Below are 112,415 nucleotides of genomic sequence, written 5' to 3' on the forward strand. Positions count from 1 at the left end.
GTGGCATGGGGCCATGACGAAAGCACCCTCGAACTGTCCGGCTGATCGCGAAGGAGTAAGTGCCCTCCGGTACAGGGGTGCGCCTCACGGGGTGCGGTACGACGGTGAGTTGCGCAGCGCTCCGGCCAACAGCGGTGGCAGTACGACGCATTGTGCGGCCACCGCGAGCCAGAAGAGCCCGGGGTGCCCGGCGCGTTCGGCCAGTTGGTATCCCGCTCCTCCCGCGATGCCGCTGGTGAAGGCGCCGAGCCCGGCCGCGAGGCGCTGGCGGCCGAAGACCACGGCGGGTGCGCGGGGGGAGCGGGCGAGGGCTTCGAGGTCGTTCTTGAGGAAGAGGACGATCTCGCCGAAACAGATGAGGACGGCCCCGGCCAGGACGGCGGCGTGGTTGCCGATGCCGAGGGTGGCCATGCCGAGGGCCATCGCGGCGAAGCCGAGCCGCAGGGCGCGGGCGTAGCGCAGACCGGCGATCCAGCGCGACAGGAGGGGTTGTGCCACCACGAGGAGGAGGGCGTAGAGGGCGAGGACAAGGCCGTAGTACGTCGTCGAGGTGCGGGGCACGGCGTAGAGCGCGAGGTAGTGCTGGAAGAACATGAACAGGTGGACGCTCAGCACGGTCGCGGCGAAGGGCACCATGTCCGGTCCGGTGAGAGCGTGTCCCCTTCGCCGGAGCGGGGGCGTGGGTGGGGGCGCGTACGTGGGCGGGGGCGGGGCACCGTCTTCGTTCTCCGGCCGGACCGGCGCCGTTCCGGGTGCCTCGGTCGGCAGCAGCGCGTGCCCCGCCGTGACGGCCGCGAACAGGACGGTGACGGTGGCGAAGAGGCCGGCCGAGGCTCTCAGCACGAACGGGGACGCGGCGAGCGGGCCGAGTGCGATGCCGGCGTTGAGCGCGGAGCCGCTCGCGGACAGCAGCAGCGGACGCCGCGCCTCGTCGGCGTGGTGCACCAGGTACGCCTTGTTCGCGGGGAGGTAGAGCGCCGCGCCGCAGGATACGAGGAAGAGCGCGGCGACGGCGACGTACGCGTGACGGAGCCCGGGCAGGAAGGTCGCGAAGCCCACCGTACGCACCACCAGGGCCAGCAGCATGGTGCGCCGCAGCCCGACACGCTCGGCGAGGGCGCCTCCCACCGCCCCGCCCGCGAACTGCACCAGGGAGGCGACGGCGAGCACCACGCCGACCGTGCCGAGCTCCAGGCCCAGCCGCTGGTGGAGAAGGACCGACATGAAGGGCAGTACGGCGAAGCTGCCCAGGGTGATGAGGAAGGAGCCGGCCAGCAGGAAGCGTTGCGGGCCGGTGAACCGCGCGGATCCGGGGCGCGGCGTCATCCCTGTTCGTCGTCGGCGGTCACCTGTGGCCGTACGCTTCCGGCCGCGCTGAGGGCTCGGTGCAGGGCCAGTTCCGCGGTCGCGGCCTCGGCCCGCACGATCCCGGTGCAGCCGCGCTGGTCCGTGAGGTGCTCCACGCGGTCCCCGGGTACGGCGGTGGGATACCACTCCGGGGCGCCGGGGAAGGCCGCGAGGGTGCCGAGGCCGGTCCACCCGGTGAGGGTGCCCGGCCGGTCCGGATGGATGAGGACGAATCCCGTGGCGGGTCCCGTGGGGGAGGGGGCGTCGAGCAGGGCGGGGCGCCGGCCGAGCGCGGTGTCGATCACGGCGTCGTACACATTGGTACCGAAGGCCCGGCAGAGGGCTTCGCCGACGAGTGCCCCGCCGATGCGCCGGTTGACCTCCACCAGTTCCGGTCCCTCGGCGGTCAGGACGAATTCCACATGGGCGAAGCCGCTGTCGTGCCCCGCGGTCCTGAGCACGCGTGCCACCCAGTCCTGGAGCAGGGCGAGTTCCGGGGCGGGGAAGGCGACGGGGAAGGCCGCGGCCTCCTCACGGACCAGGGGTTCGGGCGACAGTTGGCGGCTGAGAACCCCCAGGAGCCGGGTGCTCCCCGCCCAACTGAGGGTCTCCGCGCTGTACACCGGTCCGGAGAGGAAGGGCTCGGCGAACAACTCGCCCTTGAGGGACCCTTCGAGAGCCTGTCGCTCGGCCTCGGCGAGCGCGGCGCCGAGCCGGCGCTCGTCCCGTACGAGCCACACACCGCGGGAGGAGGTGCCCGCCGAGTCCTTGAGGACCAGGGGCAGGCCCATGTCGCGGAGCGCGTCGGTGGCCGAGGAGTCCAGCGGGGGAGTGAGGGAGAGGGCGCGGCCCCGGCTGAGGCCGTGCGCGTGGAGAAGGTTGCGTACGCGGTACTTGTCGCGCAGCACACGTACGGCCGCCGGATCGGGGCCGGGCAGGCCCAGCCGTGCGGCGAGGTCGGCGCCTGGAATGCTCCAGGTGTCGGTGGAGTTGATCAGTCCGCGCAGATCGGGCAGCGCCGCCAGGGCGGTGGCGCAGGCGGCCTCGTCGCCGGTGTCGACATCGACGATGTCGAGTGCGCCGGACGGGATCCCGGCCAGTTCATGGCGGTAGACCGTGCGGTCCCGGGTGAGCAGGCAGAGCCGGTGCCCGGCACCGCGGGCCGCTTCCGCCAGTCGTCCCAGACCGAAGGTGAGTTCTTCCAGGGCGGCGATGGTCACGGTGTACGGTCCTCCGGTGCGGGTGCGGGTGCGGGTGCGGGTGCCGGACGCACCGCGTGCGGCCGTCTCTTCCACTCCATGACCGACCACGGCATGGCGAGATCGTCCAGCGCGGTGATCCGGCGGGGCTCCAGCGTGCGAGGGTCCAGGGCCTCGCGGTGGCGGGCGAAGACCCGTTCGGCGTAGCGGTGTCCGGTGTCCGCGCCGACGACCAGGTGGGTCCGTTCCGGATGGTGTGCGGCCTCCCAGAGCGCGGCGAGGTACGCCGCGCCGGTCGACAGCCCGGCGAACACCGCGTGCTCGCGCAGCAGGGCGACGGCGCCCGCCATGGCGTGCCGGAAGTCGAGCCAGTGCACGGTGTCGTACAGGTCGTGGTGGACGTTGTCGAAGGGGATGGAGCTGCCGATGCCCGCGATGATGGCCTCCGGGTCGCTGAACTCCTCGCTGCCGAAGGTGACGCTCCCGAAGGGCTGGACCCCGGCCAGGATGACCGGCCGGCCGCGTCCGCGCAGCGGTTGGACCAGGCCGCCGGTGGACGCCCCGGTGCCCACGGCGCCGACCACGGTCAGCGGAACGCCGGGCAACGCGCCGTCGACCAGGTCGGCGAACTCCCGGTATCCGGTGTAGTGGACGGCGTCGTGGTACTGGCGCATCCAGTGCATGCCGGGCCGGTCCGCGATCAGTTGCCGGACCCGCCGGACCCGCCGCTCCTGGTCCAGCCTCAGGTTCCGTGACGGTGGCATCTGGTCGACGGTGGCTCCGAGGATCTCCAACTGGGCGCGCATCGTGGTGTCCACGGTGGTGGAGGCGACGATGTGGCAGCGCAGGCCGTAGCGGTGACAGGCCATGGCCAGGGCGAGGGCGTAGATACCACTGGAGCTGTCCACGAGGGTCTGGCCGGGGCTGACGGTCCCGCGTTCCAGCAGCGTACGCACCGCGCCGAGCGCCGCGTACACCTTCATCGTCTCGAAGCGGGCGAGCACGATGTTGTCGGTCAGCCGCAGCAGAACGGGGGCCTTCATGGCGTCGGTGATGTGCTCGTGGACGACGGGCTCGGGGACGGATGTGGCGGGCCCGGTGCGTACCGGTGTGGCCTGGGTGGTCACCGCTCCTCCTCGCCGCGGCCGGAGAACGCGCGGACGCCGGAGGACGCGCGGACGCCGGACACGATGAGGCGCCGCGCGTGCTGGTCGTACGGGGCGCCGTCGAAATCGCCGTAACACTCCACCTCCGTGAAGCCCACCTGCTCGAAAAGCGCGCGCAGTTCGGCACCGCTGTAGAGGAAGGAGGTGATCGACGCCTCCCTCGCCGTCCCGTCGCGGACGAGGGTCCAGTCCGTACGCAACCGGGACCAGTTGTCCAGGACGGTGTCGCGCTGCACCACGTACGCGCCGTCCAGATCGACCAGTTGGGGCCGGCCGATCCAGCCGGCGAGCACCTCCTTGCCCATCACGTCGATCAGCAGCCGCCCGCCCGGGACCAGCGAGTCATGGGCGTTGCGCAGCACCTGGAGGTTGTCGCGCGGGTCGTCGAAGTAGCCGAACGAGGTGAAGACGTTGAGCACCACGTCGTACGACTCCGCCTCGACGTGCTTCAGCATGTCGGCCCGCACCAGCCGGACATCGACGCCCGCCCCGGCGCACACGGCGCCGGCCCGCTCCAGCATGACCTCGCTGAGGTCGACACCGGTCAGGGAGTAGCCGCGCCGCGCCAGCGGCACCAGATACAGGCCGGGCCCGCAGCACAGGTCCAGGACCCGTGCCCCGGGGGCGAATTCCAGCAGGGGCGATCGGGCGACGAGCTCCGCCGTCTCCTCGCGCCTGCGTTCGGAGAACATCGTCTCGGAGAAGTCCGACCAGAACGTGTCGTCCTCGTACCAGTGCATCCCGCCACAGCCTCGATTCGGGTAGGTGAAGAGCCGGACATCGGGAATCGGTGGAGCCGGAGAGGAGGCGAGAGGCGCTACCGCGCGGAGTCCACGATCAGGCGCAGCGCCAGTCGCCCACCCCGCTCGCCGCCGCTGCTCGCAGCAGCCCGCGGCGGTCGCGGCTCACACCTGCCATTGACGACTCCTCGGTCTGTGGCGCTCCGGCATCTCGTTACTCGCGATGAAGTAGTCGTCCCAAGTGGCGCTGGAGTTCCCGGCGTCACGTCTCCGCGTCGGACGAGGAGCAACGGGACGGCGCGCCGAACAGGGCGGGCGGGCAGTCGAGTTGAGGGATTGCCGCTTCCCCGTGCCAGGGGCACCTGCCGTCCAGTGGTGTGACGCACATCACGGACGGGCGGCGGGAACTTTCCGGTTGCGGGGTCCGACTCCTGGATGACGTCTACATCCCTCCCGCGACAGCGCGACGAGCGGTGCCCACCCGGCACCCGCCGACGACATGGAGAAGACCGCCCCTATGAACCCGCCTCCCGCGCCCGCCGCCCCCGAGCACGGCGACGTCCCCGAGCACGGCGACATCCCCGAACGGGCCGATGTCCCCGAACGGGCCGATGTCCCCGAACGGGGCGACGTCCCCGAGCCCGGCGGACAGCCCGTCACCGGCACGGACCGTCGCCCCGCACGGCCCACCCTCGGCTCGGACCTCAAGGCGTCCTGGCCGGACGGGCTGGTCGCCCTGGTGGTGACCGCGGGCGTCTTCGCCCTTCTCCTGACCCGTATCCGGGCGAAGACATCGTCCACCGTGTCCGTCATGCCGTTCATGGCGGACATCGAGGGATTCTGGATGTACTTCCTCAGCCAGGCGTTCGGCTGGGCGGCCCTCCTCTGGGCCTGGGTGACCGTCATCCTGGGGCTTCTGCTCTCCGGGCCCCGACCCGGCCGGCTCCCGCTGTCAGGCCCGCGGCTCGAACGGCTCCACCGCACCACCAGCCTCAACACGATCGCCCTCATCGCCGCCCACGCCCTGCTGTTCGCCGCGGAACTCGTCCGTCACGACACCGCGCGCTGGCACTCCCGCGTGTACAGCGCCTTCGTCGAGGCGTTCGTCCCCGGCGGCTACGCCTCGGGGACCGGCCAGATCGCGATCCCGGTCGGCCAGGCCGCCCTCTACCTGGCCGTGCCGCTCGGCCTGCTCTTCTACATCAGGCACCGCATCGGCCCCAGGACCTGGCGCGTGCTGCACCGCTTCGTCATCGTCGTCTACGTCCTGAGCGTCTGGCACACCCTGCTGTACGGGACGAACGTCTGGTACGACGGCTGGTTCCGCACCGCGATCTGGCTGCTGCAACTGCCCATCGCCGCCCTGCTGCTCGTACGGCTGCTGCGCCCCGCGCGCCGCTCCGAGCGACTGTCCCGCCCGGCCCGCACCGCCTCGGGCGCGGGCCGGGCGGGATGGAGCCTGCGCTTCGGCGGACGCCTCGCGGTGGCGGGCATCGTCGTCGCGATCCTGGCCGTCGTCCTCAGTGGCCGTGACGGCGGGCGTTCCATCCCTCCCGCCGACACCTCGTCCACCCACAACCACGGCTGACGGCGCGTAGCCGTCCTCTCCGGGACAGGAGATCGACGCGAGGACCTGCCCGCGGCACGAGAGGGATGCGAGGATGAGCCCGCCATGATTCCGGGGCGATGGTGTCGCGTGGTGCGGGCCGCGGTGTTCGCGGCCACCTGCGTGCTGCTCGCGGCCCTCGGACACGTCCGCATGTCGGGAACGGCCGTCCCGTGGTGGGCGATGATCGCCGCCTCCGCCACGACCGGCGTGGCGGCGTGGGCCCTGGCCGGGCGGGAACGCGGTTTCCCCGCGGTGCTGTCCACCACGGTGGCCGTCCAGGTCGCCCTGCACTCGGGGTTCTCGCTGGTTCAGGCCATGGAGCGGCCTCAACTGGAAAGCGGCGCGTCGTTCGCGGAACAGTGGATGTGGTACCTGCTGTGCGGAGCGACCACGCCCACCATGAGCGGCCACACCCACCCCGCCATGCACGGCATGGCGGACGGCATGGCCACCTCCGCCGGGCACGGAGTGGCGGACATGTCGCCGACCGGGATGCTCGCCTCCCACCTGCTGGCGGCGCTGCTGTGCGGTCTGTGGCTCGCATGGGGTGAGCAGGCCGCCTTCCGCGTCCTGCGGGCATGCGCCGGCTGGATCGTCGCGCCGCTCACGGTGGTGCTCCGACCGCCCGCGCCCCTCCACCGTCCGCACCACCGTGCCGTCCGCCCCCGGGCCACCACCGGCGCGCTCCAGCAGTTGCTCCTGGTCCACGCCATCACCTCCCGAGGTCCACCCGCCGGGACCGCTGTCATCTGACAGCCAGTTCCCCGCGGCCCCGACGGTCCTCGCACCGCGCGGCCCGGTCATCGGCCCTGCCCCGCCGGGGCCGTACCACCTCACCGGACCCGCCCGAACGCGGCTCCGGCTCCCGGACCTCGGAGAAGGACACCAGGCGATGAACCCTGCCCCGTATCCGCACCACCCCGTCGGCGCTGAGCCACCGCATCCTTCGCACACGAACGACGACACCATCACCGGCTGGGCGCTCGCCGCGCGGAGCGGCGACCCGGTCGCCGTGGAACGGTTCGTCAACGCACTGCACCGTGATGTCTGGCGCTACGTCGCCTACTTGAGCGCGGATCCGCAAGCGGCCGACGACCTGACGCAGGACACCTTCCTGCGGGCGCTCGGCAGTCTGCCCCGATTCGAAGGGCGTTCCTCCGCCCGCACCTGGCTGCTGACGATAGCCAGACGGACCTTTGTCGACAGTCTCCGCCATGCCGCCGCCCGGCCGCCCCTGTCGGACGCCACCGACTGGCGGTCGGCGGCCGAGCGGGCGCAACCCCGGGGAGTCCCCGGCTTCGAGGACGGGGTCGCGCTCGCGGAACTGCTGGCCACCGTGTCGGAGGACCGGCGGGACGCGTTCGTCCTCACCCAGGTGCTCGGTCTGCCGTACGCCGAGGCGGCGTCGGCCATCGGCTGCCCCGTGGGCACGGTCCGCTCCCGGGTGGCCCGGGCCCGTACCAGCCTGATCGAGATGCTGACCGCCGCCGAGCGTTCCGCCGAGGAGGGCGGACGGAGGCCGACCACCCGCCCCGCGCCCCTTCCGGGCCGATCGGACCTGGTGGGCACGGCGGCCTGACCGATACCCGGGGGCGCTGCCCGGGAGGCGCGGGGCGCCGGTGGCGGTCGTGGGTCCGGTCGCTCAGAACGCCCACCGCGTGTGGGTGTACGCCCCGTCGTCCCGGCCGAAGCCGTACGCGGTGGCGGGGGCCACCGCGTACACCGTCGCGTCGCCCTTCCGGAACGCGTCCCCGATCCCGTGGAAGGTGCCCTCGGGCGAGGTGATGTGCGGCCCGTACTTCGCCTCGTACGCCGTGATCACCTCCTCCAGTACGGCAGGGTCGGCGACCGGCTCCGCCCGGCCCTCGACCACGATGTCGAGTCCTTCGGTGAGCGAGTTCCGTCCGGTGGTCAGCGCGCAGTGCCCGTCATGAGCGAGGTTCCTCGCCTTCTGCTCTCCCGGGCCGGTGGAGAAGTACAGCACCCCGTCGTGCCAGGCGGCGAGCACGGGAGTGACGTGCAGCCGTCCGTCGGGGCGCACCGTGGACACCCAGAAGATCTCGGCGGACTCCATCTGCCGCTGGGCCTCGGCCCACTCGGTGGCAGTGGCGTTCACGGCGTCCGGGCGGGGATTGAGCGCGGAGCTGTAGCGGGCGTCGAGGTCGGTGGTGGGCTGCTTCGCGGGTCCGTGTGTCGGCATGGCGGATCTCCTTCGGACTCCTGATGGGATGTGAACGGACAGGCATGCAGTCAACTGAGCGGGCCTGCCGGCAGGGGCCATTGCTCCCCACGAGGGCGTGTCGCCGAGATCGTTCCCGTGGTGATCCTCAGGCGTCCTGCGGGTACCAGCGCAGCTCCACGGTATTGCCGTCCGGGTCCGCGACATAGAGGGAGATCGCGGTGCCCCGGGCGCCGAAGCGCTCGCCGGGGCCGTCCAGCACCGTGAAGTCGCCGGAGTCGATGACCTGTTGCCAGTCGAGCGGCTCCACCACCAGGCAGATGTGGTCGACGTTGGAGCCCTCCGGCCGCCCGGCGGGCCCCTTGATGAGGTCGATGACGGTGGTGGGGCTCACCCGTACGGACGGAAAGGGGGCCTGGCCGGCCCGCCACTCCTCCACCCGCACCGGTTCCAGCCCCAGGGGGCCGGTGTAGAAGGCGAGCGAGCGTTCGATGTCGGTGACGTTCAGGACGAGGTGGTCGAAGGCGATCACGCGCATGGTGGTCTCCCTGAGGTCGGGGCGCGGGGCGCCGGTGCTGGTACGACGGGGACGGCGGCCCGGACCTCGCTGGTACGGGGACGGTGGCCCGGACCTCGCCGGTACGGGGACGGTGGCCCCGTACCTCGCCGGCACGGGGCGGCGGCAGGTTGTGAACCGCCGTGGCACGCCGTCGGCTTCAGCATCGCCGAGCAGGCATCCATCGGTCCAACACATGTTTGTCATCCGGTCCATCGTGTTTCACGATGGACCGATGGATCTTCAGCAGATGCGCTACGTCCTCGCGGTGGCGGAGACCGCGAGTTTTACCCGCGCGGCCGAGCGGTGCCATGTCGTCCAGTCCGCGCTCAGCCACCAAGTGGCCCGGCTGGAGAAGGAATTGGGCGCCCGGCTGTTCGAGCGCACCAGCCGCCGCGTGCGGCTGACCACCGCCGGAGAGGCGTTCCTGCCCGCCGCCCGCCAGGCGTTGGAGGCGGCCGAGCGGGCCCGGGCGGAGGTGGCGGCGGCCACCGGTGAGATACGGGGCAGGCTGGCCGTCGGGTCGATCCCCACCGTGTCGGCCGTCGATCTCCCGGTGGTGCTGCGGGACTACCGCCTGCGCTACCCCCAGGTGCGGATCAGCCTGCGGGCCGGCTCCAGCGAGGCCCTCGCGGAGCAGGTGCGCGACGGCAGGCTGGACGCGGCGTTCCTCGGCGTACAGCCCGGATTCCGGCCGAAGGGCGTCCACGACCGGGAACTCGCCCACGGGCAGCACGTCGCTGTGGTCGCCCCGGGCCACCCGCTGGCCACCGAGCACGAGGTGGACCTCCGCCTCCTCGCCGAGGAGCCGTTCGTGGATTTCGCCGAGGGCAGCGCCGCCCGCGCCCAGTCGGACGAGGCGTTCGCGGCGGCCGACCTGCGGCGCGAGGTCGCCTTCGAGGTGTCCGGGGTCGAGCTCATGGCCCGGATGGTCCGCAACGGGCTGGGCATCGCCCTGCTGCCCGCGGCGTTCGCCGCCGAACTGCACGGTCTGCGGAGTGTGCCGGTCACCAACGGGCCGGTACGGGTGGAGCGCCTCGTCTGGAGCCGGTTCACCCCGTCACCGGCGGCTTCAGCCTTTCTCGACCTGCTGGGCGTCGAGAGCCGTCGCCCTCCGGCTCACTCACCCATCGAGCGGGCCATCGCGGTCAGCGCGTCGCGTCGCGGCATCGCGAGCAGGGTGTCGAAGAGCTGCCGGTAATGCGCGCTGGGGATGTGCGTGGGACCGTCGCGCAGGTGCTCCAGGGCCGAGCGGGCGACATCGTCCGGTGACATCAGGTCCTGAAGGGTTGTGGGATCGACGCCCTGAAGCCGTGGCGCTTCGGTGTCGGTCGCCCCCGGGCACAGCGTCAGCACGTCCACACCGGCCGGAGCGAGTTCCGCCCACAGGGCCTCACCGAGGGCATTCACATAAGCCTTGGTGGCCGAGTAGCCCGCCGAGTACGGGCATCCCACGAGCCCTTCGACCGAACTGGTGAAGAGGACACCGCCGCGCCCGCGTTGCCTCAGCCTCGGGGCGAGGCCGTGCGCAAGCTGCGTCGGGGCCTGGCAGTTGACCATGAGCATCGCCGAGAGGGACCCGGCGTCGCCCTCGTCGAACGTCCCCTTCACACCGAAGCCGGCATTGCTCACCAGCAGGCCGACGTCCAGTGACGCCACCGCGTCCAGGATCTCCCCGGCCGCCGCCGGATCCGCCAGATCGACCGGCAGTGCCGAGGCATGGACGCCGTAAGTGTCCCGCAGTTCTTCGGCGAGTGCGTGCAGCCGATCGCGGCGACGGGCGACGAGCACGACATCGAGTCCGTGGCCGGCCAGTTGGGTGGCGAACGAGCGGCCTATGCCCGAGGAGGCCCCGGTGACGACCGCCACCGGCCCGTACCGCTGCGCGAATTCACCCATGCCGTGTACTCCCTCTGTCCTGGGCGCCGCGGCCTTGGCCTCGGGACCGACTCGACGTCGGGCACAGTGAATCTTGGGTTCCGGATCTAAGTCAAGCGGGTGACTTATCGACGGTGTCGGAGTCTCCGGCGCTGCCCGGAACCCCGATGGGCGGCGCCGACCGCTCGCCGGAGAGGACGAGAATGTCGCCACCCCCTGGTCCCCTTGAGGTCCGCGACCACCTCGGCGGTCGGCCTGTCGACGATCGTCGTCCGCTCCCACGGCGCCTCGCCGAGGGAGGCGGAGAGAACCACCTTGTCGGTGTCGACGAGCCACTGCGCGAAGCCCTCGTCGCGCGGGTCGGCGCCCGCCATGCCGATGACGGTGGGCCAGAAGCCGAGGAAACCCTCGGCGTTGACCCGGCCGAGCAGGGCCGTCGTCGTCGGCTCCCAGAGGCTGGTCAGCGGCCGAGGCTCAGCCCCACCCCCTTCCCGTGCGGATCAGGGGCGCGCGCCCTCGGTGCTCTCGCGCAGGACGAGACGGTGTGCCACGACGCGGTCCTGCGGGGACAGGGGGACCGCCGCCGGCCCGTCCGCCCCGTCCCGCGGCCGGGTCGCCTCGTCGATGCGGTGCCGCAGCAGTTGTACGGCGACGTTGGCCACCGCCCCCTTGTCGGGGGCCACGGTGCTCAGGGTCGGTACGCTGAACCGCCCGCCCTCCACGTCGTCGAAGCCCATCACCGCGATGTCCTCGGGCACCCGTACACCCTGCTCGTGCAGTGCGCGCAGCGCGCCCAGGGCCAGTTGGTCGTTGAGGCACAGCAGTGCGTCGGGGCGGGCGCCGGCGCTCAGGGCCCGGGTCACCGCGTCGGCCCCGTCGGGCATCCGGAAGGCGTCCACGGGCAGCAGCGCCGCCGCGTCGAAGGCGATGCCCGCGGCCGACAGGGCCGCGCGGTAGCCGCGGGTGCGCGCCTCGGCGGTGCCCAGGCCCGGCTCGTCCCGGCCGCCGATGACCAGGATGTCGCGGTGGCCGCGGGCGATCAGATGCTCGGTGGCCTCCCGCGCGGCCTGTTCGTTGTCGATCGCCACATGGTCCGCGCCCTCCTCCAGCAGCTCTCCCAGCAGGACCGTCGGCGGTGACCCGGCGTTCTCGCGCAGGTCGTCGGAGGTCAGGGCCAGCGGACTGAGGATGATGCCGTCGACGAAGTCGGAGCCGAACCCCGACAGCGCCGCCAGCTCGTGCCGGCGGTCCCCGCCGGACTGGTGGACCAGCACGGTCAGCGAGCACTGCTCGGCCGCGCGGATGACATGCCGGGCGAGTTCGGCGAAGTACGGAACGTCCAGTTCCGGTACGACCAGGGCGATGACACCGCTGCGCCCGGTGCGCAGATGGCGGCCCGCCAGGTTCACCCGGTAGCCGAGCTGGTCGATGGCCTCGCGGACCACCTGCCTGGTCCGGTCGGACACATGGACGTAGTCGTTGATCACGTTGGAGACGGTCTTCTCCGACACGCCCGCGTGCCGTGCGACGTCCTTGATCCTGGGTCGTGCCACCGTCATCTCCCCCTGCCACTTGCGCACCACCGAGTCTATGCCGTGGCGGGCCGCGCCGATCACGGCGGCATCCGGCGCTGCCTGGCCTTCCGGCCGCGCGGCGGGCCCCTGCAGCAAGCGGTGCCGCACCTCTTTACAGCCGTTGTACATCGATGTAAAAACATGGCATCGCGCCGGTCGCCGGAGCGGTGCCCACCCGTTTCGGCGGTGGGCCGCCACCGGTTGCCCATGCCGGTGGCCGCCGTCAACCGGCATGGTCGACCGGCCGTCGAAAGGTCCGTGATGAGTTCTTCTCCACCTGCCCCCGGGCCGCGGCCCGCGCTCACGCCCCCGCCGACGGCGGGCGTGAGCCGCCGCGGCCTCCTGCGCTACGGCATGGCCGGCGCCGGCGCCGCGCTGCTCGCCTCCGGCCCGCTGACCGGCTGCGCCTCGCCGGCCGCGTCCTCCGATGCCTCGGCCCTGAAGGTCTGGGACCTCTTCCAGGGCGGGGACGGCATCCTGATGAACGACATGATCAAGGCCGTCTCCACCGCCCCCGACGGCTTCGCCGTCGACCGCACCATCCTGGAGTGGGGTCCGTCCTACTACACCAAGCTCGCCATGTCGGCGGCCGGAGGCCGGGCGTCCGACGTGGCCGTCCTCCACCTCTCCCGGCTGGCCGGATACGCCCCCGGCGGACTGCTGGACCCCTTCGACCTCGACCTGCTCGCCGAATTCGGCTGCGGCGAGGCCGACTTCACCCCGGCCGTCTGGAAACGGACGCGGTACGAGGGGACCGTGTACGCGATCCCGCTGGACGTCCACCCCTTCATCGTCTTCTACGACCGCGACGCCGCGGACCAGGCCGGACTCCTCGACCCCTCGGGCGAACTCGCCCCGATGGGCTCCCCCGAGGCCCTGCTGGACGCGGGGAAGGCGCTCGCGAAGGTCACCGGCGGCTCGGGCATCCTCTTCGGCCATGTCACCGACACCGCGCAGTGCTGGCGGCAGTTCGCCGCCCTCTACGCCCAGACCGGCGCCTCCTTCACCCTGCCCGACGGCGGCGCGCCCGAGATCGACACCGACGCCGCGGTCCGGGTCGTGTCGTTCATGCAGCGGCTCTTCGACGGCAGGACCAACCCCAACAACCTCGACTACTACGGTGCGATGGCCGCGTTCCTCGACGGCCGCGGCGGGATGGTCATGCTCGGCGAGTGGGAACTGCCCGCCCTGCGCAAGTCGGGCATCAACCTGGGGGCCGCCCCCTTCCCGCAGGTCTTCGAACGCCCCGCCGTCTACACCGACTCCCACAGCTTCGTCCTGCCGCATCAGGCCGACCCCGACCCCGCGCGGCGCCGCGAGGCCCACCGGTACGTCGCACAGATGCTCAAGCAGAGCCTCACCTGGGCGAGCGCCGGGCACATCCCCGCGTACCAGCCCGTACTGGGCCGTCCCGAGTACGCGAAGCTGCGCCCCCAGTCGTCCTACGCGGACGCGGGCGAGGTGGCGGTGCTCGACCCGCCGAACTGGTTCGCGGGAGCGGCCTCGAACTTCCAGAACCGCATGTGCCAGCCGCTCCAGGCGGCGCTGCTCGGCAACACCTCGGCCGAGAAGGCGGTGCGGCAGATGGTCCGTGAGGCGGACGCGCTGCTTCGGCAGCCCAACCCGGTGGCCTGACCGGAGCACAAGGAGCGTACAGACGTGACAACCACCGTACCCACCGGTACCGCCGTGCCCACCGGCACGCCACCGTCCACCCCTCCGCGCCGCCGACTGCCCTTCCGTACCAAGAAGGACGCCGCCGGCCGGAGCGACGGCCTGCTCTTCGTGCTGCCCTTCCTGGTGCTCTTCGGCCTCTTCCTGGTCTGGCCCGTCGCCCACGGCGTCTGGATGAGCTTCACCGACAGCTCGCTCGCGCTGCGCGACACCACCTTCGTCGGGTTCGCCAACTACGCCGAGGCGTTCCGCGACCCGGACGTCTGGAGCAGCCTGGGCAACACACTCGTCTTCACCCTCATCTCGTGCGTCCCCCTGGTGCTCGTCTCCCTCGCGATGGCGCTGCTGGTCCACAGCGGTCTGGCCGGCCAGTGGGCGTGGCGCCTGGCGTTCTTCGCGCCCTATCTGCTGCCCGTCACCGTGGTGACCCTCATCTGGACGTGGCTGTACCAGCCGGACATCGGCTTCGGGAACGAACTGCTCGGCGCGTTCGGCATGGAGCCCGTCGGCTGGCTGTCCGACGAGTCGGTCGCCATGTGGTCCATCGCCGCCCTCACCGTCTGGTGGACCGTCGGCTTCAACTTCCTGCTCTACCTGGCCGCACTCCAGGCCCTGCCGGAGACCCTCGACGAGGCCGCCGCGCTCGACGGCGCGGGCGCCTGGCGACGGCTGTGGTCCGTCACCCTGCCCCAACTGCGCAGGACCACCGTGCTGGTGGCCATGCTCCAGATCCTGGCCTCGCTCAAGGTCTTCGACCAGATCTACATCCTCACCAAGGGCGGCCCCAACGGCACCACCCGTCCCATCCTGGAGTACGTCTACGACGTCGGGTTCACCGGCTACCGGCTGGGCTACGCCTCGGCCATCTCCTACATCTTCTTCGCGCTGGTGATCGTCATCTCCGTCGCGCAGCTCCGCTTCTTCCGCCAGGAGGACTGACCGTGTCCGCTACCGCAACTCCTGTGCGCCCGCGGCGCCGCGCGCCCCGCGAGGCCGGCGGCTCACCGATGCTGCTCGGCCCGGGACGGCTGCCGCGCGTCCTGGCCGGGACCGCGCTGGTCGTCCTGGCGACCGTCTGGCTGCTGCCGCTCGTCTGGGCGGTCGCCACCTCGCTCCAGAGCGAGCAGGACGTGGCGAAGCCGGGCCTGTCCCCGTTCAAGGGCGCCTTCACCCTGGAGTCCTACCGGCAGATCCTGGACCGCGGGAACGTACTCACCTGGGCCTTCAACAGCTTCCTCGTGGCCGGACTGGTCACCCTGATCACCGTGGTGGTCTCCACCCTCGCCGCCTACGGTTTCGCGCGCGGTACGTTCCGGGGGCGCCGGGCCCTGCTGGCCGTCACCGTCGCCGCCATCATGGTGCCGCCGCAGTTGCTCGTCGTCCCCCTCTTCGAGCAGATGCTCCTGTTCAACCTGGTGGACACGTACGCGGCGGTCATCCTGCCCCAAGTGGTGGCGCCGATGATGGTGTTCATCCTCAAGCGGTTCTTCGAGGGGCTGCCCCGGGACCTGGAGGACGCCGCCCGGATCGACGGCGCGTCCGAGGGCAGGGTCTTCCTGTCGATCGTCCTGCCGCTGTCCCGGCCCATCGTGGCCGCCGTCGCGATCTTCGTGTTCATCGGCGCCTGGAACAACTTCATGTGGCCGTTCATCGTCACCAACGACCCCGGCCTCATGACCCTCCCGGTGGGCCTGGCCACCGTCAAGGACTCCTTCGGCATCCTGTACGCGCAGTCCATGGCGTCCGCGCTGCTCGCCTCGCTGCCGCTGATCGTCATGTTCCTGCTCTTCCAGCGGCGCATCATCAGATCGGTGGCCACCACGGGTCTCGGCGGCACCTGACCCCGGCTGCCCCGGCCGATCCTGGCTGCCCCGGCCGATCCCGGCCGGTCCCGTATTTACATCGATGTACATTGTGGGTTCGGTGACAGCGCCGCCCCCTCACACCGACTGGAGCATGTGTGCCCACTTCCTCCGTACCGCGCCCGGAGTACCCGCGACCCCAGTTCGTCCGTGACGACTGGCTCAACCTCAACGGCACCTGGCAGTTCGAGACCGACCGAGGGGACAGCGGCCTGGAACGAGGTCTCCTGGACCGCGCCCTGACCGGCGAGATCGTTGTCCCCTTCCCGCCCGAATCGGAGCTGTCCGGCATCGGCGACACCGATTTCCTGGAGGCCGTGTGGTACCGGCGGGTACTCACCCTGCCGCCGGAGTGGGCCGGACGCCGGGTGCTGCTGCACTTCGGCGCCGTCGACTACGACACCACCGTGTGGGCCAACGGCACCGAAGTGGCCCGCCACCGGGGCGGGTTCACCCCGTTCACCGCCGACCTCGGTGACCTCGCGGGCTCCGGCGAGGTCACTCTCACCGTCCGCGCCCGCGACCCGCGGTCGGGCCCGCAGGCCCGGGGCAAGCAGGCCGTCCAGTACGCCAACCACGACTGCAACTACACCCGGGTCACCGGGATCTGGCAGACCGTGTGGCTGGAGCCCGTCCCCGACCTCCACCTGCGGCGTCCGCGCGTCACCCCCGACCTGGCGGGATCGGCGTTCCATCTGGAACTGCCGCTCTCCGGCAACCGGCCCGGCCACCGGGTGCGCGCCGTCCTCACCGACGACGACGGGGAGGTCTGCCGCGCGGAGGCCCGCGCCGACCTCGACCTCGCACCGCGCCTGCACCTGCCCGTACCCGAGGAGCGGCTGCGCGCGTGGGGCCCGGAGGATCCGCACCTGTACGACCTGCGGATCGAACTCCTCGACGCGGCGGGCGAGGTGACCGACAGCGCGGAGAGCTACGCCGGCCTGCGGGCCGTGGGCATCCGCGGCAAGGCCGTCACCCTCAACGGGCGGCCCCTCTTCCAGCGGCTGGTGCTCGACCAGGGCTGGTACCCGGACGGCCTGATGACCGCGCCGACGGACGCCGCCCTGGTCCACGACATCGAGCTCGCCATGGCGGCGGGCTTCAACGGGGCGCGGCTGCACCAGAAGGTCTTCGAGGAGCGCTTCCTCTACCACGCGGACCGCCTCGGCTACCTGGTCTGGGGGGAGTTCGGCGACTGGGGCTGCGAGACGGGCGGTTCGTCGGGCGACAACCAGCAGCCGGACGCCTCCTACACCGCCCAGTGGCTGGAGGCGCTGGAACGCGACTACTCGCACCCCTCGATCATCGGGTGGTGCCCGCTCAACGAGACGTATCAGAAGCTGCACGACCGCGTCACCCAACTCGACGCCGTGACCCGGGCGATGTTCCTGGCCACCAAGGCCATGGACACGACCAGGCCGGTCCTCGACACCTCCGGATACGCCCACCGGGTCATCGAGACCGACATCTACGACTCCCACAGCTACGAACAGGACCCGGCCGCCTTCCAGCGCCAGATGTCGGGCCTGGCCAAGGACGACCCGTACCTCAACACCCATGAGAACGGCGCCGTCTACTCCCTTCCCTACCGGGGCCAGCCCTACTTCGTCAGCGAGTTCGGCGGCATCTGGTGGGACCCCGCCGCAGCCGCCGCGTCGTCCGGCGAGGACCGGACGGAGTCCTGGGGATACGGCGAACGGGTGCGCGACGAGAAGGAGTTCCACGCGCGGTTCGAGGGGCTCACGGGCGTGCTGCTGGACGACCCCGCCATGTTCGGCTACTGCTACACCCAACTGACCGACGTGTTCCAGGAACGCAACGGCGTCTACCGGTTCGACCGCGGCGCCAAGCTCGACGTCGAACGGATCCGCGCCGCGCAGATACGTCCGGCCGCCATCGAGGAGCAGGACGCCTCGTAGCGGAGTCTCTCGCCGTACGCCAACGCCTCCCCGGCCTGTGCCGGGAAGGCGTTGGCGTACGCGAGCCGGTCAGACCCGGCGCAGGTGCCAGAGCTGGGGCTGGAGGCCGTTGCACGTCCACTGGCGCACATCGGCACCCGGTACGCGCGAGCCCTCGGCCACGTCCAGACACTGACCGCTGGACCGGGCGACGAGCCGGTAGGAGCCGCGGCCGACGTTCTCCAGCCGCCAGTCCTGCGCGGCGGCGCCGTTGCAGTACCACTGGCGCACATCGGCGCCCGGCGTCTGCGAGCCGTCCTTCACGTCCAGGCAGTACCCGCTGTTGCGGCCGGTGAGGGTGAAGCGGTCGCCGCCGCGGGCACGCAGGGTCCACTCCTGCGGTCCGAGGCCGTTGCACGTCCACTGCTGTACGTTGCCGCCCGGCAGCCGGGAGTCCTCGGCCACGTCCAGGCAGTGCGCGCTGTTGGCGTTCACGAGCCGGTACAGGGCGCCGTCCGCCACACCGGCAGCGTCACCGCTGCCGGTGATCCCGGCGGTGGCGTAGTAGGGCTTGCAGACGGTGCCGTCCCAGTCGGTGGCGATTTCGAGGACCTGCCTCCCGTCGGCCGAGGGGAGCAGCGGTGAACTGTAGTTCTGGCAGTAGTTCGCCGTCGGGTTCGCCACCCGCACCGGCGACTCGATCTCGTACCAGGGCCCGGTGCCGTTCTCCGTGTTGGCGAGGATCGTCCGGCCGCTGTCCGCCGCCGGGGTGCCGTCACGGTTGAGCAGTTGCTGCCCGATCAGCAGCAGCCGGCCGTTCGGTCCGCCGTCCGGAGCGGGTGCCCAGGCGACGGTCGGCGCGGCCCGGAAGTACTTGCCGTCGACCGTCTCGGGACGGAACCCGAGCGAGGCCGGATCCCCCCAGTTCCAGCCGTCCGCCGAGGTCCGGTAATGCACCACACACTGGTACTGGCCGCCGGGGTTGCAGATCTCGTAACTCATGAAGTACGTGCTGTTCGGCAGCTTGCGCACCATCGGCATCCCGGGCCGGTCGGGCTGCCAGCCGCTCGCCACCGTGTCGCGGCGGTCCTGCCAGTGCACCCCGTCGTAACTGCGGGAGGCGGACAGCTTCTGGCTGTGCCCGGCGTCGGTCTCGTCGGCGTAGTGGCAGACGAGCGCCCCGTCCGCCGCGACGGAGAACTCCGGCTCCCACAGCCCGCCCGTGCCGCTCGCGGTGGCACAGGACGACAGGTAGGACCAGGTACGGCCCACGTCGTTGCTGCGCCAGACCCGCAGGGACATCCGCCGGTTCGGCTCGTCCTGTCCGGCGGACGCCGCCCAGAGGAGCGTGCCGGCCGGCAACGCGCCCACCTGCCGGGGGAGTTCGAACAGGGTGCCGCAGCACTGCCCCTGGCCCCCGGACGACTCCGGATCGGCGACCTTGCCCACCTCACGGAAGACCGAGCCGTTGTCCGTGCTCTCGTGGAAGGCGGCGATGCCGTTGTCGCCCTCGAAGGTGGTGACGCTCGCGAGTACGCGCCCGTTCGCGGCGCCGTTGTGCGCGAGCCGGATGGCCCGGGGGTAGAGCCCGGTGCCGTTGCGCAACGGCGTACCCGTGGCGGCGGGGGCGGCGTCCCGCACCGCGGCGCCGGAGGTCCCCGCCGTACCGGCGGCGAGAGCGGGGGCGGCGGGCACGAGCAGCGCGAGGCTCAACGCCCCGGCCGCGCCCAGCAGTACGGCACGGGCTCTTCGCCGGAGGCGGCCGTCGTCACGGGGGCGGGCCGGGGGAGCGGGGGTGGGGGACAGGCCACGCGAGAGGGGGCCGCGGGGCCCGCGGAAGCGGGGATGGCGGAGACGGAACACGGAGCTCCTTCCTGGGGGCGCACGGGATGCGAGCGCCAGAGTAGAGCCGCGTGTACATCGATGTACACAGACGTGCGCCAACCTTCTTACATCGATGTACACATGGCGGTGACGTCCTCGGTGCGCGGCGGCCCTGACCCCGTAAGGCCCAGGTGGCGACGGTGCCTTGGCGCCGCCCGGCGGCGGAATTCCGGTGACCGCGGCCCGTGTACTCCCTAGGATCGGATCTTGTGTTCTCCCGTCCTTCCTTCATCAGTGACGCGGCGGTCTCCCGCGCGGTCGGTACGCACTGGCTGCCCGAGGTCGCCGAAATCGACTACCTGCCCGTGGGGTTCGGCGCGCACCACTGGCGGGTGGCCGGCGGCGGTACGACGCTGTTCGTGACGCTGGACCAGTTGGGCCCCCGGCACACCGCGGCGTCGCTGGAGGCCGCCTACGCCGGAGCCGCCGCACTGGCCGTCGCCGGTCCGGACGTGGTGTGCGCGCCGCTGCCCGCCCGGTCCGGACGGTTCACCGTCGATGTCGGAGCCGGTGTGCTCAGTGTGACGCCGTGGTGGGAGGGACGGTCCCCGACCGAGGCGGAGGCGGCCGAGCCGGGACACATCCGTGAGGTCGTCGCCGCGCTGGCCGCGCTGCACGGCGCCGTACCACCCGACGGTCTGCGGCCGTGGGCTCCACGGGTCGGCCCGGAGTTCGCCGACGAGTTGCGGGCCCGTACGGCACGCACCTGGACGTCAGGACCGCTGGCGGAGGAGGCGCGGGTCGCGATCGCCGCGCGTGAGGACGCGATCGGCCGCTGGACGGGCCGGTACCTCGACCTGGCGGAGATCGCGCTCTCCCACCGCGACTCCTGGGTGCCCACCCACGGCGAGCCGCACCACGCCAACCAGGTCGTGGGCGCCCGCGGGTTGCGGCTGGTCGACTGGGAGTCGCTGGCCCTCGCACCGCGCGAGCGTGACTACGCGGACCTGCTCGGGGCCGGTGCGGGCGACCAGTTGGGCCCCGACCCGGCGATGGTCGAGCTGTTCGCGCTCGACTGGCGGCTCTCCGAGATCGCCGAGTACGCGGGCTGGTTCGCCGCCGTACACACCGGTACCGACGACGATCACATCGCCCTGCGCGGGCTGTACGAGGAGCTGTCGGAGACCCCGGGCTGAAACGGGTGGGCGGCCCGCCCGCGATCCGGTGTGGCCACCGTCAGGCCCGTCAGGCATCCTCGGCCGGAAGCGCGTACAGATGGGGCAGGTTGACCACCACCGCCTCCTGGGTGCTGCGGGCGATGACCACCACGGCCTCCTCGGTGGGGTGGGGGTTCTCCTCCCGGTGCGGCACGAACGGCGGGACGAAGACGTAGTCACCGGGGGAGGTGCGCAGACGTACCTCCTGGGGTTCGTCACCCGAGTCGTCCAGGAAGACGAACTCCGGGTGTCCGGCGACCACATGGATGGCGGTCTCGGACGCGCCGTGGTGGTGGTCGGAGGAGGAGGTCGCGGGGGCCACCAGGGTCTGGCCCATCCACAGCTTCTCGGAGCCGACGGTCTTCCCGCTGATCGCGGCGAACCTCCGCATGCCGCCGCTCTGTGCCGTGTCGGCGTCCAGGGCGTCCGCGCGGATGTGGTGCAGACGGGTGCGCAACGATGCCGCCGGGCGGCCCTCGGCGTCGGGGAGATGCGGGTGGAAACCCTCACCCGGGGTGGTCGTCGGCGGCTCGCTCATGGCACGGACGCTAGGGCGGCGGCCAAAAGGATGTCAAGAGGTGTCCTTTGGGCTTCACCTGCGGCAATGTTCCCGCAACGAACCGGGGGAGGCGACGGAAGCCCACCGGAAGTCCTCGCCTCCGACCGGCCGTCCGGGCATGATGGGCGCATGCATATCTCCGCGAAGGCGGACTACGCCACGCGGGCTCTTCTGGAGCTCGCCCGTGAAGCCGGCCGTCCGCTCACCTGCGAGGCCATCGCCTCCTCGCAGGACATTCCGTTCCGGTTCCTGAAGTCCGTGGTGGGCGAGTTGCGGAAGGCCGGTCTGGTGCGCAGTCAGCGCGGCTGCGAGGGCGGGTACTGGCTCGGCAGGCCCGCCGAGGAGATCACGGTTCTGGACGTCGTGCGCGCCGTCGACGGCGAAGTGATCACCCTGCGCGGCGAGTCGCTGGCCGGGCTCGACTACCCGGGCCCCGCGGCGGGCCTGCCCAGGGTGTGGCGGCAGGTCGAGGCGGACGCGGTGGCGGTGCTGGGCGCAGTGGCCCTGGCCTCGCTGCTGCCCGCCGACGAGGCGGGACGGCGCCCCAGGATCGGCGCCGCGTGACAGGCACACCGCGGCCGCAGCCGCCGCTGGTGGAGATGGTGGAGTACACCGACCCCCTGTGCCCCTGGTCCTGGGGATCGGAGCCCGTGTTCCGCCGGCTGCGGGAGGCGCTGGCCGACCGGGTCCGCTGGCGACGGGTGTACGCCATCCTCTTCGACCACGACGACGCCCCGGCGCCCGACCCGGCGGCCGAGACGGCCTGGTACGAGCGGTACGTGGCGGAGGTCGCCGCGCACACCCTGGCCCCGCGCGCGGTCCGGCTGAGCCGCGTGGCGGCCAGCTCCTGGCCCTCCTCGCTCGTCGCCAAGGCCGCGGAACTCCAGGGCCCCGACGTCGCCGAACGGGTGCTGCGGCGGCTGCGGGAGACCGTCTTCGTCCTCGGTGAACCGGCGGACACCACCGCGCTGGCGCTGTCCGCGGTACGCGGGGTGCCGGATCTGGACCCGGAGCGACTGGCGGCCGACGCCGCCAGCGCCGACGTCCTGGAACGCGTACGCGCCGACCGTGCGGAGGCGCGCCGTCCGGTCCCCGAAGTGCGGTCCGTACGCGGCGGATCGCCGCATCCCGGCGCCGCCAAGGAGACCGCCGACGGCGGATACCGCTACGCGCTGCCGACGCTGCTGGTCCGGGCCCCCTCGGGGTACCGCGTGGTGCCCGGCCTGCGGTCCTTCGAGGAGTACGCGACGGCCGTCGACGCGGTCGGCCCGGGGCTGCTGGAGACCGCGGCGCCGCTCTCCCCGGCCCAGGCGCTGGAGCGCCACCGGAGCCTGACCGAACCCGAGCGGCCGGGGCCGGCGGAGGGCGCCTGGCCGCCGCCGCACGCGGTCCGGGTGGACACCGGGAACGGCCCGCTGTGGCTGCATCCCCGGGAAGCCGCGGTGCATCCGGCCACCCGTCACCCGCTCCCGCAGGGCCCCGACCCCGAGGCCGGAGACCGTTCCACCGAATGAGACACCAATTGGTGTCCATTGACAGCCTCTGACGGTCGGCCCCAGGATGTGCAGCATGCTCACGACGCATCCCGGTGTGGTGTGCCGCTACGTGGACCTGCGGCGCACCTCCAGCGCACTCTGTCGCTGACCACCCGCCGCCGCTCCCGGCCCTCAGGCACCGCCTGACCCCCGCCCGCGGCACCGGCGTTCCGCCGGGCCTCGCCCGCACCCGCGCCTCCCCCCTCTCCGCGTTCCGTCGCGCACCGTCTCCGTACCACCGGTCCGTCTCACGGCACCGTCGTCCCCCGTCGCCGGAACAGCGCACGCCACACGGCTCCTCGACACCTCCTGCGCCCTGCCCGTGCGGCCACGCGCCGGTGGTTCGCGTGGATTCGTCCAGAGCTGTCCCCGTCTGCCGATCCCGCATGCCTGCCTCGGGCCGGGACCCGCCACAGAAAGAATGAGATGTCCACACGCGTCACGATCCGCCGCCCCGGCCGGGCCCGGCCCGTCCGGAAGGCCGGCGGCCTGCGAGCCAAGGCCCTCGGAACCGCCTTCGTCGCCCTGCTCGCCCCCGCCCTGAGCGGCTGCGGCGGCGACGCCTCCTCCGCGACCGGCAGCGCGACACTGAAGTGGGCCTCCTCGTACTTCCCGACCCACTGGGACCCGGTGGTCTCGGGCAGCGGCGCCCAGTTCCGGGAACTCGCCCTGGTCTACGCCTCGTTGACCCGTACCGACGAGAAGGGGAACGCGGTCCCCGACCTCGCGAAGAGCTGGGAGTACAACGCCGAGGGCGACCGGATCACCTTCCATCTGCGCCCCGGGCTGAAGTTCAGCGACGGCGAGCCGGTCGACGCCGCCGCCGTGAAGACCGCGATCGAACGGGCCCAGAAGCAGAAGAACTCCGCGCTCTTCGGCGACCTGACCTCGATCAGGTCGGTGGAGGCGAACGGACTGGACGCGGTGCTCCACCTCACCCAGGTCGACTACCAGATACCGCAGTTGCTCGGTGAGCGCGTGCTCCAGATCTCCAGCCCCAAGGCGGCGAAAGCGCCGGAGAAGCTGGACCAGAACCCCGTCGGCGCCGGGCCGTTCGTCGTCCAGCAGTTGATACCGGGCACCAAGGCCGTCCTGAAGAAGAACCCGGACTACTGGGACGCGAAGAACATCCACATCGACAACGTCGAGCTGATCTCGGCCCCGGACGCCTCGACGGTCGTCTCCGGACTGCGGACCGGCGTCTACAACTTCGCGGACATCGACCCGAGCCAGGCGGACGCCGCCGAGAAGGCCGGACTCGACGTCTTCGTCCAGCCCGGCTTCAACGCCTCCAACATCAGCCTCAACGTCAACAAGGCGCCGTTCGACGACGACCGGGTCGTCGACGCCGTCCGGCACGCGATCAAGCGCGAGGAGTTCGTCGACAAGCTGACCTTCGGCCACGGCGAGGCGACCGACCAGCCGTTCCCGAAGGGGTACGTGGCCTACGACCCGAAGGCGGCGGACTCCTTCCCGTACGACCCGGCGAAGTCGAGGAAGCTCCTCGCCGCGGCGGGCCACCGGGCCGGTGACATCAAGCTCGACCTGGTCATCCCGGCGGAGGATCCCCAGGCCGAGATCGTCCAGTCGCAGTTGGCCGCCGTCGGCATCAAGGTCACCATCAAGGTCGACAAGAACTGGGCCACCCCGTTCTTCGCCAAGGACCTGACCTTCTCGCTGTACTCGACCACGGGACGCGACTCCGCGGTGCAGACCCTGACCGCGCACTTCGGTCCCAACGGCCCGCTCAACCTCAGCACCCCGTACCAGCCGCCCGGTTTCGCGGCGGCCGTCGCGAAGGTCCGTCAGACCCCGCTGGACGCGCCGGACTACCCGGAGGTCCTGCGGGCGGCGACCCGGGCCGGCCTCGGGAGCAAGGCGCTGGTCTTCACGTACTCCTCGCCGAACCTCTTCGCCAAGAGCCGGTCGGTCTCCGGCCTGCCCAAGAACCCGGCCCACATCGACTGGACCGGCGTGACCCTGTCCGGGAACTGACATCCACCCGCTCCAGAGTCCTTCGCCCGCTTCGGAGCGTCCACCCGCTGCGGAGCATCCACCCACCCCAGAACATCCGTTCACCCCAGAGAGGGGGCAACCCATGACGATCACCGCACCCGTGGTCACTCCCGCCCGCCGTCGCGGGGTCGTCGCGACCAGGACGCGGCACGCACTGGGCCGCGTCCTGGGCGTCCTCGGCCGGTCGTCCGCGCTCTTCGTGCCGGTGTTCCTGGTCGCGACCTTCGTGACGTTCGCGCTCCGGTCGCTGAGCGGGCTCAGCCCGGCACGGATCCAGCTCGGCGAGCAGGCGACGCCCGAGGCGATCCGGCGGATCGAGGCCCAATGGGGTCTCGACCAGCCCTTCCTGACCCAGTACTGGCAGTGGTTCACCGATGTCCTGCACGGACAGCTCGGCACCAGTTGGGTCAACGGGGCCGACATCTCCGCCCTCATCGGCCTCGGCCTGGGCGTGAGCCTCTCGGTCGCGGTCCTCGCCCTGATCATCGGGGTGGTCGTCGGCTTCCTCCTCGGCACACTGGCCGCGGTCCGGCGCACCACACCGCTCGACCGGGCGATCACCGGGTTCGTCACCGTGATCTCGGTGATGCCGGCCTTCGTCGTCGGCATCGTGCTGGTCACGGTCCTCGCGGTCGGCCTTGATCTGTTCCCCTCGGCCGGCTACGTACCCGCGGAGCAGGGGATCGGCCCGTGGCTCGCGCACATCACGCTTCCCGCGCTCGCGCTGAGCTTCGACGTCATCGCCGACGTCGCCCGCCAACTCCGTACCAGCCTCATCGCGGCGTACAGCGAGAACTACGTGACGGGCGCGGTGGTACGGGGACTGGGGCCGCGGCGGATCTTCTTCGGCCATGTCCTGCGCAACGGCCTCGGGCCGGCGCTCGCCACCCTCGGCCTCAAGTTCCCGTCCCTGGTGGGCGCCTCCGTCGTCACCGAGTGGATCTTCGGGCTGCAGGGCTTCGGCCGGTTCGCCAACGACTCCGCCCAGGCCGGTGACGTACCGGCGGTGCAGGGCGTCCTCGTGGTGTCGATCGTCCTGGTCGTCACCTTCAACCTGATCGTCAACCTGGTGCTGGCCCGTGTGACGCCGGCCGCCCAGCGGGGGGTGTGAACATGGTGCGTCGTGTCCTCGCCCTGACGTCCGGCAGGATCGCCGTCTGCCTCCTCGCCGTCATCGCGCTCCTGGCGGTCCTCGGCCCCTGGCTCGCTCCGTACGATCCCCTGGCCACCAGCGACCACACGCTCGCGAACGTCTCGGGCGCCCACTGGCTGGGTACGGACCACCTCGGCCGTGATGTGTTCAGCCGCCTTCTGGACGGCTCACGCGTCAGTGTGCTCGGCTCGCTCGAAGTCGCGCTGACGGCGCTGGCCGCCGGCACGGTACCGGGCATTCTCTCCGTCTACCTGGGCCGGGGTTTCGAGTGGCTCACCCTCCGCCTGGCCGACACTCTGGTCGCCCTGCCGTTCCTGCTGTTCGCCGTCGCCGTGATCGCGCTGCTCGGCAACGGCATCACCCAAGCCATGCTCGTCACGGGCGCGTTGGTCTCGCCGCTCTTCTACCGGGTGTCCCGTGCCGCCACCCTGGCCGTCGCGCGCTCCCCGTACGTGGAGGCGGCGCTCATCTCCGGTGCCTCCATCGGCTGGGTGGTGCGCCGCCACGTCTGGGTCAAGGTGCTCCCGCCGCTCGCGGTCGCGCTCGCCCAGACCATCGGCGTCGGGTTCGTCATCGTGTCGAGCCTGACGTTCCTCGGCATCGGCGTCCAGCCGCCCGCGCCCACCTGGGGCGGTCTGCTCGCCTCGGACCTCGGCTATCTCAGCCACCAGCCGTGGGCACCGCTGGCGCCCGCACTGCTGATCATGGTCACGGTCTGGGCCTGCAACCTTCTCGCCGACGTGATCCGCGATGTCTCGGGTGAGGCGGGCCGCGCGCTGGTCAACCACCGCAAGGCCCGCGCCGGGGGCCGCGACCACGCCCGTCCCGTCTCCGCCGGAGGTGCCCGATGACCACACTGTCCCACCACACCGTGCCCGAACAGGCACAGGAGGCGGGCCCGACGGCTCCGCCGGTGCTCGCGGTCCGCGACGTACGGATCAGCGACCGGGTCACCGACCGGGAGATCGTCCACGGGGTGAGCTTCTCACTCACGCCCGGCAAGGCCGTCGGCATCGTCGGTGAGTCGGGCAGCGGCAAGACCCTCACCTGCCGCGCGGCGCTCGGCATCCTTCCCCCGCACTTCGAGGTCACCGGCGGCTCCGTCGAGATCGCCGGCACCGACATCGCGACCCTGACGCCCCGCCGGTGGACGGCCCTGCGCGGTGCCACGGTCGGCGCGGTCTTCCAGGACCCGGCGTCGTACCTCAACCCGGCGATCCGCGTGGGCGCCCAGATCGCCGAGGTCGTCCGGGTCAAGAAGGGGCTGAAGAGGCGCGAGGCACGCCACCGCGCCGTCGAACTGCTGCGGGCCGCACGGCTGCGCGACCCGGAGCTGGTCTACGGCCGGTACACCTACGAGCTCTCCGGGGGCATGCTCCAGCGCGTCCTGATCGCGGCGGCCATCGCCGCCGAACCGCGGGCGCTCATCGCCGACGAGGCCACGACGGCGCTCGACGTGACCGTCCAGGCCGAGATCCTCGACCTCCTCGCCGAACTGCGCGAGCGGACCGGTCTGGCGCTCGTGGTCGTCTCCCACGATCTGGCCGTCGTCGCCCAGGTGTGCGACGAGGTGCTCGTGATGCGGGAGGGTCATGTGGTGGAGCACGGGCCGACACGGTCGGTGCTGTACGACCCGCGTCACGCGTACACCCGGCTCCTCATCGCCGAGCACGACCAGTACGGCCTGGAGAAGTTCCTCACCCCCAAGGAGACATCGTGACCGGCGAACTCCCCGCGGCGACAACGGCGGTGACGGCGACGACGGCGGTGACGGCGGTCACGGCGACGACGGCCGGCCGTACGGGGCCCACGGCGGCGGTCCTGGACATCACCGGCCTCGACGTGCACTACGGCCGGGGCCGCGGACGCCATCACGCCCTGCGCGACGTCTCGTTGTGCGTCGCACCCGGCGAGACCCTCGGCATCATCGGCGAGACGGGTTCGGGCAAGTCCACGCTCGCCCGCGCCGTGCTCGGCCTGGTGCGCGCCTCGGCCGGATCGATCGTCGTCGACGGCGAGGACGTACGGACGTACGGCAACCGCCGATGGCGCGCCCTGCGCCGCCGCGGCGTGATCCAGTACGTCTTCCAGGACCCGCTGCGCAGCCTCGACCCGGACCTCACCATCGAGGAGTCCCTGACCGAGCCGCTGCTCGTCCAGGGCGTCGGGCGCAAGGAGGCGGCCGGGCGGGCCCGTGTCCTCCTCGGACGGGTCCGCCTCGCCGAGGAACTGCTCGGCCGGCTGCCCGGAGAGCTCTCCGGCGGCCAGCGGCAGCGGGTCGCCGTGGCCCGCGCGCTGGTCACCGAGCCCCGGCTGGTCGTCCTCGACGAGCCGGTCAGCGCCCTGGACTCCGCCAACCGCGTCCAGGTCCTGGAGATCCTCAAGGAACTCCGCGCCACCGGGGTGGCCCTCGTCCTCATCTCCCACGACCTCGGCTCCGTCGCCGGGACCGCCGACCGGATCGCCGTGCTGTACCGGGGCGAACTCGTCGAGTCCGGTCCCGCCCACGACGTCATCAACCACCCGCGCCACGCCTACACACGCCTGCTCGTCAGCTCCGCCCCCACCCTGCGCACGGACCCCGTCGACCGGGCCGAACGCGAAGCCCTGCGCGCCCTGCTCGACGCCTGAGCGGACCGGCGTACCACTGAGAGGAACGAACCATGTCCCGCAGGATCCACCTCGCGTTGCACCCGTACGGCGTCGGCGGCCCCGGCCAGCACGGCCTCTGGAAGGACCCGCGCGTCGCGAAGAACGCCAGCATCGACATCAACTACTACATCCGGCAGGCCCAGGCAGCCGAACACGCCCTCTTCGACGCCCTGTTCGTCGTCGACAGCCAGTTCATCAACGCCACCTACCCGGCGCACTACCTCAACCGGCTGGAACCGCTCACCCTGTTGTCCGCGGTCGCCACCCACACCCGGCACATCGGCCTGGTCGGCACCGCGAGTTCGACGTACAACTCCCCGTTCAACCTCGCCCGCCGCTTCGCCTCGCTCGACCACATCAGCGGCGGCCGGGCCGGCTGGAACGTGGTGACCAGCTTCGACACCGGCACATCCAGGAACTACGGGCTCGACGAGCACCTGGACTACGCCACCCGGTACGGCCGCGCCCTGGAGTCCGTCCAGGTGGCCCGGGGTCTGTGGGACTCCTACGAGGACGACGCCTTCCCCGCCGACGTGGAGCGCGGCGTCTTCCTCGACCCGGCCAAGCTGCACGCGCTCGACCACGAGGGGGAGCACTTCAAGGTCGCCGGACCGCTCAACCTCTCGCGCTCGCCGCAGGGCCAGCCGGTCATCTTCCAGGCCGGGGTCTCCGAGGAGGGCCGCGATCTCGCCGCGCGGGTCGCCGAGGGCATCTACGCGCCGGGCGGCTCACTGACGCAGGCGCGGGAGTACTACGCCGACATCAAGAAGCGCACCGCCGCGTACGGACGCGACCCCGAGCACATCAAGATCTTCCTCCACGGCGGCCCGGTCGTCGCCGCGACCGACGAGGCCGCGCTCCGGCGTGAGCGCGAGATCTTCGAGGAGGACAACGACTTCGACCGCAATCTCGCGCTCCTCGGCCGCTCGTTCGGCGCGTACGACTTCCGTGCGCACGATCTGGACGCGCCGTTCCCGGACGTCGCCCACCTCGCGGAGAACGGGGGACGGACCGGTGCCGGAAAGATCATCGAGCGGGCCGCGGCCGAGAATTTGACACTCCGTCAAGTGGCCGAATCGCTTGGCGAGTTCCGCCGGTCGCCGTTCGTCGGGGCGCCGGGGACGGTGGCCGACCGCATCGAGGAGTGGTTCGGCGCGGGCGCCTTCGACGGCATCAACCTGGCCTTCCGCACCGACGACGACCTGAACCTCTTCGTCGACGGTGTCGTGCCGATCCTGCGCGAGCGCGGACTGTTCCGCACCGCGTACGAGGCCGACACCCTGCGCGGCAACCTCGGCCTGCCGGTCCCCGCCAACCGTCACACCGACGCGCGCCGGCTCGTGAAGAACTGAGCCGCTGGCCGCAGGCCCCCGACCCCGTTCGCCCTCACCCCCGACACCGATCTCCGACACCGATCCCCGACACCGATTCCCGACCCCGACCCCGACCCTCGATCCGTACCAGCGGGAGCATGAGTTGACCGAGTACACCGACCACCACGGCCCCGACGGCCTGCGCATACGCGGCACCGTCATCGTGGTCCCCGGCCGGGGCGAGACCCGGGCGGCCTACACCCGGTTCGGCCGGCGGCTCGCCGCCGACGCGTACCGCGTCCGGGTCATCGACGCCCCTGACCTCGACGCCGACGACCCGGCCGGCTCACTGACCCGCTTCGGCGCCCGCCTCGCCGACGCCGTCGAGGGCACCGTGGCGCGGGACGGCGTCATCCACCCCGTCGTGGTGGTGGGGGCGGACACCGGTGCCGTCGCCACCGCCGCCCTCCTCGGCGGGGAGGGCTCCTCCTCCGAATGGCGGCCGGACGCCGTGGTTCTCGCGGGCCTTCCGGGCCACGCCGCCACCCGCGTCGGCGCCTGGGACCACGAACTCGACGTACGCACCGCGTGCCCCGCCCATCGGGCCACGCTCACCGACGACCCCCTGATCCGGCGGGGCTCGCTCGACGACGCGGTGCCCGAGGTACTGCTCGCGGCGGCGTACGGGGGCGACATCGGCGTCCCGGTGCTGATCCTCGTCGGCGACGCCGATCCGCTCGCGGACCGCGACGCGCTCGTCCGTACCGCCACGTCCCTGCCCCGTGCCCGTCTCTCGGTGGTCCGCGGCGCCCACCACGACGTCCTGAACGACCTGCAGCACCGTTCGGTGGCGGCGGAGACCGTCACCTTCCTGGAGACGCTGCGCGACGACCTGGTGCCGCTGATCACGGTGCGGTCGAGCGCGTGGTGACCACGCCGTACGACGGGCGCCCCGGCGAACCGCCCCGGCCCGTCCGCCCCTTCCGCTCCCTCTGAACCCCGAACCGGAAAGGTCCCCTCACATGGCCGCCATCCTGTCCGTCTCCGGAAGCCCTTCCGCCACCTCCCGCACCGCACGCCTCCTGCGTCACCTGGACGACCGGCTCCGGCACCAGGGCCACGACGTGACCTCGCTGGAAGTCCGGAGCCTGCCCGCCGAGGCGCTGCTCGGCGCCGACTTCCGGCACCCCGCCGTCGTCGAGGCCACGGCACTGTTCGAGCGGGTGGACGGTGTGGTGATCGGTACGCCCGTCTACAAGGCCGCCTACTCCGGGCTGCTGAAGTCCCTGCTGGACCTGCTCCCTCAGTACGCCCTGGCCGGCAAGACGGTGCTGCCGCTGGCCACCGGCGGCAGCACGGCCCATGTCCTCGCCATCGACTACGCGCTGCGCCCGGTGCTGAGTTCCATGGGCGCCTCGCACATCGTCCCGGGCTGGTTCACCCTCGACAAGGACATCACCGTCGGCGAGGACGGGAAGCTGACGGTCGCACCGGGCTCCGCCGAGGCCCTGGTGCAGGTGACGGACCAGTTCTCCGCCGCGCTGGGCGGCCGTCGGACGGTGCTGGCCGCCGCCGGCTGAGCGGCGGCGGCCAGCACCGTACTGAACGGATACGCGTCCGGGCCGGCCGCTGAGGGCCGGCCCGGACAGGGTGATCAGACGAGGTCGAACCGGTCCAGGTTCATGACCTTGTTCCACGCGGCGACGAAGTCCTTCACGAACTTCTCCTTCGCGTCATCGCTCGCGTAGACCTCCGCTACCGCCCGCAGCTCGGAGTTCGACCCGAAGACCAGGTCGGCGCGGCTGCCGGTCCACTTGACCTCGCCCGTGGCGTCGCGGCCCTCGAACGTGTTCGCGTCCGCGGACGTCGCCGTCCACGTCGTGCCCAGGTCGAGCAGGTTGGCGAAGAAGTCGTTGGTCAGCGCCCCGGGGGTGGCGGTGAGGACGCCGAGCGACGACTGCTGGTGGTTCGCGCCCAGGACACGGAGGCCACCGACGAGGACCGTCATCTCGGGCGCGCTCAGGTTGAGCAGGTTCGCCCGGTCGATCAGCAGGTACTCGGCCGGCAGCCGGTTGCCCTTGCCGAGGTAGTTGCGGAAGCCGTCGGCGGCCGGTTCGAGCGCGGCGAACGACTCGACGTCCGTCTGCTCCTGCGACGCGTCCGCGCGGCCCGCCGCGAAGGGGACCTCCACGTCGAAACCGGCGTCCTGGGCGGCCTTCTCGACGGCCGCGCCACCGGCGAGCACGATCAGGTCGGCCAGGGAGACCCGCTTGCCACCGCTCTGGGCGTCGTTGAAGGTCTTCTGGATTCCCTCCAGGGCGCGCAGCACCGTCGCGAGCCGGTCGGGGTCGTTGACCTCCCAGCCGTTCTGCGGTTCGAGGCGGATACGCGCACCGTTGGCGCCGCCGCGCTTGTCGCTGCCGCGGAAGGAGGAGGCCGCCGCCCACGAGACGGACACGAGCTCGGAGACCGACAGACCGGAGGCGAGCACCTGGCTCTTGAGCGAGGCGATGTCACCGGCGTCGACCAGCTCGTGCGTCACCGCGGGGAGCGGGTCCTGCCACGGCAGCTCCTCGGCCGGGACCTCCGGGCCGAGGTAGCGCACGACCGGGCCCATGTCGCGGTGGGTCAGCTTGAACCACGCGCGGGCGAAGGCGTCCGCGAACGCGTCGGGGTCCTGGTGGAAGCGGCGCGAGATCTCCTCGTAGGCCGGGTCGAACCGGAGCGAGAGGTCCGTCGTGAGCATCGTCGGGGCGTGCGTCTTCGACGCGTCGTGGGCGTCGGGGACGGTGCCCGCTCCGGTACCGTCCTTCGGCCGCCACTGGTTCGCGCCCGCGGGGCTCTGGAACAGCTCCCACTCGTAGCCGAACAGGATCTCGAAGAAGCTGTTGTCCCAGGTCACCGGGGTGTTCGTCCAGATGCCCTCAAGACCACTGGTGATCGCGTCGCCACCCTTGCCGGTGCCGTACGAGTTCTTCCAGCCGAGGCCCTGCTCCTCGATCGAGGCGCCCTCGGGGTTGGCGCCGACGCTGTCCGCCGGGCCCGCGCCGTGGGTCTTGCCGAAGGTGTGACCGCCCGCGATCAGGGCGACCGTCTCCTCGTCGTTCATCGCCATCCGGCGGAAGGTCTCGCGGATGTCGCGGGCCGCGGCGAGCGGGTCCGGGTTGCCGTTGGGGCCCTCGGGGTTGACGTAGATGAGGCCCATCTGGACCGCGCCGAGGGGGCTCTCCAGCTCACGGTCGCCGGTGTAGCGCTCGTCGTCGAGCCAGGTGGTCTCGGGACCCCAGTAGACGTCCTCGTCGGGCTCCCACACGTCCGCGCGACCGCCGGCGAAGCCGAAGGTCTTGAAGCCCATCGTCTCCAGGGCGACATTGCCGGCGAGGATCATGAGGTCGGCCCACGAGAGCGCCTGGCCGTACTTCTTCTTGACCGGCCACAGCAGACGGCGGGCCTTGTCGAGGTTTCCGTTGTCCGGCCAACTGTTGAGGGGGGCGAAGCGCTGCTGGCCGGCCCCGCCACCGCCGCGGCCGTCGCTGATCCGGTAGGTGCCCGCGCTGTGCCACGCCATACGGATCATGAACGGGCCGTAGTGACCGAAGTCGGCCGGCCACCAGTCCTGCGAGTCCGTCATGACAGCCGCGATGTCCTGTTTCACGGCCGGGAGGTCGAGGGTCTTGAACGCCTCGGCGTAGTCGAACTCCTCGCCGAGGGGGTTCGCCACGGCGGGGTTCTTGGCGAGGATCTTCAGATTGAGCCGCTCCGGCCACCACTGGCGGTTGCCGCCGCCCTGAGTCGGGTGCGGGGCCCGCCCGTGCACGACCGGGCAGCCACCTCCGCTCTCCTTGTCCTTCTTCGCGTCTACGACGATTTCATCATGGTTCTCAGACATGGGAATCCTTCCGGACCGGGTGGATCGTGGTGCTCAGGAACGTGGTGCTCAGGAACATCGTGGTGCTCAGGAACTGTGGGCGGTGGACCAGCCGGGGCGGGCCCCGGTGGTGGTCCCCGACGCCCCGCCGCGGTGAGCGCGTGGAGAGCTTCGTACACGACTTGAGGGAGACGTGGTCCATGCGAAGTGCCCCCGGGGAGGTGATCGCCATGACGCCCGGGGAGGTGGCCGTTCCGGACGGTCGCGGGCGGTGCGCCGAGAGCGGTCGTCACCGGCAGGCCGCCACCGCTCGGTGTCTCGGCGGTGGTCCCGTCACGTCTCTGTCTCCTGCCGTACTGGAGTCTTCCCGTCCCTTGGCTATCGCCGGAACCGATCCTACAATGGACAGAGTCTTAGTCAAGAAGAACGTCAAACCACACGTCAAACCCCTGTCCGATCAGGACTCGGGCGCCCACCGGTAAACTTCGGGTGTCCCACCAAACCTGAATAGGTGAACCGATATGAGTGACCTGCTGGAGCGACTGCGCGGGCGTGGCTGGCGGATGACGTCCCAGCGACGTGTCGTCGCGGAGGTCCTCGACGGCGACCACGTACACCTCACGGCCGACGAGGTGCATGCCCGCGCGGCACGGCGGCTGCCCGAGATCTCCCGGGCGACCGTCTACAACACGCTGGGAGAGATGGTCTCCCTCGGTGAGGTCATCGAGGTCTCCACCGACGGCCGCGCCAAGCGCTACGACCCCAACGCGCACCACCCGCACCAGCACCTGGTGTGCTCCGCCTGCGGCACCATCCGCGACGTCCACCCGGCCGGTGATCCGCTGGCCGACCTTCCCGCGGCGGAACGGTTCGGCTTCACGGTCTCCGAGGTCGAGGTCACCTACCGCGGCGTGTGCCCGTCCTGCGTCTGAGTGCTCTCGGCGAGGAGCGGGAACAACGGGCATACCGCGGCGGCTTGGGCTTGGACATGACCACTACCCCGTTCCATCCGCGCACGCTGCTCGCGGAGAGCCGGCTCGGTGTCCTCGCCACGATCAAGTCGGACGGCCGCCCGCAGCTCTCCCCCGTGCTGCCCTTCTACGACCAGGAGGCGGACGTCATCCATGTCTCGATGGCCGAGGGGCGGGCCAAGACGGCCAACCTGCGCCGGGACCCCCGGGTCGCGCTGGAGGTCACCGGACCGGACGGGGCTGCCTGGGCCACCGCCGAAGGCATCGCCACCCTCACCGGGCCGGGGACCGACCCGCACGGCCCCGAGGTCGAGGCGCTGGTGCGCTACTACCGCGTCGCCGCCGGGGAGCATCCGGACTGGGACGAGTACCGCGCGGCGATGGTCTCCGAGCGCAGGGTGCTGATGACGATGACGGTCGACCACGTGTACGGCGCCCGGATCCGCTGACCACGCGCCCGGGGCGGGCCGGGGCGCGGCGGGTCCGGGCGGGCCGTCCGCCCCTACCGTCCGGCGAGCAGCCACAGGGGTACGTACTCGGCGATCGCCCGCTGCCCGGCGATGTTGGCGTGGATGCCGTCGCCGGTGTCGTAGTCGAGGCGGACGCGGTTGGGCTGGAGCGGGTCCTTCAGCACCTGATCGAAGTCGATCACGCCGTCACACGCGCCTGAGCAGTCGCTGCCCTTCCTGACAACGGTGTTGACCGCGTGGCGGTCGAGATTGTTCTGATCGGTGTACGAGGCGCGCGGGGTGATCGGCGTGACGTACACCTTGATCCCGGCCTCGCGCAGCCGCCGGAAGACCGTGTCGTAGCTGTCGAGGATCGAGGCCGCCGTGCAGCCGTTGGCCAGGTCGTTCGTGCCGTAGTAGTAGATGACGCCCGTGACGCCGTGCAGCGCCAGCACATCGCGGTCCAGCCTGGCCGGTCCGTCCAGGCCCGCGAGCTCGCCGGGGGTGCGGGGGCACGCGTCGGAACTCGTCGTTCCGCTGATCCCCGCGTTGGCCACCGCCAGGCGACGGTGCGGCGGGAGTTCATCGGTGATCCGCCGCGCCAGCACATCCGTCCACCGCCGGTTCGTCCCGGTCTCCGTGCACCCCGGGCCGCAGTGGGTGCTGCCCACGCCGTCCACGACGGAGCTGCCGAAGGGCACGACCGTACCCTTGAGGGCGGGGTTACGGACATCGACGGCGCTGACCAGGAGGGTCGAGGTCACCGTCTCCGTGTAGGGGGCACCGGAGCGGTCGTCCGTATGGTCGCCGGAGTTCACCGGTGTCAGATAGTTGTCGCGCAGCCCCGTCACATGCTGTCCCGGGACGACCGGACCCGGGACGAACATGCTGACCGCCACGTTCTGCTGAGGGCGCGTCAGCAGCCGGGCGGCGTCGCTCCACACCTCGCCGCCCGGCGGGATCGTGACCGCGCGCCGGCCCTCGAAGGTGACCGGTACGGTGCCGCCGACGATCGCCGCGCCCTCCCCGCCGCGGCCCACGGTGACGCCGTCGACCGTGAGCGGCGTCCTGCCGAAGGTGTTCTGGACCCGGATGCGCAGTGCGTCGCCACCCTGGCTGAGGTGGGTGATCATCCGTACGGACTGGTGGGTCAACGTCCTGGTGGAGAGGGCCTGCTGGGACTGGGCCCAGGAGGTGAACCAGGAGCGTCCGGCCCGCGCTGCGCCGGTCGCGGACGCCGCATCGGACGCCGATACGGCCGTCGATTCGGCCGTCGATACGGAAGAGGACGCGGAAGAAGACGCGGAAGACGTGGCGGAGGGCGCGGAATCCGTGAAGCCGGCCATGGTGAGGACGAGGGCCATCGAGACGACGACGCGCTTCACGTCGCTGGTGCGCGGTCTGAACATCGGCGCGATTCCTTCCCGGTCCGCGGCCGGGACGGCCGCACTGCGTGACATGGGGGAGTACCGAGGGCGGCGCGTGAATAACGAGACGGCTGGGATCAAACCACCTGATCGTCCCCGAAGAGGCCCCGCCGCGCCAGCGTCGTGACAGGATCCGCCGCGACGGCCGCCCGCGGAGGGCCGCCGGGCCGCGTCGGTTACTGTCCATGCGGTCATCACACGAATGGGTACGGGAGGCGCGGCAGGCCCGCGCTCCCGAACGAGACCACGAGGAGCGCCACATGGGCGTGCACGACTTCGACGTCACCACCGCGGACGGCACCACCCGCCGGCTCGCCGATCACGCGGGGCGCGTCCTGCTGATCGTCAACGTCGCCAGCAAGTGCGGACTGACGCCGCAGTACGAGGGACTGGAAGCGCTCCACCGCGAGTTCGGGGCGCGCGGTCTCGACGTCCTCGGCTTCCCCTGCAACCAGTTCGGCGGCCAGGAGCCGGGCACCGACGCGGAGATCCAGGAGTTCTGCTCCGTCACCTTCGACGTCACCTTCCCCGTCTTCGGGAAGGTCGACGTCAACGGCCCCGGCGCGGCACCGCTCTTCGCCCATCTGCGGAGCGAGGCGCCCGGCGACTTCGGCCCGGCCAACGGCTTCCTGTACGAGCACGTCAAGAACAGCCGGCCCGAGGCGATCGGCACCGACGAGGTCAAGTGGAACTTCACGAAGTTCCTCGTCGGCAGGGACGGCGGCGTGCTGCGCAGGTACGAGCCCACCGTCACGCCCGAGGAGATCCGCGCGGACCTGGACGGGCTCCTGCTCCCCGCCTGAGCCGGCGGGGCCCAACCCCGAATCCCAGAAACTCCGAAACAGCGTCTTCACACCGGAGGCGTCGGCGGGAAACAGGCCGTTCCTACCGTTCCACGTCATGGATACGGGCCTGTATACACCGCCGGACACAGGGCCCGCCGTACCGGACGGTGCGGCGGCGCCCCCGCACCGTGAGCGGGTCTACGCACGGCTGCGCGAGGACCTGCTGGCCGGCCGGATCGGGCCGCGCGAGCGGCTGGCCGAGGTGCGGCTGGCCGACCGGTTCGGGGTCTCCCGGACGCCCGTGCGCGAGGCGATGGCGCGGCTGCTGGCCGACGGCCTGATCGAGCGGGCCGACGGAGGGTTCTTCCCGACCGTGCCCAGCCTCACGCAGTTGCGGGATCTGTACGAGCTCAGGGCCACCCTGGAGCTGCGCGGCATGGCGCGGGCCGCCGAGGACGGCTCCGTACGGCATGATCCCGGCGTCCTCGACGCGGAGCTGCGGCGCTGGTACGCGCTGCGGGCGGACCCTCCGCCGCCCGGCCCCCGGTTCGTGGTGCTCGACGAGGAGTTCCACACCGCCCTCTCCCGGGCCTCCGGCAACCCGGCGCTGACCGAGGCCCTGGTGACGGCCTCCCAGCGGATCCGGCGCGTACGGATGTACGACTTCCTCAGCGAGGACCGGGTCGCGTCGAGCATCAGCGAACACATCGAAATCATGGAACTGGTGCGGGACGGCCGCCTCGACGAGGGGTACCGGGCGCTGCACAGCCATGTCGGCGGCTCCCTGGCCGTCGTGATGGAGCGCGCCGAACGCGCCCTGACCCAGATGGCCCTCCACGCGGACCGTATCTGACCCCGCGGCACCCTGCACCACCCCACCCACCTCACTCTCCCCAGGAGGCGCGGCATGAGCAGCGAGCCACAGCTCATAGCTCCGACCAGTGACCAGGAGCCACCCACCGCAGGGCCGGGCGCCGATCGGGCGGCCGGCGAGACGCTGGAGGACTACACCCTCCGGTTCGCCCCGCGCAGCTACCGCCGCTGGACGCCGATGGTCGTGGCGACCACCGCGCTCGGCGGGATCGCCTATCTCGCGGACTTCTCCATCGGCGCCGGTATCGGCTTCACCCACGGCACCGGCAACGCGCTGGCCGCGATCGCCGTCGCCGCTGCCGTCATCTTCATCACCGGTTTCCCGCTCGCCTATTACGGCGCGCGGTACAACATCGACCTCGACCTGATCACCCGCGGCTCCGGTTTCGGCTACTACGGGTCCGTCCTGACCAGCGTCATCTTCGCCAGTTTCACCTTCATCTTCTTCGCCCTCGAAGGCTCGATCATGGCGCAGGGGCTGAAACTCGGCTTCGGACTGCCGCTGTGGGCGGGGTACCTGGTCTCGACGCTCATGGTGATCCCCCTGGTCATCTACGGGATGAAGGCGCTCAGCAAGCTCCAGGTGTGGACGACCCCCGTGTGGCTGCTGCTGATGGCGGGGCCGCTGGTCTATCTGATCGTCACCGACCCCGGCACGGTGGACCGCTGGCTGGCGTACGCGGGGACCGACGGCGACGGCGGTGTCAACACCGCCTCCGTGCTGCTGGGCGCCGGGGTGTGTCTGTCGCTGATCGCGCAGATCGGTGAGCAGATCGACTATCTGCGCTTCATGCCGCCCCGGACCGACGCCAACCGCCGCGCCTGGTGGACGGCCGTGGTCATGGCCGGTCCCGGGTGGGTGGTGCTGGGCGCGCTGAAGCAGGCGATGGGCGTCTTCCTGGCCGTCTACATCCTCTCCGAGGTGGGCCCGGTGGCGGCCACCGAGCCCATCCAGCAGTTCCGGGGCGCCTTCGACGCGATGATGCCGTCCTGGCTGGTGGTCCCGCTGGCCGTGGTCCTCGTCGTGATCAGCCAGATCAAGATCAATGTCACCAACGCCTACTCGGGCTCGCTGGCGTGGACCAACTCCGTCACCCGGGTCTCGAAGCACTACCCGGGCCGGATGGTCTTCGTCCTGGTCAATCTGGCGTTCGCGCTGATCCTGATGGAGGCCGACATGTTCAGCTTCCTCAACAGCATCCTGGGCTTCTACTCCAACTGCGCCATCGCCTGGGTCGTCACCGTCGCCACCGACATCATGATCAACAAGTATCTGCTGAAACTCTCCCCGCACGCCCCCGAGTTCCGCCGGGGCATGCTGTACGCCGTCAACCCGGTCGGCGTGGTCTCCTTCGTCGCCGCCTCCGGGCTCTCCATCGCCATGTACTTCCACGCGCTCGGCGACACCCTCCAGCCGTACTCGCCCGTCGCCGCCGCGCTGATCGCCTTCGTCCTCACCCCGCTGATGGCCGTGGCCACCAAGGGCCGTTACTACCTGCGGCGCGCCGACGACGGGATCGACGAACCGCTCCTGGACGCCGAGGGCAACCCCAGCGGGACCGTCCACCCGTGCCATGTCTGCCGCCAGGATTTCGAACGGCCCGACCTGGCCGCCTGCCACACCCATGGCGCGATGGTCTGCTCGCTGTGCCTGAGCACCGACAAGACCGGCGACCATGTCCTTCCCGCGGACCCGGTGGCCGGACGGGCCGGATAACCCGGGGACGCCCGGGTGAACGCGGTCGGCTCCGCCCCGCCCCTCGGCGCTACCGGCCGTCCCCGGGGCGCACGGTGGGGGTGGGGGTGAAGCTCACCGGAAGGGTCGTCAGACCGCGCGCCCACGGGGAGGGCCGCCGCGTCAGCGCCTCGGCGGGGACGGCGAGATCGAGATCGGGGAGCCGGTCGAGCAGCACCTCGATGGCCGTACGGGCGATGACCTCGGCGATCTCCTGCGCCGGGAACGGACAGCGGTACTCACCGTGCCCGAAGGAGAAGTAGGCGTTGTTGCCACCGGTGAGCGCGGAGCCGTGGGTGCGTACCTGCGGATCGTTGTTGGCGGCGGCGATCCCGAGGAGCAGCATGTCCCCGGCCTTGATGTGGCGGTCGCCGAGGCTGGTGTCGCGGGTGGCCCAGCGGCCCGCGACGTTCTGTACGGGGGTGTCCTCCCAGAGGACCTCGTTCATGGCCTCGGCGACGCTGTGCCGGCCGCCGGAGAGCGTCGTGGCGAAACGCTCGTCGGTGAGCATCAGCCGCAGTGAGTTGCCGATCCAGTCGGCGGTCAGCGTATGGCCGGCGAGGGCCAGCGCCATCAGGTCGTGGAGGACGTCCTCCTCGGTGAAACCGGCCGTGTTGCGCAGCAGCCGGGAGGCGACGTCCGACGGGCCCGCACCGGCCTTCTTCCCGGCGAGCAGGGACGCGGTCGCCTCGAAGAGATACCGCTGGGCCGCCTCGACCCGCTCGCCGCCGCGGGCCAGGTCGGTCGCGGCGGCGGCCAGTCCGGGCCCCTGGTCGTCGGGGAAGCCGTAGATCCTGGCGAGGACCCGGACCGGGAACGGCATCGCGTACCGGGAGATGAGGTCCGTGGCGCCCTCGGTGCAGAAGCCGTCGATCAGCTCGTCGGCGAGCTGCTCGGCGAAGTGCCGGAGCATGAACGGGTCGACCGCCTCCAGCGCGTCGCTCACCATCGTGGCCCGCTCGCGGTGGCGCTCCCCGGTCGTGTAGAGGATGGACGGCTGCCGCCGCCCGACCAGGCGTGCCAGCGGCCAGTCCTCGGGGACGCTGTTCCACTGGTTCCAGAGGTCCGAGTCGCGGCTGAAGAGCACGGGGTCCCCGGTGACCTGGTGCAGTTCGCGGTAGCCGAGGACCAGCCAGGCCGGTATGCCGCCTTCGAGGGTGACGGGGGCCACGGAGCCGTGGTCCCGCCGCATCTCACGGTAGAGACGGGCGGGTTCGGTCTGGAAGCGGGGGCCGCTCAACGGCACGGCGGTGTCCGCGTCCCCGTCCGCCCGGTGCGCGGGGCACCCGGGCGGTGGGGCGGTCGCCCCGGCGTTCCGTGCGGTGGGTTCGGCCGGTGTCATCGCTGTCGTGTCTCCGAGGTCGGGTACGTCGGAGGCTGTACGCCACCGGCCGGTGCGACCAGCGGTTTCAGGGACCGGGCGGCCGGTCGACGCTGATTCGTACGGTCATCGTGGCCCTCCGCGGGGTCCCGGGCACTATAAGGGGTCCACGTTTCCGGCAGGGGGGAACGAACCCCTTCCGGGCAGGAGGACCGAACCCCTTCCGGGCAGGGAGGACCGAACACCTGCCCGCGACCGGCGGCGCGCGCTACGCCGTCGCCGCCGCGGCGGCCCGGCCCGCCTGACGGCCGGAGAACAGGCAGCCACCGAGGAACGTGCCCTCCAGGGACCGGTATCCGTGCACCCCGCCCCCACCGAACCCGGACACCTCACCGGCCGCGTACAGCCCGGGGACCGGTGCGCCCGACGCGTCCAGCACCCGGCCCAGGAGATCGGTCTGGAGCCCGCCGAGGGTCTTGCGGGTGAGGATGTTGAGCCGTACGGCGATCAGCGGGCCCGCGCTCGTGTCCATGATCCGGTGGACGGAGGCGGTACGGCTGAGGGTGTCCCCGGGGTAGGCGAGGGCGTTGCGGACCCCCATCACCTGGGCGTCCTTGGTGTACGGGTTCTCGATCTCGCGGTCCCGCGCGTCGATCTGGCGCTTCAGGTCGGCCAGGTCGATGAGGTTGTTCCCGGTCAGCCGGTTCATGCCGGCGACCAGTTCGGGCAGGGTCGTGGCGACGACGAAGTCGACACCGTTCTTCTTGAACTTCTCGATCGGCTCGGGGGTCTGCCAGATGCGTGAGAGGAGCTTCAGGATGTCCTTGTTGGTCAGGTCCGGGTTCTGCTCGGACCCCGACAGGGCGAACTCCTTCGCCAGGATCTTCTGGGTCGTCACGAACCAGGAGTAGTCGTGGCCGCTCGCGGTGATCGACTTCAGGGTGTTCAGGGTGTCGTACCCGGGGAAGTCGGGGGCGGAGAAGCGTTTGCCGGTGGCGTCGAACCACAGGGACGAGGGACCCGGCAGGATACGGATCCCGTGGTCGGGCCAGATCGGGTCGTAGTTGCGCAGGCCCTCGGTGTAGTGCCACATCCGGTCGGGGTTGACGATCCGTCCGCCGGCCTTCTCGGTGATGGCGAGCATCCGGCCGTCCACGTAGGCGGGCACACCGGTGATCATGTTCTTGGGCGGGGTGCCGAGGCGGGCGGGCCAGTTCCGCCGTACGAGCTCGTGGTTGGCGCCGATACCGCCGGAGGTGACGATCACCACCGGGGCGCGGAGTTCGAAGTCACCGACCACCGTGCGGGAGGTGGCCTTGCCACGGGCGGCGGTGCTCGGCTCCAGGACCGCCCCGCGTACGCCGGTGACGGCGCCGCCGGTCCGTACCAGCTCGTCGACCCGGTGCCGGAACCTGAACGTCACCAGGCCGGCGGCGACCGCGGCCCGTACCTTCTTCTCGAACGGCTCGACCACGGCCGGTCCCGTGCCCCAGGTGACATGGAAACGGGGCACCGAGTTGCCGTGCCCGTCCGCGAGGCCGCCGCCGCGCTCGGCCCAGCCGACGATGGGGAACCAGCGCACGCCCAGCCCGTACAGCCAGGACCGCTTCTCCCCGCCGGCGAAGTCCACGTACGCCTCGGCCCACTGGCGCGCCCAGTGGTCCTGGCCGCGCGGGTCGGACACGCCCCGGTCGAAGCCCGCCGCGCCCTGCCAGTCCTGCCAGGCCAGTTCGGGGGAGTCCTTGATCCCCATGAGCCGCTGCTCGTCGGAGTCCACGAAGAAGAGGCCGCCGAACGACCAGAACGCCTGCCCACCCAGATTGGACTCGGGTTCCTGGTCGAGGAGGAGTACCTTCCGCCCGGCCGCGGCCAGTTCGGCCGTCGCGACCAGCCCCGCCAGACCGCCGCCGACGACGATCGCGTCCGCGTCCGCGTCCGAGGAAGCGGACGGGGCGGCGTAGGCCGGCAGGGTCTGGGAGAAGGCGGCCGCGCCGGCGATCACCCCGCCCGCCACCGTGAGCGCGTGGCGTCGGCTGAACAGGGCCGGGTCCGCGGGCTTCTCCGTCTTCTCCGTGTTCTCCGGCTTCTCCATGGGGGGCCTTCCGAAAGGGGACGCGGGGGAGGTGTTGCCACGATGGCCCTGCTGTTACCGTGCGGTAGCTCACAGATAATCAGGTCGCCACAGAAGTGCGGTAGTAGCCGGGCGCCAACGCATCCGCCCCGTCGTTGTGGCCCGGCGACAGCGCGCCGCGACGGTGCGCCGCGACCGCGCTCCGCGACCGCACGCAGCGACCGCACCCCGCGAACGCGCTCCGACGGAGAAGGGCGAGGCTCATGACGGTCACCCATCAGCGCGAGCCGGTCACCGAGATCCTGCGGGCCATGGCCGTCGACCCGGCCGTCTGCGGCGAACTCGTCCACGCGGCGCGCAGCCGTTCGCCCGAGGTGGCCGACCTCGCCGAGGCGGAGAACCGCCGGCATGTGTCCGCCCTGGTCACCGCCGCGGGCCAGTGGTTCGCCACCCTCGAACGGGTCGAGGAGCAGAGCTTCGCCGCCGCCCTGCTGCTCGGCGCCGACCGGGCGGGCCAGGCCGTCCCGGTGACCGCCGTCCTGCGCGGCGTACAGGCCGCCCTCACCCGCGCGGTGGAGATCACCGTTGACCGGAGCAGGGCCGCCGGGGTCCCCGACGGCCTGGTGCTCTCGGCGGTCCTGCTGCTCAAGGAGTACGGCGACGCCGTCGAGCGCCATGTGGTCCACGGATACCGCACCGCCGAACAGCGCGTGCCGCACCCGGCGGGCGGGGTCCGGGCGCGGGCGCTGCGACAGCTCCTGACGGGCGGCCCGCCGCCGTCCGCCGAGGAGTTGGCGCGGGCCGGCATCCGGCCGGACAGCGTGCGCCACTGCCTCGTCGCGGACGCCACGGGCCCCGCGCGCGGCCTGTTGCTGGCCCCTCGGTCCGTCGCCCCGTGCGGCGACTTCCTGCTGGTCGAGGGGCGCCTGGTGGGGCTCTGCCCCCGGCCGCCGCACGGCGAGGAGATCCCGGCGGGCGCCTTCGCCGTGGTCTCGCCGGCCGTACCTCCGGAGGCACTGCGCCCGGCGTACCGGCTCTGCGTCCGCGCCCTGGACATCGGCGGCCGGCGCGGGTGGCGCGGAGTGTACGAACTCACCGGCCTCGCCGCCGAGATCGCCCTGGCCGACCAGCCGCTCCTGGGCGCCTACCTGACCTGTGAACTGCTGGGATCCCTCGACCCCTCGGACGACTTCCACCGTCAACTCGCCCTCACCGCACTGACGTTCCTGGACCACGGGCGGCGACTCGACCAGACGGCGGCGACCCTGTTCACCCACCCCAACACCGTCCGCTACCGGCTCGGCAGGCTCCAGCAGATCACGGGGGAGTCGCTGACCGACCCCCAGCACGACGGCAGGCCGGGGCCGTTGGCCACCCTGCACTGGTGGTGGGCGCTGACCACCTGGCTGAGCCCGCCCCCGGACACCCGGTGAGGGGTCACGGACGCCCGGGGGAGAGCCGGCCGAGAGAGCCGAGCGCGTCGCGGGCGGCCGTGGCCCAGTGCGGGGCGCCGGCCTTCCGCGCGACCGCCAGCGCCCGCCGGTAGTGGTCCGCCGCCCGCTCACGCTCCCCGCACGCGAGAGCGAGGTCGCCGAGGTACCGCGCCACCGGGCCGAGACAGAGCAGCCCGCTGCCCGCCCCCGCCAACTCGCCCTCGGCGGGCAGCAGTCGGTCGTACGTACACGCCATCACCGGCCGGTCCCCGACCTCGACGGCGGCCCGGGCGAGCAGACACAGCCGGGCCTCCAGGAGCAGATCGGCGGGTGACTCGGGAACGGCGCGTACGGCGGCCCGGGCCGCGTCGCGGCGGCCCCCGGCGAGCAGGGCCGACGGACGGATCCAGGGCGCGTACGGGCCCCACTCCGCGTCCTGGTCCACCTCCGCCCGCCCGTCCGCCCGGAGGCGCAGACACAGCAGCGCGAGCGGGAGCAACCCCTCCGCCATGCCCGGCATACCGCTGCCGGCCAGGGCCCGCCCGCCCGCGCGGTACGCGGCCTCCGCCTCCTCCCGCCGCCCCGCGACGGCCTGCCGCAGAGCGGCGTACCACTGCGTGAACACGCCCGCGAGAGGGATGCCGTACCGCTCCGCGAGCCGGTCGGCGGCAGCCGCGTGCTCGTCGGCCGCGTCGAAGTCGGCGAGCGCGGAGCCGGCCTGGACAAGGATCAGACGGCCCAGCACCTCGAAGGTCACCAGGCGGTGCCGGACGGCCAGTTCGACGAGTTCCGTGCCGATCCCGGCGCGTTCCGGGGCCAGGCCGGCCCGCCGGAAGGTGTGCAGGAAGCGGGCGTTGAGGGCGAGACCGAGCAGCGCCGGGTCGCCCAGGCGGCGCGCGAGGGCCTCCGCCTCCCGCGCCGCCCCGGGTCCCCGGTCGACGGGGACACCGCGCAGCTCCTGCGCGAGGGTGCCCAACAGCCGGGCACGCTGCTCCACTTGGTCGCCGGGCAGCGCGGTCAGGGTGCGCTCGATCGTCCCGGCGATCCGCCGGGACAGCTCCTCGTCGTCGTTGCGGGTCCAGATCGCGGGCACGTCGAAGGCACCGATCACCTCGGCGGTGAGCGCCGGATCGCCCAGCGCCTCGGCCGTGGCGACCGCCTCGGCCCGGTGTGTCCGCGCGGCCTCCAGGCTCCCGGTCACGGCCAGCGCGCGCACCATGCCCATGACGGCCTCCAGTCGGCCGCGCACGTCGTCCCCGTCGCCCCGGTCATGGGCGGCGACGGCCTGCCGCCACAGCCGTACCGCCTCGTGCGGGGCGAACCCCCGCTCCGCCCGCACGGCCGCCTCCCTGGCGTAACGGGCGGCCCTGGCCGCCGTGGCCCGGGTCCCGGCGCGGCCGAAGTGATGGGCGAGGGAGGCGATGTCGTCGGGGTGCAGGCGCTCGACCGCCTCGGCGACCGCCGCGTGCCAACGCGCCCGGCGCGGCCCGGAGATGTCGTCGTACAGCGTGTCGCGCACCAGGGCGTGAGCGAACCGCGGCCGCCCCGGCCCCTGTTCGGCGAGGAACCCCGCGACCAGCGCGGACTCCAGCGCGTCCAGCACCACGTCCTCGTCCGTCCCCAGGGCGGTCAGCACCTCCGCGTCGACGTCCTGCCCGGCCACCGCCGCCTGCCGCAGCACCGTCCGGGCCGGCCCCGGCAGCCGCGCCAGCCGGTGGCGGATGACGTCCCGCACCCCGGCGGGGACGGCGTCCAGCGCCGCGCGCCCCTCGGCGTCGACCAGCCGCGCCAGTTCCCGTACGAAGAAGGGGTTGCCGCCGCTGCGCCGGTGGATGACCCGCGCGGTCCTGGCGTCCACGTCGCGCTGGACGAGGGTACGGACGAGGGCGTCCGTGGCCTCCTCGGGCAGCCCGCCCACGTACACCCGGACCGGTTCCGCGCGGGCGAACCCGGCGAGCGCGTCGGTCAGGCCGGGGGAGATCTCCGTGGCCCGGTAGGTGCCGACGAGCAGGACAGGACCCGCGACGGACTCCGCGACCAGGGCGGACAGCAGATCGAGGGTCTCCTCGCCGGCCCGGTGCAGATCGTCGAGGACCAGGAGTACGGGACCCCGGTCCGCCACCGTACCGAGATACGAGAGCGCCGCCCGGTGCATACGGAAGCGGGCGGCCCGGGCCGAGGCAGGCGTGCCCCGCGGACCGGCGCCGTCCGGGACGTCCGGCGGGTCCCCGGCCCCCGAGGCGGCCAGGGCGGTCACGATCCGGGTCCACGGCCAGCCGCCCGGCGCCCCGTCGTGTTCCGGGCAGGCGCCCCACGCCGTGGTCCACCCCCGCGCCGTCAGCGCGTCGGTCAGCGCCTCGGCGAGCGCGGTCTTCCCGGCGCCGGGATCACCGGAGACCAGGGCCAGGGCGAGCCCGCCGCGCCGTACGGCCGTCGCGGCGGCCTCCTCCAGCAGGGCCAGCTCCCGGGCGCGGCCCACGAACGGCCGCCCGTACGGCGCCGCCGTGGCCCGAGGTGCCGTCCCACGCGGGGCGCGAGGTGCCACCCCACGCGGGGCGCCCCCTCCGGCTCCGGTCGCTCCGGGCGTCATGAGACGGGGGTCCTGGGCGAGGATGCCGGCCTCCAGTGCGCGCAGCCCGGGGCCCGGGTCCACGCCCAGCTCCCCGGCCAGCGTCCGCCCGGCCCGGCGCAGTACGGCGAGGGCGTCGCCCTGCCGGCCGGACCGGTACAGCGCCAGCGCCCACAGCCGCCAGGCGTCCTCGCGCAGCGGATGGGCCCCGGCGTGGGCCGCCAGATCCGGCACCGCCTCGGCGGCCCGCCCCAGCTCCAGCAGCGCCTGCGCGCGCCGCTCCACGGCCAGCAGCCGCAGCCCGTCCAGGCGGGTGATCTCCCCGCGCGCCCACGCCTCGTCCGCGAACTGCGCGTACGCGGGACCGCGCCAGAGCGCCAGCGCCCGGTCGAGACGGGCCAGCGCCTCCCCGGCCCGCCCCGCCGTCAGCAGCGGACCGGCCGCGCCCGTCACCGCCTCGAACCGCCAGGCGTCCACCGCTTCCGGGGCCGCGCGCAGCGCGTAGCCGGGGGAGACCGTCACCAGCAGCCGCGCGGGGGCGCGGGGCGGCCGGTCGGGCTCCAGGGCGCGGCGCAGCGCGGAGACGAACGTCTGGATCGCCCCGGCCGCGCCGTCCGGGGGCCGCTCCCACAGGTCAGCGGCGAGCCGGTCGACGGGGACGACCCGGCCGCGCGCGATCAGCAGCCGGGCCAGCACCGCCCGGTGCCTGGGCCCCTTCAGGGCGAGCGGTCCGTGCCGGTCCGACGCCTCCAGCGGGCCCAGCACCCCGAAGGTCACCTCCGGTGGGGCCGCCTCGCTGGTCATCCCGCCAATGTAGCGGGCCACCGCCCGTACGCCCTGGTCAGCCGTTGCTGACCGGTTGCTGATCGCGGGCCCGCAGGCTGGCCCCGTACCCGACGAACCCGTACCCGACGAACCCGTACACAGCACCCCGAGCGGAAAGAGCCGCACCATGGAGCCCCAGCCCCAGCCCCAGTCCCGGATCCAGCCCAGGATCCCCGGATTCGACCACCAGCGCGTCACCGTCGCCGAAGGCGTCTCCCTCCATGTCGCCGTGGGCGGCTCCGGAAGCCCCGTCGTGCTGCTGCACGGCTTTCCCCAGACCCATCTGATGTGGCGGCACGTCGCCGCCGACCTGGCCGCCGACCACACCGTCATCTGCCCCGACCTGCGGGGGTACGGCGACAGCGACAAGCCCGCCGACACCGACGGGCTGACCTACTCCAAGCGCACGATGGCCGCTGACACCGTCGCCCTCGCCCGTGCGTTCGGCCACGAGCGGTTCGCCCTGGCCGGGCATGACCGGGGCGCCCTGGTCGCCGTACGCGCCGGTCTCGACCACCCCGACGCGGTCACCCACCTGGCCTCGCTGGACGTCCTGCCCACGCTGGACATGTGGGACGTCATGCATGGCACCTCCGCCGCCGTCGGCTTCCACCTCTATCTGATGGCGCAGCCGCCGGGCCTGCCCGAGGAGCTGATCGGCGCGGCCCCCGACGCCTTCTTCGGCCACTTCCTGGACATCTGGGCCCGTGACCCGGAGGCGATCCCCGCCGACATCCGCGCCGCCTACCTGAAGGCGTCCCGTGAGGCCGTCGTCTCGATCGTCGCCGACTACCGGGCCTCGGCCGCCGTCGATGTCGCACACGACCGGGCCGACCGCGAGGCCGGCCGCCGGCTGCGCATGCCGGTGACCGTCCTCCAGCAGGACTGGGGCGCGGCCCTCGGTTTCGACGCCGCCGCGCTGTGGGAGGCGTGGGCCCCCGATCTGGACCACTCCTCCGTCTCCCTGGGCCACTTCATGGCCGAGGAGGCCCCGGCCGAGGTCGTCAAGGCGCTGCGGGCCCTCCTGGCCAGGTAGGTCTTCCGAGCGGATCCGCGCAACAGCACCGTAGGGAGGTGGCAACGTGCGGGAAACGAATTCAACAGAAAGTTGATTCGCTCCCCGCCCGCCACCATCCACTCCGGAGGCAGCCGTGTCCCAGGGAACCGCTCCGTCCCCCCATCCCGTCGACCGGATGCTGCCACCCGGCCGGCTGGGGCTGCTCGGGCTGCAGCATGTACTGGTCATGTACACGGGCTGCGTGACCGTGCCGCTGGTCTTCGGGGCGGCGGCGAAGCTCGACACATCCACCATCGGGCTGCTGATCAACGCCGATCTGCTGGTGGCCGGTCTGATCACGCTGCTCCAGGCGCTCGGCGTCGGCCGGATCCTCGGCGTGCGCCTGCCGGTCGTCGCGGGCGCCACGTTCACCGCCGTGACCCCGATGATCCTGATCGCGGGCGAGTACGGCATGCAGGCCGTGTACGGGTCGATGATCGCCGCCGGGGTCTTCGGCCTGCTGGTCGCTGTGCCCTTCGCCCGCGCCGTACGGTTCTTCCCGCCCCTGGTCAGCGGGTCCGTCATCACCGTCATAGGGCTCTCGCTGATAGGCGTCGCCGCCGGCCTGATAGCCGGACAGGATCCGACGGCCCCGGACTACGCCGCTCCGAGCCATCTCGCGCTCGCGGGCGGCATCGTCCTGTTCATCGTGCTGATCGGCCGCTTCGGCCGGGGCTTCCTCGCCCAGTTGGGTGTGCTGCTCGGCCTGGTCGGCGGAACCGCCGTCGCGGTGTTCATGGGGCTGACCGACTTCTCCACCGTCGGGGACGCCGACTGGTTCGGGGTCGCCGCGCCCTTCCACTTCGGCGCCCCGGAGTTCCCGGTCGCGGCCGTCATCTCGATGTGCGTGGTGATGCTGGTGACGTTCACCGAGTCGACCGCCGACATGCTCGCCGTCGGTGAGATGACGGGCCGCCCGCTCACCTCCCGCGACCTGGCCAAGGGCCTGGCCGCCGACGGGGTGTCCGGTGTCCTCGGCGGGGTCATGAACGGCTTCCTGGACACCGTCTTCGCCCAGAACGTGGGGCTGGTCGGCATGACCAAGGTCCGCAGCCGTTACGTTGCCGCCGTCGCCGGAGCCATCCTGATCCTGCTGGGCCTCGTACCCAAGCTCGGCGAGGTCGTCGCCTCCCTGCCGGGCCCGGTGATCGGCGCTGCGGGGCTGGTCATGTTCGCCACCGTCACGGCCGTGGGCATCAACACCCTGCGCAAGGTGCCCTTCGACGGCACGGACAACCTGCTGATCGTGGCCGTGTCCATCGGTGTCGGCATGCTCCCGGTCGCCGCCCCGACGATCTACCACGCCTTCCCGAACTGGTTCCAGATCATCGCCGGCAGCGCCATCACCAGCGCCACGCTGACGGCGTTCCTCCTCAACCTGCTCTTCCACCACACGGGCGTCAGGGGCACCCCGAACGGGACCGATCCCGTACCCGAGGAGAAGACCGCCGGGCGGGAGACCGTCCCTCCGACGGTACGGGCGCCGGCGCGGCCGGGGGAGCGGGGGTGAGGAGGATGCTGATCGCGTTGGCGGCGACGATGGCGCCGATGCTCGCCCACTCCACGGCGTGCAGCGTCTGGTCCAGCACGATCCCGCCGACCACCGCGGCCAGCACCGGGTTGACGCTCATGAAGAGCCCGAACGTCCGGGCCGGCACCCGCCGCAGGGCGAACAGGTCCGCGAGGAGCGGTACGGCCGAGGAGAGCACCCCCGCGATCACCGCGCACGCCACCGCCCCCAGGGACGGCGGACGGTGGATCACGACGGCGAGACCGACGGGCAGGAACAGCAGCCCGGAGAGCCCGGCGGCGGCCGCCGCCCCCTCGGTGCCCGGCACCCGCCGCCCCACGGTGCGGTTGAGCAGGATGTACGAGGCCCAGCAGGCGGCGGCCAGCAGCCCGAGGCCGATGCCGAGGTAGTCCGTGGTCGGCCGCGGACGCATCAGCGTGGCCACGCCCGCGGTGGCGAGCACCGCGCAGAGTATGTCCACCCGGCGGCGCGAGGACGCCAGCGCGATGGAGAGCGGCCCCAGGAACTCCAGGGTGACCGCCAGCCCCAGGCCGATCCGGTCGACGGCGCTGTACAGCGACAGGTTCATCGTCGCGAACACCACCGCCAGCAGCAGTACGGGCCACCACTGGTGCCGGGTGAACGAGCGCAGCCGGGGCCGGCCCACGGCCAGCAGCAGGATCGCGGCGACGTACTGGCGTACGGCCACGACACCCACCGGGCCCAGGACGGGGAAGGCGAGCGCCCCGACCGCCGCACCCGTCTGGTTGGACAGACCGCTGCCGAACATGGTGGCGACACCGGCCGTACGTGTGGTTGCTGACGACATGAACCGATCGTCCGCCTGCCGACCTCTTACGTAAAATGAATGAACCAGACAACTTATGCGCGCATGTCATAAGTGAGTGGGCGAGCGGACGGGGGCCCGGATGACCATCGAACTGCGACAGCTCCGCTGCCTCGTCGCCCTCGTCGACGAGGGCAGCTTCACCGGCGCCGCCACGGAACTGGGCCTCTCGCAGCCGGCCGTCTCCCGTCAGCTCGCCGCCCTCGAACGCGAACTCGGGGTGCTGCTGATCCGCCGTACCACCCGCGAGCTGACCCCGACCGCGACCGGGCTGCGCGTCGTGGCGCACGCCCGGCGGGTGCTCACCGAGGTGGACGACCTGGTCGGCGAGGCCACCGAGGGCCACGCCCAGCTCAGGATCGGCTACGCCTGGTCGGCGCTGGGCCGCCACACCCTGGCGTTCCAGCGCCGCTGGAGCGGGACCCGCCCGGAGACCCGGCTCCATCTCGTACGGACCAACTCGGCCACCGCCGGTCTGGCCGAGGGCGCCTGCGATCTCGCCGTCGTACGCAAACCGCTCGACGGCGACCGGCGCTTCGACTCCGTCATCGTGGGCCTGGAACGGCGCTACTGCGCCATGGCGGCGGACGACCCGCTGGCCAGACACCGCTCGATCCGGCTCGCGGACATCGGCGGACGCACCCTGCTCGTCGACCGCAGGACCGGCACCACCACCACGGAGCTGTGGCCACCGGAGTCCCGTCCGGTGGCGGAGGCCGTTCACGACGTCGACGACTGGCTCACCGCCATCGCCACCGGCCGCTGCGTGGGGGTGACGGCGGAGTCCACCCGCGACCAGTACCCGCGCCCCGGCGTCGTCTACCGCCCGGTCCGCGACGCGGAGCCCATCGCCGTACGCCTCGCCTGGTGGTCGGACGCGCCGCACCCCGCCACACGGGCCGCGATCGAACTGCTCACCGACCTGTACCGGACGGAGTGAGCGCGGGCGCGGGCACCCGTGGCCCGCGCCCGCGCTCAGTCCGTGCGGCGCCTCAGTGGTCGGCGCAGCAGGGGGTCGGGTCCGGCACCTCGAAGGGGACCAGGACCCCGCCCGCCGCCTCCATCACCGTCAGGACCAGCCGCCCCTCCCGCCACTCGGGCCGGAGATGGCCCCGTGTCATGATCCGGCGCTCGCCCTCCGCCGGTCCGGCCGACCCGAGCAGGGCCACCTCGTCGACGGCGGACGCCGCGAGCAGTTCGGCCACGCCCACCGTGCCGGTGAGCGCGCCCGCGCCGGGGAAGAGGACCGCCCGGCCCGCGCCGTGGACCGTCCGTTCGGCCACCGCGTGCGCCGCCCCCTCGGCCAGTTCGGCCGGGCCGTGGCGCCGCTCGCCGAAGGCGAGCCCGACCGGTCCCGGCTCCGTACGGCCGGTCAGCGCCCACCACACCTCGGCGGCCGTGGCCGCGTCCGGCAGGGTGAGCGAGAGCGCCAGGTGCGGCCGTCCGGCGCGCACCGCGTGCGTACCGACCGACACGGTGTCCGGCAGGGCCAGTTCACCGGCGAGCGCCCGGGCCAGGTGATCGGCGTCGCCCAGACCGGCCGTGGCCGCGTCGACACCGATCACCGTCACCGCTGTCATGCGGGCAGCACCCAGATCGGGTTCGAGTAGAACCACAGGTCGCGCCACGGGTCGGCGTCGCCGACGACGTCGAGCGCGGGCCCCGCGGGGTCGACGGAGGCACCCCGCGCGCCGACCGCGGAGCGGTTGCCGTCGGTACCGCGCAGCCGGACGTAGAGCGGCCGGTCCACCCGGCCCAGCGAGTAGGTGAGCCGGACGGTGCCGGTCGACTTGTCGACGTCGTACGACGAGACGACCTTGGCGGTCGGCGCGGTGAACGTGTCCTTGTCCTTCACCTCGCCCGTCATGTCGCCCTGGATCACATCCACCCGGGCCAGCTTCGGCACGAACTGCGCCCAGTTCGCGCCGTCGGCGAGCGCGATGTCGACCGTCAGCGTCACGTTCGTGCCGCGCCGTACGTGCAGGGCGCCGCCCAGCGTGGCCCAGCGCCCGCCGCCCGCGAGCCGGGCGTCGAGGCCGCTGATCAGACCGCCGTGGTCGACCCAGACGCGCCCGGCCCGGATGCCGTCCATGACCGCCGCGTACGAGAAGCCGTCGGAGCCCACGTGCGTACGGCTGTACTGGCCCGGCCAGAAGTCGCCCTCGGTGAGGTCGGGTCCGCCCCGGTAGACCGGGTCGGTGTGCTTGCCGTTGGCCGTGAAGTCGGAGTCGGGGCCGCCGCGCTTCGCCGTGTCCGCGTACACGTTGTGCGAGTCGGAGTTGGCGGTGATCCACCACGGCCTGCCCTCGGCGAGCAGGCTGTCCCACAGACCGCCCACCGTGGCGGTCATCCAGTCGAACCCGCCCCAGGTGCGGTAGCTCTCCAGCGGATAGCCGGCGAAGGAACCCGCGCCCGGGCTGCCGTCGTACAGCCCCCGCGCGCGGCCCATCCCGGTCGGCGCCGCGATCCCCGCGGCCTGGTGGCCCGGCGCACCCTCGAACCCGACGGCGATCTGGTGGTCACGGGACGTGGCGTCGCGCCAGGCGCGGATCTCGTGCGGGGAGTCGATGCCCTTGCGCGACGGGTGGTTGGCGAGCATCAGGGCGTCCTGCACCTTGCGGCGCTTCACCTGCTCGGAGAGGAACGAGAGACCGGCGATGGCCAGCGCCTCGTTGGCCGGGGTGGAGTCACCGGCGCCGCGCACCGAGCCGTCGAAGGAGGTCTCGAACTCCTTGAGGACGGCGACCTCGTTCCGGCCCGGGTGGACGAAGACCGTGCCGTGCTCGGCGGCCGGGATGTTCCACTCAAGCCCCTGGAAGACCAGCGTGTCGTCGTACGCGGCACGGGCCTCCTTGATGTCCGGGTTGACCTTCTCCACACCGATCTTGGCGTGAGTCTCGGAGCCGTGGTCGGTGATCACCATCCAGTCCAGGCCATGCTTGGCGCCCTGCCGCACCTGGTCGACGACCCGGTACTTGCCGTCGCTGCTGTACTGCGTGTGGATGTGGTGGTCACCGGCCAGCCACAGGAAGCCGCCCTTGCGCCCCGCGCGGGAACCGCCCGGGGAACCCTGACCGCCGGCGGCGTACGCGGGCGAGCCCGCCACCGCGCCGCCCGCCACACTGCCCGCGGCGAGCCCGGCGCCCAGCAGCCCCGTGTTGCGGAGCATCGAACGGCGGGAGAGCTGGTCGGGGGTGAGGGCTTCGTCGGGCACCGAGGTGTCGAGCGCGGGCGGCAGCGCCGTGCTCGCTTCGTGCGCGTGGGAGTGCGCGTGCGAGTGAGGGTGGTGGTGCCCGTGGCCCATGGAAGCTCCTGTGTCCGGTTGTTGCCGTTGTGACAGAGAGGTTCCGGGTGAAACATGAACAGTGGGCGATCCAGGGATGATCAGTGGGCGGCCGCCGTACGGCGGGATGACGCGCCCCGCTGCTCCGGACGCCCGAATCGGCAACTGCCCTTGTGCGGCAGGCTACTTGACCGTACATGATGACCCTCCGCAATACCGTTCCCCGCACCTCGCCCACCCGCGCCTCTCTCACCCGCACCTCCCACCCCGCACCTTTCTCACCCCCCTCGGAAAGGCCCCCCACATGCGTACTCCGATACGGAGACTGGCCGGCGTCCTCGCCGCCGGCGCGCTGGCGCTCACCGGCCTCGCCGCCACCCCGGCCACTCAGGCCGTCGCGGCCCCGGCGGCCGACTCCGGCACGCTGAAGGTCCTCACGTACAACATCGCCGGGCTCCCGCTCGACCTCGGCCAGAGCGACCCCGAGACCAACACCCCGCTCATCGGGCAGCGCCTGGGCCCGTACGGCATCGTCAACGTCCAGGAGGACTTCAACTACCACGCCTCGCTGTACGCCAACGACACCCACCCGTACCGCACCGCCACCAGCGGTGGCGCCGCCTTCGGCGACGGCCTCAACACCCTCTCCGACCACCCCTTCGAGGACTTCGAGCGCGTCCGCTGGAACGACTGCACGGGCACCGACTGCCTCACCCCCAAGGGCTTCTCGCTCGCCCGGGTCCGGCTCGCCGAGGGCGTCTTCGTGGACCTCTACAACGTCCACACCAACGCCGACACCACGGACGCCGCGCTGGCCGCCCGGCGCGCCAACATCGTCCAGCTCTCGTCCTTCATCCGGACGTACAGCGAGGGCAACGCCGTCGTCGTCATGGGCGACACCAACACCCGCTACACCCGCACCGGCGACAACATCCGCACCCTCGTCTCCGAGAACGGCCTCACCGACGCCTGGGTGAAGCTGGTGCGCGGCGGCTCCGCCCCGGCCCTCGGCGGCGACGCGCTGGTCTGCGACACCGTCGCGCCCACGCAGACCTGCGAGGTCGTCGACAAGGTCCTCTACCGGAGCGGCCCGCTGGTCGGTCTCGACGCCACCGCCTACACCAACGCGTGGCGCGCGTTCCTCGACGGCGCGGGCAAGCACCTCTCCGACCACTACCCCCACGCCGTCGACCTCACCTGGTCGCAGCCCGCGAACCGCCGTGCCTCCGACTTCTTCGGCGGCCCGCACGGCACCGCGTTCAACGACGCCCGCGCCCTTCCGGCCACCCCCGCGCCCCGCACCCTCACCCTGCGCGGCGGAGCCCGGCTCGACGCGGTCGGCCTCACCCTCGACGGCGGTACGGTGCTGAGCCACGGCGGTACGGGCGGCACCGCCTCCTCGCTCACCCTGGCCACGGGCGAACACCTCACCTCGGTCAAGCTGACCCAGGGCCAGAAGGACGGCCGTACGCGGATCTTCTCCGCCGCGTTCACGACGGACCGGGGCCGCACCCTCGCCGCCGGTACCGCCACCTCGGACGCGGTGACCTACACCGCGCCGTCCGGGTGGCGGATCGTCGGCTTCACGGGCCGCTCCGGGGACGGGATCGACAAGCTCGGCGTCATCTACGCGCCCCGGTAGGCGCGCCCCGGTCGTCGCGCCCCAGCCGTCGCGCTCACGTGGTCAGGAGCCGGCGGCCGGGTCCTCCGCCGTACGCAGCCGGACCCGGCGGACCGGGACGAACGCCGCGGAGTCCACCGACGCCCGGGTCCTGGCCGCCGCCAGGCCGTCCCGTACCGACGCGTCGACGTACACCCCGTCGGCGCGGCCCAGGGGCAGCACCCGGATCTCGACGCCGTGCTGGACGGCCTCCGCGGCGTGCCGGCGCAGCCCGATGTCCCACGCCGGGCCGTACCAGAAGTGGTCGGCGACGAGGCGCCCGTCGATGTAGGCGCGGGCCACGTCGCCGGTGTACGTGAGCCGCAGCAGCACCTCTCCGCCCTCGTCGAACACCGCGCGGGGGACGGCGATCCGGTGGACCGACGCCTCCGCGAAATCGGCGTCCACCGGCGCCGAGGCGCGGCGGTGCGGGCCGCCGTCACGGGCGGGCGGCGCCACGGCCCCGGCGCGTACGCACGCGACGGTGGCGGCCCCGGCCCCGGCCGGGGCCACCGATGCCGTCCAGGTGGTGAAGACGCCGTCGGCGCGGGGCCCGGAGAGCCCCGTCGTCCAGTCGGCGGGTGTGCGGAGTCCGGCGGCGGGCGCGGGCGCCAGGGCGAGGGAGACGGTCTCCGCCTCGGTGGGGACCCGCAGTTCGCCCCCGTCGGCCAGCACGGCGTCGTCGCAGAGCACCAGCCGCTCCGCGTTCCAGATCCGGACCCGCTGGAGACGGCGCCCCTGCTCCTCGGTGAGGAAGAGCAGCCGGACAGGACCCTCGGGCCCGGTGACGGTCACCACCGCGTCCGTCCCGGGCCCGTTGACCGTCACCACCGCGTCCGTCCCGGGCTCGGTGATCTCCACCACCGTCCGGCCGTCGCGCGTGGTGCTCGTGGCCGGTGCCGACACCGAAGCCCCGGCGGGCAGCGGGAACTGCGGGGCGATCCCCGCCGTGGCGGCGAACACCGCGGTCGGCACCCCGTCGATCGCCAGCCGGGTCAGCGGCTGCGCGCTCACCCAGTCGAGCCGTACGCCCGGCCCCGCCGCGTACCCGAGGGGCCACACGAAGTGCGCACCGGACGGCACGGTCACCGGCGTGGCCGGAACCTGTCGCGTACAGCCGTCGAGTCCGACGCGGAAACGGACCCCGTGGTGGTCGGGGAGGGGTTCGTGGGGCTGGTGGTTGTTGACGAAGAGGAAGCCCTCCGTACCGCTGGAGCGCACCGCCCAGCGGAGCGTGGACCGGTCGTCGAGGCCGTCCGGGCACGCGTCGGGCAGCCGCAGCGGCATGTCCGCGAGCCGTGCCCCGGAGTCCTGGATCAGCAGATGCTGCGCGCGCAGCGCGTGGAACGAGGGGCGCACCTGCCCGAACTCGCCCAGCGGTGCCTGGAAGTCGTAGCTGACCGACGGCAGGTCGTTGGGGTAACCGGTGGCGTGCGACTCCTGGTTGGGCAGCGCGAGATCCAGCCGTTGCGAACAGCCGTGGTAGAGGTAGTACCCCTGCCAGACCGAGCCGCTGCCGAGCTTGGCCAGCGCCAGCGCGGAGACGTCCGCGGTCCGCACCAGGGGCCGCCGGTGGTACGCGACGGCCATGCCCGAGCCGAGCTCACAGGTGAGGTACGGGTAGCGCCGGTCGTCCGGCACCCCGCGGCTCGCCCGCGTCGCGGAGCGCAGATCGGCGCCGATGGCGGGGTCGTCCCTGACCGGGGTGAAGAAGTAGTGCCGGCGCATCTCCCGCGCCCAGCCGTCGTGCGCCTCCGCCCAGAACGCCTCCGGGTAGCCGCCGTACACCGGCAGCAGGAGATCGCGCGGGAGGTCGGCGGCGTCCCACCCCGTGGCGGTCCACAAGGGCGCGGCGATGCCCGCGGCCTCCGCGACGCGGCGCAGCGTCGCCAGATGCGCGGGCGCGTCGTACAGCTCGTTCTCGATCTGTACGGCGACGACGGGACCGCCCTCGTCGTAGGAGAGGCCGCGCAGCTCCCGGCCGATCCGGGCGAAGTACCGCTCGACGAGCGCCAGATAGGCCGGATCGTCCGTGCGCGGGACGCAGCTGGCGCCGTCGAGCCAGTCCGGGAAGCCGCCGCCCCGGCACTCACCGTGCGACCAGGGGCCGACACGGACGGCGACGGACAGCCCGAGGCCGCCGCAGAGCAGGACGAAGCGGCGCAGATCGCGGCCGCCGTCGAAACGGAAGGTCCCGCGGCTCTCCTCGTGCTGGTTCCAGAAGAGGTAGGTGGCCACGGTGTCCACCCCGCCGGCCCGGATCTTCAGCAGCTCCTCGCGCCACTCGGCGGCCGGATAGCGGCTGAAGTGGAATTCCGCCATCACCGGAAGCCAGGGGACCCCGCCCCGCAGGATCCTGCGGCTGTCGGGGACCAGCGGGACGCGTACGCCGTCCGGGCTGCCCATCGACAGGTGACCCGACGGTCCGGGCGGGGGAGTGTGCAGGTCATGGGCGTGCAGCGACAACACGACGGACGGCTCCTGCGTCGGCGGACGGCGGGGAAGATCGCCTCATCGTCGGCACGGTCCAGGACCGTGTCAAGAAGCACTCCTCGCCCAGGCGCGCCACGGGGGAGCGGCACATCTGGCCGGTATCAGTCTTTCCCGATCCGCCGTCCTGTGATCCAGGTGTGATGTTCATGTGATCCACCTCGTCTTCAGATCGCCGCCACGGGGTGTTACGTTTCTCGATGTCACGAGTCCCAGCGACAAGCCCCGGCTTGCTGGGCGGCAACCCTCCTTCTGCGGTGGGGTGCCCCGGGTGATGACACGGCTCCACGCGCACACCGATGTGCCGGGAGCAAGCGCGGACCTGTCAGCCAGGTCCAGTACCTGGGACGGGAGCACGAGATGACAGCGGACGCGGTGCCTCACAGAGCGTCGTCCTGGTGCCCCGTCCAGCGGCCCCCGCTCGTCGAGCGGCCGGCGAACCATCACCCACGGGCCGGCGCGCCGTACGACGCCACCCCGCACCGAGGAGCCCTTCCCTCATGAGACCTGCCCTGTCACGCCCTCGCGGGCGACGCTCCCTGCTCGCCCTCGCCTCGGCCGTCACCGTCCTCGCCGCCGTCGCCGGCTGCGGTGTCGACACCGGCGGCTCCGGCGATGGCGGGTCCGGTACCAAGGGGGAGCAGATCACCGTCACCGCGTTCGCCGGCCCCTGGGGTGAGCTCTTCAAGAAGTCCTTCGTCGCACCGTTCGAGAAGGACACCGGCATCAAGGTGAACCTCGTGTACGGGGCCGACTCGGCCTGGCTCACCAAGCTCCGCGCCGCGGGCGGCAAGGACGCGCCGTTCGACGTCGTCGCCCTCACCCCCGGCTCCCTGCACCAGGCGGTCGGCGGCGGTCTCCTCCAGCCGCTCAAGACCGGCGACCTGAAGAACTGGAAGCAGCTCGACCCGGTGCTCACCCAGCAGTCCACGGTCGACGGCTCCTCCTACGGCGTACCGCTGACCACCGGCTCCAACGGTCTGCTCTACCGCACCGACAAGATCAAGCAGGCGCCGCGGGACTGGACCGACATCTTCGACAAGAAGTACTGCGGCCATGTCGCGCTGCCCCCGCTGACCTACAACGCGGGCCTGGAGTTCTTCTCCGCGCTGGTCTCCCAGGACGGCGGCAAGCTCTCCGACCCCGCCGACGTCGACAAGGCGTTCAAGAAGCTCGCCGCGCTCAAGGGCTGCGTCTCGGCGTACCCGGCGGACGCGGGCAGCGTCTCCACCGTCCTGCAGAACGGCGACGCCTGGATCGTGCCCTTCTGGGACGGCCGCGCCTTCGCCATGGCCAAGGAGGGGCAGCCGATCGGCTTCAGCTACCCGGCGTCCGGCGCCGTCGGCGCGCTGACCTCGTACTACGTGCCCAAGGGCAGCGCGCACACCAAGGCCGCCTACACGTTCCTGAACTACCTCAGCGCCGCCCAGCACCAGAAGCCCTTCGCCGAGGGCACCTTCTACGGCGCGGGCAACGACACCATCGACTACAGCCCCGACTTCAAGGACAAGGTCAAGTACGGCGAGGCCGTCTACAAGACCTTCACCTGGGTCGACTACAAGACGGCGACCCCCAAGCTGAACGAATGGCAGCAGCGGTGGAATCAGATCTTCAAGTGACCGGGCAGCGGCACGACACCGGCGGCGGGACCGCCGCGCACATCGACATCGAGGGTCTGGCCGCCGGGTACGAGGGGCAGCGCATCCTCGACGTCGACCGGCTCTCGATCCGGCGCGGCGAGTTCCTCTCCGTCCTCGGCCCCAGCGGCTGCGGCAAGACGACCCTCCTCAACAGCCTGGCGGGGTTCGTCCGCCCCACCGCGGGCCGGATCACCCTGGACGGCACCGACCTCACCGACGTCCCCACGCACCGCCGGGGGCTCGGACTGGTCTTCCAGAACTACGCCCTCTTCCCGCACATGACCGTCGCCGGGAACGTCGCGTACGGACTCAAGGTGCGCCGCACCGAGCGCGCCGAGCGGGACGAACGCGTCGCCGAGGCGCTGCGCCTCGTCGGCCTGGAGGCGTACGCGGACCGCAGGCCGAAGCAGCTCTCCGGCGGCCAGCAGCAGCGGGTCGCCGTGGCCCGCGCGCTGGCCACCCGGCCCGCGGTGCTGCTGCTCGACGAGCCGCTGTCCAACCTCGACGCCAAGCTGCGCCGCGAGATGCGGGTGGAGCTGCGGGAGCTCCAGCAGCGCCTCGGCATCACCATGGTCTTCGTCACGCACGACCAGGAAGAGGCGATGTCGCTCTCGGACCGGATCGCCGTGATGAACGGCGGCCGGGTCGAACAGCTCGGTACCCCCACCGAGGTGTACCGGACGCCCGCGACCCGCTTCGTCGCCGAGTTCATCGGCGCTGCCAACATCCTGGAGGGCACCGGCGCCGTGGACGGGACGCTCCACCTGGGCGGGGTCGGGCTGGACTCCGGCCTGGCCACGCTGCCCGACGGGGAGACGGTCACCCTCGCCGTACGCCCGGAACGCGTCACCGTCCGCGCCGTCGAGGCCGACAGCGACAACGACGGCGACGCCGGTGCTTCGGCCACGGCCGAGCGCGGCTCCGGGATCGTCGGCTACCGGGCGTTCACCGGGGAGGCGTGGCAGGCGCAGATCGTCGTCGCCGAAGGCGTCGTGGTCAACGCCAGGACGGCCGAGGAACCCCCGGCCGTCGGCGCGCGCGTCACCTTCGGCTGGTCCGCCGCCGACGTCATCGTCCTCGGACCCGCGGAGGGGCCCGGGGGAGACGCTGCCGCCGGGGACGCCATGAAGAAGGAGGCGACGCCCGGATGAGCGCGCCCGCCGCCCGCGCGCCGCGCCGGCTGCGCGGGCTGCTGCCCGTCACGCCGGTCGTGGTCTTCCTGCTGGCCCTGTTCGTGGTCCCGCTCGTGCGGGTCCTCGCGCTCAGCTTCCATCCCTCGGACGCCAACGGCTACCCGCTCGACGGCTACTCGTTCACGCAGTACCGCAGGGTCTTCACCGAGTCGTTCTTCTCCGAGTCCCTGTGGCAGAGCCTGTTCACCTCGCTGCTGGTCACCGTCCTGTGCGTGCTGCTCGGCTTCCCCGCCGCGTACGCGCTGGCCCGCGCCCGCAAGGGAGTGGTGCGCACCCTGCTGTTCGTCGCGGTCGTCTCCCCGCTGCTCACCAGCGTGGTCGTCCGCAGCTACGGCTGGGTCGTGCTCTTCTCCGCCAACGGCGTGGTCAACCGGACCCTCGTCGGCCTCGGCATCCTGGACCAGCCCGCACCCCTGCTGACCAGCTACCTCGTGGTCGTCGTCTCGGTCACCCACGTCCTGCTGCCGTTCGCGATCCTGCCGCTGACGACCGCGCTGGGCGGCATCGACGACAACCTGGCCCGCGCCTCGCGGAGCCTGGGCGCCGGGCCCGTACGGACCTTCTGGAAGGTCACGCTGCCGCTCAGCCTGCCGGGCATCACGGTGGGCGCCACCGTCGTCTTCCCGCTGGCCATGGGCATCTACATCACCCCGCTGCTGGTCGGCGGCGCCAACCAGCCCCTCGCCGGGCTGCGCGTCTACTCCCAGATCACCAGCGTCTTCGACTACCCGGTGGCGGCGGCGCTCAGCCTCACGCTGCTCCTGCTGACCCTGGTGGGCGTCTCCGCCCTCGGCACCGGATTCCGCTTCTGGGAACGGAGACTCCATGGCTGACCCGGCCGTCGACCGTACGCACGACCACCCCGCCGCCGACCGGTCCGTGAAGAACGCCGCGCTCCAAAAGGGGAGCCCGCCGTCGCGCAAGGGCGCGGGCCGGGGCTCCGTCCTGCTGCGCCGCGCCGGGCGGACCGCCGTGGCGCTGCCCGCCGTCGCCGTCTTCCTCTTCCTGCTGGCGCCGCTCGCCGTCCTGGCGCTCAGCTCCCTCAACTCCACCAGCTCCCTGAGCTTCCCGCCCAGCGGGCTCTCCCTGCGCTGGTACTCCGAGGTGCTGTCCTCCCCGGACTGGCTGGTCTCCTTCCGGCTCAGCGGGGTCCTGGTGCTGCTCGTCGTCCTCACCACCGTGACCATCGGCACGCTCGCCGCGTACGGCCTGGTCCGCGGCGACTTCCCCGGCCGCGGCCTGCTCTCCGGGCTCGCCCTGGCCCCGCTGATGGTCCCCGAGATCATCATCGGTCTCGGCCTGCTCTACTACTTCCAGGGCCTCGGCCTGGTCAACACCCTCCCCGGGCTCTGGCTGGCGCACTCCCTGGTCGCCCTGCCCTTCGTCATCCGTACGGTGATGGTCAGCGCCCAGGCGCTCGACCCGGCCCTGGAACGCGCGGCGGCCACGCTCGGCGCCGGACGGGCCCGTACCTTCCTCACCGTCACCCTGCCGCTGCTGCGGCCCGGCATCCTCGCCGGAGCGGTCTTCGCCGCCGTCACCTCGCTCGGCGAGGTCGCGGTCTCCGCGCTCGTCTCCGGCTCCAACACCACCACCGTGCCGGTCCGTATCTTCTCGGCCGTCCAGTTCCAGCTCGACCCCTCGGTGGCCGCCGTCTCCACGCTCCTGATGCTCGTCAGCGTGCTCGTCCTGGTGGCCGTCGACCGGTTCACCAACTTCTCGGAGGTGCTCTGACCGTGCCCGCTGACCCCACCGCCGCAGCCCCGGGCCCCCGCGCCCGCGTCGGGATCGATGTGGGCGGCACGTTCACCGACTTCGTCCTCGCCGTCCCCGGCGAGCGGAGCGCTCCGCTCCACCACAAGGAGCCCAGCACCCCCGGCGATCCGGCGCGCGCCGTCGCCGACGGGCTCGCCGCCGTCCTCGACCGGGCCGGGCTGCGCCCCACCGATCTCGCCGCCGTCACCCACGGCACCACCATCGGGCTGAACGCGATCATCCAGCGCCGCGGCGCCCGGATCGCCCTGGTCGTCACCGAGGGCTACCGGGACATCCTGGAGATCGGCCGCAGCCGCATGCCGTCCTCCTTCGACCTGCACGCCGCCAAGGAGGAGCCGCTCGTCCCCCGGGACCGGATCGTCGAGATCCCCGCGCGGCTCGGCCCGGACGGCCGCCCCGTACGCGTCCCCGACGACCGGGAACTGGCCCGGGTCGCCGAGGAACTGCGCGCCACGGACGCCGAGGCCGCCGCCGTGCTCGTCCTGCACGGCCACACCGACCCCGCCTTCGAGGCGGAGGTCACCCGGCGGCTCGCCGCGCTCGTCCCCGAACTGCCGCTCACCTCGTCGGCCGCGATCTGGCCCGAGGTCCGCGAGTTCGAACGCGCCCTCGTCACCTGCCTCAACGTGTACATCCAGCCGCTGATGCGCCGCTACTTCGACCGGCTCGAAGCGCTCCTCGACGGGCTCGGCGTCACCGCCCCCGTCTACATCGCCGCGTCCAACGGCGGCTCCCTCAGCCTGCGTTCGGCCGCCGAACGGCCCATCGAGACCGTCCTGTCGGGACCGGCCGCCGGTGTCACCGCCGCGACCCGGCTCGGCCGCGCCGCCGGGATCAGCCGGCTCGTCACCTTCGACATGGGCGGCACCAGCAGCGACATCGCCGTCGCCGTCGACGGCGAACCGGAGTTCGCCACCCACACCACCATCGGCGGACTCCCGCTGATCCTGCCCGTCGTCGCGGTCAACGCCATCGGCGCGGGCGGCGGCTCGGTCGTACGGGCCGACACGTACGGAGCCCTCAAGGTCGGCCCGTCGAGCGCCGGCGCCGACCCCGGGCCCGTCGCCTACGGCCGCGGCGGCACCCGCCCCACCGTCACCGACTGCTATCTGCACACCGGCGTCATCGACCCCGCCACCTTCCTCGGCGGGCGGATGACCCTCGACGCGCCCGCCGCCGCCCGCGCCCTCGGCCTGGTCGGCGACGAACTCGGATTCGCCACCGCCGACCCCGGCGCTGCGGCCGACCGGGCGGCCGACGGCGCGCTGCGGGTCGCCACCGCGGGCATGGCCGTGGAGCTCCAGAAGACCCTCGCCGGACGCGGCCTCGACCCCGCCGAGTTCACCCTCGTCCCGTTCGGCGGCGCCGGCCCCACCCACGCGGCCGTGCTCGCCGAGGAGGTCGGCATCCGCGAGATCGTCGTCCCGCACGCCGCCGCCACCTTCTGCGCGCTCGGCGCGGTCGGCGCCGACCTGCGCCGCGACTTCGCCCGCAGCCTGCGCCGCGACCTCGACGACACCACCGTCGCCGCACTCCGCGACATCCTCGCCGGGCTGGAGGAACGCGCCCGTACCTGGCTCGCCGAACAGGGCCCGGAGACCGCGCCGCCCGTCCTCACCGTGGCCGCCGACATGAGCTACACCGGCCAGGCGTACGAGCTGCGCGTGGAGCTGTCCGGCGAACCCACCCTGGCCGCCCTCACCGAGGCGTTCCACCAGGAGCACGAGCGGCTCTACGGCTTCCGCGACGCCACCGCCGCCGTACGGCTCGGCACCGCCCGCCTCGCCATCAGCGCCGCGGGCCCCGATCTCGCCACCGTTCCCGCCGAGGCCACCGCGGACGGCCCGCCGCCCGCGCCCGTCGGCCACCGCACCGTCCTGCTCGCCGGGGACCGCGTCACCGCCGACGTCCACCGGCGCGACGCGCTGCGCACCGGACACACCCTCGCGGGACCCGCCGTGATCGAGCAGGACGACACCACCGTGCTCGTACCACCGGACTGGTCGGCCACCGTCGACCCGCTGGGCAACCTCCGGCTCCGGCACTCCTGACCACCACAAGGCAAGCCACGGCAAGGCAAGGACGCACCCGACCATGAAGCTCGACCCGGTCACCCTGGAGATCATCGGCAACAAACTCGGCGCCCTCACCGAGGAGATGTGCCTCACCCTCCAGCGCACCAGCCGCTCGCTGTACGTCAAGGAGACCGCCGACTTCTGCTGCGCGCTCGCCGGACCCGACGGTGCCTTCACCGCCTACCCGCGCGGCATCGGCGTCTCCGGCTTCGTCGGACTCGACGTCCGTACGGCCGTCGACCACGTGGGCCCCCTGGAGCCCGGCGACGTCATCATCACCAACGACCCGTACACCTCGGGCGGTCTGGCCACCCATCTCACCGACATCCAGCTCATCGAGCCGTACTTCCACGACGGTGAGATCATCGGATACGGGTGGGCGTTCATCCACTGCTCCGACATCGGCGGACGGGTCCCCAGCAGCCTGGCCCCCACCAACCACGAGATCTACCAGGAGGGACTGCGCATACCGCCGGTCAAGCTCCTGCGGGCCGGTGAGCCCAGCCGTGACATCGCCGCCCTCCTCCAGGCCAACAGCCGCACCCCCGAGGCCAACGACGGCGATCTGCGCGCCATGCTCGCCGCCCTGCGCACCGGCCGCGAGCGGCTGGCCCGGGTCGTCGCGCAGCACGGCGCCGCCGATGTCGCCGCCGCCCACACCGACCTCGTCGACCACACCGCCGACAAGGCCACCGCCGCGCTCGCCACCCTGCGGGACGGCAGCTACCGGTTCACCGACTACCTCGACGACGACGCCGTCTCCCCGGTGCCCGTCCGGATCTCCGTGACCGTCACGCTCGACCGGGGCGCCCTGCACCTCGACTTCACGGGCACCGACCCCCAGGTCGACGCCGCGTTCAACATCGCCAGCCACGGCCGCGCCCACGCCTGGATCACCACCCGCGTCCTCGCCCTGATCTGCACGCTCGACCCGGGCATCCCGCTCAACGGCGGGCTGATCAGGCCCGTCACCGTCACCGCCCCCGAGGGCTCCGTCGTCAACGCCAGGATGCCCGCCGCCGTCGGCATCCGGCACGCCACCGCCTCCCGCGTCAACGACGCGCTCGGCGGGGCGCTCGGCCTCGCCGCGCCCGAGGTGATGCCCGCAGCGAGCAGCGGCCTCGTCGTCCCCGTCGTCGTCGCCGAGAGCGCGCCCGGCGGCGGACAGAACGTCCAGGTCCTCGAACCCATGGTCGGCGGCACCGGCGCCCGCGACGGCGCGGACGGCGTCGACGGCCGCGACAGCGGCATCTCCAACCTGGCCAACAACCCCGTGGAGACCGTCGAGACCGAGATCGGCGCGGAGATCGTCCGCTACGCGCTGCGCCCCGACTCCGGCGGCCCCGGCCGCTGGCGCGGCGGCTCCGGCCTCGAACTCGTCTTCCGCGTCCTCGGCGACGACTCCCGGCTGCTCGCCCGGGGGCTGGAGCGGATGCGCTTCCGCCCCTGGGGCACCGCGGGCGGCGGCCCTGGCGCCCCCGCCGAACTCGTCATCAACGAGGGCCTGCCCGGCGAACGCCGGCACGCCAAGATCGACATGGTCGCCCTGCGCCGCGGCGACACCGTCACCCTGCGCACCTCGGGCGCGGGCGGTTACGGAGACCCCTTCACCCGCGACCCGCGGGCGGTGCTCGGCGACCTCCGGCGCGGACTGGTCACCGAGCGGGCAGCGGCGGCCTCGTACGGAGTCGCCGTCACCACCGGAGCCGACGGCCGCCCCGTACTCGACGAGGCCGCCACCGAGGAGCTGCGCCGCACCCCGCCGTCCCCGCTCACCGGCGCCGGCCCCGAGCGCGCCGCCTGGGACGCGGTCCACGACACCGAGGCCGCCGACCGTCTGATCGCGGCGCTCTTCCGCCTCCCGCCGTCGCGCCGCTACGCCCGCCGGGCCGCCGTCCACACGGCGGTGCTCGACGTGCTCCCCGAGGGCTTCCCCTCCACCGCCGCCTCCGCCGCGGAACTGGCCGAGGCCCGCACCGTACTGCGCCGCCACACCGACGCGCTGGAGGAGGAAGGCGCGATCTGATCCGTTCCGCCGGTCCGCGCCCGCGGACAACTGTCGCTATGCTGCGGCCCCAAGCGCTCATTCGAAGCAGTCAAACGAACAAGCGTGAGGTACGGGGAGCGGCGGCGGTACGGCAAGGGGGCAGGCGGACATGCGGGAGCCGGTCGAACTCAGGCGGCAACGGATCCTCGCGGCGGTGGAGTCGCGCGGCGCGGTCAGGGTCAGTGTGCTCGCCACCGAGCTGGAGGTCTCGGTGGTCACGGTGCGGCGGGATGTCGAGGAGCTGACCCGGGCGGGCAGACTGCGGCGCGGCCACGGTGTGGCGCGCGCGGTGCGGACCGTCGAGGAGACGGTGGCCGCCCCGGCGGCGCGCGGGACCGGGCGGCCCGCCGAGGGCGGCGCCGTCGCCCTGGTGGTGCCGGAGCGCCACTCGTACCTGTACGAGGCGGCGTACGGCGCCAGACCGGTGCTGGAGGAGGCCGGGTTCCGGGTCGCCCTGCACATCGCCCCGCAGGTCCCCGGCGCCGAACGGCCCCTGGTGGAACGGGCGCTGGCGGACGGGGCGCGGGGGCTGCTGATCGCCCCGAGGTGGCGCAGCGCCGCGGTCGAGGAGGCGGACCACGGCTGGCTCGCCCAGGTGGGTGTGCCGACCGTCCTGATGGAGCGGCGGCCCCGCCCCGGCAGCGCGCTGCACGCCCTGGACGTGGTCTGTTCCGACCACTGGTACGGCGTGCACCTGGCCGTCGACCATCTCGTCGGCCTCGGTCACCGCCGTATCGTGCTGGCCGCCCGTGACGACAGCCCCACGGCGCGCAGCGTCCGCGCGGCGTTCGCCGATGTGGCCGCCGCCCGGCCGGAGGTGACGGACTGGTCGGTGGCGCTCTCCTCGCCCGACGCGGTGCCGGTCCCCGTACCCGAGTCCCCGGGGGCGGACGCGGCTCCGCACGACCGCACCCCGCTGGATCTCGCGGGGCTGCTGCGCGAGCGCGGCGCCACCGCGGCGCTGCTGCACGGCGACGTGGACGCGCTGATGCTGGTCCAGGGCCTCGCGGAGCAGGGCGTACGGGTGCCGCAGGACTGCTCCGTCGTCGCGTACGACGATGTGGTCGCCGCGCTCGGTTCCACCCCGCTGACCGCGGTGGCCCCGCCGAAGGCCGAGGTGGGCCGGGCGGCGGCCGAACTGCTCGTGCACCGGCTCACCCGGCCGGCGGGTACGGCCGGTCCCGTGCGCAGGATCGACCTGCTGCCGGAGTTGAAGGTACGCGGCTCGACCCGGCCCCCGGCGGACACGCGGGCCCCGGCGGACACGCGGGCCCCGGCGGACACGCGGCCCCCGGCGGACACGCGGGACCACGCCCCGGCCGACCCGCGGGACCGGGCACGGACCTCGGCGCCGATCCCCGTACAGAAGTGAGCGTTTGACCGTTTCAACTTTCTTCTGAGCGATCTATTGACCAATTGTGATCAGCCGATCAGGATTCCCCGTGTCTCGAACCGGAGCCGCGGGAGGCCCCCATGCCTGGTCGACAGAGCCGTCGATCCGTGCTGGCCACGATCGCCGCGCTGCCCCTGACGGGCGCCCTGGGCGCCTGCACCGGGGGCGGCGCGGACAGCCGATCGGGCAGCACGAGCACCACCAGCGGAAGAGCCACGCACCTCACCTTCTGGTCCGCGCTGCGCGGCAGCCAGCAGGTCGTGGACGCCTTCAACAAGACCCATGACACCATCCAGGTCGACTACCAGCAGATCCCCGGCGGGGACGCCGGCGGCTACGCGAAACTCAGCAACGCGGCCCGCGCGGGCAACGCCCCGGACATCGCCACCCTCGAATACCCCCAGCTCCCCGGCTTCGCCATCGACGGCGTCGCCCGGGACATCACCGACCTGGTCAGCGACGGAGTGCGGGCCAAGCTGCTGCCGCAGGCGCTGGGTCTGACCACCTTCGAGAAGCGGACCTTCAGCCTGCCGCTCGACATCGAGCCGATGGTGATGCACTACCGCGTCGACCTCTTCGAGAAGTACGGGCTCGATGTCCCCCGCACCTGGGAGGAGTTCGAGTCCCTCGCGAGGACCGTGCGCCGCAAGGCCGAAGGCCGCCGCCTCGTCCTCTTTCCCACGGACGGCTTCACCCAGTTCGCCGCGTACTCCTGGCAGGCCGGCGCCCAGTGGTTCGACACCGCGAAAGGCGCCTGGAACATCTCGCTCGCCGACGCGCCGACCCGCCGCGTCGCCGCCTACTGGCAGCGGCTGATCGACGACGACCTCGTCTTCACCAACGCCGTCAACAGCAGGCAGAGCGACGCCCAGATCGGCAACGGCCTCGTCCTCACCCGGCTCACCGGGGCCTGGGAGGCCGGCGCGCAGATGAACGCGCGCCCCGGCCAGAAGGGCCTGTGGGCGATCGCCCCGCTCCCGCAGTGGGACCCGGACCGGCCCGCCGTCGGCACCCACGGCGGCTCGACCTTCGCGGTCACCAAGGACAGCCGCCACCCGGAGGCCGCCATGGAGTTCATCGAGTGGCAGGTCTCCCACCCCGACGCGCTCCGCGCCCGGCTCTCCAGCGGCACCAGCAGCCAGTACCCGGCCGCGCCCGGCCTGGTCGCCGTCGGACGTGAGGCGTTCGACCGCGCGTACTACGGCGGCCAGGACATCTACACCCTCTTCGAGCAGCAGGCCCACACGGTCCGCGACGGCTGGATCTGGGGCCCCCGCTCCAGCGCCACCGGGCGCGTCATGCAGGACGGGTTCGCCCGGGCGGGCGGCGGCAAGGGCTCGCTCCTCGCCTCGGTGCGCGAGGCACAGCGAGGCACCATGCCGGATCTCAAGGCCCTCGGTCTCGCCACCACCGAGGACACCACCTGAGCGAGGACAGCACCCGAGCGGGCGCCGCCCCGCCCCACCCCCGCCCGTCCCCGCACCAGAGAGGCAGGTGACCTCCCATGACCAACCCCCTGACCAACCCCCTGTCCAATCCCGCGCCCGGCCCGCTCGCCGCCCCCGCGTCCCCGGCGTCCGGCACCACGCCACGGTCCACCGCGAGCGGCGCCCCCGGCCGCCCCGCGACCGCCGCCCGCGGTGGCCGGAAGTCGGCCCGGCGCCGCGAACTCGGCGCGTGCGCCCTCCTGATGGCCCCCTTCTTCGTCCTCCTCGTGACGGTCTTCCTGATTCCCGTCGGGACCGCCGTCCGGCTGAGCTTCTTCAGCGACGACCAGCCCGGCCTCGGCTTCGGCCCGGAACGTACCGTCTTCGTCGGACTGCGCGGCTACACCGCCGTGCTGACCGACCCCACCTTCCTCGGCGGCCTCACCACCGTCGTCCTGTACTGCGTGATCTACATCCCGCTGATGGTGGTCGCCGCCCTCGCGCTGGCGCTGCTGCTCGACTCCGGGGTGGTACGGCTGCGCTCCTGGGCCCAGCTCGGACTCTTCCTGCCGCACGCCGTGCCCGGCATCATCGCCGCCCTCATCTGGCTCTACCTCTACACCCCCGGCATCAGCCCGATCATCGAAGCCCTCGGCAAGGCCGACATCACCATCGACTTCCTCGGCGTCAACACCGTGCTGCCGTCCATCGTGAACATCGCGCTCTGGAGCAACCTCGGCTACAACATGGTCGTCTTCTACGCCGCGCTCCAGGCCGTACCGCGCGAGGTCGTCGAGGCGTCGGTCGTCGACGGAGCGGGACCGGTCCGTACCGCACTCCAGGTCAAGACGCCGCTGGTGCGCTCCTCGATCGTGATGGTGGCGATGTTCACCCTCATCTTCGCCCTCCAGCTCTTCACCGAGCCGATGCTGCTCAGCCAGTCCACCCCGATGATCAACTCGCGTTTCTCGCCCAGCATGTACATCTACGACGCGGCGTTCATCCGCAACAACTACAGCCTGGCCGCCGCCGCCTCCGTCGTCCTGCTCGTCTTCACCGTCGCCCTCTCCTACGGCGTCACCCGCTGGACCAATCGCGCCGACGCCCCGGAGGAGGCCACCCGATGAGCACGACGACCACCACCGCCCCGCGCACCCCCCGGCCGGCCGTCACCCGCGGCGGGCCCCCGCGCCCCCGTCTCCTCGGCCGCGCCGTCGTCAACCTCGTCGTCGGCGTCTCCGTGCTCTACACCCTGCTGCCGGTGGCCTGGCTGGTGCTCGCCGCGGGCAAGAACCGCGACGCCCTGTTCAGCAGCGATCTGCTCTCCCTCGGCGACTTCTCCTTCGTGCAGAACCTGAAGGACCTGTTCGCCATGGACGGCGGGCTGTACGGCCGCTGGTACGGCAACAGCCTGCTGTACGCGGTCGTCGGCGCCGCGCTCGGCGCCCTGATCTCCATCGCGTGCGGCTACGCCTTCGACAAGTACCGCTTCCCCCACAAGGAGAAGCTGTTCGGACTCGTCCTCGCCGCCGTGATGGTCCCGCAGACCGTCCTCGCGCTGCCGCTCTACCTGATGGCCTCCGGCGCCGGCCTGGTGAACACCTTCTGGGCCGTCTTCATCCCCGTGCTCTTCAACCCCTTCGGCGTCTACCTCGGCCGGATCTTCAGCCAGGGGTACGTACCGAACGAAGTCCTCGAAGCGGCGCGCGTCGACGGCGCGGGCGAACTCACCACCTACGTACGGGTCGCCCTGCGGATGCTCGGCCCCGGGCTCGTCACCGTCTTCCTGTTCCAGCTCACCGCCATCTGGAACAACTTCTTCCTCCCCATGGTGATGCTCTCCGACCAGGACCTGTATCCGGTGAGTCTCGGCCTCTTCACCTGGAACAGTTCCGCCTCCGTCTCCCCGGAGTACTACCCCGTGGTGATCATGGGCTCGCTGCTCGCGGTCCTGCCGCTGATCCTCGCCTTCGCCCTGCTCCAGCGCTTCTGGAAGTCCGGCCTCACCGCGGGCTCCGTCAAGTAGCCGCCCCGGGGAACAGCCGCCCGGCCGGGACCGCCGTCCCGGACCACCCGTACCAGGAGAGAGATGCCCCCCACCCCGACCGCACACCCCCGTCCGCGCGCCGCGCTCGCCATGTCACCACGGGCCGCGGCGGCCGTCCTCGATCCGGAGAGCCTGGCCGCCCTCGGCACGGTGTGCGCGCTGACACCGCCGCCCGTCCTCGACGACTTCACCACCGACCGGGCCCGCGCCGCCCTCGCGGACGTGGAACTCCTCGTCACCGGCTGGGGCTGCCCGCCGCTGGACGCGGCGGCCCTCGCGGCGGCGCCCCGACTGCGCGCCGTCGTCCACACCGCGGGCACCGTCCGCGGCCATGTCACCGAGGCGTGCTGGGAACGCGGCATCGAGGTCTCCTCGGCCGCCGCCGCCAACGCGCTGCCCGTCGCGGAGTACACCGTCGCGATGATCCTGCTCTCCGGCAAACGGGTCCTGGAACGCGCCCGCGCCCTGCGCGCCACCCATGACCGCGGCGACTGGCTGCGCACCCCCGCCGGCCTCGGCAACTACGGCCGCACCGTGGGCATCCTCTCCGCCTCACTGATCGGCCGGCGGGTGATCGAACTGCTCCGCCCGTACGATCTGACGATCCTGCTGCACGACCCGTACGTGTCCGACGCGGAGGCGACCGCGCTCGGCGCGCACCCCGTCGGACTCGGTGAACTCTTCGCACGCGCCGACGTGGTCAGCGTCCACACCCCGCTGCTCCCCGCCACCCACGGCCTCGTCAGCCGCGAACTCCTCACCTCCATGCGCCCCGACAGCGTGCTCGTCAACACCGCGCGCGGCGCCGTCGTCGACCAGGACGCCCTCACCGACGTCCTGCGCGCCGGACGCATCCGGGCCGTCCTCGACGTCACGGACCCCGAGGTCCTGCCGCCCGAACATCCCCTCTGGACCTGCGAGAACGCGCTCATCACCCCGCATCTCGCGGGCTCGCAGGGCAACGAACTGCGCCGGCTCGCCGATCTGGCGGTCGGCGAGGTCACCCGCTGGGCGGCGGGCGACGGCTTCGACCACCCCGTACGACGCGAAAGGCTGGCATTCCTCGCATGACCGAACCCCACGGCACCCCCGCCCCCGGCGGACCCGCGTTCGCGCTCCCCGCCGACGACCGGGCGCTGAGCCCGCACACCGGCTACACCCGGGCCCACTGGGAGGCCACCGCCGACGGACTGCTGCGCGCCGCCTGGCGCTGGGCCACCCCCGGCAGCGCCCTGCTCGACCTGCCGGGCCGGCCCTCGGGCTCCGGGGTGCGCTCCGACGGACTCGAAGGCTACGCCCGTACGTTCCTGGCCGCCGCGTTCCGGGTCGCGGGCGCGGGCGGCAAGGACCCGCACGGCTGGCTCGACCGGTACGCGGACGGGCTCGCGGCGGGGACCCGTACCCCCGGGCGGGACGACACCGAGTCCTGGCCGCTCGTCCTCGACCACTACGTACAGGGCCAGCCCATGGTCGAGTCCGCGTCCGTCGCCCTCGGGCTGCGGCTGACCGCGCCCTGGCTCTGGGACCGGCTGGATCCCGGCGTCCAGGACCGCGCCGAGGAGTGGCTGCGGGGCTCCCTGCGCCACACCCCGGCGCCCAACAACTGGTATCTCTTCCCGTACTCGGTGGCCGGGTTCCTGGAGTCCGTCGGCCGCGGCGACGCCGAGACGGCGCGCGCCAGGGAGCGGGCCCTCACCCTGCTGGAGGGCTGGTACCAGGGCGAGGGCTGGTACGCCGACGGCGACAGCCGCGCCTTCGACCACTACAACGGCTGGGCCCTGCACCTCTACCCGATGCTCGACGCCCATCTCGTCGGCGACACCGGGCAGTTGGCGCACCACGGCGCCCGGCTCCGCGCCCACCTCGACGGCTTCTCGCTGCTCTTCGGCGCGGACGGCGCGCCGATACACTTCGGCCGCTCGCTCTCCTACCGGTTCGCGGCGGGCGCGGCGGTCGGTCTCGGCGCCGTCACCGGACACACCCCGCTCGCGCCCGGGGTGTCGCGACGGCTGGTGAGCGGGGCGCTGCGGTACTTCCTGGACCGGGGGGCGACCGGCGCCGACGGGCTGCTGAGCCTGGGCTGGCACGGCCCGCACGACGCCACGCTCCAGCACTACTCGGGCCCCGCCTCGCCGTACTGGGCGTCCAAGGCGTTCGTCGCGCTCCTCGCCCCCGAGGACCACCCCCTGTGGACGGCGCCGGAGGAGCCCGCGCCGAGCGAGGGCCCCGACCGGGTGCTGGCCCTGCCCGTACCGGGCCTGCTGGTCCAGTCGACCCGCGCGGACGGGATCGTACGGCTCCACAACCACGGCAGCGACCATCTCCGCCCGCACGAGGGCGAGGCGGGAGTGGCGGACGATCCGCTCTACAGCCGGCACGCCTACTCGACCAGGACAGGACCCACCGCCGCGGCCAACGTCGCGGACAACCAGATGGCGCTGGAGATCGCGGGCCGGCTCAGCGGCCGTCGCCGGATCCATCCGCTGGGCGCGGGCGGCGGCGACGGCTGGGGCTGGGCGGCCTCCTGGCACCGCCCGGTCTTCACCGCGGGCGCGCCCATGGTGCCGGGGCTGCGGGTGGAGAGCGTCACGGTCGCCCGGGGACGGTACGAGCTGCGGGTGCACCGGGTGGTGGGCGCCCCGCCGGGCGCCCGGGTCCGGCAGACGGGCTGGGCGACAGGACCCGACGAGGACGTACGGTCCGACCTGCACGGGCTGTACGGCTGGGAGGCGGCCCCGGACGGGCGACGGGCCCCGCAGGGCACGGCGTTCACCCGCTGGGCGGTGGTGCCCGAACTGACCGCGCCGGCCGAGGGAACGGCGCTGTTCGCCGCCCTCGCCACGCTCACGGGGGAGTCCGACGCGGCCCCGCCGGCCGGTGCGGTGAGCGGGGTGAGCGTGGACGGGGGGACGGTCGAGGTCCGGTGGGCCGACGACGGTTCGCGGACCCGGATCGCCTTCGACCCGCTGACGGTCGACCACGGCTGAACAGGACCGCCCCCGCCCCGCCGCGTCACGTCCCGCTCCGTCCCGCCCGGCCGTGTCAACGGCCGGGCGGGACGGGGGAGTCAGGCGTTGACGAGATCGAGGTAGCGCGCCCAGTCCCAGTACCTGCCGGGGTCGGTGTGCGTGGCTCCCGGCACCTCGCTGTGCGCGATGATGCGCTCCCGTGTTTTCGGGATGCCGTACCGGGCGCAGATGGCGGCGGTGAGCGCCGCTGACGAGGCGTACAGCGCGTCGGTGAAGTAGGCGGGCTGATCGACCCACCCCTCGTGCTCGATACCGATGCTGCGGGTGTTGTAGTCCCAGTTGCCGGCGTGCCAGGCGACGTCCTTCTCCCGTACGAACTGCCCGACGTACCCGTCGGCGGAGGCCACCATGTAGTGCGCCGACACCTTCTTGGCCGGGTTCTGGAAGATGTCCCGCGCGTCCGGGAAGGTCTCCTGCGTCACATGGATCACGACGAAGTCGACGGAGTACTGCGTCGGGCGTGAGGCGACGGTGTAGTTGGAGGTGCTGGCCGGGATCCAGTGGGTCGGCGGATAGGCGACGGCGGCGCGGCGGCCCGCCGGGCCGGCCGCTTCCGCCGTGGCCGCCGAGGCGTGCGCGGCGCTCGCGGCGGTCAGTCCGAGGGCGGCGGCGCCCAGATACGCACCGGACCTGAGCAGCGAGCGGCGGGACGGGGTGGAGCCGTGGGCTTCCATGGAAGTCTCCCGAAATCCTTGTGCCGTGGGGGGAATTGACGCGCGTAGCGGGATTCCCCTCCATGCTGACCGTCCGACAGGTGCATGCCAATCACTCGATGGCAAAGAAAGAGCACACCGGTCGGTCTGGACCTCTGGCAGGCGCTGCGCGTCCCCGGGCGCGGTGCGGCGGACCGGCCCGCGCCCACCCTGCCGGGACCCTGCCCACCGCTGACGACCGCCACGCGGGCGGCGTCGCACGATGGCTCGTACGAGGGTCCGGGCGCCCTCGTGTTCGTATCGCGCCCGGACCTCCTCGCGATGCGTAATACTCTCCCTATGGGATCGAGGATTACCCGCCCGAGGGGCGGAGCGCGCGGCGCGGCCGTGGAGATCAGACGGGCGACCGCCGGGGACGCCGGGCGGCTCACCAAGCTGGTCCGGGGCTCCCACGCCTACCGGGGCCCCTACGCCTCGATGGTCGCCGGATACCGGGTGGGCCAGGACTACATCGAGACCCACGAGGTCTACGTGGCCACCGGCGAGGACGGCCGGGTGCTCGGCTTCTACGCCCTCGTCCTCGATCCGCCGGAGCTGGACCTGATGTTCGTCGCGGACGACGCCCAGGGGCTCGGCATCGGGCGCCGGCTCGTCGGGCATCTCACCGGCCGGGCGCGCGAGGCGGGGCTCGACGCCGTACGCGTGGTCGCGCACCCGCCGGCCGAGGGCTTCTACCGCAGCGTCGGCGCCCTGCGGACCGGCACCGTGGCCGCGCGCCCGCCCGCCGTGCCGTGGGACCGCCCCGAGATGGTGCTCCCGGTCGGCCCCGGCGACGACGTCACGGCACGGGAGGGCCGGTGATCGCCGTTCCGTCCGCCGCGTAGGGCCAGGCGTTGATGACGCACCCCCGCAACCCCTTGATCTGCTGCATCATCGCGGGAGCGGGCTTCCCGGCACCCGGGCAGGTCTCGTGGTTGTGCCCGAGGTAGTGGCCGACCTCGTGGTTGACGATCAGCGCGCGGTAGGAGGGTATGTCGCGGGCGTAGGCCGGGGTGGCCAGCCGCCAGCGCTTGAGGTTCACCATCACATGCCGGCCCACATTGCAGTTGACCTCGCCACCGGTGTCCAGGTTGTACTCGCCGCAGACCCGGTCGACGGTGTCCGGCGTCGCGAGCTGGACGACGAAGTCGGCGGTGTCGCCCGCGACCCGGCGGAATCCGGTGGCGCCGTCGGCCGTCCAGCCGCGCGGGTCCGCCAGGATCGCGTCCACCTCCGAGGCGACCGCCTCGGCAGACTCCTTGAGCCCGTTCTCGACGGAGACGGAGTACGTAACGGTCCGCCCGCCGCCGACCGAGCCGGTACCCGCGCCCGCCGTGGTGAACGTGCCAGGACCGGACTTCGGGATTCCGGTGGACGACGTCGACGAATCCGAGGACGTCGACGAATCCGAGGACTCCGACGAATCCGAGGACTCGGGCGACTTCGCGGGCTTCGACGTCGGCGGCTTCGGCGGGGGATCGGTGTCCGTGCCGGCTTTCTGCGTCTTCCCGGCGGAGGCCGACACGGAGGGTGCGCCGGGCGGGTCCGTGTCCGCGGGTGAGGGTGCCTCCTGTCGCGCGCTCGCCGTGGACTCGCTCCCGCCGCCGGCGAATTCCGTCACGAAGAGGCTGACGGCCGTCAGCGCGGCGAGCGCGGTGAGTCCCGCGACGAGCGGTGCCTTGCGGGCGGGCCCGGCGTGGGCGGATCCCTTCGAACGGCGACGCCTGCCGCGCGGCCGGGCATGGGAGGTGCGAGGGGTCATGGAAGAAGAGGCTGTGACGGCGGTGTGCGCAAACCTGGACCGGAAGGTGACGAATTCGTAACGACCGGGCGGGGGAGGTTTCATATGATCGTCGCGTAACAATCGCCCCGGCCGGCGCCCGTGCGGCGGGTACGCCACCCGGACGTACGGATACTGTCGGCATGCCACGTGTCCTGCTGATCGAAGACGACCCCGCCGTACGCGAGGGCGTCCAACTCGCCCTCCGCCGCCAGGGCCACGACATCGAGGCCGTCGCGACCGGGGAGCTCGGGCTCGAACAGCTCCGCCGGTTCCGTCCCGACGTCGTCGTCCTCGACCTGATGCTGCCGGGGATGAGCGGCCTCGACGTGTGCCGCAGGATCAGGACCGGCAGCCAGGTGCCCATCATCATGGCCACCGCGCGCGGCGACGACGTGGACGTCATCGTCGGACTGGAGGCGGGAGCCGACGACTATGTCGTCAAACCCGTCCAGGCCCGCGTCCTCGAAGCCCGGATCCGGGCCGTACTGCGCAGGTTCGGCGTCCCCGCAGACACCGACGCCGCGCGGATCGAACGCCACGGGGACCTGGTCATCGACCGCGCCGGACTCGACATCACCCTGGACGGCGAGCCCGTGTCGCTGGCCCTGTCCGAGATGCGGCTCCTGCTCACCCTCTCCGCCTCGCCCGGACAGGTCTTCAGCCGCCAGCAACTCCTCGAAGCCGTCTGGGAACACAGCTACCACGGCGACATCAGACTCGTGGACGCCTGCGTGAAGCGGCTGCGCTTCAAGATGGCCGAGCCCTCGGGGGCGCCGCGGTTCGTCCAGACCGTACGCGGCTTCGGCTACCGCTTCCGCTCCCCCTGAGCCCTGCGATGAGACTCCCCGGAACGACCCCCCTGATGTCCCGGATCCGCCTGATACCCCGGGTCCGCGGACTACGTGTCCGCCTCGTGGTCGCCTTCACCCTCGTCGCCGTCGCGGGAACCCTCACCAGCGGTGCGCTGACCTTCCGCGAGGCACGCACAGGCGTGCTCCAGCAGAGCCAGGACACCGTCGTCACACAGTTCCGCGAGCGGGTGAACGGCTCCGCGCCCGGGCTCAGACTGCCCGCCGAGCGGTCGGAGCTGGAGTGGTTCACCGACGAGGTGGCCAAGGCCGGCCGCTCCGAGGGCTGGCGGGTCCTGACCGTCTACCGGGACATGCGCGTCACCTCCTCCCCGGACGACACGTTCGGCGAACTCACCCCGGAGCTGCGCCGGGCGGCGCTCACCGAGTCCGCCACGGTCTTCCAGCGGGTCCCCACGGAGAACACCTCCGTCCTCGTCGTCGGCCTGCCCGTCACCTTCGACACCCCCGACGGCGGCGGGCGCAACCACTCCGGCCTCGCCGTCTTCCTGATCGTCTCGCAGAGCGACGAGGAGGCGTACGTCAACGCCCTGGTCTCCGCCGTCCAGCGCGCCACGCTTCCCGCGCTCGGCCTCGCCGTGCTCCTCGCGCTGCTGGCCGCGCGCGGCGTGCTGCGTCCCGTACGGGAGCTGCGGCGCGCCGCCCGGTCCATGGCCGAGGGCCGCTTCGACACCCGGCTCGCGGTGCACGGCTCCGACGAACTGGCCGACCTCTCCCGTACGTTCAACGAGACGGCCACCGCGCTGGACCACTCCGTCGCCGAGCTGCGCCGGATGGAGGCCCGCGCCCGCCACTTCGCCTCCGACGTCTCCCACGAACTGCGCACCCCGCTGGCCGCCATGGCGGCCGTCACCGACGTGCTGGACGAGGACGCCGACAGGCTCGACCCGGACACCGCCACCGCCGTACGCCTCATCAGCCAGGAGACCCTCAAACTCGCCCGGCTCGTCGACGACCTCATGGAGATCTCCCGCTTCGACGCCGGGGCGGTCGAACTCCAGTGGGACGACATCGACCTCGCCGAGTCCCTGCGCCGTACGCTCGCCGCCCGAGGCTGGACGGAGACCGTGGAGACCGAACTGCCGCCCCCGGACGCCCTGCGCGGCCGGGCCGACGCGCGCCGTCTCGACGTCGTCGTCGCCAACCTGGTCGCCAACGCGCTGCGCCACGGCGAACGCCCCGTACGGCTACGGCTGTACGCGTCCGACGGGCGGGCCGTCGTCGAGGTGACGGACAGCGGCCCCGGCATCCCCGACGACGTCCTGCCGCATGTCTTCGAGCGGTTCTACAAGTCGGACACCGCCAGGACGCGCACCGAGGGCAGCGGTCTGGGGCTCGCCATCACGGCGGAGAACGTCCAGTTGCACGGAGGCACCGTCCGGGCAGCGAACCGGCCGGAGGGCGGCGCCGTCTTCACCGTCGAGATCCCGCTGCCGACCGACCCGGCCGAGCCGTTCCCCTTACCCCGTGACCGCCGTCCGGAGGACCGATCATGACCCCGACATCCCGGCGGCGCCCGGCCGCCGCGCTGCTGCTGGCGCTGGCCGCGCCGCTCCTGCTCGCGGCCGGCTGCCGGATCCCCGGCACCGGCGTCGTCCAGGCAGGCGAACCGGCCACCGGCGTGCGCCCCGTGGTCCTGCTCTACCTCGTCAAGAACGGCGCCCTGTATCCGGTGGCGCGCTCCGCCGACGTCATCTCCACCGATGTCGACACAGCCGTCGCCCTCGCGTTCCGCGGCCCCCAGCCCGCCGAGATACGCGGCGGGGTGACCACCGAGCTGCCGCGGTCCGGCATCCGGCCGCGGGTCGTCGTGGACGGAGACCGGATCTCGGTCGAACTGCCGCGGCAGGGCCGCCTCACCCCGCTCGCCGTGGACCAGCTCGTCTGCACGGTGGCCGCCGCCCGGGCGCTGGAGGTCCGGGACGCGGCCCCGGCCGTGACCGTCGTCGACCGGGCGGGCCGGCGTACGGTCACGGCCGCCGAGGCCCGCTGCCCCACCGGGGACAGCTCCTCCGACGCGTTCCGGCCCGAGGAGATCCCGGTCCCGGAGACCGTGGAGGGCGAACCCTCGGTGCTGGGGGCCCCGCCCCCGGAAGGCGGGGCCCCCGGCGAGGACGGGTCCTACTGACCCAGCAGGGTCTTCATCCGGGTGATCTCGGCGGTCTGCGAGGTGACGATGGCGCCCGCCATCTCCCTGGCACCCTGGTGGGTGCCCTGGGACTGTTCGGTCCTGGCCATCTCGACCGCGCCCTCATGGTGCTCGACCATCATCTTCAGGAACGCGGTGTCGAAGGCTTTGCCGGACGCCTTCTCCAGCTCCGCCATCTCGTCGTCGGCCATCATCCCGGCCATGGAGTGGCCGGAGTGTTCCGCGCCGTCCGCCGGCGGCGCCTCCTTCGCGGGTACGTCCTCGCCCCAGGCCGTGAGCCACCCCGACAGGGTCCTGATCTCCGGGTCCTGGGCCTTCTTGATCTCGGAGGCGAGTGTCCTCACCTCCGCGGACGAGGCCCGGCCGTCGGCGAGATCGGCCATCTCCACCGCCTGCCGGTGGTGCGGGATCATGCCCTGGGCGAAGGACACGTCGGCGGCGTTGTGCGCCGAAGCGGAAGCCGATGCCGACGTGGAACCCGACGCCGAGGCGGACGGGTCCGCGCCGTGGCCGGAGTGCTTGGCGGTGGACGCGTCCTGCCCACCGCAGGCCGTGAGAACCAGGACGGCGCTCACGACGGCGGCAGCGGCGGCGGCCCGGCGACGGGCCGGGAAACGGTACGAGGTCATGCTGGAACAACTCCTGTGCGTGGAAAGGGACAGAGGCATGCCGGACGCTGGGCACGCCTATATGCGCAGGAGTTGCAGTTCGCTCAGTGAGGGAGGGGCCCGGTCGCCCGGCGCCGCCCCCGGGCCCTGGCGCGCGACGATCGCCGGAGTCGGCGTGACGCCGGACGGGCCCGGCAGCAGCGGCGCGCCGAGCGCGGGACCGGTACTGGTACCGGCCGCGGCACAGGTGGCGTCCGCGTGGTCCATGTGCCCGCCGCCGTCATGGGCGGGCGGCGCGCAGAGGGGGGCCTCGGCCGCCGTGGCGTGGGCGGAGGCGGACGGCGGCGCGGCGTGCGCGCCCAGAGCGGGGACGGGCCCGAGGCCGTGCATGGCCAGCAGCCCCGCCGTCACCGCCAGCACCAGCGCCAGCAGGACACGCGCCCCGAAGGGGCCGTGCTCGCTGCGCGGGGGCCGTCTCATGGGGCCATCGTAGCCACAAGCCCCGCGGCCGTCCCGAGGCGGTACGCACCCGGCGGCGCGGCGCGGGTGGCGGAGCGTCAGCCCCGGGGCCCTGTCACGCGGACCGGTCGGTCCTCTTCTCCCGCGACAGCAGCCACAGCAGATACACCCCGCCGAGGGCCCCGGTGACGAGCCCCACCGGGATCTGGAAGGGGGCGAGCACCCGCTGCGCCAGCAGATCGGCGGTCGCCAGGATCAGCGCCCCGGTCAGCATGGCCGATCCGATCGGGGGACCGGGGGAGCGGGTGATCCTGCGGGCGAGCTGCGGGGCCGCCAGCGCGAGAAAGCCGATCGGGCCCGCGACGGCGACGGCCGTACCGGCGAGGGCGACACCCATCAGCAGACAGAGCCCCCGTATCCGCGTGACGTTCACGCCCAGCGCCCCCGCCGTGTCGTCGCCCATCTCCATGAGCCGCAGCGGCCGGCCCAGCGCCAGGGTCGCCACCGCGAGCACCGGCAGCGCGAGCGCCAGGGGTGTCACCTGCGGCCAGGAGACGGCGTTGAGGCTGCCGAACGTCCAGGCTTTCGCGCTCTCCGCGGACTCCAGATCGGCGCGCGTGAGCAGGAAGTCGTTGACCGAGGAGAGCATCGCGCCGACCGCGATCCCGGCGAGGACCAGCCGGTTCCCGGAGACCCCGCGCGACGCGGTGAACGCGTAGACCACGACCGCCGTGCACAGCCCGCCGAGCACCGAACCGGCGCCGACCCCCACCCCGGCCGAGCCGCCGCCCGCCAGGATGACGACGAGGGCGCCGCTGGTGGACCCGGTGGTGAACCCGATGACGTCCGGGCTGCCGAGCGGGTTGCGCGACAGGCTCTGGAAGAGCGCCCCGGACAGCCCGAGCGCCGCCCCGACGAGGAGCGCCGCGCAGACCCGCGGCAGCCGCTGGCCGACCACGATGAACCGGTCGGTGGCGGAGCCGCCCCCGGCGAACAGGACATCGGCGATGTGCGCGGCATCGATCCGGTACGTACCGGTGAACAGGGTGAGCGTCCACACCGCCACGCAGCACACCAGCAGCAGGGCCAGCACGGCGGCCGTACGGCCCGAGTAGCGCAGGGTGATCCCGCGCGGCAGCCGCGCCACCCGCGTGGCGGCGGTCCGGGCCGCAGTGGTCCGGGCGGCAGTGGTCCGGGGCGCGGCGCTCACGCGGTGACCTCCCGGCGCCGTACGACCAGCCACAGCAGCGCGGGAGCGCCGATGAACGCGGTGACGATGCCCACCTCGATCTCCCCCGGCGGCGCGATCACCCGCCCCGCGATGTCGCTGACGAGCAGCAGGATCGCACCGCCCGGCAGCGCGAAGGCCAGCAGCCAGCGCAGATCGGGCCCGAGCAGCAGCCGCAGCACATGCGGGACGACCAGCCCGACGAAGCCGATCGGCCCCGCCGCGGCGGTCGCGGCGCCGCACAGCAGCATGACCGAGACGAAGCCGGCGGCCCGTACCCACGGCACCCGCAGCCCGAGCGCGGCGCCTGCCTCGTCGCCGAGCGCCAGGGCGTTGAGGGAGGGACCGAGCACCAGCGCGACGACCGTGCCGGCCAGTACGAAGGGGACGGCGGCGGTCAGCGCCTCCGTACCGCGGTTCTCCAGCGACCCGACCACCCAGAAGCGGTACGAGTCGAACGCCGAGGAGTCGAACATGGTGAGGATGCCGGTACAGGCCCCCAGACTCGCCGAGAGCGCCGCCCCCGCCAGCACGAGCCGGGTGTGATGGTTGCTCCGGGTGGCGCCCGAGGTGAGCGCGTACACCAGCAGCGCGGCCAGCACGGCGCCCGCGAAGGCGAACCAGATGTACCCGGACACGCTCGTCACATGGAACGCGGCGATGGCCGTCACCACCGCGAACGAGGCACCGGAGTTGACCCCCACGATGCCCGGTTCCGCCAGCGGATTGCGGGTGATGGCCTGCATGACGACCCCGGCGAGCGCCAGCGCCGCGCCCACGGTGACCGCGAGCGCGGTACGGGGCAGCCGCAACTGCCGGACGATGATGGCCTCCGGGCTGCCGTCGTCGTGGAGCAGCACCCGCCCCACGGTGTCCAGCGGGACGCCACGCGCGCCGGTGCCCAGGCTCACCAGGAGCAGCAGGACGACCAGGGCGAGACAGACCACCAGCGCCACGAACCGCCTGCCGCCCCTCGGCCGCGCGGGTCGCGTCGCACCGGTCGGTGCCGGTTCGGCCGCCGGAGCGCCGGTCCGGTCCGTACCTCCCGATATGTGATCCATCGCATGACTGTCATCCCTACTCATCCGCACTTAGGAGAGCCTAAGCTAATCGATCGTGTACCGCTTCCGTGATCTCCCTCTCACCCGTCTGATCAGCGGCGTTGCCCTGTCGGGCGCCCTGCTGCTCACCGGCTGTTCCACGGCCTCGACCGTGTCGTCGGACAGCAGTCCGACCGGCGAGCCGTCGGCCGCCGCCACCCACACCGCTCCCCGCACCGTGCCCAAGGGCATGGGAAGCGGCAAACCGGACGGCGAGTTCCCGCGTACGGTCGGCCACTTCGAGGGCAAAACCACCATCGAGGCCGCGCCGAAGAAGGTCGTGGTCATCTCCACCGGCCAGGCCGACGCGCTGCTCACGCTCGGCACCGTCCCGGCCGGCTCGACCCGGGGCGACGGGGCCGACCTCGTACCCCAGTACCTGAAGGACGACTTCCCCAAGGACGCCGCCGCGCTGGGGAAGGTCGTCGACGTGGGTTCGCGGGTGGATCCGAATCTGGAGACCATCGCGAACATCAAGCCCGACCTGATCCTGATGAACGTCGCGGGCAAGAACGCGAAGGGCCTCTACAAAGCGCTGAGCGCGGTGGGGCCCACCGTCGCCACCCAGGGCACCGGGCTCTACTGGAAGCAGGACTTCCTGCTCGTCGCCGACGGGCTCGGCAAGGCCGACCGGGCGCGCACCTACCTGGACCGCTTCCACACCGACGCCGCCGCGCTGGGCGCCTCGCTCGACAAGCCGGTGACCGTCTCGTTCCTGCGGCTGAACGGGGACCGTCTGCGCGTCTTCGGCGTGCCGTCGTTCACCGGCAGCATCGCCGAGGACGCCGGGCTCGGCCGGCCCGAGAGCCAGCGGTTCGACAAGACCTCGCAGAACATCAGCAACGAGCAGCTCGACCGGGCCGACGCCGACTGGCTCTTCTACGGGGTCCAGGGCGACGCGGCGAAGTCCGCCGAGCTGACCGGGGCGCCGCTGTGGCCGACGCTCTCCGCCGTCGCCGGCGAGACCGCGATCCCGGTCGACGACGACGTCTTCTACCTCAACACCGGCCCCACGGCCGCCCGTGACGTGCTCACCGCCCTCAAGAAGCACCTGACCTGACCCGCGCCTCCTGCGGAAGGGGCCCGGTCCTTGTCGGTACGTACCGACAAGGACCGGGCCCCTTCGCGTGGTCGTACGGGCCGTCAGCCCACGAAGATCTCGGTCACCGACCAGATGGCGAGGCCGAGCATGCACAGACCGCCGATGCGCTGCACGGTCTTCAGCGGGACGCGGGTGGCGATGAACCGGCCCGCGAGCAGGGCCAGCGCGGAGACGGACATCAGCGCGGCGGCCGACCCGATGGCGGTCGACCAGGTGCCGTTGCTCGCGGCGAGGTTGGCCGTGGTGATCTGGGTCAGGTCGCCCCACTCGCTGATGAAGACGGCCATGAAGGCGGTCGAGTAGACGGGCCAGAACCCGGTGACGGTCTTGGTCTCCGTCTCCTCGTCATCGTCGTCGCCCGTGCCCCGCAGCAGCATGAAGGCGCCGAGGAGGAAGAGCAGGGCCGAGACGAGCTTGACGATCCAGTCGGGCAGCAGCCCGATGAGGCTGCCCGCGCCGATGGCGATGGCGACGTGCACGATGAACGCGGTCGACGTACCGAACCACACGTAGAGCGGGCGCATGCGCGTGCCCATGGCGAGGGACGCGAACATGGTCTTGTCGGGGAGCTCCGCGAGGAAGATCAGACCGAAGGCGGTGAGGATCGCCAGGGGATCGAGAGACATTCCGGGTGGCTTTCTCTGGGGGCCGGGCCCGGGTCTTCGCGAAGCGCCGTATCGGAGCCAGGAGGACCACTCGGCCCGGCACGACGGTGGCGCCCGCGGGACGCGGACATGTCAGTGCCTGACCGAAGGTCTCGCCCGCCCGCCTGATCGGCGGGCCCGGCCACCGGGAACCCGGGGGTTCCAGTGTGTCGACGACCGGTTTGCGGGGCTACTCCCCTTCGCAGACCCCCACGGTACCCCACCCGGGACGGCGGGGCGCGTGGGGGCCGGGGCGGGGCCGTACACGCGAACGGTGCGGCGTACGTGTGAACCGTGCGGCGTACGGGGCCCCGGACGGCCCTGTCCGCTGGCTCGCTCCCCGGGGCTGCCGTGTAGTGGGTCCTGCGGTCGCGTTCGGGCGGGCGCCGTGCTGCCCGTGGGGCGGCCTGATCCGAGGAGTTCTGAATGAAGAGCAACACCAGGGCAGTCACCGCGATGGCAGCGGCCGTACTCTGCGCGGCCGCCCTCGCAGGATGCTCCGGCAGTGACAGCGCGTCGGAGGCTGCCCGGGAGGAGGCGCCCGCGGAGGCCGCCGCCTCCGCGTCCATGTCCATGAGCGCCTCGCCGTCGGCGATGCCCTCCGAGCTGGAGGGCAAGGTGAACGCGAAGGAGCTGGCGCCGTACGGGAAGATCCTGGTCAACGGCCGCGAGCGGACCCTGTACCTCTTCGCGGCGGACAAGACGAAGGAATCGACCTGCAACGGGGACTGCGCGAAGGTCTGGCGCCCCGTGCTGGTCACCGGCGCCGTCGAGCCGAAGGCGGGCACCGGCGGGGTCAAGCAGAGCCTGCTGTCCACCGTCACCCGCACCGACAACACCAAGCAGGTCACCTACAACGGTCACCCGCTCTACACGTACAAGGCCGACCAGATGCCGGGAGACGCACGCGGCCAGGACCTGACCGAGTTCGGCGCCAAGTGGTACGTCGTCGACACCGAGGGCAAGAAGGTCACCACCCCGCCGCCGAGCCCGAGCACGAGCCCGAGCGGCAGCATGAGCCCCAGCGGGAGCATGAGCCCCAGCGCCGGAATGAGCGCCGCCCCCAGCCCCAGCGCCAGTTACTGATCCCGCCGACGGGCCCGACAGCTCGGAGAAGCCATGCCGTTCCCGGGCGCCGGCCGCCGGCCGTATCCGGCCGTCGCGCTCGCCGCCGTCCTCGTGACCACGCTCGCCGGCTGTTCCGGCGGCGGCGGTGGCGGAACCTCGTCCGCGTCGCCGTCCCCGTCCGCGTCAGCGGGCGGATCGGCGCGGGTGACGATCGACAACTTCACCTTCGCGCCCGCGGCCCTGACCGTGGCCCCGGGGACCGAGGTCACCGTGGTCAACAAGGACTCGGTCGCCCACACCCTGACCGCCACCACCGGCAAGGCGTTCGACACCGGGACCATCGGTCCGGGGAAGACGGCCACCTTCACCGCACCGGGCAAGGCCGGCGCCTACCCGTACACCTGCACCATCCACCCCTTCATGAAGGGGAAGCTCACGGTCCGCTGAACACGGCCGCCGGGCACGGCCGCCGGGCACGGCCGGCCGACGGGAAGCCCCCGCCACCACGCGTACGCGGTGGACGGGGGCTCGGGTGTCCGGGGTTCTCCCCGGGTTCCAGGTTCCGGGTTCTCCCGGGTTTCCCGGGAAGGCGGGTGGCCGGGTCAGCGGCCCGGGCCGCGCTTGCCGCGGGTGCCCTTCATCTCCTCCTGGTCGGTGTCGTACTCGATCTGCTCCTTGCGGACCTCCGCCGAGACCTCCCGCTGCTCGGTGACCTTCTCGGTCTCCATGCGGACGCGTTCGACGGGGATGGACTCCTTGCTGATCACCGGCTGGTCGGCGTGGAGCGTCACCTCGGTCTGGGCCTCACCGATCCGCATCGAGCGGACCGAGTTCCGGTCCTCGGGCGAGATGGCCTCGTGGACCACCCGGACCTCCTCGTGACTGAGCGGCACGGAGGTGGTGACGTTCTCCGTCACGACGACCTTGCGCAGCCGCGCGTGGCCGACCTCGCGCTCCTCGGTGGTGACGTGGAGCTCCTCCTCGGAGCGGATGAGTTCCTCGCCGTGCTTCTCGCCCGTGCGCATGTCGCCCAGGTCGGCGCCGCGTGTCGCGGACCCGGCCATGGCCGGTCCCCGCGTCCCCTCCGGCGTGGCGGCGCGGCCGGTGGACATGCCCGAACCCGTGGACGTGCCGGTCCCCGCGCGCGTCCGGCCGCCGGCCGCCGTGCCCATGCCCGCGGCGGTGCCGATGCCGCCCGCGGCGGTGAGCCCGTAGTGCTGGTAGAGCTGCTTCTCCTGGCCGGGGTCCAGATGCTCGTCGGCGTCGAGGCGCGGTGCCTCCTTGACCGTTTCCTTGGCGTACGGGACGTGGACGTCCTCGCCGGCGCGCCGGGCGCCGGACAGCGGAACGAGGCTCTCCTTCATCCCGAACAGGCCGGTCCTGACGGTGACCCACTCCGGGCGGCCCGTGCGGTCGCCGACATAGACCTGACCGATGCTGCCGATCTTGTCGCCGTCCCTGTCGTACACGCTCCTGCCGTTCAGACTGCTCGGGTTGTTGAACACGCCTTCGGCTGACATCAGCGATCACTCCTCGCGTGGGGGAAGCGCGTCTGCGGGATGAGGCCCCTCACGGTCAGGCGCGCACGACTCCATCGCGCATCCGTACGGGTCCTTCGGCAACCGGAGGCGGTCGGCGGGACGGTGGCGGCAACGCCCGGTGCCCAGTCCGGACCGCGTTCCCGGGGGCCGGCGCCCCGACCGGACTATCCGCCATTCGGGTGAACGGCGGGCGGGGTGCCGCCCCTCGGGAACGGGCGGGTCCGCGGTCCGTCCGCGCGCGCTCCGCCCACCCCCTCCGTCATCCTGGAGACCGACGGCCGATGTGCCGCCCGGACGTGACGTACGGAGCGTGACGCACAGAGAGCGGGCCCATGTCTGTGGAACGTATCGGTCTCGTGGTCCACCAGGGCCGCTCGGCCGCGCTGGAGACCGCGCGTACCGTCCACGCCTGGTGCGACGCGCACGGCATCCCCTGCACGGAGATCGACGTGTGGCGGGACCACGAACCCCGCCACGGCGGTCAGGAGGAGGCGTCCGCCGCGGGCCGCCCCGACCTCGTGGTCACCCTCGGCGGCGACGGCACCTTCCTGCGCGGCGCGCGGATCGCCGCCAAGTGCGACGCCGCCGTCCTCGGCGTCGACCTCGGGCGGGTCGGCTTCCTGACCGAGGTACCGGCGGAGCAGGTCGGCCGCGCGCTGGACGCCGTCCACGAGGACCGGGCGGCCATCGAGGAACGCATGACCCTCACCATGCGCGCCTCCCGCCCACCGGCGATGCCCTCGGAGGTGGCGGCGCTCCTGCGCCACGGCCGGGGCCCGACACTGCCGCCGCCGCATGTACGGGCCGGGGCCACCGGTGAGGGGTGGGGCGTGCCGCTGGACGTCATCGCGCTCAACGACGTCGTCCTGGAGAAGCTCTCCCGGGACCGCCAGATCGCCCTGGGCGTCTACGTCGCGGGCCGGCTGCTCGCCTCGTACTCCGCCGACGCGGTCATCGTGGCCACCCCGACCGGCTCCACCGCCTACAGCTTCGCGGCCGGCGGGCCGGTGCTCTCCCCGCACATGGACGCCGTGGTGTTCACCCCCGTGGCGCCGCACATGACGTTCGACCGTACGGTCGTCGCCGCTCCCGACGAGTCCGTGGCGCTGCGGATCCTGCCCCACTCCGGGGAAGTGGCGGTCAGCATCGACGGCCAGTTGCGCGGGGCGCTGCATCCGGGGGACTGGGTCGGGGTCTACGGGGCCACGTACCGGCTGCGGCTGGTCCGGCTGGGGCCCACCGACTTCTACACCCGGCTGCGCGAGCGGTTCCGTCTCACCGACGCGCCCGCCACGGCGGCCGACGGCCAGGCCGCCCCGCTGTTCCGGCCGGACAGCCCGGTCCCGGACGACCTGGCCCATCTGCGGCTGCCGCCGCCACCGGGGGAGCGCGGCGGCTGACGGCCGGTCAGTCGAGCCAGTGGCGGCGGCCGAGGGCGATCAGCCGGAGCCTGCGGCGCGCCGCGGACGCCACCCGTGCCTCCGCCTCAGCCCGTGCCTCCGTCTCCGGTCCGGTTCCGGGGTGTCGCTCCGCCGCGTGCAGGAACGCGGACGCCGTCATCACCATCTGGTCGACGTAGACGTCCGCCAGCATCCGCAGATCTTCCCGGCTCCATCCGGCCGACACCGGCTCGGCGGCGAGCGCGGCGGCCACCTCCTCGGAGAAGCGGCGCAGTTGGGCGGAGACGGCCTCGCGCACGGACCGTACGCCGCCGTGCCGCTCGCGGGCGATGAACCGGACATGGGCGGGGTGCGCGCGGACGTACGCCGCCATCACCGCGACCGTGCGGTCGATCCGTTCCTCGTCGCCGTCCGTGGCGACGAGGACGGTGGCGATCGTCCCGTGCAGGCTGTCGAGCGCCTGCTCGACCAGGGCCACCCCGAGGCCGGCCGGGTCGCGGAAGTGCCGGTAGAAGGCCGTCGGGGCGACACCCACCGCGCGGGTGACCTCCCGCAACCCGAGGCTGCTGAGGCTCTGCTCCTCCAGGAGCAGCAGCGCCGCGTCCAGCAGCGCCTGACGGGTCTTCTGTTTCTGGGCCTGCCGGATGCCCGGGGTGTGACTCATGCCATTCAGTAAACAACCGTTCTCCGGAAAGGAGAACCTAGACTGGGCAGTCAGTGCACAAGTGTTCTCGGAAGCTGTCACCCGAATCGCCTGAACCACCTGAATCGCTCGGATCACCCGGATCGCTCCACCAAGGAGGCATTTCATGATCTTCCTCGTCGCGGCTCTCCTCCTGATGGGGGTGGTGCTCGGCGCGGTGGCGCATGTCCCGCCGCAGGTCGCCCTGGTCGCCGCCACCGTCATCGGGGGCTGGCTCCTGCTGTTCGCCGCCCGGGAGTTCCGCGCCCGCGGGCGGCGGTACTGATGCCCGCGGAGCGCCGGAGCGACGCCGACGGCATGGCCGTCGCCTCGTTCGTCCTCGGCCTGCTCGGTCTGCTCGTGCTGAACCTCGTGCTCGGCCCCATGGCGATCGTCCTGGCGGCCCTCGCCCTGTGGCGCGGCACCGCGCGCAGGGGCCGGGCCGCCCTCGGGCTGTTCCTCGGCGTCGCCGACCTCGTCGTCCTCGCCGTGCTGGTCGGGGCGGACGGCACGGTGTCCTGGGGCCTCGCGGGCTGACTTCCCCCGCTCCCTCCGGTGGCTGCCTCTCGGCTTCCGGCCGTCCCTCACCGACAAATAAATCCCCCTGGACAAAAAAAGTTGTCGGTGGGATGGTGGAGCCATGTGGGACGTGACGGTGATCGAGGACGCGGCGGCGGCAGCCGCCTCGCTGGACCCCATGAGGGCCCGGCTGCTCGCCGAGCTGGCCGCGGGACCGGCGTCGGCGACGATGCTGGCCGGCCGGGTCGGACTGCCCCGGCAGAAGGTGAACTACCACCTCAAGGCGCTGGAGCGGCACGGCCTGGTCGAGCTGGCCGGTGAGCGCAGACGCGGCAATGTCACCGAGCGGATGATGCGGGCCACGGCGGCCTCGTACGTCATCTCGCCGCTCGCCCTGGCGGCGGTCCAGCCGGACCCGGCCCGCTTCCGCGACCAGCTCTCCGCACGCTGGCTGCTCGCGGTCGCCGCCCGGCTCGTACGGGACGTCGGCAGCCTGATCACCGGCGCCGCCACGGCCCGCAAGCGCCTCGCCACCTACGCGCTCGACGGCGAGGTCCGCTTCGCGACCGCGGCCGACCGGGCCGCGTTCGTCGAGGAGCTGACCCGGGGCGTGAGCGCGCTGATGGCCAAGTACCACACCGAGGACGCCGAGAACGGCCGGGACCACCGGATCGTGGTCGCGCTCCACCCCACCGTCAGGACCACCGGCTCCGACGCGGCGGAGTCCGTGTCCCCGGTGGCACCCCCCGCCCCGATCGGGGAGGCTTCATGAGCGAGAAGGAGTACGCCACCATGTCCGAGGAATTCGAGATCGTCCGCGAGTTCGAGACCGAAGCGAGCCCCCAAGAGGTCTGGCAGGCCATCACCACCGGTACGGCGGGATGGCTGTGGCCCATGGAGTACGAACCGCGCGAGGGCGGCGCCGCCCCGTTCGGCGGCACGATCACCGCGTGGGAGCCGGGGAAGCGGCTGACCGCCCGGGTCGAGGACGTCGAGGGCATCAGCCAGCAGACCCGCAACCAGCTCGACCATGTCATCGAGGCGCGCGAGGGCGGCGGATCCTGGGTGCGCTACGTGCACAGCGGCATCTTCGTCGACGACTGGGACAACCAGTACGACGGCGCCGCCAGGCACAACACCTTCTACATCCACACTCTGGGTCAGTACCTGCGGTACTTCACCGGGCGCGCCGCGGTCTTCTCCGCCGCCGACGGGCCCGCGGCCGCCGGGGCGCCGGACGCGCTCGACACGGCGAGCCGGGCGCTCGGCCTGCCGGACGACGCGCGGGAGGGCTCCGCGGTACGGGTCGACCTGCCCGGCGTGGGCCCGGTCGACGCCGTGATCGACTACCGCGACCCGTACTTCGTCGGGCTGCGCACCGACACCGCGATGTACCGGTTCTTCGGCAGGAACCACTTCGGCGCGACCGTCGGCGTCAGCGTCCACGACTTCGCCCCCGGCGCCGACGCCGAGCGGACCGGGAACACCTGGCGGACGTGGCTGGACGGCGTGTACGCGTAGGCCCGCGCGCCGCTCCCGTGAACCCCGGCCCCGGCGGCGCCGTGCCGTGAAACCCGGCCCCGTACGCGTCAGCCCGGCGCCGGGGCGCGCCGGGTGCGGGTCCACTCCAGCAGCCCCTCGGCCGGCCAGGTGTTGACGACCCGCTCCGCCGGGACGCCGCACTCCTCGGCCCGCGCGCAGCCCAGGAGCTGCCAGTCGAGCTGCCCCGGCGCGTGCGCGTCGGTGTCGACGGCGAAGAGGACCCCGGCCGCGACCGCCTCGCGCAGCAGCCGCCGGGGCGGGTCGAGACGCTCGGGCCGGCTGTTGATCTCCACCGCCGTGCCGGTCTCGGCGCAGGCATCGAACACCGCCCGCGCGTCGAACTCCGACTCGGGCCGGCTGCCGCCCGTACCCCGGTCCCTGCGGGTACGGCCGATGACCAGGCGCCCCGTGCAGTGGCCCAGCACATCGGTGCGCGGATCGCGTACGGCGGCGATCATCCGCCGGGTCATCGAGGCGGCGTCCATCCGCAGCTTCGAGTGGACGGACGCCACCACCAGGTCCAGCCGGTCGAGGAGTTCGGGCTCCTGGTCGAGCGAGCCGTCGGCCAGGATGTCGCACTCGATGCCGGTCAGCAGCCGGAACGGGGCCCAGCGCGCGTTCAGCTCCGCGATCACGTCGAGCTGTTCGCGCAGCCGCTCCGCCGACAGGCCGTTCGCCACGGTCAGCGTGGGGGAGTGGTCGGTGAGGACGGCCCACTCATGGCCGAGCGCCGCCGCCGTACGCCCCATCGCCTCGACGGAACTGCCGCCGTCGGACCAGTCGGAGTGCAGATGGCAGTCGCCGCGCAGCGCCGCGCGCAGCGCGTGCCCGCCCTCCGCGAGCGGCGTCCCGGTCTCCCGTTCCAGCCGCTCCAGATACTCGGGTACGGCACCCGCCACCACGGCCTGGACCACCTGTGAGGTCCTGGGTCCGATGCCGCGCACCCGGCCGAGTGTGCCCGCCGCCGCGCGCCGCGCCACGTCGTCGGGGTCCATGCCCGCGACGGTCGCGGAGGCGGTACGGAACGCCTTGACCCGGTAGGTGTCCGCCCGCGAGCGCTCCAGCAGGAAGGCGATCCTGTCCAGCGCCTCCACGGGATCCATGGGCGCCCCCGGCTGTCGGTGGTGGTCCGTCCGTTCCGCGCCCGGGTCCGTTCCGTACGCGCGCCTTCATTGTCGGTGGGACCGGCGCGCCGTGCATCTCGCCCGGCGGGGAACCGGCGTGTCCCGCCCGGAACGGGATGAGGCCCCGCGAACGGAGGACGTCGCGGGGCCTCACACGGGCCCGGTCACGGGCCGACCAGGTCAGGACGGCGAGTGGTGCGGGCAAAGCTGTGGTGCGGGTGGTGCGGGTGGTGTCAGGGGACGCTCGGGTCAGCCCTGTACGGAACGACGCTTGCGCGCGGCCCACATGATGCCCGCTCCGGCGACCAGCACGACACCGGCGGCGCCGGCGATCAGCGGGGTGGAGCTGGAGGCACCGGTCTCGGCGAGGTCGTCACCGGCGGGGCTCGGCTGCGACGACGGAACCGCGGCGGCCGAGGTGCTCGCGTCGCCCGACGGGGCCGGAGCCTCGGTGGGGGGCGTGTCCTCGCCGGGCGTCGCCTCGGGGGCCGACTCCGACGGGGCCGGCGGCGGGGTGGACTCCTGCGGCGGGGTGGACTCCTCGGGCGGCGTCGACTCCTCGCCCTCGCAGACCGGGGCGGTCTTGGTCTCGTCCTTGGAGAACTGGTCGCCGTCGGCGGCCTTCACGACCAGGCGGACCGTCAGCTCGCTCTTGTGCGCGGGCAGGTCGAGCTTCTTGCTGAAGTTGTTACGGAAATTCTCCGTGGGCAGCAGGTCCTTGCCGTCCACGGTGACCGTCACGGTGTTCTTGTCGCTGTTGCCGTAGGCGGTCAGGTTCAGACTCACCTCGGAACATGTCACCGACCAGGTCGGCGTGTGCGCGAACGCAGGAGCCGCCGACAGGCCGACACCGAGGGCGCCGGTCGCCGCGACCGCTATGAAGGCGCTTGCACGCCGCCATGATCTGCTGAATTGGGTCACAAAATCCTCCGCTATAGCCGCGCCGCCCACGATGACGGCGCGCGCGCACAGTACCGCCATCCGTGCGGGACCCGACAATCGCCCCACCCAACTCACGCTCTCCGCACGCCCCGTGGACCTGCGCGGACGCCGGGGACCGGCCGGGGCGCCCGCGCGGGGGAGGGGCGAGGGCGACGACGGCGGCAACCATGATCGCAAACCGGAAGGATGGCCCGATCATGCCGTCATCACTGCTTTCGCCCGTCCATACGGGGATGTGGACCGGTGGACCGGTGCTTCCCCGCCCCCATTCACGACGACACATCACGCCGGTGGTAAATATTCCGTCAATAATTGGCCAGGAGTTTTCCGTTGCTCAGGAAACGGCGAATCCCGCCGGGCGGACGGACGATTGAAGTCGGCTCCCGCGCATTCCCACCCCCCCCCGTTCGCGGCCGGCTCCCTATCGCCCGCGCCGCATGACCTTTCGCCGTACCCAATGCCAGGCCGCCGTCAGCCGGGGATGACGCTCCCGCTCCTCCCGGGAGGCCCGGTCCAGCTCCTCCATCAGCCGCCGGGAGCGATGCTCCAGGTCCAGCTCGTCCAGGATCCGGTCCAGTTCGCTCAGGAGCGCGCCGTGGAGCTGCCACTGCCCCGGGTCGCGCCGTATCTCCGTCAGCAGCAGTCCCGCCAGCCGCTCCCGGCTCGTCCGGGCCGCGTCCAGATCCTCGGCGAGCCGCGCCTCCGCGGTCTCCGCGCTCCGGGTGACATCCGAGGTCACCATGACGGCGAAACTCACCACCGCGTCGGCCACCCCGGCCAGCAGATCCTTTAGCGCCGCCCCCACCTCCGGTGTGAACAGGGCCTCCCGCTCGCGCTCCTTGGCGAGATCGGTGAGTGTTCTGGCCAGCACCCGCAGCACCACCGTGCAGATCTCCAGGGTGTCCAGGCCCGTCCGCAGCACCACCCGGTGCAACAGCCCCTCCTTCACCCGGGGGTTGAGCCGGACACTGTCCTCCGCCTGGCGCAGCGCAGCGTCCACCTCGCTGATGTCGTGGTCCAGCCGGCGCGCCTCGTGCAGCCGCGACGCGGCGCGCTCCACCGGGACGGCCTCCGTCAGCCCCTCCCCGATCCGCAGCAGAAGCTGGCGCATCCGGCGGGCGAGGCCGTCCATGGACTCGCCCGCGGTGGCGACCCACACCGGCGGCGCCAGCAGGAAGTTGAAGAGCAGCCCCACCACCGCGCCGATCAGTGTCTCCAGCACCCGGTCCCACGCGGTGGACGCCACCCGTGGCACCCCGAGCACGAGCATGGCGCTGATCGCGACCTCGGGCACGAACTCGCTCACCCGCACGATGCGTCCGACGACGAGCGAGGCGAGGATGATCAGCCCCAGACTCCACCAGGTCAGCCCCACCAGCACACTGAACGCACTGGCGACCAGCACCCCGGCCACCACGGCGTTCACCCTGCGGATACTGGTGGTCAGGGTGGAGTAGAGCGTCACCTGGACGACGAGCAGCGCCGTCAGTGGGGCGGTGAGCGGCGCGGGCTCGCTGCTCAGCCACACCGCGACCACATAGGCGATGGTCGCGGCGGCGGTCGAGCGCAGCGTCTGGGCGACGATGGGCTCCCGGCGCCGCTTCATGAGCTCCGCGACCGGTCCGCTCAGGGACACTCCGACATCACGCACGACCTCTTCCTTTCCCCGCGGAGCCCGGCCGGACCCGCGCCGGTCCTCCGGATGGGCCGGGTGGACGAGCCGGTCCGCGACGCGCTCCGGTGTCCCACGGTTGTGCAGGACAGGGGAGGATGGGGTAGACACCTCTTCAACGGGTCGACCGGCATTGAGCCGCGCGGCCGCTCACATCTCCGAACGGTTGTGCATGCCTTCTTCACCGTCCCGCCAGGATCCGGTTCAGGACTCCACCGCGGGCGCCGCGCCGAGCGCGCGGCCACAGCACCACGGCATCTTCCTCGAACCCCGCTACACCGTCGAACTGCCGCCGCACGAGGGCGAGGGCGACGACGAGGCCCCCGTGGAGAGCTTCTTCGACCGGCCGGCGGCCACCCGGCGCCGTACCCTCACCCCGCGCAGGAACTAGCGCCCCTCCCGGCAGGCTTTGCCCCGTCGCGCCGCCCATCACGCACGCTCGCGGCGTTGGCCGAAAGCCCTGGTAGCTCCGCTACAAGGGCTCCCGGCCGCCTTGCGATCGCACGCACTGGACGACGCCCCTTCGGGGCAAACACTGCCGGTCACGGCACTAGCCCCGTCCCAGCAGGCTTCGCACCTCACACCGCCCGGACGGGCCAGGTCGTCACCCGGCCCGTCGGCCGTCCGTCCACGACCGCAGGGCGTCGGCCGCCGCCTCGTCGACGGGCCAGACGATCCGGTAGTACTTCAGCGCCTCGTCCTGTGCGACCAGCCGCATCCCCACCGCCGTCATCACGCGCTGCGACGCGATGTTGTCGTGATCGGCGTCCCCCTGGACACGGCTGACCCCGCCGGCCCGCGCGAACCGCAGCAGTCCGCGCAGCGCCTCGGACGCGTACCCCTGACCGTGGGCGGAGGGGATCAGGCCGTAGCCGATCGTGACGGCGAGATCCTCGTCGGGGACGCCGTGGAAGCCGAGACCGCCGATCGCGTGTCCGTCCGCGCGGCGGCGGATCTCGTACGCCCCGAAGGGCCGCGGATCACCGGTGATCGAACACGTCGTCAGAAAGCGCCGGGCCCCCGCCATGTCCCCCTCGGTGGGGTATCCGGGTGCCCAGCGGTCCCCGTCCGCGGGCTCGCCCGCCGCCACCCGCTCGGCTTCGAGCGCGCTCAGCGGATGGAGTACCAGCCGCTCCGTCACAAGATCGTCCATGACGGCAGACGTATCACGGGTCCCCGGTGTGCCACAGGCGTTTCACGCGATGTGCGGGGACCGGCCGGCCTGCCTTCGCGCCGGTTCGGCCGGCCGTACGTCAAGGGGGCGTCAACGTCCGCCGGGCCCGCGGCAGGGCCCCGTCAAGACCGCGGCCGCCTGCGCCATGGCCGGGCCCGCGGGCGCACGCTGGAGTCGAGGGCCGCCCGCCCGGCGGCCCCGGTTCCGCCGGACCTCCGCCCCGGCACGGCGAGGTGGACCATGCGCTGTTCGCTCCGTGACCGCGTCGCGCTCGGCGCCGCGCTGCTCGCGCCCCTGGCGACCGCGGGGGTGCTGGTGCCGTTCCGTACGGGAGTGGCGAGTACGAATCTGGCGCTGATCCTCGTCGTGGTCGTCGTGGCGGTCGCCGCCCTGGGCAACCGGGTCGCGGGCGCGCTCGCCGCGCTCTCCGCGGCCGTCTGGTTCGACTTCTTCCTCGCCCGGCCCTTCGAACGCTTCACCGTCACCAGCACGAGGGACCTCACCACGGCCCTCCTGCTGCTCGCCGTGGGGCTCGCCGTCTCCCAACTCGCCGCGCGGGCCCGGCGGCTGCGGGTCATGACCGTGGTCGACGCGGGGCTCCTCGCCCGGATCCACGACACCGCCCGGCTGGCACGGACCACCGGCTCCTCCGCCGCCGTGGTCGACCAGGTCGGCCGTCACCTGGTCGACATCCTGCGGCTGGAGAGCTGCCGGTTCGAGTACGGGAGCCTGCTCGGGCACCCGGCGCGGCTGGAGCAGGACGGCACCGTCGTCGTGGACCGCGAGCCCTGGGACCTGGAGGGACGCGGCTGGCCGGCCGGGGAGATCGAACTCCGGGCGGCGGCGGGCGGCCACTACCAGGGCCGCTTCATGCTCCGGCCCACGCCGGGGATCGTCCCCACCCGGCAGATCCGGCAGGTCGCGGTGACGCTCGCCGACGACGTCGGCGCGGCGCTCGAAGGGGCGGGCCCGGTCCTGGACCGCTAACACCTGGACCGCTAAGACCTGTGCCGCCCTGGGCGCCGGGCTAACGGGTGGCCGCCGGTGTCCGGTCGGCCGCGAGCGCCGCGACGAGCGCGGCGTGGTCGGCCCTGTTCCGGTCGGCGTAGCGCAGCGCGAAGTCCGCCAGCGCGCGGTCGAAGGTGTCCGACCCGCCGAGGTAGTGCGCGATGGCGATCCGGTCCCCGGAGCGGGCGTGCGCCCGCGCCAGGGCCCCGCCGCACAGCTCCGCGTACGTACGCAGCAGGGCCGGTGCCATGCCCTCGACGGCGGCGGGCCCCTTCATGTCCCGGAGCCGGCGCCAGTAGAAGTGGCGCCCCTCGGACCCCGTGACCCAGCCGAGGAAGACGTCGCCCGTCGCCTGGAGCAGCCGCTGCCCCGCGACCACCCGCCGGCCCTGGTGGGGGTAGACGCTCTGCTGGACATGCGGTTCGAGCACCGACCGCTCGGCCTCCTTGATCTGGAGGAGGAGCGGATCCCCGGCGTCGCGCCCCTCCAGCAGCACGACGAAGCACCGCGTACCGACGCTCCCGACACCCGTGACCTTGCGGGCCACGTCGACGAGGCGGAACCGGTCGAGCAGCACCCGCTGCTCCTCGGGGAGCGTGCTGCGGTAACCGATGAAGATCCGCCGGAGCATCGCGGTGTCGAGGGGGCCGACCGGTTCGAGCAGCGGCGGATCGTGGATGATCCGGCGCCGCCCCTCCGCCGTGCCGGTCAGCTCCTCCACCGCCCGCAGCGTGGTGCGCCGCCGCGAAGCGGGCGCCTCGGCGCGCCCGCGCCGGGCCGCCCTGACGAGCGGGCGCAGGGCCGCGGTGCTGATCCGCTCGTACCAGACGGCCAGTTCACCGAGGCGCGCCAGCCGTCGCATCGACGTGCGGTACGCCGCGGCGGCGGCCCGCGCCGCGTCCCGGGCGTCCGACGCCGGGGCGCCCTGGTCGAGGGCGGCGACCACGACGCTCGCCGCGAGCCGCTTCACATCCCACTCGAACGGTCCTGGCAGGGTCTCGTCGAAGTCGTTGAGATCGAAGAACAGGGCGCCGTCGGGTGCGGCGAAGACACCGAAGTTCAGCAGATGGGCGTCGCCGCAGAGCTGCACGGTCAGCCCCGTACGCGGCTGGGGCGCCAGATCGGCGGCCATCACGGCGGCGGCGCCGCGCAGAAAGGCGTACGGGGACGCCGCCATCCGCTCGTGGCGCAGCGGCACCAGTTCGGGGACCCGGTGCGTGGCCTGCCGGGCCAGGACGGTGAGCGGGTCGAGCCGGTCGGCGCCCGGTATCCACAGCCCGTGCGAGGACCGGGACGCGTCCTTGCGGGCCGCCCTGCCGCGCTCCGCCCGGTCGGCGGGAGTGGTCATGACGCCCCTCTCCCCGTGGTCGGTGCCGTGGCACGGCCGGTCAGCACGAGCATCCCGCCCCGGCGGCCGGGCAGCCCGGTGCGACAGCCGTTCGAGTGATCAGGCGGTCCGCGCCGATCCGGGCCACGGGGCCGCGCGCGGAAACGGTTTGCCCCGTCCGGACATTTTTTCGGTTTCGCGCGCATTCGCGGAACGCGGCGTGTCGGCCCGTGGTGCGTGGCATGCTCGATAAGCGCCCTTACCGGTGACAACACCGCGTGTTCCCGGGGCGATTCGGGGAGGTCGGATGGATCCGGGCCGGAATTCCGCGGACACGACGTCGTCATCGTCTGCCCGTACGAGAGCCAAGGAGACCCGCACGGACCACACCCGCACGGACCAGGACCGTACGGGGCAGGACCGCAGGGCGGCGCGCCGCGAGCGGCTGCTGGCGACCGCGACCGACCTGTTCACCACCCGCGGCTACCCGGCCACCTCCATCGAGCGGATCTGTGCCACCGCCCATGTCTCGATCCGCGCGTTCTACGAGGAGTTCGAGGGCCGTGAGGCGCTGCTGATCGCGCTGCACAACGATGTCGCGCGGGCCGGCATGGAAGCCGCGCTGACGGTGCTCAGCGACCCCGGGATGGAGTCGGCGGGAGCCCGCGCCCGGATCTCGGCCCTCACCCGTGCCTATCTGGACGCCGTCACCGTGGAGCCCGTCGCCACCCGGATCGCGTTCGTCGAGGTCATCGGGGCGGGCCGGGCGGTCGAGGAGCACCGGCTGCTGTGGCGGAGCCTGTGGTCCGACTTCCTCAGCGGGGAGGCGGAGCGCGCCGTCGAGCGGGGCGAGGCCGTGTCCCGGGACTACTCCCTCGCCATCGTGGCGCTCATCGGGGCCATCAACGAACTGGTGGCGCACTGGGCCCGCGACGCCACCGCGTTCCCCCGGGAGCTGCTGGCCGACGAGCTCGTCCGCCACGCCCTCGCCGCGCTGGGCATCCCCACCGGCATGTCCGCCGACGCCATCCCCGCCGACGCCATCCCGACCGACGGCATCCCCACCGGCGGCCCCCTCACGGACGAAGGGAAATGACGCGATGACCGGACTCTGGCACCAGGTGCTCCACACCATGTCCCAGCCAGGGGCGTCCCCCGACGACGACCTGCTGGCGCAGGCCGCCGCGGACATCGCCCTGCGCGACCACCCGCACCCGCCGGCCGACGCCGAGGTGGTCCTGGGGATCGCGCGCACGGAGTTCGCCGCGGTCCTCAGCCCGAGCCAGGCCCAGGCCGCCCTGGACCGGGCCCGCAGACTCGCCTCGCAGCACGGCGCCGCCACCTGAGGCCCGAGGGCCGAGAGGCCGCGCGGCGCACGGTCCGCTCCCGGGCGGATAGCCTGAGGTCACGATGAACCGTTTGACGACACCCTGGGGCGAGTTCGGCCTCACCCGATTTCCCGAACATCCCCGCGAGACGCTGCGCGCGTGGGACGCCGCCGACGAGTATCTGCTGCGGCACCTCGGGGAAGGGGAAGGCGGACAGGAAGGCGACGGCGGACCGGCGGGTCCGGCCGGGCTGTCCGGGCTGTCCGGCACCGTCGTGGTCGTCGGGGACCGATGGGGCGCGCTCACCACCGCGCTCGCCGGCCACCAGGAGCGGGACGCCGGCGCCCTCGTACAGATCAGCGACTCGTACCTCACCCAGCAGGCGACCCGCGCCAACCTGCGCCGCGCCGGTCTCGGCACGGACGCCGTACGGCTGTTGTCCACCCGTGACACACCGCCGGAGCGGATCGACGTCCTGCTCGTCCGCGTACCCAAGAGCCTGGCTGTGCTGGAGGACCAGCTCCACCGGCTGGCGCCCGCCCTGCACCCGGGAACCCTGGTCATCGGCACGGGCCGGGTGACGGAGATCCACACGTCCACCCTGAAGCTGTTCGAACAGATACTCGGCCCCACGAAGACCTCCCTCGCCGTCAAGAAGGCCCGGCTGATCTTCTGCACGCCCGCGCCGGGGCGGGTACGGACCGCCAGCCCCTGGCCGCGCAGCTACGCGCTGCCCGAAGGGCTCGGCTCCGTGTCGGGCCGTACCGTCGTCAACCACGCGGGGATCTTCTGCGCGGAACGGCTCGACATCGGCACCCGGTTCCTGCTGCGCCACCTCCCGCGGAGCCGCGGACCCGAGCGTGTGATCGACCTGGGCTGCGGCAACGGGGTCATCGGCACCGCCGTGGCGCTGGACAACCCGGACGCCACGGTGACCTTCATCGACGAGTCGTACGCGGCGGTGGCGTCGGCCGAGGCCACCTTCCGCAAGAACGTCGACGCCGCGACGCCCGCGGAGTTCGTCCTCGGCGACAGCCTGACCGACGTACCGGCCGAGTCGGCCGACCTCGTCCTGACCAATCCGCCGTTCCACACGCACCAGTCGACGACCGACGCGACGGCGTGGCGGATGTTCACCGGGTCACGTGCGGCGCTGCGGACCGGGGGAGAGCTGTGGGTCATCGGCAACCGGCACCTCGGCTACCACACCAAGCTGCGCAGGCTCTTCGGCAACTGCGAGACCGTGACGAGCGATCCGAAGTTCGTCATCCTGCGGTCCGTCAAGCGCTGAGGCGCGAAACCCGGCCACGCGGTCCCTTCTCGTACCCCTCTCATCTGCGAGGAAGCATCATCTGAAGAATTGTAAATGCGAGGCACTCCGGCCTATCTTGTCGCACATGCAGTCCTACACGATCGGTCAGGCGGCCCGGCTCCTCGGGGTGAGTCCCGACACCGCGCGCCGCTGGGCCGACGCGGGCCGGGTCGCCACCCATCGCGACGAGGGCGGACGCCGTCTCATCGACGGCCGCGCGCTGGCCGCGTTCTCCGTCGAGGTCGCCCGGAGCGCCGCCGACGAGGGTGAGGCCCCGTACACCTCGGCACGCAACGCCTTCCCCGGCATCGTCACCGCCGTCACCCTCGGCGATGTCGCGGCCCAGGTGGAGATCCAGGCGGGACCGCACCGGCTGGTCTCGCTGCTGACCCGGGAAGCGGTCGAGGAACTGGGCCTGGAGGTCGGCGTACAGGCCACCGCCCGGGTGAAGGCCACCAGCGTGCACATCGACCGCGTCTGACCCGTGCCGACCGCGTCAGCACGTCCCGGCGGCGCGGCCGGGCCCGGTGCCTCTCCTCGGCGCGGTGTCCTTCCCCGCCCCGCGCCCTTCTCCGCCCCACCGCCAAGGAGCCCGCTGATGTCTCTCGCCCTCACCCGCCGCCGCGCCGCCACCGCGCTCGTGACCGCCGCCCTGCTCCTGCCGCTGGCGGCCTGCGGCGGCACGGACGACGCGTCGGACAGCGGCACCGGAGCCACGGACGGCGCGTCGTCGAGCGGCGCCCCCAAGGCGCAGCTCACCGTGCTCGCCGCCGCCTCGCTCACCGACGTCTTCAAGACGGCGGGCGCCGCGTACGAGAAGGCCAACCCGGGCACGAAGGTCACGTTCTCCTTCGCCGGTTCGCAGGAACTGGCCGCGCAGGTCAACCAGGGCGCCCCCGCCGACGCCCTGGTCACCGCCGACACCAAGACCATGGACGGACTGAAGGGCGACACCGGCACCCCGACGGTCATCGCCAAGAACCGCCTGGTCATCGCCACCGGTGAGGGCAACCCGGAGAAGGTCGAGAACCTGAAGGACCTTGCCGACCCCAAGCTGAAGGTCGTCCTGGCCGCCCCCGAGGTGCCCGTCGGCCGCTACAGCGAGCAGGTGCTGGACGCGCAGAAGATCGATGTGAAGCCGGTCTCGCAGGAGCCGAACGTCCGCGCCGTGCTGAGCAAGGTCGAACTGGGCGAGGCCGACGCCGGCATCGTCTACAAGACCGACGCCGCCACCGCGACGGACAAGGTCGACGCCGTCGAGATCCCCGACGCGCAGAACGCGATCGCCCAGTACCCGGCCGCCACCCTCAAGACGTCCAAGAGCGCCGACGCCGCAGCCGCGTTCGTCACCTGGCTCAGCGGCCCGGAGGCGCAGAAGATCCTCCAGGCGGCCGGTTTCCAGAAGCCGTAGCGGCAGCCGCCGCCACGACGCGCTGCCACACCACCGCGCAGCCGCCCGGACTTGTGCGGCAGCCTCGGTGACGCGTCGTGGCCCCGTGGCCCCTTCCCGCCCGATCCGGCCGTTCCCACCCGATCCCGGCCGTTCCCACCCGATCCAGCCCGGGGAACCCGATGAGCCGCTCCCGTACCCGTGGGCTCCGCGCCCCCGTCGCCCTCGCGCTGCCCGCGCTGCTCGCCGTCGCGTTCCTGCTGCTGCCCCTGATCGGGATCCTCGCCAGGACCACCTGGAGCGAGCTGGGCACCCATCTCACCAGCCCCGGTGTGGTCCAGGCGCTGAAGCTGTCGCTGCTCGTCTCCTTCTGGGCGCTCGCGCTCTCGCTGCTGCTCGGCGTGCCGCTGGCCTGGCTGCTGGCCCGGGTGGACTTCCCCGGCAAGACCCTTGTCCGCACCCTCGTCCTGCTCCCCATGGTGCTGCCGCCGACCGTCGGCGGGGTGGCGCTGCTCCTCGGCTTCGGCCGGCGCGGCCTGCTCGGGCCCTTCCTGGAGGACACCTTCGGCATCACCCTGCCGTTCCACACCTCGGGCGCGGTGGTCGCCGCGACCTTCGTCGCGATGCCGTTCCTCATCATCAGCCTCGAAGGCACCCTCGCCGGGCTGCGGCCCGCCTACGAGGAGACCGCCGCGTCGCTGGGCGCCTCGCCCGTACGGGTCTTCCTCACCGTCACCCTGCCGATGGTCGCGCCGGGGCTCGCCGCGGGCGCCGCGCTGACCTGGGCGCGCGCGCTCGGCGAGTTCGGCGCCACGATCACCTTCGCCGGAAATCTGCCCGGCACCACCCAGACCCTGCCGCTCCAGGTCTATCTGCTGCTCCAGGACTCGCCGGAGGCCGCCACCTCGGTCTCCCTGCTGCTGCTCGCCATCGCCCTGGCCGTCCTGATCGCGCTGCGCGGTCGCTGGACCGGCCATACGGCCGACCGCACGCGCGAGCGCGGTCCGCTGCCGGACGGCGACGGTACGGGGGACCCCGGGAGCCCCGCGCCGGAGGCGCCGCGAGCGCCGGAAGAGCCGGAAGAGCCGCAAGCGCCGCCGGAGCCCTCGGAGCAGTGGCCGCTGCACGCCGAGGTGAGCGGATTCAACCGGCTCACCCTGGACGCGGAACCCGGCACCACCATCGCCGTCGTCGGACCCAACGGCGCCGGCAAGACCACCCTGCTGCGCGCGCTCCTCGGTCTCACCCCGCGCGCCCACGCGGAGCTGCGCCTCGGTGAACTGGACGTCACCGCCCTGCCGCCGCACCGCCGCGGCGTCGCCTGGGTCCCGCAGAACGGCGCGCTCTTCCCGCATCTCAGCGCCCTCGCCAACACCGCGTACGGGCTGCGCGCCCACGGCGTACCCCGCGCCGAGGCCCGCCGCACCGCACAGCGCTGGCTCGACCGGCTCGGCGTCGGGCAGCTCGCCCACCGCAAGCCCCACCAGGTCTCCGGCGGGCAGGCGCAGCGCGTCGCCCTCGCCCGCGCGCTGGCCGCCCGGCCCCGGCTGCTGCTGCTGGACGAGCCGCTGGCCGCGCTCGACCAGACCACCCGGGCCCAGGTACGGCACACCCTGCGCGGCCATCTCGACGGGTTCGGCGGGGTCTGCCTGATCGTCACGCACGATCCGGTCGAGGCGGTCTCCCTCGCCGACCGGGTCCTCGTACTCGACGAGGGGCGCGTCCTCCAGGACGCGCCGCCCGCCGAGGTGACCCGGCACCCGCGCTCGCCGTGGGTGGCCCGGATGCTCGGCCGCAACGCCTGGCCCGGCGCCTTCGGCCCGGACGGGTTCGCCCTCGACGCGGGCGGCCGGCTGGTGGTCGCCGAGCCGCTGCCCGACGGCTCACGGGCCCTGGCGATCATCGCTCCGGAGGCCGTCTCCGTCCACCGGGAGCGGCCCGGCGGCAGCCCGCGCAACGTCTGGCCCGGCACCGTCAGGGAGATCACCGCCCTCGGCAGCAGACTGCGCGTCCTGATCACCTCGGACCGGGCCCCGGACCTGGTCGCCGAGATCACCCCCGAGGCGGCGGCCGAACTCCGCCTGGCCGAGGGGGTCCCGGTCTGGACCGGCGTCAAGGCCACGGAGGTCACCCTCGTACCCCTGTGACCCGTACGCCACCGGAGCCTTCACGCCGTACGAGCAGGGGAGCGAGTGTTGTTACTGCGTCAACTGGAGTATCTGGTCGCCCTGGCCAGGGAACGCCACTTCGCCCGGGCGGCCGCGGCCTGCTACGTCTCCCAGCCCTCGCTCTCCGCCGGTATCCGCAAACTCGAACACGAACTGGACGTGCCCATCGTCCGCCGTGGCCGCCGCTTCGAAGGGCTCACCCCCGAGGGCGAACGTGTCCTGCTCTGGGCGCACCGCATCCTCGCCGAGCGCGACGCCCTGCGCCATGAACTCTCCGCGATGCGCGGCGGGCTCGCCGGGACGCTGCGGCTGGGCGCCATCCCCACCGCGCTCACCGCCGCCTCGCTGCTCACCACCCCCTTCGTCGAACGCCACCCGCGCGCCCGTGTCTCCCTCGCCTCGCTCTCCTCGCGCGACATCGCCCGGAAGCTGGCCGCGTTCGAACTCGACATCGCCCTCACCTATCTGGACGACGACAGCCTGGGGCAGGTCCGCAGAACCCCGCTCTACGAGGAGCGCTATCTGCTCCTCACCCCGCGCGACGGCCCGCTCTCCGGCCACCCGGTCGCCCGCTGGGCGAGCATCGCCGAGCAGCCGCTCTGCCTGCTCTCCCCGCAGATGCGCAACCGCCGGATCATGGACGAGTACTTCGCCGCCGACGGGGTGCCCGCCGTCGCCCCCGCCATCGAGACCGACTCGGTCGCCGGACTGTACGCGCACCTCACGGCCGGCCACTGGTCCAGCGTCATCTCGCACGCCTGGCTGCACATGTTCGGCGTCCCCGACGGGATGCGGGTGATCCCGCTGGAGCACCCGGCGCACGGCCCCCGCGTCGGCCTGGTCATCGCCGACCGCACCCCCGAACCCGTCCTGGCCAGGGCCCTCCTGGAGACCGCCAGACAGGCCGGCGTACGGGAAGCACTCGACCGGCTCCTGGACACCCATCTGCGCCCGGCCGCCCCGCCCGGACCGCGTCGGCGGCGGCGGCCGGCCGGGGAGCTCCCCGACGGGACGGACAGGGCCGGATAGCCGTGGCCTATCCGGCCATAGAAAGGTTCGCTTTGACCGTGGTCACCGGCCGCCGGGATGGTGGATCCACCTTCCCGCTGCAACGGATGAGGAGCCGCAGTCATGGCAAAGGTGCTGTGTGTGCTGTACGACGACCCGGTGGACGGCCAGCCGAAGTCCTACGCCCGGGACGGCCTGCCCCGTATCGACCACTACCCCGGCGGCCAGACCACCCCGACCCCGCGGGCCATCGACTTCACCCCGGGCGAACTGCTCGGCAGCGTCTCCGGCGAACTGGGGCTGCGCGGCTTCCTGGAGTCCCAGGGCCACACCCTGGTCGTCACCTCCGACAAGGACCGGGACGGGTCCGTCTTCGACCGGGAACTGGTCGACGCCGACGTGGTCATCTCACAGCCGTTCTGGCCCGCCTATCTGACGGCCGAGCGCATCGCCAGGGCCGAGAAGCTGAAACTCGCCGTCACCGCGGGCATCGGCTCCGACCACGTCGACCTCGACGCCGCCATCGCCAAGGGCGTCACCGTCGCGGAGGTCACGTACTGCAACAGCATCAGCGTCGCCGAGCACGTGGTGATGATGACGCTCTCCCTCGTACGGAACTACCTCCCCTCCCACCAGTGGGTCCTGGACGGCGGCTGGAACATCGCCGACTGCGTCTCCCGCTCGTACGACCTGGAGGGCATGCAGGTCGGCACGGTCGCCGCCGGCCGGATCGGTCTCGCCGTCCTGCGCCGCCTCGCCCCCTTCGACGTGGGGCTCCACTACACCGACCGGCACCGGCTGCCCGAGTCCGTCGAGCGGGAGCTGGGCCTCACCTGGCACGCGAGCGCGGCCGACATGGTCCCGCACTGCGACGTCGTCACCATCAACGCGCCCCTCCACCCGGAGACCGAGGGCCTGTTCGGTGACGAGCTGATCGCCACCATGAAGCGCGGCGCCTACCTCATCAACACCGCCCGCGCGAAGATCGCCGACCGGGACGCCATCGACCGCGCGCTGCGCGGCGGACAGCTCGCCGGGTACGCCGGTGACGTCTGGTACCCGCAGCCCGCGCCCGCCGACCACCCCTGGCGGACCATGCCGCACCACGGCATGACCCCGCACATCTCCGGCTCCTCGCTCTCCGCGCAGGCCCGTTACGCGGCGGGCACCCGGGAGATCCTGGAGTCCTGGTTCGCCGGCACCCCCCTGCGTGACGAGTATCTGATCGTCGACAAGGGCGCCCTGGCCGGGGTGGGAGCCCACTCCTACTCCGTCAACAAGACCTGACGCACCATCAGAAATGTCCTGAAGACCCCTGTCCGACACGCGATCAGCCGTCCCCGCCGCGCTCCCGGCCGGGGACGGCTGTGCCGTCCCCGAACAGGGGCGCGGCACACTGGTGCGGTGTCCACACTTCCTCACCAGGTACCCCACGGATCCACGGCGGGCCACATGGTCGTCTGCGGCGACGACACGCTGGCCCACCGGCTGGCGGGCGAGCTGCGCCATGTCTACGGCGAGCGGGTCACGCTGGTCGTGCCGCCCGTACGGGCCTCCCGGCGGCCGCCCGCCCCGGTCGCGGGATCCGGCAGAGCCTCGGCCTTCTTCGGCCGGATGTCCGCGGCCATGGCCCGTACGGCGGCGACCCTGCCGGACCCGGCGGGCGACGACCCCGGCGGAGCGGGGAGCGGGCCGCGGGTCCTGGAGACCGACGAACTCGACGAGGACGCGCTCGTGGAGGCCGGGGTGACGGAGGCGGCGGCGCTCGCCCTCGTCCATGACGACGACGAGATCAACATCCGGGCCGCGCTCGCCGCCCGCCGCCTCAACCCCCAACTGCGCCTGGTCATCCGGCTCTACAACCGCAAGCTCGGCCAGCACCTCGAAGAACTGCTCGACCAGGCCGCCGCCGTCGCCGTCCCCGGCCTCGACGCGGCGGCGCTGGACGCCACCACCACCGTCCTCTCCGACGCCGACACGGCCGCCCCCGCGCTGGCCGCCACGGCCGTCGCCGGCACCAGCAAGGTCATCCGCGCCGACGGGCTGCTGCTGCGGGCCGTGGAGCGCAACCCGCCGGGCCCCGGCCAGGTCGCCGACCCCGGCCTGTGCACCCTCGCCCTGCTGTCGGCCACCACCAACGACCCGGCGGGCACGGAGGGGTCGGAGAACAGCGGCCAGGAGGCACCGCGGCTGCTGCCCGACGACGCGAGCGCCGCCGCCGCCACCGGCCGCGGCACGGTCGTCCTGGAGGCCGTGTCCCACGCCGGACCCGATCTGCCGCCGAGCCGGCTCGCCGGCCGGGGCGCCCCGCTCGCCTCGCTCTTCTCCCGCCGGCTGCGCTGGTCCTTCGCCGGGATCATCGCCGCCGTGCTGGCGCTGGCCGTCGCCTCGTGGATCGCCACCGACGTCCGCCCGCTGGGCGCCCTCTACCTCACCCTGCTCGATCTCTTCGCCATCGGTGACCCCGCGGTCGGCGAGCCCGTGAACAGGCAGGTCATGCAGCTCCTCGCCATGGTCACCGGGATTCTGCTGCTCCCCGTGGTCCTCGCCGCGGTCCTGGAGGCCCTCGGCACCTTCCGTACGGCCTCGGCGCTGCGCCGCCCGCCGCGCGGCCTGTCCGGCCATGTCGTCCTGCTCGGCCTCGGCAAGGTCGGCACCCGTGTCCTGGTCGGCCTGCGCGAGCTGGGCATCCCCGTGGTCTGCGTGGAGGAGGACCCCGAGGCCCGCGGTATCGCGCTCGCCCGCAGTCTGCGGATCCCGACCGTCCTGGGCGACGTCACCCAGGAAGGGGTCCTGGAAGCCGCCAAGATCGAACGGGCGCGCGCCCTGCTCGCCCTCACCAGCGTCGACACCACCAACCTGGAGGCCGCGCTCTACGCCCGCTCCGTCGCCCCCGACCTGCGGGTGGCCCTGCGGCTGTACGACGACGACTTCGCGACCGCCGTCTACCGCACCCTGCGCGCCGCCCACCCGCGGGCGCTCACCCGCAGCCGCAGCGTCTCCACCCTGGCGGCCCCTGCCTTCGCCATCGCCATGATGGGACGCCAGATCCTCGGGGCGATCCCCGTGGAACGCCGGGTGCTGCTGGTCGCCGCCATCGACGTCGCGGGCCACCCCCGGCTGGAGGGGCGCACCGTCGCCGAGGTCTTCCGGCCCGGCGCCTGGCGGGTCATCGCGCTCGACACGGCGGACCCGGGGGACCGGGCGCCGGATCTCACGGACACCCGGCCGGGGCCCGAGGGGCGGCGCCCGCCCGGGCTCGTATGGGATCTGCACCCCGGCTATGTGCTGCACGCCGGGGACCGGGTGGTCCTCGCCGCCACCCGGCGCGGCCTCGCCGAACTGCTCGGACGGCAGTACGCCGCCAGGACCGGGCCCGCGCCGGATCCCGGCCGGCGCGGCTGACCGGGGACGACGGGGCCGACCGGGGATGCGACCCGGCCCGGAGGGCACGAGAATGGCCCCACCGGACGAACGAGGAGGCGGCATGAACGAAGAGTCCGCTGAGCAGCCCTTGATCGAGAGCGCGACCCCGGACCGGCTGCTGCACACCGGAGCCTGCGACGAGGTGACGGCCGAGGATCTCGCACTCGCCTCCGGCCGCGATCTCACCCCGGAGAGCCTGGCCTGGGCCCGGCGCCGACTGGCCGAGCGGGGACGGGCGGCCATCGAGGAGCAGCTCCCGTGACGAGCCGGCCGCTCCCGCACGGCGTGCGCCGAGCGGAGCGGCCGTACCGCGACGCCCGTACGGGAGCGCCCGTACCAGAGCACCCGTAGAGCGCACCCGTACCGGCCCCGCCCGTACGGGCGGGGCCGGCCCCTCGGCCGGTACGCGTCCAGGTGCCCGAGCGCGCCTCACCGCGAAGAAGCGGTGGGGCGCGCTGTCATGCCCGGCCCCTCCTTCGTGCCCCGGTGTTCCCGTCCCCTCGCCCCGCCCGTCGCCCCGGTGATCGTGTCCGTAGGCCCGATGTCCTCCCGCTCGTCACCGAACTCCCTTACGCTGCCTCTCTGTTGACATGCCCAAGACATGCATGCCGAGAGGAACCAAGGGATATGGCAAAGCTTCTCCGTACGACCCTGGTGGCCGGCGCCGCCGCCGTGCTCGCCCTCGTCACCACCCCGGCCGGGGCCGCCGACACCGGCCCGTACCCCTCCGCCACCGGGGTGGGTGTCCACAACGCGTACGAGAAGGCCACCTTCCCCTACTTCGCCGACGCCCTGGACTCCGGCGCGGGCATGCTCGAACTCGACGTGTGGACCAATGTGTACGGCGCCTCCTGGCGCGTGTCGCACTCCAACCCGATCGGCAACGACAACAACTGCGTCAACGCGGCCGGCCCGGCCGATCTGCGCACCAAGACGCGCAACCGCGACCTGCCGGGCTGCCTCGCCGACATCAAGGTCTGGCACGACGCCAACCCCGGCCACCGCCCCGTCGTGCTCAAGCTGGAGATGAAGGACGGGTTCCAGGGCCAGGGCGGCCGTGGCCCCGCCGCACTCGACGCGCTGCTGACCGCCAAGCTCGGCGACGCCCTCTACCGCCCCGCCGATCTGGCCGGCGGCCACGCCGATCTCGACCAGGCGGCCCAGGCCGGCGCCTGGCCGACGCGCGAGCAGCTCGCGGGCAAGTTCATCGTCGAACTCATCCCGGGCACGGTCGAGGAGCAGAACCCGCTCGACACCCTGTGGACCGACCGGGAGTACGCCATCCACCTGCGCGACCTCAAGGCGGCAGGCAGGCTGGGCGAGGCCGCGGCCTTCCCCGCCGTCCACAAGGCCGCGGCCGGTGACCCCCGCACCCGGTACACGGACGCGACGATCAGG

At 72.7% G+C, this 112,415-nt stretch carries 100 protein-coding genes, 2 pseudogenes and 1 riboswitch (2 of these 103 cut by a window edge); of the genes and pseudogenes, 67 read left to right on the top strand and 35 right to left on the bottom strand.

Annotated features, from left to right (window positions below):
- Window positions 1-30: pseudogene (locus ACIO3P_RS26150) on the top strand (hypothetical protein); its annotated part reaches 216 nt to the left of the window's first position; the annotation flags it as partial.
- A gap of 54 nt (window positions 31-84) precedes the next feature.
- Here ACIO3P_RS26150 and ACIO3P_RS26155 read toward each other — a convergent pair.
- From ACIO3P_RS26155 to ACIO3P_RS26170, 4 genes are all read right to left on the bottom strand, one after another.
- The gene (locus tag ACIO3P_RS26155; protein ID WP_401853861.1) at window positions 85-1,326 is read right to left on the bottom strand and encodes an MFS transporter; all 1,242 of its coding nucleotides are present in this window, start codon (window positions 1,324-1,326) and stop codon (window positions 85-87) included.
- Complete coding sequence (locus ACIO3P_RS26160; RefSeq protein WP_401853859.1) at window positions 1,323-2,567, bottom strand: ATP-grasp domain-containing protein; 1,245 nt, start codon at window positions 2,565-2,567, stop codon at window positions 1,323-1,325. Before ACIO3P_RS26160 ends, ACIO3P_RS26155 begins: the two co-directional genes overlap by 4 nt.
- The gene (locus ACIO3P_RS26165) at window positions 2,564-3,589 is read right to left on the bottom strand and encodes a pyridoxal-phosphate dependent enzyme (RefSeq protein WP_401854052.1); all 1,026 of its coding nucleotides are present in this window, start codon (window positions 3,587-3,589) and stop codon (window positions 2,564-2,566) included. Before ACIO3P_RS26165 ends, ACIO3P_RS26160 begins: the two co-directional genes overlap by 4 nt.
- Before the next feature lie 80 nt (window positions 3,590-3,669).
- On the bottom strand, window positions 3,670-4,452 hold the full coding sequence (locus ACIO3P_RS26170) for a class I SAM-dependent methyltransferase (protein WP_329825176.1): 783 nt from the start codon (window positions 4,450-4,452) through the stop codon (window positions 3,670-3,672).
- Between the two features lie 517 nt (window positions 4,453-4,969).
- Between ACIO3P_RS26170 and ACIO3P_RS26175 the strand changes: the two genes are divergently transcribed.
- The 3 genes from ACIO3P_RS26175 (at window position 4,970) to ACIO3P_RS26185 (ending at window position 7,640) form a co-directional block, all read left to right on the top strand.
- On the top strand, window positions 4,970-6,040 hold the full coding sequence (locus ACIO3P_RS26175) for a ferric reductase-like transmembrane domain-containing protein (RefSeq protein ID WP_401853855.1): 1,071 nt from the start codon (window positions 4,970-4,972) through the stop codon (window positions 6,038-6,040).
- Window positions 6,041-6,151: 111 nt separating this feature from the next.
- On the top strand, window positions 6,152-6,814 hold the full coding sequence (locus tag ACIO3P_RS26180; protein ID WP_401853853.1) for a hypothetical protein: 663 nt from the start codon (window positions 6,152-6,154) through the stop codon (window positions 6,812-6,814).
- Between the two features lie 139 nt (window positions 6,815-6,953).
- Window positions 6,954-7,640, top strand: coding sequence for a sigma-70 family RNA polymerase sigma factor (locus tag ACIO3P_RS26185; RefSeq protein ID WP_329825179.1), 687 nt, complete (start codon window positions 6,954-6,956; stop codon window positions 7,638-7,640).
- A gap of 63 nt (window positions 7,641-7,703) precedes the next feature.
- On the opposite strand, the gene ACIO3P_RS26190 is transcribed toward ACIO3P_RS26185, so the two are convergent.
- On the bottom strand, window positions 7,704-8,261 hold the full coding sequence (locus ACIO3P_RS26190; RefSeq protein ID WP_401853850.1) for a pyridoxamine 5'-phosphate oxidase family protein: 558 nt from the start codon (window positions 8,259-8,261) through the stop codon (window positions 7,704-7,706).
- 127 nt (window positions 8,262-8,388) lie between these two features.
- The gene (locus ACIO3P_RS26195) at window positions 8,389-8,778 is read right to left on the bottom strand and encodes a VOC family protein (RefSeq protein ID WP_329825181.1); all 390 of its coding nucleotides are present in this window, start codon (window positions 8,776-8,778) and stop codon (window positions 8,389-8,391) included.
- A gap of 253 nt (window positions 8,779-9,031) precedes the next feature.
- Between ACIO3P_RS26195 and ACIO3P_RS26200 the strand changes: the two genes are divergently transcribed.
- Window positions 9,032-9,997 carry a LysR family transcriptional regulator gene (locus ACIO3P_RS26200; protein ID WP_329825182.1) on the top strand — a complete coding sequence of 322 codons (966 nt, stop codon included), beginning with the start codon at window positions 9,032-9,034 and terminating at the stop codon, window positions 9,995-9,997.
- On the opposite strand, the gene ACIO3P_RS26205 is transcribed toward ACIO3P_RS26200, so the two are convergent.
- The 3 genes and pseudogenes from ACIO3P_RS26205 to ACIO3P_RS26215 form a co-directional block, all read right to left on the bottom strand.
- On the bottom strand, window positions 9,916-10,695 hold the full coding sequence (locus tag ACIO3P_RS26205) for an SDR family NAD(P)-dependent oxidoreductase (protein WP_401853847.1): 780 nt from the start codon (window positions 10,693-10,695) through the stop codon (window positions 9,916-9,918). The genes ACIO3P_RS26200 and ACIO3P_RS26205 overlap by 82 nt on opposite strands.
- A 169-nt stretch (window positions 10,696-10,864) precedes the next feature.
- A pseudogene (locus tag ACIO3P_RS26210) lies at window positions 10,865-11,138 on the bottom strand (riboflavin biosynthesis protein RibD); the annotation flags it as partial.
- A gap of 36 nt (window positions 11,139-11,174) precedes the next feature.
- On the bottom strand, window positions 11,175-12,227 hold the full coding sequence (locus ACIO3P_RS26215) for a LacI family DNA-binding transcriptional regulator (RefSeq protein WP_401854049.1): 1,053 nt from the start codon (window positions 12,225-12,227) through the stop codon (window positions 11,175-11,177).
- A 282-nt stretch (window positions 12,228-12,509) separates the two neighbouring features.
- Between ACIO3P_RS26215 and ACIO3P_RS26220 the strand changes: the two genes are divergently transcribed.
- The 4 genes from ACIO3P_RS26220 to ACIO3P_RS26235 all read left to right on the top strand — a co-directional run bounded on the left by ACIO3P_RS26220 (window position 12,510) and on the right by ACIO3P_RS26235 (window position 17,703).
- Entirely contained in the window at window positions 12,510-13,883 is a 1,374-nt protein-coding gene (locus ACIO3P_RS26220; protein ID WP_401853845.1) for an extracellular solute-binding protein, read from the top strand.
- 24 nt (window positions 13,884-13,907) lie between these two features.
- Complete coding sequence (locus ACIO3P_RS26225; RefSeq protein WP_401853843.1) at window positions 13,908-14,861, top strand: carbohydrate ABC transporter permease; 954 nt, start codon at window positions 13,908-13,910, stop codon at window positions 14,859-14,861.
- A 2-nt stretch (window positions 14,862-14,863) separates the two neighbouring features.
- Window positions 14,864-15,763 carry a carbohydrate ABC transporter permease gene (locus tag ACIO3P_RS26230; RefSeq protein WP_329825186.1) on the top strand — a complete coding sequence of 300 codons (900 nt, stop codon included), beginning with the start codon at window positions 14,864-14,866 and terminating at the stop codon, window positions 15,761-15,763.
- 119 nt (window positions 15,764-15,882) lie between these two features.
- Window positions 15,883-17,703 carry a glycoside hydrolase family 2 protein gene (locus ACIO3P_RS26235; protein WP_401853840.1) on the top strand — a complete coding sequence of 607 codons (1,821 nt, stop codon included), beginning with the start codon at window positions 15,883-15,885 and terminating at the stop codon, window positions 17,701-17,703.
- A 69-nt stretch (window positions 17,704-17,772) separates the two neighbouring features.
- On the opposite strand, the gene ACIO3P_RS26240 is transcribed toward ACIO3P_RS26235, so the two are convergent.
- Window positions 17,773-19,416, bottom strand: a complete 1,644-nt coding sequence (locus tag ACIO3P_RS26240; protein ID WP_401854046.1) for an RICIN domain-containing protein — start codon at window positions 19,414-19,416, stop codon at window positions 17,773-17,775.
- Between the two features lie 359 nt (window positions 19,417-19,775).
- On the opposite strand from ACIO3P_RS26240, the gene ACIO3P_RS26245 reads away from it, so the two are divergent.
- Window positions 19,776-20,702, top strand: a complete 927-nt coding sequence (locus tag ACIO3P_RS26245; RefSeq protein WP_401853838.1) for a phosphotransferase — start codon at window positions 19,776-19,778, stop codon at window positions 20,700-20,702.
- A 49-nt stretch (window positions 20,703-20,751) separates the two neighbouring features.
- Here ACIO3P_RS26245 and ACIO3P_RS26250 read toward each other — a convergent pair whose 3' ends face one another.
- Complete coding sequence (locus ACIO3P_RS26250) at window positions 20,752-21,261, bottom strand: cupin domain-containing protein (protein WP_329825189.1); 510 nt, start codon at window positions 21,259-21,261, stop codon at window positions 20,752-20,754.
- A gap of 150 nt (window positions 21,262-21,411) precedes the next feature.
- On the opposite strand from ACIO3P_RS26250, the gene ACIO3P_RS26255 reads away from it, so the two are divergent.
- The 10 genes from ACIO3P_RS26255 (at window position 21,412) to ssuE (ending at window position 31,531) form a co-directional block, all read left to right on the top strand.
- On the top strand, window positions 21,412-21,846 hold the full coding sequence (locus ACIO3P_RS26255; RefSeq protein ID WP_329825190.1) for an Rrf2 family transcriptional regulator: 435 nt from the start codon (window positions 21,412-21,414) through the stop codon (window positions 21,844-21,846).
- Window positions 21,847-21,881: 35 nt separating this feature from the next.
- Window positions 21,882-22,796 (top strand): DsbA family protein, encoded by a 915-nt coding sequence (locus ACIO3P_RS26260; RefSeq protein ID WP_401854043.1) that lies wholly within the window; start codon window positions 21,882-21,884, stop codon window positions 22,794-22,796.
- Window positions 22,797-23,243: 447 nt separating this feature from the next.
- Window positions 23,244-24,812, top strand: a complete 1,569-nt coding sequence (locus ACIO3P_RS26265) for an ABC transporter substrate-binding protein (protein ID WP_401853836.1) — start codon at window positions 23,244-23,246, stop codon at window positions 24,810-24,812.
- Between the two features lie 103 nt (window positions 24,813-24,915).
- Complete coding sequence (locus ACIO3P_RS26270; RefSeq protein WP_401853833.1) at window positions 24,916-25,944, top strand: ABC transporter permease; 1,029 nt, start codon at window positions 24,916-24,918, stop codon at window positions 25,942-25,944.
- A gap of 2 nt (window positions 25,945-25,946) precedes the next feature.
- Window positions 25,947-26,837, top strand: coding sequence for an ABC transporter permease (locus tag ACIO3P_RS26275; protein ID WP_401853831.1), 891 nt, complete (start codon window positions 25,947-25,949; stop codon window positions 26,835-26,837).
- The gene (locus ACIO3P_RS26280) at window positions 26,834-27,706 is read left to right on the top strand and encodes an ABC transporter ATP-binding protein (protein ID WP_401853828.1); all 873 of its coding nucleotides are present in this window, start codon (window positions 26,834-26,836) and stop codon (window positions 27,704-27,706) included. The genes ACIO3P_RS26275 and ACIO3P_RS26280 overlap by 4 nt, the downstream gene beginning before the upstream one ends.
- Window positions 27,707-27,753: 47 nt before the next feature.
- Window positions 27,754-28,617, top strand: a complete 864-nt coding sequence (locus tag ACIO3P_RS26285; protein ID WP_401854041.1) for an ABC transporter ATP-binding protein — start codon at window positions 27,754-27,756, stop codon at window positions 28,615-28,617.
- Window positions 28,618-28,649: 32 nt separating this feature from the next.
- A complete protein-coding gene (locus ACIO3P_RS26290) occupies window positions 28,650-29,990 on the top strand; it encodes an LLM class flavin-dependent oxidoreductase (RefSeq protein WP_401853825.1) in 1,341 nt (446 codons plus the stop codon).
- A gap of 124 nt (window positions 29,991-30,114) precedes the next feature.
- Complete coding sequence (locus ACIO3P_RS26295) at window positions 30,115-30,882, top strand: alpha/beta hydrolase (RefSeq protein ID WP_401853823.1); 768 nt, start codon at window positions 30,115-30,117, stop codon at window positions 30,880-30,882.
- 91 nt (window positions 30,883-30,973) lie between these two features.
- The gene (gene ssuE, locus ACIO3P_RS26300; RefSeq protein WP_329825198.1) at window positions 30,974-31,531 is read left to right on the top strand and encodes an NADPH-dependent FMN reductase; all 558 of its coding nucleotides are present in this window, start codon (window positions 30,974-30,976) and stop codon (window positions 31,529-31,531) included.
- A 74-nt stretch (window positions 31,532-31,605) separates the two neighbouring features.
- Here the strand turns inward: ssuE and katG are convergent, their stop codons facing one another.
- Entirely contained in the window at window positions 31,606-33,840 is a 2,235-nt protein-coding gene (katG, locus tag ACIO3P_RS26305; protein WP_401853819.1) for a catalase/peroxidase HPI, read from the bottom strand.
- Window positions 33,833-34,021 (bottom strand): hypothetical protein, encoded by a 189-nt coding sequence (locus tag ACIO3P_RS26310; RefSeq protein WP_329825200.1) that lies wholly within the window; start codon window positions 34,019-34,021, stop codon window positions 33,833-33,835. The genes katG and ACIO3P_RS26310 overlap by 8 nt, the downstream gene beginning before the upstream one ends.
- A gap of 319 nt (window positions 34,022-34,340) precedes the next feature.
- Here ACIO3P_RS26310 and ACIO3P_RS26315 point away from each other — a divergent pair, with 319 nt between their 5' ends.
- A complete protein-coding gene (locus ACIO3P_RS26315) occupies window positions 34,341-34,751 on the top strand; it encodes a Fur family transcriptional regulator (protein ID WP_329825201.1) in 411 nt (136 codons plus the stop codon).
- Window positions 34,752-34,807: 56 nt separating this feature from the next.
- Window positions 34,808-35,239 (top strand): PPOX class F420-dependent oxidoreductase, encoded by a 432-nt coding sequence (locus ACIO3P_RS26320; RefSeq protein WP_329825202.1) that lies wholly within the window; start codon window positions 34,808-34,810, stop codon window positions 35,237-35,239.
- 53 nt (window positions 35,240-35,292) lie between these two features.
- Here ACIO3P_RS26320 and ACIO3P_RS26325 read toward each other — a convergent pair whose 3' ends face one another.
- Window positions 35,293-36,648: a GDSL-type esterase/lipase family protein gene (locus ACIO3P_RS26325; protein WP_401853815.1), complete on the bottom strand. Its 1,356-nt coding sequence runs from the start codon at window positions 36,646-36,648 to the stop codon at window positions 35,293-35,295.
- 278 nt (window positions 36,649-36,926) lie between these two features.
- On the opposite strand from ACIO3P_RS26325, the gene ACIO3P_RS26330 reads away from it, so the two are divergent.
- The 3 genes from ACIO3P_RS26330 (at window position 36,927) to ACIO3P_RS26340 (ending at window position 40,041) form a co-directional block, all read left to right on the top strand.
- A complete protein-coding gene (locus tag ACIO3P_RS26330; RefSeq protein ID WP_329825204.1) occupies window positions 36,927-37,469 on the top strand; it encodes a glutathione peroxidase in 543 nt (180 codons plus the stop codon).
- A 97-nt stretch (window positions 37,470-37,566) separates the two neighbouring features.
- Complete coding sequence (locus ACIO3P_RS26335; RefSeq protein WP_329825205.1) at window positions 37,567-38,304, top strand: GntR family transcriptional regulator; 738 nt, start codon at window positions 37,567-37,569, stop codon at window positions 38,302-38,304.
- 54 nt (window positions 38,305-38,358) lie between these two features.
- Complete coding sequence (locus ACIO3P_RS26340) at window positions 38,359-40,041, top strand: purine-cytosine permease family protein (RefSeq protein WP_401853813.1); 1,683 nt, start codon at window positions 38,359-38,361, stop codon at window positions 40,039-40,041.
- Between the two features lie 49 nt (window positions 40,042-40,090).
- Here the strand turns inward: ACIO3P_RS26340 and ACIO3P_RS26345 are convergent, their stop codons facing one another.
- Both ACIO3P_RS26345 and ACIO3P_RS26350 read right to left on the bottom strand, forming a co-directional pair.
- Window positions 40,091-41,401, bottom strand: coding sequence for a cytochrome P450 (locus tag ACIO3P_RS26345; protein ID WP_401853810.1), 1,311 nt, complete (start codon window positions 41,399-41,401; stop codon window positions 40,091-40,093).
- Between the two features lie 247 nt (window positions 41,402-41,648).
- Window positions 41,649-43,472, bottom strand: a complete 1,824-nt coding sequence (locus tag ACIO3P_RS26350) for an FAD-binding dehydrogenase (RefSeq protein WP_329825208.1) — start codon at window positions 43,470-43,472, stop codon at window positions 41,649-41,651.
- Window positions 43,473-43,714: 242 nt separating this feature from the next.
- Between ACIO3P_RS26350 and ACIO3P_RS26355 the strand changes: the two genes are divergently transcribed.
- Complete coding sequence (locus ACIO3P_RS26355) at window positions 43,715-44,884, top strand: PucR family transcriptional regulator (protein ID WP_401853807.1); 1,170 nt, start codon at window positions 43,715-43,717, stop codon at window positions 44,882-44,884.
- Between the two features lie 4 nt (window positions 44,885-44,888).
- Here the strand turns inward: ACIO3P_RS26355 and ACIO3P_RS26360 are convergent, their stop codons facing one another.
- A complete protein-coding gene (locus ACIO3P_RS26360; protein WP_401853804.1) occupies window positions 44,889-48,257 on the bottom strand; it encodes a BTAD domain-containing putative transcriptional regulator in 3,369 nt (1,122 codons plus the stop codon).
- A gap of 178 nt (window positions 48,258-48,435) precedes the next feature.
- Between ACIO3P_RS26360 and ACIO3P_RS26365 the strand changes: the two genes are divergently transcribed.
- Window positions 48,436-49,314 (top strand): alpha/beta fold hydrolase, encoded by an 879-nt coding sequence (locus tag ACIO3P_RS26365; RefSeq protein WP_401854038.1) that lies wholly within the window; start codon window positions 48,436-48,438, stop codon window positions 49,312-49,314.
- Between the two features lie 157 nt (window positions 49,315-49,471).
- Window positions 49,472-50,845: a nucleobase:cation symporter-2 family protein gene (locus ACIO3P_RS26370; RefSeq protein WP_401791002.1), complete on the top strand. Its 1,374-nt coding sequence runs from the start codon at window positions 49,472-49,474 to the stop codon at window positions 50,843-50,845.
- Here ACIO3P_RS26370 and ACIO3P_RS26375 read toward each other — a convergent pair.
- Window positions 50,736-51,674 carry an EamA family transporter gene (locus tag ACIO3P_RS26375; protein WP_329825212.1) on the bottom strand — a complete coding sequence of 313 codons (939 nt, stop codon included), beginning with the start codon at window positions 51,672-51,674 and terminating at the stop codon, window positions 50,736-50,738. The genes ACIO3P_RS26370 and ACIO3P_RS26375 overlap by 110 nt on opposite strands.
- A gap of 100 nt (window positions 51,675-51,774) precedes the next feature.
- Between ACIO3P_RS26375 and ACIO3P_RS26380 the strand changes: the two genes are divergently transcribed.
- The gene (locus ACIO3P_RS26380) at window positions 51,775-52,632 is read left to right on the top strand and encodes a LysR family transcriptional regulator (RefSeq protein WP_329825213.1); all 858 of its coding nucleotides are present in this window, start codon (window positions 51,775-51,777) and stop codon (window positions 52,630-52,632) included.
- 52 nt (window positions 52,633-52,684) lie between these two features.
- Here ACIO3P_RS26380 and ACIO3P_RS26385 read toward each other — a convergent pair whose 3' ends face one another.
- Together ACIO3P_RS26385 and ACIO3P_RS26390 are read right to left on the bottom strand one after the other, a co-directional pair.
- Window positions 52,685-53,272 carry a hypothetical protein gene (locus ACIO3P_RS26385; RefSeq protein WP_329825214.1) on the bottom strand — a complete coding sequence of 196 codons (588 nt, stop codon included), beginning with the start codon at window positions 53,270-53,272 and terminating at the stop codon, window positions 52,685-52,687.
- Entirely contained in the window at window positions 53,269-54,996 is a 1,728-nt protein-coding gene (locus ACIO3P_RS26390) for a PHP domain-containing protein (RefSeq protein ID WP_329825215.1), read from the bottom strand. The genes ACIO3P_RS26385 and ACIO3P_RS26390 overlap by 4 nt, the downstream gene beginning before the upstream one ends.
- A 295-nt stretch (window positions 54,997-55,291) precedes the next feature.
- Between ACIO3P_RS26390 and ACIO3P_RS26395 the strand changes: the two genes are divergently transcribed.
- On the top strand, window positions 55,292-56,617 hold the full coding sequence (locus tag ACIO3P_RS26395) for a jacalin-like lectin (RefSeq protein ID WP_401854035.1): 1,326 nt from the start codon (window positions 55,292-55,294) through the stop codon (window positions 56,615-56,617).
- 42 nt (window positions 56,618-56,659) lie between these two features.
- On the opposite strand, the gene ACIO3P_RS26400 is transcribed toward ACIO3P_RS26395, so the two are convergent.
- On the bottom strand, window positions 56,660-59,104 hold the full coding sequence (locus ACIO3P_RS26400; protein WP_401853801.1) for a beta-galactosidase: 2,445 nt from the start codon (window positions 59,102-59,104) through the stop codon (window positions 56,660-56,662).
- 222 nt (window positions 59,105-59,326) lie between these two features.
- Window positions 59,327-59,448, top strand: a riboswitch (SAM riboswitch).
- Window positions 59,449-59,625: 177 nt separating this feature from the next.
- On the opposite strand from ACIO3P_RS26400, the gene ACIO3P_RS26405 reads away from it, so the two are divergent.
- The 12 genes from ACIO3P_RS26405 (at window position 59,626) to ACIO3P_RS26460 (ending at window position 75,710) form a co-directional block, all read left to right on the top strand.
- Window positions 59,626-60,744, top strand: coding sequence for an ABC transporter substrate-binding protein (locus tag ACIO3P_RS26405; RefSeq protein ID WP_329825217.1), 1,119 nt, complete (start codon window positions 59,626-59,628; stop codon window positions 60,742-60,744).
- A complete protein-coding gene (locus ACIO3P_RS26410) occupies window positions 60,711-61,916 on the top strand; it encodes an ABC transporter ATP-binding protein (protein ID WP_401853798.1) in 1,206 nt (401 codons plus the stop codon). Before ACIO3P_RS26405 ends, ACIO3P_RS26410 begins: the two co-directional genes overlap by 34 nt.
- On the top strand, window positions 61,913-62,791 hold the full coding sequence (locus ACIO3P_RS26415; protein WP_401790551.1) for an ABC transporter permease: 879 nt from the start codon (window positions 61,913-61,915) through the stop codon (window positions 62,789-62,791). Before ACIO3P_RS26410 ends, ACIO3P_RS26415 begins: the two co-directional genes overlap by 4 nt.
- Window positions 62,784-63,692: an ABC transporter permease gene (locus ACIO3P_RS26420; protein ID WP_401853796.1), complete on the top strand. Its 909-nt coding sequence runs from the start codon at window positions 62,784-62,786 to the stop codon at window positions 63,690-63,692. Before ACIO3P_RS26415 ends, ACIO3P_RS26420 begins: the two co-directional genes overlap by 8 nt.
- 2 nt (window positions 63,693-63,694) lie before the next feature.
- Window positions 63,695-65,785, top strand: coding sequence for a hydantoinase/oxoprolinase family protein (locus ACIO3P_RS26425; protein ID WP_401853795.1), 2,091 nt, complete (start codon window positions 63,695-63,697; stop codon window positions 65,783-65,785).
- Window positions 65,786-65,828: 43 nt separating this feature from the next.
- Window positions 65,829-67,835: a hydantoinase B/oxoprolinase family protein gene (locus ACIO3P_RS26430; protein WP_401853792.1), complete on the top strand. Its 2,007-nt coding sequence runs from the start codon at window positions 65,829-65,831 to the stop codon at window positions 67,833-67,835.
- Between the two features lie 130 nt (window positions 67,836-67,965).
- Complete coding sequence (locus ACIO3P_RS26435) at window positions 67,966-69,228, top strand: substrate-binding domain-containing protein (protein ID WP_401853790.1); 1,263 nt, start codon at window positions 67,966-67,968, stop codon at window positions 69,226-69,228.
- A gap of 101 nt (window positions 69,229-69,329) precedes the next feature.
- Window positions 69,330-70,676 carry an ABC transporter substrate-binding protein gene (locus ACIO3P_RS26440; RefSeq protein ID WP_401853788.1) on the top strand — a complete coding sequence of 449 codons (1,347 nt, stop codon included), beginning with the start codon at window positions 69,330-69,332 and terminating at the stop codon, window positions 70,674-70,676.
- A gap of 77 nt (window positions 70,677-70,753) precedes the next feature.
- The gene (locus ACIO3P_RS26445) at window positions 70,754-71,803 is read left to right on the top strand and encodes a carbohydrate ABC transporter permease (RefSeq protein ID WP_401853785.1); all 1,050 of its coding nucleotides are present in this window, start codon (window positions 70,754-70,756) and stop codon (window positions 71,801-71,803) included.
- Complete coding sequence (locus tag ACIO3P_RS26450) at window positions 71,800-72,702, top strand: carbohydrate ABC transporter permease (protein ID WP_329825226.1); 903 nt, start codon at window positions 71,800-71,802, stop codon at window positions 72,700-72,702. The genes ACIO3P_RS26445 and ACIO3P_RS26450 overlap by 4 nt, the downstream gene beginning before the upstream one ends.
- A 63-nt stretch (window positions 72,703-72,765) precedes the next feature.
- Complete coding sequence (locus ACIO3P_RS26455) at window positions 72,766-73,794, top strand: hydroxyacid dehydrogenase (protein WP_401790562.1); 1,029 nt, start codon at window positions 72,766-72,768, stop codon at window positions 73,792-73,794.
- On the top strand, window positions 73,791-75,710 hold the full coding sequence (locus ACIO3P_RS26460) for a DUF2264 domain-containing protein (RefSeq protein WP_401853783.1): 1,920 nt from the start codon (window positions 73,791-73,793) through the stop codon (window positions 75,708-75,710). Before ACIO3P_RS26455 ends, ACIO3P_RS26460 begins: the two co-directional genes overlap by 4 nt.
- A gap of 80 nt (window positions 75,711-75,790) precedes the next feature.
- On the opposite strand, the gene ACIO3P_RS26465 is transcribed toward ACIO3P_RS26460, so the two are convergent.
- Window positions 75,791-76,426 carry an N-acetylmuramoyl-L-alanine amidase gene (locus tag ACIO3P_RS26465; protein WP_401853780.1) on the bottom strand — a complete coding sequence of 212 codons (636 nt, stop codon included), beginning with the start codon at window positions 76,424-76,426 and terminating at the stop codon, window positions 75,791-75,793.
- Between the two features lie 318 nt (window positions 76,427-76,744).
- Here ACIO3P_RS26465 and ACIO3P_RS26470 point away from each other — a divergent pair, with 318 nt between their 5' ends.
- Window positions 76,745-77,266: a GNAT family N-acetyltransferase gene (locus ACIO3P_RS26470; protein ID WP_401853777.1), complete on the top strand. Its 522-nt coding sequence runs from the start codon at window positions 76,745-76,747 to the stop codon at window positions 77,264-77,266.
- Here ACIO3P_RS26470 and ACIO3P_RS26475 read toward each other — a convergent pair.
- Window positions 77,244-78,206 (bottom strand): DUF3152 domain-containing protein, encoded by a 963-nt coding sequence (locus tag ACIO3P_RS26475; RefSeq protein WP_401853775.1) that lies wholly within the window; start codon window positions 78,204-78,206, stop codon window positions 77,244-77,246. The two genes, ACIO3P_RS26470 and ACIO3P_RS26475, sit on opposite strands and share 23 nt — an antisense overlap.
- Before the next feature lie 161 nt (window positions 78,207-78,367).
- Between ACIO3P_RS26475 and ACIO3P_RS26480 the strand changes: the two genes are divergently transcribed.
- From ACIO3P_RS26480 to ACIO3P_RS26490, 3 genes are read left to right on the top strand one after another with little or no spacing between them, the layout of a single operon-like run.
- The gene (locus ACIO3P_RS26480) at window positions 78,368-79,054 is read left to right on the top strand and encodes a response regulator transcription factor (protein ID WP_329825232.1); all 687 of its coding nucleotides are present in this window, start codon (window positions 78,368-78,370) and stop codon (window positions 79,052-79,054) included.
- 35 nt (window positions 79,055-79,089) lie between these two features.
- A complete protein-coding gene (locus ACIO3P_RS26485) occupies window positions 79,090-80,592 on the top strand; it encodes a sensor histidine kinase (RefSeq protein ID WP_401853772.1) in 1,503 nt (500 codons plus the stop codon).
- Window positions 80,589-81,224, top strand: coding sequence for a hypothetical protein (locus tag ACIO3P_RS26490; protein ID WP_401853770.1), 636 nt, complete (start codon window positions 80,589-80,591; stop codon window positions 81,222-81,224). The genes ACIO3P_RS26485 and ACIO3P_RS26490 overlap by 4 nt, the downstream gene beginning before the upstream one ends.
- Here ACIO3P_RS26490 and ACIO3P_RS26495 read toward each other — a convergent pair.
- The 4 genes from ACIO3P_RS26495 to ACIO3P_RS26510 form a co-directional block, all read right to left on the bottom strand.
- Complete coding sequence (locus ACIO3P_RS26495; protein WP_329825235.1) at window positions 81,218-81,874, bottom strand: DUF305 domain-containing protein; 657 nt, start codon at window positions 81,872-81,874, stop codon at window positions 81,218-81,220. The two genes, ACIO3P_RS26490 and ACIO3P_RS26495, sit on opposite strands and share 7 nt — an antisense overlap.
- 57 nt (window positions 81,875-81,931) lie before the next feature.
- Complete coding sequence (locus ACIO3P_RS26500; protein ID WP_329825236.1) at window positions 81,932-82,333, bottom strand: DUF6153 family protein; 402 nt, start codon at window positions 82,331-82,333, stop codon at window positions 81,932-81,934.
- Between the two features lie 94 nt (window positions 82,334-82,427).
- Window positions 82,428-83,522, bottom strand: a complete 1,095-nt coding sequence (locus ACIO3P_RS26505) for an iron chelate uptake ABC transporter family permease subunit (protein WP_329825237.1) — start codon at window positions 83,520-83,522, stop codon at window positions 82,428-82,430.
- Window positions 83,519-84,601, bottom strand: coding sequence for a FecCD family ABC transporter permease (locus tag ACIO3P_RS26510; RefSeq protein ID WP_401853767.1), 1,083 nt, complete (start codon window positions 84,599-84,601; stop codon window positions 83,519-83,521). Before ACIO3P_RS26510 ends, ACIO3P_RS26505 begins: the two co-directional genes overlap by 4 nt.
- A gap of 55 nt (window positions 84,602-84,656) precedes the next feature.
- On the opposite strand from ACIO3P_RS26510, the gene ACIO3P_RS26515 reads away from it, so the two are divergent.
- Window positions 84,657-85,700 carry an ABC transporter substrate-binding protein gene (locus ACIO3P_RS26515; RefSeq protein WP_401853765.1) on the top strand — a complete coding sequence of 348 codons (1,044 nt, stop codon included), beginning with the start codon at window positions 84,657-84,659 and terminating at the stop codon, window positions 85,698-85,700.
- Between the two features lie 83 nt (window positions 85,701-85,783).
- On the opposite strand, the gene ACIO3P_RS26520 is transcribed toward ACIO3P_RS26515, so the two are convergent.
- Window positions 85,784-86,368, bottom strand: coding sequence for a TMEM165/GDT1 family protein (locus ACIO3P_RS26520; RefSeq protein ID WP_329825240.1), 585 nt, complete (start codon window positions 86,366-86,368; stop codon window positions 85,784-85,786).
- 444 nt (window positions 86,369-86,812) lie between these two features.
- On the opposite strand from ACIO3P_RS26520, the gene ACIO3P_RS26525 reads away from it, so the two are divergent.
- Together ACIO3P_RS26525 and ACIO3P_RS26530 are read left to right on the top strand one after the other, a co-directional pair.
- Window positions 86,813-87,472 (top strand): hypothetical protein, encoded by a 660-nt coding sequence (locus ACIO3P_RS26525; RefSeq protein ID WP_329825241.1) that lies wholly within the window; start codon window positions 86,813-86,815, stop codon window positions 87,470-87,472.
- Window positions 87,473-87,505: 33 nt separating this feature from the next.
- On the top strand, window positions 87,506-87,901 hold the full coding sequence (locus ACIO3P_RS26530) for a cupredoxin domain-containing protein (RefSeq protein WP_401853762.1): 396 nt from the start codon (window positions 87,506-87,508) through the stop codon (window positions 87,899-87,901).
- Window positions 87,902-88,056: 155 nt separating this feature from the next.
- On the opposite strand, the gene ACIO3P_RS26535 is transcribed toward ACIO3P_RS26530, so the two are convergent.
- Entirely contained in the window at window positions 88,057-88,974 is a 918-nt protein-coding gene (locus ACIO3P_RS26535) for a PRC and DUF2382 domain-containing protein (RefSeq protein ID WP_329825243.1), read from the bottom strand.
- 353 nt (window positions 88,975-89,327) lie between these two features.
- Between ACIO3P_RS26535 and ACIO3P_RS26540 the strand changes: the two genes are divergently transcribed.
- Window positions 89,328-90,395 (top strand): NAD(+)/NADH kinase, encoded by a 1,068-nt coding sequence (locus ACIO3P_RS26540; RefSeq protein ID WP_329825244.1) that lies wholly within the window; start codon window positions 89,328-89,330, stop codon window positions 90,393-90,395.
- Between the two features lie 7 nt (window positions 90,396-90,402).
- Here ACIO3P_RS26540 and ACIO3P_RS26545 read toward each other — a convergent pair whose 3' ends face one another.
- Window positions 90,403-91,059 (bottom strand): TetR family transcriptional regulator, encoded by a 657-nt coding sequence (locus ACIO3P_RS26545; protein ID WP_329825245.1) that lies wholly within the window; start codon window positions 91,057-91,059, stop codon window positions 90,403-90,405.
- 145 nt (window positions 91,060-91,204) lie between these two features.
- Here ACIO3P_RS26545 and ACIO3P_RS26550 point away from each other — a divergent pair, with 145 nt between their 5' ends.
- From ACIO3P_RS26550 to ACIO3P_RS26565, 4 genes are all read left to right on the top strand, one after another.
- Window positions 91,205-91,363 carry a hypothetical protein gene (locus ACIO3P_RS26550; protein ID WP_329825246.1) on the top strand — a complete coding sequence of 53 codons (159 nt, stop codon included), beginning with the start codon at window positions 91,205-91,207 and terminating at the stop codon, window positions 91,361-91,363.
- Entirely contained in the window at window positions 91,363-91,614 is a 252-nt protein-coding gene (locus ACIO3P_RS26555; RefSeq protein ID WP_329825247.1) for a DUF4190 domain-containing protein, read from the top strand. The genes ACIO3P_RS26550 and ACIO3P_RS26555 overlap by 1 nt, the downstream gene beginning before the upstream one ends.
- Window positions 91,615-91,717: 103 nt before the next feature.
- Window positions 91,718-92,368 carry a helix-turn-helix domain-containing protein gene (locus ACIO3P_RS26560; protein WP_329825248.1) on the top strand — a complete coding sequence of 217 codons (651 nt, stop codon included), beginning with the start codon at window positions 91,718-91,720 and terminating at the stop codon, window positions 92,366-92,368.
- Window positions 92,369-92,388: 20 nt separating this feature from the next.
- Entirely contained in the window at window positions 92,389-93,117 is a 729-nt protein-coding gene (locus ACIO3P_RS26565) for an SRPBCC domain-containing protein (RefSeq protein ID WP_329825395.1), read from the top strand.
- Between the two features lie 68 nt (window positions 93,118-93,185).
- Here the strand turns inward: ACIO3P_RS26565 and ACIO3P_RS26570 are convergent, their stop codons facing one another.
- From ACIO3P_RS26570 to ACIO3P_RS26580, 3 genes are all read right to left on the bottom strand, one after another.
- Window positions 93,186-94,241, bottom strand: a complete 1,056-nt coding sequence (locus ACIO3P_RS26570) for a PHP domain-containing protein (protein WP_329825249.1) — start codon at window positions 94,239-94,241, stop codon at window positions 93,186-93,188.
- Window positions 94,242-94,511: 270 nt separating this feature from the next.
- The gene (locus tag ACIO3P_RS26575; RefSeq protein WP_329825250.1) at window positions 94,512-95,183 is read right to left on the bottom strand and encodes an LAETG motif-containing sortase-dependent surface protein; all 672 of its coding nucleotides are present in this window, start codon (window positions 95,181-95,183) and stop codon (window positions 94,512-94,514) included.
- 442 nt (window positions 95,184-95,625) lie between these two features.
- Window positions 95,626-96,810 (bottom strand): aromatic acid exporter family protein, encoded by a 1,185-nt coding sequence (locus ACIO3P_RS26580; protein WP_329825396.1) that lies wholly within the window; start codon window positions 96,808-96,810, stop codon window positions 95,626-95,628.
- 238 nt (window positions 96,811-97,048) lie between these two features.
- On the opposite strand from ACIO3P_RS26580, the gene ACIO3P_RS26585 reads away from it, so the two are divergent.
- Window positions 97,049-97,267, top strand: a complete 219-nt coding sequence (locus ACIO3P_RS26585) for a hypothetical protein (protein WP_329825251.1) — start codon at window positions 97,049-97,051, stop codon at window positions 97,265-97,267.
- 213 nt (window positions 97,268-97,480) lie between these two features.
- On the opposite strand, the gene ACIO3P_RS26590 is transcribed toward ACIO3P_RS26585, so the two are convergent.
- Window positions 97,481-98,029, bottom strand: coding sequence for a GNAT family N-acetyltransferase (locus ACIO3P_RS26590; RefSeq protein ID WP_401853758.1), 549 nt, complete (start codon window positions 98,027-98,029; stop codon window positions 97,481-97,483).
- Between the two features lie 261 nt (window positions 98,030-98,290).
- Between ACIO3P_RS26590 and ACIO3P_RS26595 the strand changes: the two genes are divergently transcribed.
- Window positions 98,291-99,037, top strand: a complete 747-nt coding sequence (locus ACIO3P_RS26595) for a DUF4118 domain-containing protein (RefSeq protein ID WP_329825253.1) — start codon at window positions 98,291-98,293, stop codon at window positions 99,035-99,037.
- 40 nt (window positions 99,038-99,077) lie between these two features.
- Here the strand turns inward: ACIO3P_RS26595 and ACIO3P_RS26600 are convergent, their stop codons facing one another.
- The gene (locus ACIO3P_RS26600; protein WP_329825254.1) at window positions 99,078-100,406 is read right to left on the bottom strand and encodes a DUF2252 domain-containing protein; all 1,329 of its coding nucleotides are present in this window, start codon (window positions 100,404-100,406) and stop codon (window positions 99,078-99,080) included.
- Window positions 100,407-100,692: 286 nt separating this feature from the next.
- Here ACIO3P_RS26600 and ACIO3P_RS26605 point away from each other — a divergent pair, with 286 nt between their 5' ends.
- The 11 genes from ACIO3P_RS26605 to ACIO3P_RS26655 form a co-directional block, all read left to right on the top strand.
- Window positions 100,693-101,481 carry a TetR/AcrR family transcriptional regulator gene (locus tag ACIO3P_RS26605; protein ID WP_329825255.1) on the top strand — a complete coding sequence of 263 codons (789 nt, stop codon included), beginning with the start codon at window positions 100,693-100,695 and terminating at the stop codon, window positions 101,479-101,481.
- Window positions 101,482-101,485: 4 nt separating this feature from the next.
- The gene (locus ACIO3P_RS26610) at window positions 101,486-101,731 is read left to right on the top strand and encodes a hypothetical protein (RefSeq protein ID WP_329825256.1); all 246 of its coding nucleotides are present in this window, start codon (window positions 101,486-101,488) and stop codon (window positions 101,729-101,731) included.
- Between the two features lie 64 nt (window positions 101,732-101,795).
- The gene (locus ACIO3P_RS26615) at window positions 101,796-103,004 is read left to right on the top strand and encodes a methyltransferase (RefSeq protein ID WP_329825257.1); all 1,209 of its coding nucleotides are present in this window, start codon (window positions 101,796-101,798) and stop codon (window positions 103,002-103,004) included.
- A 106-nt stretch (window positions 103,005-103,110) separates the two neighbouring features.
- Window positions 103,111-103,506, top strand: a complete 396-nt coding sequence (locus ACIO3P_RS26620) for a helix-turn-helix transcriptional regulator (protein WP_329825258.1) — start codon at window positions 103,111-103,113, stop codon at window positions 103,504-103,506.
- Window positions 103,507-103,623: 117 nt separating this feature from the next.
- Window positions 103,624-104,436: a molybdate ABC transporter substrate-binding protein gene (modA, locus tag ACIO3P_RS26625; RefSeq protein WP_329825259.1), complete on the top strand. Its 813-nt coding sequence runs from the start codon at window positions 103,624-103,626 to the stop codon at window positions 104,434-104,436.
- Window positions 104,437-104,597: 161 nt separating this feature from the next.
- Complete coding sequence (locus ACIO3P_RS26630; RefSeq protein WP_401853750.1) at window positions 104,598-106,562, top strand: ABC transporter permease; 1,965 nt, start codon at window positions 104,598-104,600, stop codon at window positions 106,560-106,562.
- Window positions 106,563-106,610: 48 nt separating this feature from the next.
- The gene (locus ACIO3P_RS26635) at window positions 106,611-107,612 is read left to right on the top strand and encodes a LysR family transcriptional regulator (RefSeq protein ID WP_401854031.1); all 1,002 of its coding nucleotides are present in this window, start codon (window positions 106,611-106,613) and stop codon (window positions 107,610-107,612) included.
- A gap of 102 nt (window positions 107,613-107,714) precedes the next feature.
- Complete coding sequence (locus tag ACIO3P_RS26640; RefSeq protein ID WP_401853748.1) at window positions 107,715-108,878, top strand: NAD-dependent formate dehydrogenase; 1,164 nt, start codon at window positions 107,715-107,717, stop codon at window positions 108,876-108,878.
- A 165-nt stretch (window positions 108,879-109,043) separates the two neighbouring features.
- Complete coding sequence (locus tag ACIO3P_RS26645) at window positions 109,044-110,996, top strand: NAD-binding protein (protein ID WP_329825398.1); 1,953 nt, start codon at window positions 109,044-109,046, stop codon at window positions 110,994-110,996.
- Between the two features lie 82 nt (window positions 110,997-111,078).
- Entirely contained in the window at window positions 111,079-111,279 is a 201-nt protein-coding gene (locus ACIO3P_RS26650; protein ID WP_329825262.1) for a hypothetical protein, read from the top strand.
- A 365-nt stretch (window positions 111,280-111,644) separates the two neighbouring features.
- Window positions 111,645-112,415 carry the 5' portion of a phosphatidylinositol-specific phospholipase C domain-containing protein gene (locus ACIO3P_RS26655; RefSeq protein ID WP_401790601.1) on the top strand. 270 nt of this gene lie beyond the right edge of the window, so only the first 771 of its 1,041 coding nucleotides appear in the window; its start codon is at window positions 111,645-111,647; its stop codon lies beyond the right edge, outside the window.

The organism is Streptomyces sp. NPDC087310 (assembly GCF_044744405.1).
Lineage (GTDB): Bacteria > Actinomycetota > Actinomycetes > Streptomycetales > Streptomycetaceae > Streptomyces.

What these genes read in the sequence shown, in the direction of transcription:
- ACIO3P_RS26155 (WP_401853861.1), bottom strand. Translation starts at nt 1,326, where the DNA reads ATGACGCCGCGCCCCGGATCCGCGCGGTTCACCGGCCCGCAACGCTTC.
- ACIO3P_RS26165 (WP_401854052.1), bottom strand. Translation starts at nt 3,589, where the DNA reads ATGAAGGCCCCCGTTCTGCTGCGGCTGACCGACAACATCGTGCTCGCC.
- ACIO3P_RS26170 (WP_329825176.1), bottom strand. Translation starts at nt 4,452, where the DNA reads ATGCACTGGTACGAGGACGACACGTTCTGGTCGGACTTCTCCGAGACG.
- ACIO3P_RS26175 (WP_401853855.1), top strand. Translation starts at nt 4,970, where the DNA reads ATGAACCCGCCTCCCGCGCCCGCCGCCCCCGAGCACGGCGACGTCCCC.
- ACIO3P_RS26185 (WP_329825179.1), top strand. Translation starts at nt 6,954, where the DNA reads ATGAACCCTGCCCCGTATCCGCACCACCCCGTCGGCGCTGAGCCACCG.
- ACIO3P_RS26190 (WP_401853850.1), bottom strand. Translation starts at nt 8,261, where the DNA reads ATGCCGACACACGGACCCGCGAAGCAGCCCACCACCGACCTCGACGCC.
- ACIO3P_RS26195 (WP_329825181.1), bottom strand. Translation starts at nt 8,778, where the DNA reads ATGCGCGTGATCGCCTTCGACCACCTCGTCCTGAACGTCACCGACATC.
- ACIO3P_RS26200 (WP_329825182.1), top strand. Translation starts at nt 9,032, where the DNA reads ATGGATCTTCAGCAGATGCGCTACGTCCTCGCGGTGGCGGAGACCGCG.
- ACIO3P_RS26205 (WP_401853847.1), bottom strand. Translation starts at nt 10,695, where the DNA reads ATGGGTGAATTCGCGCAGCGGTACGGGCCGGTGGCGGTCGTCACCGGG.
- ACIO3P_RS26220 (WP_401853845.1), top strand. Translation starts at nt 12,510, where the DNA reads ATGAGTTCTTCTCCACCTGCCCCCGGGCCGCGGCCCGCGCTCACGCCC.
- ACIO3P_RS26250 (WP_329825189.1), bottom strand. Translation starts at nt 21,261, where the DNA reads ATGAGCGAGCCGCCGACGACCACCCCGGGTGAGGGTTTCCACCCGCAT.
- ACIO3P_RS26255 (WP_329825190.1), top strand. Translation starts at nt 21,412, where the DNA reads ATGCATATCTCCGCGAAGGCGGACTACGCCACGCGGGCTCTTCTGGAG.
- ACIO3P_RS26260 (WP_401854043.1), top strand. Translation starts at nt 21,882, where the DNA reads ATGGTGGAGTACACCGACCCCCTGTGCCCCTGGTCCTGGGGATCGGAG.
- ACIO3P_RS26265 (WP_401853836.1), top strand. Translation starts at nt 23,244, where the DNA reads ATGTCCACACGCGTCACGATCCGCCGCCCCGGCCGGGCCCGGCCCGTC.
- ACIO3P_RS26270 (WP_401853833.1), top strand. Translation starts at nt 24,916, where the DNA reads ATGACGATCACCGCACCCGTGGTCACTCCCGCCCGCCGTCGCGGGGTC.
- ACIO3P_RS26275 (WP_401853831.1), top strand. Translation starts at nt 25,947, where the DNA reads ATGGTGCGTCGTGTCCTCGCCCTGACGTCCGGCAGGATCGCCGTCTGC.
- ACIO3P_RS26280 (WP_401853828.1), top strand. Translation starts at nt 26,834, where the DNA reads ATGACCACACTGTCCCACCACACCGTGCCCGAACAGGCACAGGAGGCG.
- ACIO3P_RS26290 (WP_401853825.1), top strand. Translation starts at nt 28,650, where the DNA reads ATGTCCCGCAGGATCCACCTCGCGTTGCACCCGTACGGCGTCGGCGGC.
- ssuE (WP_329825198.1), top strand. Translation starts at nt 30,974, where the DNA reads ATGGCCGCCATCCTGTCCGTCTCCGGAAGCCCTTCCGCCACCTCCCGC.
- katG (WP_401853819.1), bottom strand. Translation starts at nt 33,840, where the DNA reads ATGTCTGAGAACCATGATGAAATCGTCGTAGACGCGAAGAAGGACAAG.
- ACIO3P_RS26310 (WP_329825200.1), bottom strand. Translation starts at nt 34,021, where the DNA reads ATGGACCACGTCTCCCTCAAGTCGTGTACGAAGCTCTCCACGCGCTCA.
- ACIO3P_RS26315 (WP_329825201.1), top strand. Translation starts at nt 34,341, where the DNA reads ATGAGTGACCTGCTGGAGCGACTGCGCGGGCGTGGCTGGCGGATGACG.
- ACIO3P_RS26320 (WP_329825202.1), top strand. Translation starts at nt 34,808, where the DNA reads ATGACCACTACCCCGTTCCATCCGCGCACGCTGCTCGCGGAGAGCCGG.
- ACIO3P_RS26325 (WP_401853815.1), bottom strand. Translation starts at nt 36,648, where the DNA reads ATGTTCAGACCGCGCACCAGCGACGTGAAGCGCGTCGTCGTCTCGATG.
- ACIO3P_RS26330 (WP_329825204.1), top strand. Translation starts at nt 36,927, where the DNA reads ATGGGCGTGCACGACTTCGACGTCACCACCGCGGACGGCACCACCCGC.
- ACIO3P_RS26335 (WP_329825205.1), top strand. Translation starts at nt 37,567, where the DNA reads ATGGATACGGGCCTGTATACACCGCCGGACACAGGGCCCGCCGTACCG.
- ACIO3P_RS26340 (WP_401853813.1), top strand. Translation starts at nt 38,359, where the DNA reads ATGAGCAGCGAGCCACAGCTCATAGCTCCGACCAGTGACCAGGAGCCA.
- ACIO3P_RS26345 (WP_401853810.1), bottom strand. Translation starts at nt 41,401, where the DNA reads ATGACACCGGCCGAACCCACCGCACGGAACGCCGGGGCGACCGCCCCA.
- ACIO3P_RS26350 (WP_329825208.1), bottom strand. Translation starts at nt 43,472, where the DNA reads ATGGAGAAGCCGGAGAACACGGAGAAGACGGAGAAGCCCGCGGACCCG.
- ACIO3P_RS26355 (WP_401853807.1), top strand. Translation starts at nt 43,715, where the DNA reads ATGACGGTCACCCATCAGCGCGAGCCGGTCACCGAGATCCTGCGGGCC.
- ACIO3P_RS26360 (WP_401853804.1), bottom strand. Translation starts at nt 48,257, where the DNA reads ATGACCAGCGAGGCGGCCCCACCGGAGGTGACCTTCGGGGTGCTGGGC.
- ACIO3P_RS26370 (WP_401791002.1), top strand. Translation starts at nt 49,472, where the DNA reads ATGCTGCCACCCGGCCGGCTGGGGCTGCTCGGGCTGCAGCATGTACTG.
- ACIO3P_RS26375 (WP_329825212.1), bottom strand. Translation starts at nt 51,674, where the DNA reads ATGTCGTCAGCAACCACACGTACGGCCGGTGTCGCCACCATGTTCGGC.
- ACIO3P_RS26380 (WP_329825213.1), top strand. Translation starts at nt 51,775, where the DNA reads ATGACCATCGAACTGCGACAGCTCCGCTGCCTCGTCGCCCTCGTCGAC.
- ACIO3P_RS26385 (WP_329825214.1), bottom strand. Translation starts at nt 53,272, where the DNA reads ATGACAGCGGTGACGGTGATCGGTGTCGACGCGGCCACGGCCGGTCTG.
- ACIO3P_RS26390 (WP_329825215.1), bottom strand. Translation starts at nt 54,996, where the DNA reads ATGGGCCACGGGCACCACCACCCTCACTCGCACGCGCACTCCCACGCG.
- ACIO3P_RS26405 (WP_329825217.1), top strand. Translation starts at nt 59,626, where the DNA reads ATGAGACCTGCCCTGTCACGCCCTCGCGGGCGACGCTCCCTGCTCGCC.
- ACIO3P_RS26410 (WP_401853798.1), top strand. Translation starts at nt 60,711, where the DNA reads ATGGCAGCAGCGGTGGAATCAGATCTTCAAGTGACCGGGCAGCGGCAC.
- ACIO3P_RS26415 (WP_401790551.1), top strand. Translation starts at nt 61,913, where the DNA reads ATGAGCGCGCCCGCCGCCCGCGCGCCGCGCCGGCTGCGCGGGCTGCTG.
- ACIO3P_RS26420 (WP_401853796.1), top strand. Translation starts at nt 62,784, where the DNA reads ATGGCTGACCCGGCCGTCGACCGTACGCACGACCACCCCGCCGCCGAC.
- ACIO3P_RS26430 (WP_401853792.1), top strand. Translation starts at nt 65,829, where the DNA reads ATGAAGCTCGACCCGGTCACCCTGGAGATCATCGGCAACAAACTCGGC.
- ACIO3P_RS26435 (WP_401853790.1), top strand. Translation starts at nt 67,966, where the DNA reads ATGCGGGAGCCGGTCGAACTCAGGCGGCAACGGATCCTCGCGGCGGTG.
- ACIO3P_RS26440 (WP_401853788.1), top strand. Translation starts at nt 69,330, where the DNA reads ATGCCTGGTCGACAGAGCCGTCGATCCGTGCTGGCCACGATCGCCGCG.
- ACIO3P_RS26445 (WP_401853785.1), top strand. Translation starts at nt 70,754, where the DNA reads ATGACCAACCCCCTGACCAACCCCCTGTCCAATCCCGCGCCCGGCCCG.
- ACIO3P_RS26450 (WP_329825226.1), top strand. Translation starts at nt 71,800, where the DNA reads ATGAGCACGACGACCACCACCGCCCCGCGCACCCCCCGGCCGGCCGTC.
- ACIO3P_RS26455 (WP_401790562.1), top strand. Translation starts at nt 72,766, where the DNA reads ATGCCCCCCACCCCGACCGCACACCCCCGTCCGCGCGCCGCGCTCGCC.
- ACIO3P_RS26460 (WP_401853783.1), top strand. Translation starts at nt 73,791, where the DNA reads ATGACCGAACCCCACGGCACCCCCGCCCCCGGCGGACCCGCGTTCGCG.
- ACIO3P_RS26465 (WP_401853780.1), bottom strand. Translation starts at nt 76,426, where the DNA reads ATGGAAGCCCACGGCTCCACCCCGTCCCGCCGCTCGCTGCTCAGGTCC.
- ACIO3P_RS26470 (WP_401853777.1), top strand. Translation starts at nt 76,745, where the DNA reads ATGGGATCGAGGATTACCCGCCCGAGGGGCGGAGCGCGCGGCGCGGCC.
- ACIO3P_RS26475 (WP_401853775.1), bottom strand. Translation starts at nt 78,206, where the DNA reads ATGACCCCTCGCACCTCCCATGCCCGGCCGCGCGGCAGGCGTCGCCGT.
- ACIO3P_RS26480 (WP_329825232.1), top strand. Translation starts at nt 78,368, where the DNA reads ATGCCACGTGTCCTGCTGATCGAAGACGACCCCGCCGTACGCGAGGGC.
- ACIO3P_RS26485 (WP_401853772.1), top strand. Translation starts at nt 79,090, where the DNA reads ATGTCCCGGATCCGCCTGATACCCCGGGTCCGCGGACTACGTGTCCGC.
- ACIO3P_RS26490 (WP_401853770.1), top strand. Translation starts at nt 80,589, where the DNA reads ATGACCCCGACATCCCGGCGGCGCCCGGCCGCCGCGCTGCTGCTGGCG.
- ACIO3P_RS26495 (WP_329825235.1), bottom strand. Translation starts at nt 81,874, where the DNA reads ATGACCTCGTACCGTTTCCCGGCCCGTCGCCGGGCCGCCGCCGCTGCC.
- ACIO3P_RS26500 (WP_329825236.1), bottom strand. Translation starts at nt 82,333, where the DNA reads ATGAGACGGCCCCCGCGCAGCGAGCACGGCCCCTTCGGGGCGCGTGTC.
- ACIO3P_RS26510 (WP_401853767.1), bottom strand. Translation starts at nt 84,601, where the DNA reads ATGGATCACATATCGGGAGGTACGGACCGGACCGGCGCTCCGGCGGCC.
- ACIO3P_RS26520 (WP_329825240.1), bottom strand. Translation starts at nt 86,368, where the DNA reads ATGTCTCTCGATCCCCTGGCGATCCTCACCGCCTTCGGTCTGATCTTC.
- ACIO3P_RS26525 (WP_329825241.1), top strand. Translation starts at nt 86,813, where the DNA reads ATGAAGAGCAACACCAGGGCAGTCACCGCGATGGCAGCGGCCGTACTC.
- ACIO3P_RS26530 (WP_401853762.1), top strand. Translation starts at nt 87,506, where the DNA reads ATGCCGTTCCCGGGCGCCGGCCGCCGGCCGTATCCGGCCGTCGCGCTC.
- ACIO3P_RS26535 (WP_329825243.1), bottom strand. Translation starts at nt 88,974, where the DNA reads ATGTCAGCCGAAGGCGTGTTCAACAACCCGAGCAGTCTGAACGGCAGG.
- ACIO3P_RS26540 (WP_329825244.1), top strand. Translation starts at nt 89,328, where the DNA reads ATGTCTGTGGAACGTATCGGTCTCGTGGTCCACCAGGGCCGCTCGGCC.
- ACIO3P_RS26545 (WP_329825245.1), bottom strand. Translation starts at nt 91,059, where the DNA reads ATGAGTCACACCCCGGGCATCCGGCAGGCCCAGAAACAGAAGACCCGT.
- ACIO3P_RS26550 (WP_329825246.1), top strand. Translation starts at nt 91,205, where the DNA reads ATGATCTTCCTCGTCGCGGCTCTCCTCCTGATGGGGGTGGTGCTCGGC.
- ACIO3P_RS26555 (WP_329825247.1), top strand. Translation starts at nt 91,363, where the DNA reads ATGCCCGCGGAGCGCCGGAGCGACGCCGACGGCATGGCCGTCGCCTCG.
- ACIO3P_RS26560 (WP_329825248.1), top strand. Translation starts at nt 91,718, where the DNA reads ATGTGGGACGTGACGGTGATCGAGGACGCGGCGGCGGCAGCCGCCTCG.
- ACIO3P_RS26565 (WP_329825395.1), top strand. Translation starts at nt 92,389, where the DNA reads ATGTCCGAGGAATTCGAGATCGTCCGCGAGTTCGAGACCGAAGCGAGC.
- ACIO3P_RS26570 (WP_329825249.1), bottom strand. Translation starts at nt 94,241, where the DNA reads ATGGATCCCGTGGAGGCGCTGGACAGGATCGCCTTCCTGCTGGAGCGC.
- ACIO3P_RS26580 (WP_329825396.1), bottom strand. Translation starts at nt 96,810, where the DNA reads ATGAAGCGGCGCCGGGAGCCCATCGTCGCCCAGACGCTGCGCTCGACC.
- ACIO3P_RS26585 (WP_329825251.1), top strand. Translation starts at nt 97,049, where the DNA reads ATGCCTTCTTCACCGTCCCGCCAGGATCCGGTTCAGGACTCCACCGCG.
- ACIO3P_RS26590 (WP_401853758.1), bottom strand. Translation starts at nt 98,029, where the DNA reads ATGGACGATCTTGTGACGGAGCGGCTGGTACTCCATCCGCTGAGCGCG.
- ACIO3P_RS26595 (WP_329825253.1), top strand. Translation starts at nt 98,291, where the DNA reads ATGCGCTGTTCGCTCCGTGACCGCGTCGCGCTCGGCGCCGCGCTGCTC.
- ACIO3P_RS26600 (WP_329825254.1), bottom strand. Translation starts at nt 100,406, where the DNA reads ATGACCACTCCCGCCGACCGGGCGGAGCGCGGCAGGGCGGCCCGCAAG.
- ACIO3P_RS26605 (WP_329825255.1), top strand. Translation starts at nt 100,693, where the DNA reads ATGGATCCGGGCCGGAATTCCGCGGACACGACGTCGTCATCGTCTGCC.
- ACIO3P_RS26610 (WP_329825256.1), top strand. Translation starts at nt 101,486, where the DNA reads ATGACCGGACTCTGGCACCAGGTGCTCCACACCATGTCCCAGCCAGGG.
- ACIO3P_RS26615 (WP_329825257.1), top strand. Translation starts at nt 101,796, where the DNA reads ATGAACCGTTTGACGACACCCTGGGGCGAGTTCGGCCTCACCCGATTT.
- ACIO3P_RS26620 (WP_329825258.1), top strand. Translation starts at nt 103,111, where the DNA reads ATGCAGTCCTACACGATCGGTCAGGCGGCCCGGCTCCTCGGGGTGAGT.
- modA (WP_329825259.1), top strand. Translation starts at nt 103,624, where the DNA reads ATGTCTCTCGCCCTCACCCGCCGCCGCGCCGCCACCGCGCTCGTGACC.
- ACIO3P_RS26630 (WP_401853750.1), top strand. Translation starts at nt 104,598, where the DNA reads ATGAGCCGCTCCCGTACCCGTGGGCTCCGCGCCCCCGTCGCCCTCGCG.
- ACIO3P_RS26640 (WP_401853748.1), top strand. Translation starts at nt 107,715, where the DNA reads ATGGCAAAGGTGCTGTGTGTGCTGTACGACGACCCGGTGGACGGCCAG.
- ACIO3P_RS26645 (WP_329825398.1), top strand. Translation starts at nt 109,044, where the DNA reads ATGGTCGTCTGCGGCGACGACACGCTGGCCCACCGGCTGGCGGGCGAG.
- ACIO3P_RS26650 (WP_329825262.1), top strand. Translation starts at nt 111,079, where the DNA reads ATGAACGAAGAGTCCGCTGAGCAGCCCTTGATCGAGAGCGCGACCCCG.